Below are 114,213 nucleotides of genomic sequence, written 5' to 3'. Positions count from 1 at the left end.
GTTGCCTAAATTCCCCGATCACACCGATAAGTTGTTCGTGATTAACCGCGACGACATCCTGCAAGGGGTGCTGCCACTCAAACGCATCATTCTGAATGACCCGGAAACCCAGGTCGGCGACATCATGTCTACCGATGCGGTGGTGTTTCATCCGGAAGACATGTCTGACCAGGCGGCGATGGCGTTTGAGCGGTATGACCTGGTGACGGCGCCTGTGGTGGACAACAATCGCAAGTTAGTCGGCCGCATCACGGTCGACACGGTGATGGATATCATCCGTGAAGAAGCCGAGGCCGACATGCTCTCATGGGCCGGTTTGCGTGAAGAGGAAGACTTTTTTGCGTCGATCTGGAAATCCGTACAAAACCGTTGGGCGTGGCTGGCGATCAACCTGGTGACCGCATTGGTCGCGTCACGTGTGATTGGTCTGTTTGAAGACAGTATCGAGAAAATTGTCGCGCTGGCCGCGCTGATGCCGATTGTGGCCGGTATTGGTGGTAATTCAGGTAACCAGACCTCGACCATGATTGTGCGCGGTCTCGCGCTCGGGCAAATCTCCAGCTACCACATGAAATCACTATTACAGAAAGAATTGGGCGTGGCATTGCTCAACGGGTTGATTTGGGGCGGTGTGCTTGGCTTGGTTGCCGATATGTTGTACGGCAATTATGCACTGGGCCTGGTCATGATGGCCGCCATGACGCTCAATCTGCTACTGGCAGCGGTGAATGGCGTGATGATCCCCTTGGTCATGAATAAGCTGGGGCGGGACCCGGCGGTGGGTACCAGCGTGTTGATTACCGCGATTACAGACAGCGGCGGTTTCCTCATATTTCTCGGCCTGGCCACAATCATCTTGTTGTAGATAAAAATAATGGATAACGATATCAATTTTCTCTGGAAAGAAATTGTTCAAGATTTGAACACGGTTGCTGCCCTGTGGCAGTTTTTGGTCATTGGTGCAATTTTGGCTATCAGTGGCTTGCTTAATCTGCATTTGCGTAAACAAATTGTTGCCGGAAAGGTCAACACTGTTTACAAGTTGTTGTTAGGTGGTATTCAGCGCCTGTTCTTCCCATTCGTCGCATTCCTGCTATTGGTCATCGCACGTTATTCGTTGCAACACTTTATGCACGTCGGTTTAGTGCGTTTAGCCGCGCGCATGCTCCTGGCGATGATCATTATTCGAAGTGTGGTTTATATCTTGCGCTATGTGTTCTCACCCAGTGCCTGGTTGCAATCGTTTGAGCGGGTGATTTCATGGACTGTCTGGGTATTGGTCGCATTGCATATCGGTGGATTTCTTGATCCGCTATTGCAAATACTGGAAGATGTGCAGTTCAAGGTCGGCAAGCAAAAGCTTAACCTGCTCTTGTTAATGCAAGGTGCACTGACCATCGTCGTCACCATGCTGTTTGCATTGTGGCTCAGCCGCATGATAGAGCTGCGTTTGATGGCTTCCAGCAATATCAACAGCAACTGGCGTGTCATCATGGTCAAGCTGGTGCGCATGGTGGCAATTGTCATTGCATTGCTGATGTCGATGGCGGCGGTCGGCATTGATGTCACCATGCTGTCGGTATTCGGCGGTGCGCTAGGTGTGGGCCTTGGTTTTGGCTTGCAGAAAATTGCCAGTAACTATGTCAGTGGTTTTATTATCCTGATGGATAAGTCCCTGCATCTGGGCGATATTGTGACTATTCGTGGTTATTATGGCATCGTGCAAGAGTTGCGTTCGCGCTATATTGTTTTGCGAAAGCTGGATGGTACGGAATTTATTATTCCTAATGAAACAATCATCACAGATGTGGTGATTAACCACACCTCTGCTGCCCACAAAGCGAAGGTGCCGATTTTAGTGCAAATTTCATATGAAAGTGACCTTGACCTGGCCATTAAGTTGTTAGCGGAAGCTGGCAGAACGCATGAACGTACCATCAGGGATGAAAACGCTGTTGAGGTGACGATCAAGTCGTTTGGGCAGAATGGCATAGATTTGCAGTTGGCGATCGGGGTGATTAATCCTGAAGAGGCGACTGCCAAATTGCAAAGTGATATTTACTATGAGGTCTGGCAGCGCTTTAAAGCGAATAATATCCAGATTCCATATCCTCAGCAGGACGTGCGCATTATTTCAGGCCAGGGTGCGTTAAATACGCCCCAGGCTGATATACAGCCTAATATGTAAACAGGTATATTTCAGCGAATAAAAAAGCCTGCGTATGCAGGCTTTTTTATTTAAACAGTCAGAAACAGTTATTTCAATTTTGTTTCTTTGTACAGTACATGCTTGCGAGCAACTGGATCAAATTTCTTGATTTCCATTTTCTCAGGCATGGTACGTTTGTTTTTAGTAGTGGTATAGAAATGACCTGTACCAGCACTTGATTCCAATTTGATTTTTTCACGCATGATAATATCCTTTGCAGACTAAATGTCGCGAGTTAGATTTTTTCGCCAGCTGCACGCAAATCAGCCAACACAGCGTCGATACCATTTTTGTCGATAGTACGCAAAGCAGCGTTAGTAATGCGCAGGCTTACCCAGCGATTTTCGCTCTCAACCCAGAACTTACGGTTTTGCAAGTTAGGCAAGAAACGGCGTTTTGTTTTGTTTTGTGCGTGAGAAACATTGTTACCCACCATCGGCTTTTTGCCTGTTACCTGACATACACGTGCCATGGTTATCTCCAAATACTTTATCTTTTTCAGAAAGAGCGAGATTATAGAATGAAAAGCAAGACTAAATCAAGCAATTGTTATGGTTTTTAATGATTAATGTTTTCCGGTACTGCCAAAGCCACCTTCACCGCGTTCGCTGGAGGTAAATTCATCCACAATATGAAAATCTGCCTGCACGACCGGCACGATCACCATCTGTGCGATACGCTCCAGCGGATTCAGGATAAACGGCTCTTTACCGCGGTTCCAGCAGGAAACCAGCAGTTGGCCCTGGTAATCTGAATCGATCAGCCCGACCAGATTGCCGAGCACAATCCCGTGCTTATGGCCCAGCCCAGAGCGCGGCAAAATCAGCGCCGCATAATAGGCATTATCAATGTGGATCGCCATGCCAGTCGGGATCATAATGGTTTCACCCGGCTGTATGGTTTGTGTATGCTCGATACAGGCACGCAAATCCAGCCCCGCAGAGCCAGGGGTCGCATACGTCGGCATCATGTGATGTAAGCGTGGGTCGAGGATTTTGAGGTCTACCGTAATTGACATAGTGCTTGCTCCAAAAAGATTGCGCTATTAAACACCAAATAACGATGAAAATCACTAAGCGCGATAACAAGCGCACAATAAAAAAGCCAGCGGTTGCTGGCTTGAGTAAGGGGATGATTCTAGAATGCGTAACCTGCACTCAGCCCGACAAGGTAATTGCGGTTAGTCGCTGGTTCAAAAAAGCGTAAGTTACCGTCGTTAATTCTGACAGAGCCGATGTAGTCTTTATCGAACATATTTTCAACTCGCACATATTCTTTAAAGCGCCAGTTTTTTAGTTTTTGCTCAAAGCCCGCTCTCAAGTTAAATATAGTGTAAGACGGTGCTGAGTCACTATTCACATCATCCACATACACTTTGCTGTTGTAGCGGCCTTCTAGTGCTGAGAAAAAACCTAGAGGCTGATAGCGCCAAGCTACCTCACCATAAAGTTGAGAACGATAAGTGCCGGGTATGGTGTTTCCGGAACGGATGGTTGTGTTAAGCCGATTGGTGAAGTCAGAATCAAATTTGGCATCTAATAAAGTATAGGCACCATAAAGAGTTATATTATTTTCAAATTCGGATTGAATAGAAAATTCCACACCCTTTCTTTTGGTTTTGTTTGCATTGGTGTAACTTGCGCGGCCGGCAATGTTATCCTGCACAATAATTTCATCATCGGTTGAGACGTGATACAGAGTCATGTTCGCTCTGGTGGTGCTATTTAGATAAGCCTTAACACCTAACTCATAGTTATTACTTTCACTTGGTTTTAATCCAAGGTTGGGCGTACTGTTTGCAGCTGATGTCGCAAATGATGATTCGATAAATGTGGGTGTTTCAAACCCTTTGCCAAAGTTGGCGTAAAGGTTAATCGAATCAGTTGCTTTCCAAACTGCACCAATCACCGGCGTAGTCTTTTGGTATTCAACAGCCCCACTATTATTACCGTTAGCGCTGTTTCCGGTAATGAAATCGTCTTTAATTTTTAAATTTACTTTGGTGTGGCGAGCGCCAGCATGGATATCAAGGCTGTCAGTGAGAGAAAGCCTGCCTTGAATGTACTGGTCAAAGTTTCTTGAGATATTTTCTTCGCGACGATTCAATCCGAAGTTGGCGTTATTGAGGACATTGTTATTTCTTGCAATGCCATTGTCCGCGTTGGTATCTACACGGTCATCGTTCATTTTTCCGTAAGTTAAGCCCACACTGACGTTGTACGGTTTGCTTAAAACGATTCCTTTATTATCCCAGCGTAGGTCGGCGCCCCAAAACTCTCGTGAAATTTCGCTCGCACGACCATTTGCATTAATTGGCGCTGCCGGAGGTAAGGCAAGAAACTGCTCATTTTGCCTGGTTCCTACATAAGGAATAAAGCTGATTGAGTTGTTTTCATTGAATGCATGTTGCAGGTTGAAGCCTACTTGGGTGTGTGTGCGGTAGACGCGGGTATTTGATGCGATTGAGCCAACGCCGGCAGCTTTAGGTGTGCTGAAAGCAGTGGCTCTGCTTAATCCTAATGGGTCTTGTGCCTCTTGTTCAAACCAGTTTACCAATGCAGTTAACTTGGTATCGTCACTGATGTTAAATTTAAATTTTGCGGTGGCTTGCTGCTTTTGCCCACTGTTGTGATCTCTATAGCCATCTGTTTCGAAGTTGGAGACGTTCAGCATGTACTCAATGTTTTCTGATTGACCACTCGTTTCCAATATTTGGCGTTTGGTACCGTAGCTGCCAAACATGACAGTGCCATCAACTTCTGGAGATTGTGGCGCGTCTCGCGTCAGCATTTGGATGACGCCACCAGATGAGTTCCCATATAGTGAAGAAAAAGGGCCCCGCATCACTTCAATACTTTTAATTGCGGAAAGATCAACGACACCCGGTTGGCCTTGACCGTCCGGCATGGTTAAGGGGATACCGTCGACATAAACCCTGACACCTCGAACTCCAAATGCGGAGCGTGAACCAAACCCACGTGTTGAAATCTGTGGATCTTGCGCCTGATTGTTTCTGTTTTGCGCTGTGATACCGGGAACGCGCACCAAGCTCTCGGACAGTTGCATTTGCAGTTGTCCGTCACGGATATTATGTTGCTCAACCACATCAATCGCCACCGGAAGATCAAAACTATTCTGCGCCTGGCGGGTGGCCGTGACGACCACTGGTGAAAGTGTCAGGACTTTTTCTTCTTCGGCCTCAGCCAATGACAAACCACCAAATGCCGATGAAACTGCCAGGCAGACTGGCGTTAAGCGAAACACAAAAGCGCGCATAAATGACTCAATACTAATGAAATTAATTGGCGCGATTGTAAGCTGTTTGGTAGGCAGCGCCCCTCAGTATTTTCATGAATATACTGAGGGGTGGTGTATTTAAAGCGGGTTAGTTCAGTTGGCGTTTCAGGTGCGTGAGGATTTTCGCAGCAATCGTGGTTTTGTCGGCGATGTCCTGCGGGTATTCGCCACTCGCATCAATGAGGGTGACGCTGTTGTTGTCGTTGCCTAATGCCAGGTCAGCCTGGTTTGCTACGATCATTGCAATTTTTTTGTCCAACCGTTTTTGTCTGGCATGCTCTAGTACGCGTTCAGTCTCGGCGGCAAAACCGACGCAGTAGGGCGGGTTCGGTAATGAGGCAACGTCGGCCAGAATATCCTTGTTCTTTTTGAGTTCAATCGTAAGTGTTTCCTCACTTTTTTTGATTTTCTGGTCAGCCGAAGCCAGCGGGCTGTAATCTGCCACAGCGGCTACGGCGATAAATACGTCTTGATTAGCGATATGGTGCATGACACTTTGATACATGTCATGCGCGGTGCTGGCATGATACGCATGGCTGACCTGAGGCCGCGCAGCTGTCGCCTGGCCATAGATCAATGTCACTTCAGCGCCCATTTGTGTCGCCACTTTAGCCAGGGCAAAGCCCATTTTTCCGCTGCTGATGTTGGTAATGCCGCGCACTGGGTCCAGCATTTCCATGGTGGCGCCAGCGGTGATCAGGATTTTTTTTCCAGCCAGTAGCTTGGGCGTAAAGTGCGTTTGTACACCCTCTAGCAGCATGTCAGGTTCCAGCATCCTGCCCTGGCCGACTTCGCCACAAGCCTGTTCGCCACTGTCTGGCCCTAATAGCGTGACCTGGTCTTTCAGTAATTGCTCGATGTTGCGCTGCGTGCTCGGGTTTTCCCACATCTGCTTGTTCATTGCTGGTGCGATCAGGAGTGGGCACTCACGTGCGAGACATAATGTCGAGAGCAGGTCGTTGGCAAAGCCATGCGCCAGTTTGGCGATAAAATCGGCGCTGGAAGGCGCAACCAGAATGGCGTCCGCCTTTCGGCTTAACTCGATATGAGGCATTGCATTTGCAATGCGGGTATCCCAGCTATCGACGAAAACCGGATTGCCGGACAGTGCCTGCAAGGTGGTTGGCGTGATGAAGTGGGTGGCGGCTTCTGTCATCACCACTTGTACGGTATGGCCTTGCTTAATTAACAGGCGGATCAGTTCGGCAGTTTTGTACGCGGCGATGCCGCCGGTGACGCCTAAAAGCAGATGATGGGACTGTGAGTGAGCACTATGCATGCCCGTATTTTAACTGCAAAGCGCGCAGTTTTGGTATCTGGCCGGATAGCGACATTTTTAAACATGTTAAGATATGGTAATCAAATAGGTAAAGTGCATGCTGAAAACAGTAAGGGTGATTTTCTGGGTGGCAGTGATTGCGACAGCGCTGATGCAGGTCTGGGATGAGTATCAGGGGCGGCAATGGCAAAAGCCATTGCATGTGGCGTTATATCCGGTGAATGCAGATGCCTCTGCAAACGTGGATGCGTATATGGCGACTTTGCAGGAAGTAGATTTTAAAAGCTTAGAACAGTATTTTGCGCGCGAGGCGCTCAGGTATCAGTTGTCCTTACATAGACCCATTGTTTTTCACCTGGGTCCTGGCATCAAGGAAATCCCGCTGGCGCCGCCTGCTCTGAATGCAAACTACCTTGATATCATCTTCTGGAGCCTTAAATTCCGCTGGTTTGCCTGGCAGCATCAGCCCACGCTTGGCGTGCCCATCGATATCAAGTTGTATCTGCTATATCACGATGTGAAAACGCATACGCGGTTATTACATTCAACGGCATTGCAAAAAGGGCGCATAGGCCGCGTGAATCTTTTCGCGGCGCCCGCTCAGCATGCCGGAAATACAGTCGTGATTGCACATGAGTTGCTACATACTCTGGGTGCCAGCGATAAGTATGATTTGAATACCAACGCGCCTATGCTACCGCAAGGCTATGCCGAGCCTTATATGCAACCTTTGTATCCGCAAAAGAAGGCAGAAATCATGGCGGGGAAGATCCCGCTTTCTGCAAACCGGGCGCGCATGGCGAGGAATCTGGATGAAACAATCATTGGCCGGCCAACCTCCAGAGAAATCGGCTGGGCCAGATAACTCTATGCGAGGATAAGCGATGGCAATCACTGACTGGCCCGAACACGAACGCCCACGTGAAAAGTTATTGCGTGCAGGTGCCATGGCGCTATCTGATGCGGAATTGCTTGCGATCTTTTTAAGGGTAGGTGTTGTCGGCAAAACCGCCGTCGATCTGGCGCGTGATTTATTGCAGCATTTTCACAGCCTGAATGGCATTTTCTCTGCCAGCATGGCCGAGATGCAGCAAGTGCATGGCATGGGTGAAAGTAAATATTGCCAGTTACAAGCGGTGCTTGAAATGAGCAAACGCGCCCTGGGCGAAACATTGCAACAGGTAGATAGCTTTAACTCACCGGCACAGGTGAAGGCTTATTTACAGCTGCAATTATCACACCTGCTGCGAGAAGTGTTCGGCATCCTGTTCCTCGATGCACAAAACCGTTTGATCGCTTATGAAACTTTGTTTGAAGGTAGCTTGATGCAGACCAGCGTTTATCCGCGTGAAGTAGTCAAACGTGCGCTGGCATTGAATGCGGCTGCTGTGATCCTGAGTCATAATCATCCCGGCGGCTCAGCTTCGCCCAGCCGTGCCGATGAACAATTGACCCTGACTTTAAAAGAGTCGTTAAGCCTGGTGGATGTGAAGGTGCTCGATCACATTATTGTGGCCGGTCAGGACACGTTTTCATTTAGCGAGCGGGGAATGATTTGAAACTAAAGGTTTGAATCCAAGGCAGGGGGGGGGTGGTGGGTGCTAACGGGGTCGAACCGCTGACATTCGCCTTGTAAGGGCGACGCTCTACCAACTGAGCTAAGCACCCGTGCCTTGTAACGAAGGCCGCATTATACCTAACCGTTTTGTTCTTGCAAGAGGGGCGGCTGAGTTTTTAACAGGTAGTCAGTGATCAGCATTGTCAGGAATAAACTTCTAAACGGTTAAACGTTTGGTGATGTTAATCAGCTGTAGTGAAATATCTGCCATCCCCGTCCTGCGCTTGTCCGCCATCTCGGAAAGCAATGAATAAGCTTCTTCTTCATTGAGGGCGCGCTGGCGCATCAAAATGTCTCTGGCACCATCCACCAGTTTTTGATCTTCCAGACTCAAAGATGCATGGCGTGACGCGTCAAAATGGGCTGATGTCGTGGGCGTTGAGGGTCTCATTGGTCAGAAAGTAAATTAAGTTTAATGCTGAACAGGATTTAGCAATCTATGTGCCAATTAGTGTTCTGATTGTAAGTGTATGATTGTTAAGGTATATTGCGCACATGTTGCGGATTGTCTGACAACGACTTATTCTCATTAGCCGCACCAACGCAGTGCGATTGCACCAAGCTGCCAGCGCTCACATTCAGGCAGGCTTTGAAAACATGAATAATTAGAAAGAAAACAACTACGATGAAGGGTTTTTTAGGGCGTGCTGGCTGGGCCGGGCTGACATTGCTGGGGGTGTTTGCAGTGGCACAAGTGGCGCTTTCCAGAGGGGAGGCGCTGAATGTTTTGTGGCTGATCACCGCGGCTATCTGTGTGTATGCGATCGCCTATCGTTTTTATGCCGCGTGGATCGCCGCCGGTGTCTTGAGCCTGGACGCCACGCGGGCGACGCCGGCCGAACGCCTGAATAATGGCCGGGATTTTGTGCCGACCAATCGCTGGGTGGTGTTCGGACATCACTTTGCCGCCATCGCCGGGCCCGGGCCTTTGGTCGGCCCCACATTGGCAGCGCAATTTGGCTACTTGCCTGGCACGCTGTGGATATTGATCGGCGCTGTGCTCGGTGGCGCGGTGCAGGATATGGTGACACTGTTTCTTTCCACCCGCCGCAATGGCCGCAGCCTGGGGCAAATGGCCCGCGATGAAATCGGCGCCATTGGCGGTATCGCTGCCATGTTCGGCACCTTTATAATCATGATTATTCTGATCGCCGTGCTAGGCTTGGTGGTGGTGAATGCCATGAAGCATAGCCCTTGGGGCACCTCTACCGTGGCAGCCACTATCCCGATCGCCATGATCGTGGGCGTGTATATGCGTTACTTGCGGCCAGGGCGCGTGCTTGAGGCTTCGTTGCTGGGTGTGGTTTTGTTATTGGGGTCGGTGGTGCTCGGCGGTTGGGTGGATCATCATCCGGTGTTCTCCGCCTGGTTTGACCATGAGGGCTTGCCGCTGGCGTTTAGCGTCATCGCCTATGGTTTCGCTGCAGCCGTGCTGCCAGTATGGTTGCTGCTGGCCCCGCGTGATTATTTATCTACCTTTATGAAACTGGGCACAGTGCTGATGCTGGCCGTTGCTATTTTATGGCTACGCCCGGATATCCGCATGCCTGCCATTACGCCGTTTATTGATGGTACCGGGCCTATCTTTGGCGGCAAGCTGTTCCCGTTTGTGTTTATTACCATTGCTTGCGGGGCGATTTCCGGTTTCCATGCCTTGATTGCCAGTGGCACCACCCCTAAGCTGATCACCAGTGAAAGTGACATCCGCATGATAGGTTACGGCGCCATGTTGCTGGAAAGCTTTGTGGCACTGATGGCCATGATTGCGGCGACTATCCTTGAACCGGGCGTGTTCTTCGCGATCAACAGCCCGGCCGGTGTGGTGGGTAAAGAGGCGCTGGATGCAGTCAATACCATCAGCAGTTGGGGCTACCAGGTGTCTGTCGAGCAAATGCAGAATTTGGCCAGTGCCATGGGTGAAAGCACCTTATTTGCCCGCACGGGCGGTGCGCCTAGTCTGGCAGTGGGCATGGCCAGTATTCTAGGTACCGTGTTTGGTACCCATCTGCTGGCATTGTGGTATCACTTTGCTATCATGTTTGAAGCCATTTTCATCTTAACCACCCTTGATGCCGGCACCCGCGTCGGCCGCTTTATGCTACAGGATATGCTGGGCAACCTGCATCCCAAACTGGGCGAAACTTCTTACACGCCTTCAGTCATTTTCACCAGTGCACTGGTGGTCGCCGGTTGGGGTTATTTTCTTTATATCGGTGTGATCGACCCCAATGGCGGCGTGAATATCCTGTGGCCATTGTTTGGCATTGCTAACCAAATGCTGGCCGCGATTGCCTTATCTGTAGGCACCGGCATATTGATCAAATCGGGCAAAACCAGAAAAGCCTGGATTACCGGTTTACCTTTAATCTGGCTCCTGATCATTACCACCACTGCGGCTTACGAAAAAATATTCAGCAGCGATCTGCGGGTCGGCTTTTTTGCCGCAGCCAATGATTTGTCACACAAACTGGCGGCAGGTCTATTGCCGCCTGAAAAAGCCGCTGTCGCACCGCAATTGATCTTTAACCAGCAACTCGATGCCTGGCTGACCCTGTTTTTTGTGGTGGTGCTGTGGGTGGTGTTTGTGGATATGTTAGTCATGAGCTGGCGTTACTTTGCAGGCAAGCCGGTATTGCCTTCCACCGAGACGCCTTATGTGCCAACCAGCTATGTCTCCGGCAAATTCTCAGAGTAGGAGTTGATGCTATGACATGGCTCAAACAATGCTGGCGGCGCATCCGCCAGTTGTCAGGCGATGATGTTTACGAGCGGTATCTGGCCCATTATGCCGAACACCATGCCCATGAACCTGATGTTGCTGCACCTTTGTCGCGCGCTGAGTTTTTCAAGCAATGGCAGGATCAGAAGTGGCAGGGTATTAAACGCTGCTGCTGAACACCTGCATTATTTGAGCAAACAGGCTATAAGATTTGGAGCGAATGAATGCAAACTGGCAGAGCCTAGGGTCAGTGCCGCAGGTACTTAGCTCGTACACGCAGCATCGTTGTTTGCTAACAAAACTGACTGAATTCGCTGCTATCGCCGTAGCAAATGCTGGTTTAACAATCATTGATAAGTCTGTATGAATGTAACAAACCTGTATCAGGCGCGCATGGTGCTGCGTATTCGGTTAAAATAAAACATTAACGACTATCCTAGTGTTTCAGATGCCTAAATACCGCTCACACACGACTACGCAAGGTCGTAACATGGCTGGTGCCCGCGCGCTTTGGCGAGCCACCGGTATGAAAGATGAAGACTTTTCCAAGCCGATTATTGCTATTTCAAACTCGTTTACCCAGTTTGTGCCTGGGCACGTGCATCTTAAAGATCTAGGCCAGTTAGTCGCACGCGAAATTGAAAAAGCCGGTGGTGTCGCCAAAGAGTTCAATACCATTGCCGTGGATGACGGCATTGCCATGGGCCACAGCGGCATGCTGTACAGCCTGCCTAGCCGTGACTTGATCGCTGATAGCGTCGAATACATGGTGAATGCGCATTGTGCAGATGCGCTGGTGTGTATTTCCAACTGTGACAAAATCACGCCCGGCATGCTGATGGCCGCCTTGCGATTGAATATCCCGGTGGTATTCGTCTCCGGCGGCCCGATGGAAGCCGGTAAAGTAAACTGGCAAGGCACTGTGCGTAAACTGGATTTGGTGGATGCCATGGTCGAAGCTGCAGATAGCAATATCAGTGATGAAGAAGTCGCTGAAGTCGAGCGCTCTGCCTGCCCAACCTGCGGTTCCTGTTCCGGCATGTTTACGGCAAACTCGATGAATTGCCTGACCGAGGCCTTAGGCTTGAGCCTGCCTGGCAATGGTTCTACCCTGGCAACGCATGCCGCGCGTAAACAATTATTTTTACAGGCTGGCCGCCTGATCGTTGATTTGGCCAAGCGCCATTACGAGCAGGATGATTATTCAGTCTTGCCGCGCAATATCGCCAATATGCAGGCGTTTGAGAATGCCATGAGCCTGGATGTGGCCATGGGCGGCTCTACCAATACCGTATTGCACCTGCTGGCTGCGGCGCACGAGGCCGGCATTGATTTCACCATGCGTGATATCGATCGCATTTCGCGCCAGGTGCCATGCGTATCCAAAGTGGCACCAGCGACCAGCAAATACCATATGGAAGATGTGCATAGGGCCGGTGGTGTAATGGGCATCTTAGGGGAACTCAATCGCGCTGGTGTCATCCATACCGATGTACCAACCGTTCATAGTGCAAGCATGGGTGAAGCGTTAGCCAAGTGGGATATCGTCACCACGCAAGATGAAGAAGTGAAAAAGTTTTATCGCGCCGCGCCTGGTGGTATCTCTACCACCATCGCTTTCAGCCAGAGCATGCTGTGGCCGGAGCTGGATGATGACCGTGAAAATGGTTGTATCCGCAATAAAGAGCACGCCTACTCACAGGATGGTGGCTTGGCCGTGTTATACGGCAATATCGCGCTGGATGGCTGTATTGTGAAAACCGCCGGTGTTGATGAGAGTATTTTGAAATTCACTGGCCGCGCACGCGTGTTTGAAAGCCAGGATGATGCAGTAGACAGTATTCTGGCCGACCAGGTTGTCGCTGGCGATGTGGTGGTGATCCGTTATGAAGGCCCACGTGGTGGACCAGGCATGCAGGAGATGTTGTACCCGACCTCTTACCTGAAGTCCAAGGGCCTGGGTAAAGCATGTGCCTTACTGACAGACGGACGTTTTTCGGGCGGTACCTCGGGCTTGAGCATCGGCCATGCTTCGCCGGAAGCGGCAGAAGGTGGCGCCATCGGGCTGGTGGAAGAGGGCGATACGATAGAGATCGACATCCCTAACCGGACTATCCATTTAGTCATCAGCGATGAAGACATGGCGCATCGCCGCGCCACCATGGAAGCCAAAGGGCACCATGCCTGGAAACCAGTCAGCCGCGAACGCGTGGTTTCGCCAGCGTTGCGTGCCTATGCCGCCATGAGTACCAGCGCCGCCAGAGGCGCGGTCAGAGATGTGTCACAAATTGAAAGGGGCAGTAAATGACCGCACACGCAACATTGGAGCATGGTCAACCCGATATGACTAAGCGCATGAAACTGCATGCGCACGTCAACCAGCTGCAAGATGAAAATGGTCTGCAATACCTGGAGATCGATAATCCGCTGGCGACTGGCAAGATTGCGCTGCAAGGCGCCCATGTCATGGAATGGCAGCCTAAATTCTTATCTGATCCGGTATTGTGGCTGTCGAGCAATGCCCGCTATGTCAAAGGTCGTTCTATTCGTGGCGGTACACCGATCTGCTGGCCATGGTTTGGTGCACACCCGACTGACAGCACTTTGTGCCCGCACGGATTTGCCCGCGTGATCCCATGGCGAGTGATGGATATTGATGCCACCCCTACCGGTGCGACGCGCATCATCCTCGAAATGCAGCAAACCCCGGAAGCGCAACGCCAGTTGTCTTACCCGTATGAGCTGACACTGACGATCACCATAGGCCGCCGCTTGCGGATCGACCTCGCGACCACCAATCTGGCCAAACACCCGTTTGTCATCAGTGAAGCATTCCATACCTACTTTAATGTCAGTGATATTTCCAATATCAAGATCACAGGCATGCAAGACTGCGTATATCTGGACAAACTGCTGGATTACGAGCGGAACGTTGAACACAATGCACTCGCTTTTGATGGCAGTGAATATGACCGCGTTTACGTGCACCATAGTTCAGATTGCGCGATCCATGACAGCGGATTCAACCGCATTGTGCATATCGCCAAATCGGGCAGTGATGCCACCGTGGTGTGGAACCCGGGTGCCGAAAAAGCGAGCACCATGGGTGACATGGGCGTGGGTGACGAATGGCGCAAAACCATTTGTGTAGAAACCACCAATGCACTGGATAACATGGTCGTTATCAACCCTGGCCGTAAACACATCTTAAGCGCTGAATACTCCATCGAAACGTTGTAAGTTCTCTCTCAAACGCGCGTGTCAACGCATTCACGACACGCGCGTTTTACCTTTGTTGGCAAAATACCACCCAAATCTGAATTAGTTGGTTCGCCTTTTGAATTTCACGGCTTCGTACTTGTGGAATTTGAACGGTCAGGTAAGATGCCACATGCATGAAAATGCATTGGGGATTTATTATTTTAAAGATATTCAAGGAGTGCGCATGAAAGTTTTATTTTCTGCAATCACAGCAGCCATCTTACTCATGGCTGGTCAGGCACAAGCTGCAGATGCAGCTGCAGCAAAAGCATTGGCACAGAAAAGCGGTTGTTTAGCTTGTCACAGTGTCGATGCGAAAGTATTAGGCCCAGCATATAAAGATGTTGCAGCAAAATACAAGGGTGATAAATCAGCAGAAGGCAAGCTGATTGATAAAGTGAAAAAAGGTGGCAGCGGTGTTTGGGGAAACATTCCTATGCCAGCTAACAGCCCGCAAGTCAAAGATGAAGATATCAAGACGATTGTTGAGTGGATTCTGGCTCTGTAATCGCTACTTGAGCAATAAAAAAAGCCGACTTTATGTCGGCTTTTTTTATTGCTGGAATAACGGCTTGGTTATTTGCGTAATTTGCTGTGACGGATGGAATAGACAAAGTAGAACGCAACGCCGACCAAGGCCCAGCTGATAAAACGATGCCAGGTTTCTGCCGGCAGGAAAGACATCAGGGCGCCGCAGGCAACTACACCGGCCACCGGGATCAAGGGATTAAAAGGATTCTTGAACGGGCGCGCTAGATCCGGGTGTGTCATACGTAAACGGATCACACCCACGCACACCATGATAAAGCTGGCCAGTGTGCCGATATTGACGGTTTCTGCCAGTTCGCCAAGCGGAATGAAACCGGCGACGATAGAGACCACAAAGCCGCACATGAGAATGATTTTACTCGGCGTCTGGCGATCAGGGTTCACCTCGGAAAAGATAGGCGAGATCAGGCCGTCTCTGCTCATGGCGAACAGGATGCGTGTCAGCCCGTAAAGCAGCACCAGCAATACGGTGATCAGCCCGGCAATCACACCAGTGGCTACCAACGTGGACGACCAGTGATAGCCAAGTCTGGTCAGTGCAAACGCTACCGGGGAGGATGTGTTTAATTCTGTATAAGGCACCACGCCTGTTAATGTGCCAGAAACGATAATGTAGATAATGGTGCAAAACAGCAGTGAGGCGATCAGGCCTATCGGCAGATCACGTTGTGGGTTTTTACATTCCTCCGCCGCTGTGGAGACTGCATCAAAGCCAAAGTAGGCAAAAAATACCAGCGATGCACCGGCGAATACGCCTATGTTCTTGCCATTCTCCAGCGTTTCAAACCAGCCGAATGGCATAAATGGTTGCCAGTTATCGACATTGATATGACCAACGGCCAGGATAATAAAAGTGGCAATGGTGGAAAGTTTGATCGCCACCATCAGGTTATTGGCGCGCGCACTTTCTTTCACGCCCACCATCAGTAATAAGGTTAAGATCCAGATGATCGCAAACGCAGGCAGGTTGATACTGCCACCCAGCACCGGCGCTTTGGTCAGGTGTTCCGGGATGTGGAAGCCAAGGCTGCTGGCGGTATTCACAAAATAGCCCGCCCAGCCATTGGCTACAGCCGCGGCACCGACGCCATATTCCAGTAACAGCATCCAGCCCATCATCCAGGCCGCGAATTCACCAAACGCGACATAGCTATAGCCATATGCACTGCCCGAGCCGCCGATGGAAGAGGACAGCTCAGCGTAAGCGAGCGCTGCGAAGCCTGCGGCAATACCGGCAATAATAAATGAAAGCACTACGGCCGGGCCCGATTGTGTGGCTGCCGCGATCCCGGTGAGCACGAAAATACCGGTGCCGATGGCGCCGCCTATACCGAGTAAGGCCAGGTCAAATGCACTTAAGCATTTTCTCAGGCCGGTATGCGCATGTGGCTGAATTGGTTTTTTACGTAATAATTGTTTTAACATTGCTTGATCCCCTTGTCATACAAGGGTAAAGCAATCGTTATACCAGCGTCAATGCTAACGAGAAATTAGCAGGCCTGATGCTTTTATAAAGTCAGTTGGCGTAATGTTGCTGCAGGGTGTCTATCATATAGCTATGATCGAGCACGCCAGCGCTTTCGCGTATGCTGTGCATGGCCCACATCGGGTTGCCGACATCTACCGTGGCAATGCCCAGTTGTGCCGCCATGATGGGGCCAATGGTGCTGCCGCATCCAAGGTCGGTGCGGTGCGCATATTGCTGGTAAGGCACGCCAGCCTGCTCGCACAGTTGTATAAAGCGCGCGGCGGTGGCGGCATTGGTGCTGTAACGCTGGTTGGCGTTGGTTTTGATCACCGGCCCCTGATTCACTTGCACATGGTGGCAGGGTTCGTAGCTGCCTGTATGGTTAGGATGAAAAGCATGTGCCATATCGGCACTGATAAAGAAGCTGTGTGAGAAACTGCGCAATTTATCTTCGGCTGTCAGTTGCTGGGTATGGCTGATGCGTTCCAGCACATCGAGCAGAAAACTGCCGCCAGCGCCGGTGGCCGTTTCCGAGCCCACCTCTTCGTGGTCGAATAATGCACAAATAGAGGTCGCCTGCGGTTTTTCGGTGCTGAGTAAGGCTTGCAACGCGGCATGGCATGAAGCCAGATTATCCAGCTGGCTGTTGGCGATAAATTCTTGTTCTATGCCCCAGAAACTACCGGTTTGCGTGTCATACAAGGCCAAATCCCAGCTCAAGATGTCATCGGCGGAAACCTGCAAGGTATTTGCCAATGTGTCAGACAGTAATTGTCTGGCGGCTTCGCTATTGGCGGCATGCCCGAAAATCAAAGGCAGGCCAGTCTGTTTATTCAGTGCCAGGCCTTTTTCGTTCACTTCACGATTCATATGAATCGCCAGGTTGGGCAAACGGGCGATGGCTTGATCGAGTTTGATCAGGTGAGGAGTGAAGCCGGATACCGTTCTCACAATCACGCGTCCGGCCAAGCTGAGGTCACGGTCAGTAAATGTCGCCAAGATTGGCCCGCCGTAGACTTCTACGCCTAACTGCGCGATGCCTTCTGTGCTATAAGCGGCCTTGGGCTTTAAGCGCAGGCCAGGCGAATCGGTATGCGCACCGACGATGCGGAAGCCTTGCTCGGCAATTGGTGCTTGCCCGAGTACGAACGCAATAATAGAACCACCATCGCGCACGACATAATATTTACCACCTGGGTTAACTTGCCAGGCGTCCTGCTCACTCAGCTGGGTGAAGCCTTGCGCGGCGAGTGCCTGTTCAACATGTTTGACTGCGTGCCATGGGCTGGGGCTGGCATCAATAAACTCCAGCAGGGCTAGGGCACGTTGTCTGGCTTCTGTTGAGATTGGCATGTTAAACCCAGTCTTTCTCGATCAAAAAATCTGTGTACAGTTTGGCTTCCGGACTGCCGGTTTCCGGTTTCCAGTCGTAGCGCCATTTAACGATGGGTGGCATGGAAAGCAGGATGGATTCGGTGCGGCCATTGGATTGCAAACCAAAAATGGTGCCACGGTCATAAATCAGGTTGAATTCGACATAGCGGCCACGTCTGTATGCCTGGAAATCGCGCTCGCACTCGCCGTAGGGTTGATTTTTGCGACGCTGCACAATCGGCAGATAGGCTTGCAGGAACGCATCACCTATCGCGCGCTGCAAGGCAAAGCTTTGCGCAAAGCCGAGTTCGCTAAAGTCATCAAAGAAAATGCCACCCACGCCGCGAGGTTCTTTGCGATGCTTGAGGAAGAAGTATTCGTCGCAAGCTTGCTTGAACTGAGGGTAATATTGCGCACCAAACGGGGCTAGTGCTTCTTTATTGACGCGGTGAAAGTGAATGCAGTCTTCTTCTTCGCCATAATAGGGGGTAAGATCCATGCCGCCGCCAAACCACCAGATATCTTCTTCGCCTGCCTGCTGTGCTTTGGCGACAAAAAAACGCACATTCATATGCACGGTCGGGATATAGGGATTATGCGGATGAAACACCAGCGACACGCCCATGGCTTCCCAGGGCCTGCCTGCTGCTTCGGGATGGGCGACACTGGCCGCGGGCGGTAATTTGTTACCCAACACATGTGAGAAACCCACGCCTGCGCGCTCGAACACATTGCCGTTTTCCAGCAGGCAGGAGTTACCGCCGCCACCTTCCGGTCGTTGCCAGCTATCCTGCAAAAAGTTTTTGCCATCTACCAGCTCAACCGCTTCAACTATGCGTGCCTGCAACCCTTGCAGGAAATCGTAAACGGCTTGTGGCTGGATGGTGTCTGTCATGAAAGTCTTCTTTAATTGCTGATGGCGCGGTAACCAATATCCTGACGATGTTGCGCACCTTCAAATTTGATGGATTCGAGGATTTTATAGGCAGCTTGCTGCGCTGATTTTACGTCTACACCCAATGCGGTCACGCATAACACGCGCCCGCCGCTGGTCACGACTTTACCGTCTTTCAGGGTGGTCCCGGCATGGAACACATGCCCATCCTGCACGTTATCAGGCAGGCCGGTGATTTCATCGCCGAGTTTAGGTGTTTCCGGGTAATTGGCGCTGGCCATCACCACGCCCAGGGCAAAACGGTTATCCCATTCTGTGGTCGCCTGATCCAGCTTGCCATCCACGGCATGTGCTGCCAAAGCCACCAGGTCGGACTGCAGGCGCATCATGATAGGCTGCGTCTCCGGGTCACCCATGCGACAGTTGAATTCCAGAGTTTTGACTTCGCCACTCGGTGAGATCATCAGGCCTGCATATAAAAAGCCGGTGTAAGGAATGCCATCTTTGGCCATGCCTTCTACGGTGGGGATGATGATCTCGCGCATGGCTCTGGCATGCACGTCTGGCGTGACCACCGGTGCCGGTGAATAAGCGCCCATGCCACCGGTGTTGGGGCCGAGGTCGGCATCCAGCAAGCGTTTGTGATCCTGGCTGGTGGCGAGTGGCAAGATGTTTTTGCCATCCACCATCACCATGAAGCTGGCTTCTTCGCCGGTTAAAAACTCTTCAATTACGACGCGAGCCCCGGCATCGCCCAGCTTGTTGTCAGCCAGCATGGCATCCACGGCTGCGTGCGCTTCTTCCAGTGTCATCGCCACGACGACGCCTTTTCCTGCGGCCAGGCCATCAGCTTTGATCACGATAGGCGCACCGTTGGCGTCAATATAAGCGTGTGCCTGGCTGACATCGCTAAAAGTCTGGTATTTTGCGGTAGGGATATTGTGGCGGATCATAAACGCCTTGGCAAAATCCTTGGAGCTTTCCAGTTGTGCCGCCGCTTTGGTCGGGCCAAAGATTTTTAAATTGGCGGCGCGGAATGCATCCACAACCCCTTGTGATAATGGCGCTTCCGGGCCAACGATAGTGAGTGCGATCTGTTCATCCTGCGCGAATTTTACCAGTTCATCAATCCTGGTGATCGGCACATTGGTCATGTCTGGATTGGTAGCAGTGCCTGCATTGCCAGGTGCGACAAACACGCGGCTGACTGCTTTGTTATGGGATACTTTCCAGGCCAGGGCGTGCTCACGGCCGCCAGAACCAATCACTAAAATTTTCATAATTCACTACCTACAGAGTTATAGCCACAGAGGGCACAGGGATTACACAGAAAAGCTAAAAGATACTTTGAACTTGAATTTCTCTGTGTGCTCTGAGCCCTCTGTGGCGAATGGATTTAATGTCTAAAATGACGAATGCCGGTCACAACCATGGCCAGGCCACGCTCATCTGCCGCTGCAATCACTTCTTCATCACGCATGCTGCCACCCGGGTGGATCACGCAGCTGGCACCGGCGTCGGCCAATACGTCTACACCATCACGGAAAGGGAAGAATGCATCTGAAGCGACCACTGAGTTTTGCAGGCTGAGGCCCGCATTTTGCGCCTTGATCGCGGCGATTTTGGTACTGTCTACGCGGCTCATCTGGCCAGCGCCTACGCCCAGGGTCATGCCATTGCCACAGAAGACGATGGCATTCGATTTCACATATTTCGCCACATTCCAGGCAAACAGCAAATCCTGCAACTGTTCCGGGGTTGGCTGGCGCTTGGTGACGACTTTGATATCTGCCAGTTGCAAATCGTGGTTGTCGGCAGATTGCAACAGAATGCCCGAGCCTACGCGTTTGGAATCCACCGCATTGCGGCCTTGCTGCCAGGCATTGCTGCCGCCCGCAGGTAATGCGATTTTCAGTACCCGTACGTTAGCCTTCGCGCTGAAAACAGCCAGCGCTTCAGGTGTGAATTCAGGCGCGATCAATACTTCAACAAACTGTTTGCTGACCACTTCGGCGGCTGCACCATCCAGAATTGTGTTAAACGCGATAATGCCGCCAAATGCTGAAGTCGGGTCGGTTTTAAAGGCTTTGCCATAGGCTTCAAATGCATTGGCACCCAATGCCACGCCGCAAGGGTTGGCGTGTTTGACGATCACGCAGGCAGGCGTAGTGAAAGATTTCACTGCTTCCCAGGCGGCATCGGCATCAGCGATGTTGTTATAACTTAATTCTTTGCCTTGCAGTTGCTGGGCGGTGGCCAAGCTGCCTGGGGCTGGGTACAGGTCGCGGTAGAAAGCGGCTTGCTGATGGCTGTTTTCACCATAGCGCAAGTCCTGGACTTTAATGAAGTTGCTGTTCATCTGGCCAGGGAACTGGCTCAGGATAGGTTTGCCAGCAGTTTCCGTTTCGGCAAAGTCAATCGAAGACAGGTAGTTGCTGATCGCCGCATCGTATTGTGCGATACGGTTAAAGGCGGCTACGGATAATTTAAAGCGCGTGGCTTTTGACACTGCGCCGTTGTTGGCTTTCAGCTCTGCGGTCACTTCTGCATATTGCGCGGCATCAGTCAGCACGGCGACATCATTCCAGTTTTTGGCTGCTGAACGCACCATGGCCGGGCCACCAATATCAATATTCTCAATCGCGTCTTCCAGCGTACAGTCGGCTTTGGCAACGGTGGCTTCAAACGGGTATAGATTCACCACCAGCAGGTCAATGTTCTCGATGCCATATTCCTGCATGGCAGCGACATGTTCCGGCAGGTCGCGACGGCCTAGCAATCCGCCATGTACTTTTGGGTGCAAGGTCTTGACGCGACCATCCAGCATTTCCGGGAAGCCGGTAAAGTCGCTGACCTCTTTCACCGGAATCTGATTGTCGCGGAAAAGTTTGGCGGTGCCGCCGGTAGAAAGAAGTTCTACACCGAGTTGCTGTAATGATTGTGCCAGTTCGAGCACACCGGTTTTATCTGAAACACTGATAAGCGCGCGTTTAATTGTCATGGTATTTAATCTGAGGGGTTGCTGATTATAAAATTGGGTTGGCTCAACACTTGAGAAAAACCGGAATCGAGTTTCTGCGCGAGCGAATTGTGCATATTGCGCGGTGCTTTGGCCTTAACGCCTGTGCACTTCATCTCGCGGATCACTGAATAAGGTATTTCCTTAAAGCCGAGTCGTGAAAAGGTTATTCAAGGCCGTAAGCGGCCATTTTTTTTCTTAAGGTATTACGGTTGATGCCTAACATGTCAGCCGCTTTGCTTTGATTGCCGCCTACCTTGATCAGGACCACTTCCAGCATGGGTTTTTCAACGCAGCCTAGTACCATGTCATAAATGGCATGCGGCGGTTGGCCATCCAGGTGGGTGAAATACTCGTCCAGTGACTCGCGGATGGCGAGACTTATTTTGCCATCGGTTTGCATTATGCTGCCAGCTCCTGGTCGTTTTCTGCTTTGGTCTCTGTCAGGTCGTCTGCGTACACCAGTCTGTCGCTCTTGGCTTTGAGTTCACTAAAGAAATCACTGATGGCGTGCAATTGCAGCTCTATGGTTTGCAGGGTATTCATGTTGTGGCGGAAAGCCGCAGAACCGGCCAGGCCTTTGGTGTACCAGGAAATATGTTTACGTGCGACACGCATGCCGGTCAGGTCACCATAAAACGCATACAAATCATGCAGATGCTCGAGCATGACCTGATGGATCTCATCCACAGTCGGCGGCAGCATATGCTCACCGGTATTCAGGAAATGCTCAGTCTCGCGGAATATCCACGGACGGCCTTGCGCAGCGCGGCCTATCATCACGGCATCAGCTTTGGTGTAGTCGAGTACAAACCGGGCTTTTTCGGGGGTGGTGATATCGCCATTGGCGATCAGCGGGATATTGATGGCCTGCTTGACGGCGGCGATGGTGTCATATTCGGCATCGCCATGGTAGAGATCGTTTCGGGTGCGTCCATGTATGGTCAGGGCCTGCACGCCTATGTCTTCCGCCATTCTGGCGATCATGATGGCGTTTTTATTTTGTCTGTCCCAGCCGGTGCGGATTTTTAAAGTCACCGGCACATCCACGGCATTCACCACGGCTTTGAGGATCTGCGAGACCAGCGGCTCATCACGCAAAAGTGCAGAGCCAGCCATGACGTTACAGATTTTTTTGGCCGGGCAACCCATGTTGATATCAATGATCTGTGCGCCATTATCGACATTGTGACGAGCGGCTTCTGCCATCATCGCGGGTTCGGCACCGGCGATCTGCACTGAGATCGGGCTGACTTCACCTTCATGATTGGCGCGGCGTTTGGTTTTTTCACTGCCATATAACAATGAGTTGGACGTGACCATTTCGGACACGGCCAGTCCGGCGCCCATTTTTTTGCATAGCATGCGGAATGGACGGTCGGTGACGCCAGCCATGGGCGCGACAACCAGGTTATTCTTTAATAGGTGAGGTCCGATTTGCATGAGAATCAGTAGGCTCTGATAAGTCAGTGAAAAGACTGACTATTTTAACTGCAAATCGGAAGGGAGGGAATTGTTTACGACAAATTTGCTTATTTTTTACGCAGTTTGATGTGTGTATCAATCAGTTGTAGCGCGTTATGCCTGAATAGTGTGCCTTCGGTATCCTTGACCCACATATGCAACAGGCCGGAGAAAAACAGGTGCGTATCCAGCGCCAGTTCGCCCGCCGTTAACTGTATGCCTACTTGCCCCAATTCTTGCGCTTTGGCATAGGCTTGCTCTAATTTGTAGATTAATCCGCTGCAATTGCCTAGAATGGACTTCAATACATCGGCGAATTCATCTACATATTCGCACTTGGTCATCATCACTTCATAAGTCTCGCGGGTGGTGAGATCCTCGGCTAGCATTTGAATGGTGTTTTCCAGATGTTTGCGTATGCGACCCAATGGGTCGAAGCTGCCGCCGTCAGGGTTACCCAATAAGGTATCTTCCATGCGGTCTATTAGTGGCAAGTAAACTTCTTCGCGCATGGCATGGAATAACTCTGCCTTATTGGCAAAGTGCCAGTAAACGGCACCACGTGTGACGCCGGCGTGAGTCGCAATGTGCTCCAGGCTGGTGCGGCTTACCCCTTTTAGCAGGAACACTTCACGTGCGGCGCTGACAATGCGTTGACGGGTAATTGCGGCGTCTTCTTTGGTTTTTCGTACCATGCTAAAGCGTCACTCCATAATATAGAAAAATAATCGTTGTTTAGTCGTCAGGTGACAACACAGGCAAATATGAATTTTTTGCGTAACCCATTTACATACATCCATGTTTGTATATAATATACATCCAAGATTGTATGTAATCAAGTTAATTTTGAAAATTTTTAAGGGATAACATGTTGATTTCACAGAGTATCCAACCTCATCGTGCATTGATTTTACTGACTTTGGGCGTTGTATTAAGTGCTTGCGGAAAATCGTCCAACGAACAAGGGCCTGCCGCTGGCGGCATGCCAGCCATGCCGGTGAGTGTGCAATCAGTCACTGCCGAAACAGTGCCTATCCAGACTGAAGTGGTTGCGCAAACTGAAGGTGCCAAGCAAATTGAAGTGCGCCCGCGCGTAGGTGGTATTGTGCTGAAGCGCTTGTATCAGGAAGGCGAGTCAGTCAAGGCTGGCCAGGATATGTTCCTGATTGATCCTATGCCTTTCCAGTTACAGGTAGACCAGGCCCGCGCCATGATCGCCCAGCAAAAAGCCAGGATAGACCAGACTTCCCGCGAAGCACAGCGTCTGAAAGGCTTGCTGGAGACTAAATCGATCAGCCAGCGCGAGTTTGACAATGCCACTTCTGATAATTCAGTGGCCTCTGCGACCATGATGCAATACCAGGCGCAACTGCGTGAAGCCGAATTGAATCTGTCTTATACCCACGTCAAGGCCCCAGAAAGCGGCATTGCAGGACGCTTTGTACTCTCTGAAGGTGCGTTGGCCAGTGCCAACACTACTTTGTTGAGCACCATCGTACAGGTGTCACCGATCTGGGTGCGTTTCAGTTTGTCAGAATCTGATCTGCTCAGCCTGGGCGGTCATCTGCGTCCGGGTAAAGTACAGGATATTCGTTTGATCCTGGGCGACAACACAGAGTATCCGCTGTCAGGGAAAATCAACTTCTCCGCCAGCCAGATCGACCCGGCATTAGGCACGCAACAGTTGCGTGCCGAGTTCCAGAATCCGGACAGCGCATTATTACCTGGGCAGTTTGTCCGCGTGCGTTTGACGACCGGTAAGCGTGACGGCGTGTTCCTGATCCCGCAAACCGCAGTGTTGACTGGCCAGCAAGGCAAGTTTGTATTTGTGGCTGAAAAAGATAAAGAAGGCAAAACCGTTGCCGGTGTCAGGCCGATTGTGGCTGGTGGCTGGTTTGGTGAACGCTGGAGTGTGCTGGAAGGCCTGAAAGCCGGAGACCAGGTGATTCTTGATAATCTGATCAAAGTACGCCCGGGCGCACCTGTTGCACCGCATGCACCTGATGCTGCACCTGCAGGTCAGCCTGCACCAGAAAAAGCAAAGTCTTAAGCAGGTTTCATCAGGTTTTTAGTACCAGATATCATGTTATTTACGGCCTGAGCACCTTTTGTTCAGGCCGATTTCAGGAAAAACGATATGACCCGATTTTTTATCACACGCCCGATTTTCGCCAGCGTGCTGTCTATCATCATCGTGTTGGCAGGATTGGCAGCGGCATTTAAATTGCCGATTGCACAGTATCCGCAGATTGCACCGCCAACCGTACTGATCACAGCGACTTACCCTGGCGCCAGTGCCGAGACACTGTCTAAAACCGTGGCTGCCCCGATTGAAGAGCAGTTGAGCGGGGTAGAAAACCTGCTTTACTTTAACTCAAGCTCAGACAGTAGCGGCACGCTGACCATCACCGCGACCTTTGATATTGGTACCGATGTTGACCAGGCGACGTTTAACGTCAGTAACCGCGTGAATATTGCCTTGCCAAGGCTGCCGGAAGATGTGCGCAGGACCGGTGTGGTGGTGCAGAAACGTTCTAACGATATTCTGCTGGTGGTGATGCTGATCTCCAGCAAAAAAGAACATGACCGTTTGTTCCTGAGTAACTACGCTACGCTCAATGTATTAGATGAATTCAAGCGTATCAAAGGCGTGGGTGATGTCACCATTTTTGGTGGCCAGGATTACTCCATGCGTATCTGGTTACGTCCTGACCGCATGGCGCAACTGGGTGTCTCCACCAGTGATATTTCTGCCGCTATTAATGCACAGAACGCGCAATATGCCGCGGGTAAGATCGGTGCCGAACCAGCACTGCCTAGCCAGCAATTATCATTCACGGTCACCGCCAAAGGGCGTTTGATCGAGCCTGAAGAGTTTGGCAATATCATTATCCGTGCGCAAGGCCCTAACGGGGTGCTGCGCCTGAAAGATGTCGCACGCATTGAACTGGGCGCGCAAACTTATAACGTAGCTTCTGCACTGAATGGGCAACCGGGTGTAGCGCTGCCTATCTTCCTGCAAACCGGTGCTAACGCGCTGGAAACAGCTGAAGCAATCAAGGCTAAAGTCGATGAGTTGAAAGCCAAGTTCCCTGAGGGCATGGATTACAACATTCCATACGATACCAGCGACTTCGTAAAAGCGACCATTGAAGAAGTGTTCCACACCTTTGGTGAAGCCCTGCTGCTGGTGGTACTGGTGGTGTTCCTGTTCCTGCAAAGCTGGCGCGCGACTTTGATCCCGATGATCGCGGTGCCAATTTCTATCGTCGGTACGTTTGCCGGCTTATACCTGTTCGGCTTCTCCATCAACCTGCTGACCATGTTTGCGATGATTCTCGCCATTGGTATTGTGGTGGATGACGCGATTGTGGTGCTGGAAAACACCGAACGCTTGATGAAGGAAGAAAACCTGAATCCTCTGCAAGCGGCGATCAAATCGATTGCCCAGGTGCAGGCGGCGGTGGTGGCGATTGTGCTGGTGCTGTGTGCGGTATTCGTGCCGGTGGCTTTCCAGGGCGGTATCGCCGGTGAGTTGTATCGCCAGTTTGCGGTAACAGTAGCGATTTCTGTGGTGATTTCGGGTGTGGTGGCGTTGACGCTGACGCCAGCCCTGTGCGCCATGATCCTGAAAAACAGCCATCATGAAAACCGTTTCTTCAGGGCGTTTAACCGTGGCTTTGGCCGTTTGACCAACTGGTACACCGGCACGGTGAACCTGACTCTGCATCATAAAATCATCGGTGCGGTGGTATTTGGTGGCATGGTGATCGTCATGATCTTCCTGTTCCGTGCCGTTCCGGGTGGTTTTGTGCCGCCAGAAGATCAGGGCTATGTGATCAGTATCGTGGTCATGCCGGATGGTGCGACCCTGAAACGGACTTCACAAACCGTGGAAAATATCCGCGCGACCATCGCCAAAGACCCTGCCACTGCGCATGAGTTTGCGGTGAACGGTTTCGAGCTGCTGACCGGTGCCAACAAAACCAACGCCGGTACCATGTTTGTGCGTATGACAGACTGGGATAAACGCACCACCAATGCAGACCAGATGGTAGGTAAACTGATTGGTGTCGGCATGAGCCAGCCTGATGGTATGGGCTTTGCGGTGAACCCGCCAGCGATCCGTGGGTTGGGTTCTGCCGGTGGTTTTGAGGTGTATGTACAAGCCCATGGCGATACTGATGCCATCAAGCTGGCGCAAGTCATGAATAACTTTATGGATGCCATGCGCGCTAACCCGCAATTGACCGGTATCAACAGTTTCTTCCGCCCAACCGTACCGCAGTTGTTTATTGAGGTGGATGAAGCCAAGGCCCTGTCACAAAATGTGAAGATCGCTGATATTTATGCCACTTTGCAAAGCACCATGGGTTCGCTGTATGTGAACGACTTTAACCGTAGTGGCCGTACTTACCGCGTCCAGTTGCAGGCGGAAGCCGCTTACCGGATGAAGCCGGAAGACTTGGGCAAAGTGTATGTACGCAGTCAGCCGACCGCAGACAGTCCGGACGGCAATATGGTGCCTATGTCGGCCCTGGCTAAAGTCAGCAACATTGTCGGTGCTGAGCAGTTGGAGCGTTACAACGGTCTGCTGTCTGCCAAAGTATTTGGTAGCGGTGCGCCTGGCGTGAGTTCGGGTGATGCCATCAAGCTGGTGGAAAAGATCGCCAGGGAAAACCTGCCAGATGGTTACCAGATCGCCTGGACTGGTCAGGCTTACCAGGAAAACCGTACCGGTTCTGCCGCATTGGTTGCCTTCGGCTTTGCCACCATCATGGTGTTCCTGATCCTGGCAGCACAGTTTGAAACCTGGGCATTGCCACTGGCGGTGATCATGGCGATCCCGTTTGCGATGACAGGCGCGTTGATCGCCGTGCTGACACGTGGCATGAATAACGATATTTACTTCCAGATCGGGTTGATCACCCTGATTGGTCTGGCGGCGAAGAACGCGATCCTGATCGTGGAATTCGCCTCACAGAAAATGGAAGAGGGTATGCCGCTGGCTGAAGCTGCACTGGAAGCTGCCCGTTTACGTTTCAGGCCGATCGTGATGACTTCCATGGCGTTTATGCTGGGGATCCTGCCGCTGGTATTTGCGACAGGTGCTGGTGCGGCTGCGCGTCAGTCCATGGGTACCGGCGTGTTTGGCGGTATGTTGCTGGCAACCTTTATTGCCACCATCTTTATCCCGTTGTTCTTTACCTGGCTGACCAACGAGAAAAAAGTGCGTCACCACGGTCATATTGAAGAAGAGGAATCGGTATGAAACCGACAATGAAATTGACTTTAAAACCATTGCAACAGTCGCTGCTGTTAGGGCTGGTCACCATGTCACTGGCTGGTTGCCAGGTGCTGGGGCCATTTTATTCACGGCCAGAGCCAGTCGTGCCTGCGCAATACACCAGCGGCCAAGCTGGGCAACTGACGCAGGAACAACAACTGGCTTTGCAACAATGGTGGACACTGTTTAATGACAGCAAGCTCAACCAGCTGGTAGATACCGCGCTGGCCAAAAACAACAACCTGCAATCAGCGGTTGCCCGTATCGAAGAAGCTGACGCGTTTGCACGTGAGAGTGGCGCCAGCTTGTTGCCTACCGTGACTGGTACTGGTTCAGGCATCCGTAACCGGGTGACTGAATCGGGGATCTTCCCGGTGTTTGGCGATAACCCGCGTAAAACCTACAAGATCGGTTTGAACGGTAGTTATGAGCTGGATTTCTGGGGCAAGCTGCGCCGCGGAAACGAAGCCGCACGCGCGCAATTGCTGGCGACTCGTTATGCCAAAGAAGCGGTGACCTGGTCACTTTCCAGCCTGGTCACCAATAATTACCTGATGATACGCAGCCTGGATGGGCAGTTGCTGGTCAACCAGCAAAACCTGAAAACGGCACAAGATAGCCTGGATCTGGCCAAACGCCGGGTTGAGGGTGGCGTGTCTACCATCCTGGATGCACACCAGGCAGAGCTGGTGGTGACCACGTTGCAAACGCAAACGCTGGAACTGAAAAGACAGCGTGCTTTAAGCGAGCATCAGCTGGGCTTGTTAACCACAGACCTGGGCTTGAGGATCCCCGCTGGTGATCTGATGGCGATGCCACAACCACTGACACCGCCTACCGGTTTGCCTTCAGCATTGATGGAAGCCAGGCCGGATGTACGCCAGGCTGAGCAGGCCATGATTGCGGCGAATGCCAATATCGGCGTGGCGCGCGCAGCTTTCTACCCAAGCATCGCGCTGACGACTACTTATGGTGGTGAAAGTATCGCGCTGAATAATCTGCTGCGATCGCCAGCGCGTGTCTGGTCATTGGGTCTGGATATCAATCTGCCGATTTTCAACGGCGGCCGTCTGAAAGCACGTGAAGAACAAGCTACTGCGCAGCAAAAGCAAACCCTGGCAAGTTATCAGAATACTTTGCAAACCGCCTTTACTGAAGTCAGCGATGCGCTGGTGAATGCCAGCCAGTATCGTGAGCAGGAAACGCTGGCGCAGTCCAAGGAGAAAACCACGGCGAATATCCTGACAGTGGCGCAAAACCGCTATCAGGCCGGTTACACCAGCTATCTGGAAGTACTGGATGCGCAACGTAACCATAATGAAGCGACACAAGCCATGGTGCAAAGTCGCCAGAACACCCTGATAGCGACCGTGGATTTATTCAAGGCGCTGGGTGGTGGCTGGAAACCTGAAAGCGTGAAGCAGGAAGAATATTACAAAAAGTAATTGTTTGATTTTGTGACTGCAAAACCGGGTGAGCATGTGAGTGCTAGCCCGGTTTTTTCTTTTCTGCTTTCAAAAAAGGCGAGCTTTTTGAAAATGGCGCGATACAGATACGTTTCACAACTTATCCGGATTTAGATCTGGTTGATGTGACTGGGCAAATGCATGAGCAGTTTAATCAGTTCGGGCTGGCGATTAGTCGAAGTTTTCTGGTAGATCGACTGTAGTTGTTTGCGGATAGTATCTTCTTTTTTACCCAGATATGCGGCGATCTCGATCACCGCATATCCCTCGGCCAGCATGGACGCGATCCTACATTCGGCGGGCGAGAGGCCGAAAGCAGCGCTCAGCAAAGTAGTATCGACCGGCGCGGTAGATTCCGGATGGTAGAACATCAGCATGATCAGTGGCCGCAATCCAAACATGCCCAGTGTGCATTGCGGCACTAGTGGCAGATAAAGTGCCAGCAACTTCTCGGCTTGCCCGCAATGGTTTTTTGCCTGTAGATTCAATACTTTGTATGAATGGCTTTCTCCATGTGCATATTGTCCATTTTTAATGTGCTGTTCAATCGCGGCGCACTCGGCAAGAAACTGCGACAAAGATGACTCCGGCATGCATAGATATTGCTCATGAACGGAAACCAGTCCGGTATTCGCAAGCAGTTGTTGCGCTGCATCATTGGTGAGCACCACTTTGCCCGTGATAGTCGTTAATATCACCGGCTGTTTCAGTTTATTGATCAGGGTGTGCCCGATCAGCGCCTGGGTAGAGTAGATGAAATGGCTGGTATTGATCCTCACTGCACGATGCAGATGCGGCAGTAACCGGTGAATAAACTGGATCGCTTCGCCGGACAAGGGCCCTTGCTCGGGGCCGCGCAGGCAACTGATAGAAAACGAAATATCATCATCTTCGATCACTTTCAATGCCGAAAGATAGCGCACACCATAAGGCAGTAAAAATGCCTGGTAAAACTCACTGTTTGCGACATAGTGATCATCAAACACTTCGTGGTCATGAAAACATGCCTGTGATGGCAGCATGCTCCAGTGCTTGCTGCGCGGATCAATAAACTGGTATCTCTGCAGATAGCTCAGTTCGCCAGCCACAGGCAAATTGGAACCGGTACTGAATGACAGTGTGCCGTGATGTTTATCCATGGCAAAAGCATGCACGACTTTGCAGTCCAGCGCGGTTCGCAGTTCCACGAACACCTGCTCCCACACTTTGGCGTCGTGTATGGTTTCGTAGATCAGGTGAATCAGACGCTCGTAGTGTTGTGAGGGTAAATCCATTGCTTTTCCTCTCGTCGTGAGATCCGGCTTGCAACGTTGCTGGTGTCAGCAGCGAACGTCTTGTATTCCTGTTTCCATGGATTCAATCATACCAATTTTACATTAACTAACATATGTATTGTTTTTGCCTGGTGTTTTTGTAACTGGTTGTGTCTTGAAAAAGCACCAGCCTCGCCTGTGCAGAGGCGAGGGTAGTCACGGCAACAGCAACTTGTCCTGATTGCAGTTACATTCAGCATAATTAATTGATCGTCCTGCGCTTTGCATTATCATGGCGACATGTCGCATATTCCCTCTGCTCCTTCCCTCCCGCGCATTGCGTTTGCCAGTTTTATTGGCACTGCCATCGAGTTTTATGATTTTTATATCTATGCCATGGCGGCAGCATTGGTGATCGGGCAAGTGTTCTTTCCCACCAGTGACCCCTCCGCGCAATCGTTAAACGCCTTACTGACTTTTGGCCTGGCATTTATCGCGCGTCCCCTGGGTGCATTGTTTTTTGGCCATTTTGGCGACAGGATAGGGCGCAAATCCACACTGGCGGCTTCATTGCTGGTCATGGGTACTTCTACCTTCTTGATCGGGTTATTGCCGGGTTACGACGTGCTGGGTCTGTGGGCACCGGTGCTACTTTGTGTGCTGCGTTTTGGCCAAGGCATAGGGTTAGGCGGTGAATGGGCGGGGGCGGCTTTATTGGCAACAGAATATGCGCCTGAAGGCAAACGCAGCTGGTATGGCATGTTTCCGCAACTGGGGCCTTCGGTTGGATTTTTGCTGGCAACGCTGACTTTTCTGGCGTTAAGCCTGGGCCTGACTGAAGCCGAATTCATTCAATGGGGATGGCGGGTGCCTTTTATTATCAGTGCGGCGTTGGTGCTGGTGGGCTTGTATGTCAGGTTCAAGCTGGCTGAGACCCCTGCATTCGCCAAAGCGCAGTCTGCGCATCATTTGCACCGCTGGCCACTTAAAACATTGTTATTGCAGCACGGCCGCGCCATTGTGCTCGGTGCCCTGGCCATGAGCGTGTGTTACCACTTGTTTTATACCGCGACCGTGTTTTGCCTTAGCTATGGCACGCAGGTATTACACATTGCACGGCCTGTTTTCCTGGGCATGTTATGCGTGGCCGTGCTGGGCATGACGCTCGCCACACCGCTGGCTGCCTGGTGGGCGGACCGTGCCGGCAGGCGGCCGGTATTGCTGGTAGGCCAATTACTGGCACTGGTACTTGGGTTTGCTTTGGCACCCATGCTAGGTAGTGGGCAATTACTCTGGATCACTTTGTTTTTATTTCTTGCGTTGTTTTTAATGGGCGTGGCATTTGCACCCATGGGCGCATTTTTACCTGATCAGTTCCCGGTCGCCGTGCGTTACAGTGGAGCCGGGCTGGCTTACCAGTTAGGCGGTATCCTCGGTGCCTCTTTTGCCCCGGCCATTGCGCAGTTTCTGGTACAGCAGGGCGGTTTGACCTGGGTAGGTTGGTATATGTCGGTGATGGCTGCTATCAGTGCCTGGGCGGTCTGGCAGGTAAAGCCGCAAAAGATCGCGCATGACTGAACGTTTGTTTCAACGGGTATAATGCAATTTTTTTACAGCAAAGCCATTTGAGTATGTTCATTCATCCCGGGTTTAACCCTATTGCATTGCAAATCGGCAGTTTTGGCATCCACTGGTATGGCCTGATGTACCTGGTGGGGTTTTTTGGCGGCTTGTGGCTGGGGCAATATCAGGTCAAGCGTCTGCTTAAAATTGATCCCAATTCACCGTGGCAGCACAAAGACCCTGACGATATGCTGTTTTATATCGCGCTGGGGGTAGTGCTCGGAGGCCGCCTGGGCTATGTGCTGTTCTATCAGCCGCTGTACTTTTTGCAGCACCCGCTGGAGATTTTTGCCTTATGGCAAGGCGGCATGTCTTTTCACGGCGGCTTTATCGGCGTGATGGTGGCGATGGCCTTGTATGCACGCAAGCGTGGTGTGATCTGGCTGCAACTGATGGATTTTGTCGCCCCGCTGGTGCCGATCGGCTTAGGCGCAGGCCGCCTGGGTAACTTTATCAATGGCGAGTTATGGGGCAGGCCTACGCATTCAGACTGGGGCATGGTGTTCCCGCAAGTAGACGCATTGGCACGCCATCCTTCACAGCTGTATGAGTTTGCGCTGGAAGGCATCGCCATGTTTCTGATCTTGTGGATTTTCTCAGGTAAAAAACGGCCGATAGGCGCGGTCTCAGCCGTATTCTTGCTGAGCTACGGGAGCTTCCGCTTTCTGGTCGAGTTCACGCGTGAACCAGACAGCTTCCTCGGCTTGTTGTCTCTGGGCCTGAGTATGGGGCAATGGCTGTGCATCCCTATGATACTGGTCGGCCTGGCCATGTTGCGCTGGGCGTATCGCAAGCCCTGATTTCAAACTCCGGGTTGCGTTGCCAGTTCAAGCGCCGTTAACCAGGTGATGGCATAGTCCCGGCTTTGTTGCGGCGCGCCACACATTTCCAGGCTGGGTTGCAGGCCGCCACAAAACGCCGGGCGTTCCGGTTTGCCAAATAGTTTGCAATCATAGCGCTCATCCAGCTGAATACATGGCACCCCTGCCGGTTTACCATCCGGCATGCCGGGGATAGCGCTGGTGATCGAAGGGGCAACGCAACAAGCCCCACATTGCGGACGGCATTGCATAGGTTTAAACATCCATCCACGGATAACCCAGCGCCGTCACGCCTGCTTTCAAGTGAAGCATGGCCTGTTTCACCAGGGTGCTTTCACCTTTCATGCCTACTTCTGTGGTCCGGCGTTGGTTGGTACGTGGCAAACTGAATAGTTTCAGCATGGGGTACTGCGCCAGCATCTGATTCATCAAATCAATCAGGTCGCTTTCACCCGCTTCAGTCACGACAATCGCTTGTTCCAGATAATCCAGCGTATGAAATAAATGGCCGTAATAAGTCTCCAGCACCCATTCGATCATCGGGTGCGCCATTTCAGGAAACCCAGGCACAAAATAATGCTGGTTGATACTAAACCCAGCCACGCGGTTGATTGGGTTGGGGATCAACTCACATCCCTGGGGGAAATCAGCCATCAGCACCCGCTTAGGGTAGGCGCCATCACCGTATTGCGCTTCAATATTAGCCACTGCCCCAACATGCCGCTCGATGGGCACGCCTGCTGCCTCTGCTGCGCATTGCCGGGTATGGTCATCGGGCGTGGCTCCTATGCCGCCAAAACTGAATACCACCTCGCCGCGCGCCATGCTTGCCTTGAGATGGCTGGTGATTTGCTCAGGGATATCCGCAATAAAGTAAGCCCAGTTGAGTGGCAGGCCACGGGCAGAAAGCAATGAAATCACTTTGCTGAGGTGTGCATCCTGGCGTTTGCCGGACAGGATCTCGTCGCCAATAATATAAATACCGAAAGACTGCATGCTGAGTGGGTTTTGAAGGAGTGACAGCCATTATACCGTTGGCTGTGTTGGATATTGCATCATTGCAGAATGGGGGGTATTGATGAATCCGATTCTTTGGATTGATAGGCTCATAAACAAAATGGCGGTGACTTTTCAGTCACCGCCATCTTTTCTATCGTCGTGTGCTAGAAATCAGCTGGCGTGCATCAGCCTTTTCGCAATGCGCGCGACAGGAAGATCAGGAAGATCGCACCAACGGTCGCGACGACAATGCTACCAATCAGGCCGCCGCTGGCACTTAAGCCCAACAACCCGAACAGCCAGCTACCGACTACAGCGCCGGCAATCCCTAAAATCAAATCCCAGATCAGGCCGTAGCCGTCACCCTTCATAATCAAACCCGCCAACCAGCCAGCAATAATTCCAATTACGATGGTCCAGATCATAGTCATTTCCTCATTGTTGTTATCAAAGTTTATTTCTTATGTTTGAGCCGCAATGTTAATAGGTAAGACATGCTTCATCTGTCAGAGCTTTTATGAAAAACTTGTCAGAAAAGACTGATACTGATTTTTCAACAATTTATTTTTTCAAGCCAACCAGCACGATGCCAGCACCGGCAATAATCAAAATCACACTAAGAGCCTGAGGGATCTCAACATCTTTAGTGATGTCGGCACTGGCTTCCAGTGAGCCGATTTTTGCTACAGTCTCTTTGCTTTCGTAACTGAAGCCTTTATAGATAAGACCGGCAGAGCCAAGTGCAATCAGGACAATGCCGATGATGATGGATGATTTCATAATGGTGTCGCTCCCTTTTCAGTTGAATGAAACATTACCTTAACATAGGCGTAATCTTAATGTGCACTTTCCCAGTTATTGCCCATGCCAACCTCGGCCAATAACGGAACATCCAGCCTGGCAACACTCTGCATCAGCAGCGGTAACTGTTGTTTCACCAGTTCGAGTTCGGCGTCCGGTACTTCCAGCACCAGTTCATCGTGCACCTGCATGATCAGTTTGGTCTGCAATTTTTCCTCAGTCAGCCATTTATCCACAGCGATCATGGCCAGTTTGATCAGGTCAGCGGCGGTGCCTTGCATGGGGGCGTTAATAGCAGCGCGCTCTGCACCTGCCCGGCGATTGCCATTGGCGCTGTTGATTTCGGGCACCCATAATCTGCGGCCAAAAATGGTTTCGACATAGCCTTGCTGTTTGGCGAGTTCACGTGTTTCGCTCATATACTGGCGCACGCCGGGGTAGCGCGCAAAGTAGCGTTCAATGTAACTTTGCGCGGCGCTGCGCTCGATATTCAGGTTTTGCGCCAGGCCGAACGCGCTCATGCCATAAATCAGGCCAAAGTTGATCACCTTGGCATAGCGGCGTTGTTCATTGTCGACACTGGTTTTATCGACACCGAAGATTTCAGCGGCAGTCGCACGGTGGATATCCTCGTTATTGGCAAACGCGGATAGCATACCGGCATCCTGCGACAGATGCGCCATGATGCGTAATTCGATCTGTGAATAGTCGGCTGAGACGATATGGCTACCCGGCGCAGCGATAAACGCTTCGCGGATGCGGCGGCCTTCTGCCGTGCGCACCGGGATATTTTGCAGGTTGGGGTCACTGCTCGCCAAACGCCCGGTGATCGCCACCGCCTGATTGTAATTGGTATGTACGCGCCCGGTTGCCGGGTTGATCATTTTCGGCAGTTTGTCGGTATAGGTCGATTTCAACTTGGCCATGCCGCGATATTCCAGCAGCACTTTCGGCAACGGGTGATCCAGCGCCAGTTCCTGCAATACGTCTTCATCGGTAGAAGGCACGCCGGAAGGCGTTTTCTTTAATGGTTTGATGCCCAGTTTGCCAAACAGGATTTCCTGCAATTGTTTGGGGCTGCCCAGGTTGAATGGTTGCCCGGCCAGTTCATAAGCCTGCTTTTCCAGTTCCATCAAGCGCAGGCCGATTTCATTACTCTGGCGGTTAAGCATATGGCTGTCTATCAACACGCCGTGACGCTCCATGCGCTGTAAGGCGAGCATGCTAGGCATTTCAATCTGCTGGTAGATAAATTCCAGCTTGGATGATGCTGCCACTTGTGGATACAGCGCATCATGCAGTTGCAGGGTGATGTCAGCATCTTCCGCAGCGTATTCAGCGGCCTGTTCAACGGTCACCTGGTTAAAGCTTACCTGTTTGGCACCTTTACCGGCCACCGCTTCAAACGGGATAGGCGTGATGCCTAAATGCCGCTCACTTAACTCATCCATGCCATGGCCTTTATGGCTCTCAAATACGTAGGATTGCAGCAAGGTATCGTGGGCGATGCCTTGCAACTGTATGCCGTGATTGGCCAATACATGCATATCGTACTTAAGATTCTGCCCGACTTTTTTGATGGCCGGGTTTTCCAGAATAGGTTTCAGTTTCTCCAGCGTGGCATTCAGCGGCAACTGGGCAGGGGCGTCAAAATAATCATGGGTGAGCGGCACATAGGCGGCCTCACCAGGCGTGATACTGAATGACACGCCGACAATTTTTGCTTGTAGCGGGTCCAGTGAAGTAGTTTCAGTGTCAAAGCATAGTAACGGTGCCTGTTGTAACTTGACTAACCAAACGTCCAGCTCTGCATCTGTAAAAATAGTCTGGTACTGACGGCGGGTGTCAGGGATGTAATCTGTTTTAATCGCGGCTGGCACTGAATACGTGGCAGGGGAGGGGCTGGCAGATGATCCGTCAGACAGTTTATCCAGCTCTTTTTTCCAGGTGCGAAACTCAAAATGATCGAACAAAGAATGCAGTTTTTCTTTATCTGGCGCCTGCTGAATCAGGTCATCAAATTTCTCACATACGCCGACATCACAGCGGATAGTGATCAGTTCACGTGCTGTCGGTAACCAGGGCAGGGCTTTGCGCAGGTTATCGCCCACCACGCCTTTGATATTGTCGGCATTGGCGACAATGTTATCCAGTGAGCCGTATTCTTTTAGCCATTTCACTGCCGTTTTCGGGCCGACTTTTTCTACGCCAGGCACGTTATCCGAGGTGTCGCCGACCAGGATCAGATAATCAATGATTTTGTCGGGCGGGATGCCAAACTTGTTTTCCACGCCTGCAATGTCCAGCACATCATCGGTTTTGCGGAAAGCGTCGCGCATGGTATTGACGACAGTGATATGCGCGTTGACCAGTTGTGTGATGTCTTTGTCGCCGGTAGAGATAATGGTTTTAATACCTTCTTTTTCTGCCTGCTTGGCCAAAGCGCCGATCACATCATCTGCTTCAACGCCTTCTTCAATGATCAGCGGCCAGCCCATGGCGCGTATGGTCTCGTACAAAGGCTCGATCTGCGCCCGCAAATCATCCGGCATGCTGACGCGGTTGGCTTTGTATTCGGGATACAAATCATCGCGGAAAGTCTTGCCCTTGGCGTCGAACACACAGGCGCTGTAATCGGAAGGATAGTCTTTATGCAGGCGGCGCAGCATATTGAGCACGCCCTGAATGGCCCCTACCGGTTCATTGGCCGAGTTGCGCAGATCAGGCATGGCGTGAAAGGCGCGGTATAGGTAACTGGAGCCGTCTACCAGAAGCAGGGTCTTCATTATTGAGTTCTCAAGGGTTTAAATGGACTAGCTAAAGTCAAAAACATTTCAAAGGCGTATTTTACGCAATTCAAAGCCACTTCATGTACACTAATTTTGTTTGTAATTTGAAGGACTGATGTATGAACAACCAAAAGCTGCCCAGCATGGTGGAGCCAGAATTGCTCAACGGTGCTGATGCAAGCCATGAATCCTGGCATGCGTTTGAGATTATGGCTGAGTTTGTGGGCGCCACCGAAAACCTCAAAGCGATCATGCCTGCCGTATCCATTTTTGGCAGTGCGCGTACCAAGCCTGACCATCCTTACTATCAGCAGACCGAAGAAATCGCACGATTACTGTCTGATTCCGGTTTCAGCGTACTGTCTGGTGGCGGCCCCGGCATTATGGAGGCAGCCAACAAAGGTGCTTTCCCCGGGCGTGGTGCCAGTGTGGGGCTGAATATCAGGTTGCCGTTTGAACAGCATGGCAACCCGTACCAGGATATCGGCATCAGCTTCAAATACTTTTTCATGCGTAAAGTCATGTTCGTCAAATATGCCAGCGCATTTGTGGTGATGCCGGGCGGCTTTGGCACGCTGGATGAGTTGATGGAAGCCATCACGCTGGTGCAAACCGGCAAGACACGCAAACTGCCTATCATCCTGGTCGGCAGCCAGTATTGGTCAGGCCTGGTGGATTGGCTGCGCAATACGCTGGTGGCGGAAGGCATGGCGTCAGAAGCCGATCTTGACCTGATTCAGATCATCGATGAGCCGCAAAAGATCGTGGATGCCATCTTCAAGCATTATGAAACGACCGGCTTTGAGCTCACCCCTGCCGAACGCAAGTTACAACTGTATTTATAAGCGTTTTTCCACTAAAAATGACTTCTATATGTACCGCGCTTGCCGATTTGATTGATTAATATATTTATTTCGCGGTTATTGTGATTGCAGATGTCGCCTGAAGGCGGCTTTTTGCTAGAATAGCAATCACTGATTAAGGAGTTCTCCATGCGTGACTTTCCCCGTTTCTTGCTTGCTCTTGCAGGTATTGCCGGTATCGTACTGCCGGTCTGGGCAGCAGCCCCTGGCAATGCAGAATTGCTGGAGGAAGTCCCTTCGCCGCCAAAAATCATTGAAGGCCAGCCGATTGACCAGCCGACGATTACAAAACGCAAAGATGGCGAAAACGAGCTTGAGGAATATAGCATTAATGGTGATGTCTATATGGTCAAAGTGACGCCACCTAGCGGCAAACCTTATTATTTGCATCGCGAAGACCGCAATGGGGATTGGGTCAATGATGGCCCGACCCGTCCGCTTTCTGTGCCTAAATGGACACTGTTCCGATTCTAATCCTAATCTTTGAGGTCTGCCCGAAATGGGCGGGCCTGTAAATCACATGTCTGTTTTTACCACCCTGAGTTTGGAAGAAGTACGCGAGTGGCTGGCGCCTTTTAATGTCGGCGAATTGCAGACACTGCGCGGCATTGCTGCCGGTATCACCAATACCAATTATTTTGTAGAAACTACCCAGGCACGTTTTGTGCTCACGGTATTTGAAAAAAATGATTTTGATGAGCTGCCTTATTTTGAGCATTTGCTGGCACACCTGTCACGTCATGGCGTGTTATGCCCAAGGCCGATTGCAGATACCAATGGCGTTGCCCTGCACCGCATTCACGGCAAACCCGCCTTGATGGTCAGTTGCCTCAACGGCAGCGATGTCAGCCACCCCAACCTGGTGCAAATCGAGGCTGTGGCGCTTACCCTGGCGCGTATGCATATTGCCGGCCTGGATTTCAATGAGCAGTCGCACAATCAGCGCGGGCAAGGCTGGCGGGCAATGACAGCCCAGCAAGTGATGCCTAAGCTCGCACCCGTGCAACAACATTTGTTGCAGGAAGAGCTTGAATTTCAACATGGCCTGGATTTGTCCGGCTTGCCGCATGGCGTGATCCATGGCGATCTGTTCCGCGACAATGTGCTGTTCGATGGCGATGCCCTGGGTGGCTTTATTGACTTTTACTATGCCTGCTACGATGTGCTGGCCTATGACGTCGCAATTGCTGTCAATGAGTGGTGCGCAGACGCCAATGGCGTTTTTGTCGATGAAAAACTGGCAGTCTTTATGAATGCCTATCAGTCGGTGCGTGCCTTTACACCCGCCGAGAAAACCCATTGGCCTGCATTATTGCGCCGGGCTGCCTTGCGTTTCTGGTTATCGCGCCTGTATGATTTTCACTATCCAGTTGCCGGTGAACTGACACATGCCAAGGATCCGGCACATTTTGAGCGGGTGCTGCTTAACCGTAAAGCTTTAACGTAAAAAAGATAATAAAGGGAAAGTCATGACAGAAACTGGAACCCAACAGGGCCTGCGCTGGGTGCGCGAGAGTCTGGCCTTGTTTAAAACGCAGCCACATGTATGGATGCTATGGTCACTGGCTTATATTGTGATTTTCAGGGTGTTGCCTTCGCTGGATAAGATCCTGGCATTGCTTTCTGTGGTGATCTGGCCGGCGTGCATGGCGTTTATCGTCATGCTATACCGGCAGATGGATCTGCAGGGTGAGATCCATCCGCGAGTGGTTTGGCAGCAGCTGCAGGCACACTTTAAAACATTAACCTTGCTCGGCCTGAGTTGCCTGATTTATGCATTATTGGCGACGTATCTGCTTGGCAGCGAGTTAGCGGCCTTGGTCGCACATGCACCGACCAAGGCGGGTATGACAGAATCGCAGATGACACAGTTTCTTGAGGGCACCCTGTCATTTATCGTCAAACTGCTGCTGTTACTTTTGCCATTGTTTATTGCCACCTGGTTTTCACCCATGCTGATCGCCCTGAATGGTTACGATTTGCCAAAAGCCATCAAATCCAGCATTGCAGGTATGTTGCAATATATTGTCCCCATGATCATCTCCTGGGTGGTGATGACACTGGGCATGCTGATCGTGATGCTGGGCCTGGGCCTGGTGATCGGTATTCTGGGCGCTTTGATTCCAATGCTGGCGGAGTTGTTGATGCCATTGCTGGTCTTCGGGGCATTACTGGTGATTAATGCCTTGATGTTTGCCTTCCAATATATCAGTTACAAAGATGTGTTCAGAGCTGCGACTGTGGTCCACCACTGATTGAGGTTCACCAGTGATTTAGGTTCGCAGTAATCGGCTGTATAGCCAGACAATAAAAAACGCCTGCAGTTAGCAGGCGTTTTTGTTTTAAGCAATAAGCAATGTGCTTTAAATCATTTAAAGCTTAAGCAATCGTTGCAGCTTTCTTTTGAGTGCGACGACGCATCAAGCCCGTGACTCCCAGGCCTGCCAATAACAAGCTGATGCTTTCTGGTTCAGGCACAGCACTTGCTGTGTAAGTGACGTTATCCACTGTATAAACGCCATAGGCAGATTTATATACCACTTTATCTACCAGCCCATTGAAGCCACTGGCAAAATAGGTCGGGGTAGCACTTAAGCTGCTGAAAATGGTTGATTCAAAAACCAGAATATTGTTTTTATACAGTAAGTATTGGACTGTATCGGGATCACCAAACTCCTCTGTTTCAGGATCGAGTACTGGCTCTCCAAAACCAGATAAGAACGAGCCATTGAACACAAAGGCTGTTGCAGAAGTGAAGCTGTTCGCTGATACGTCAACAAAAGCCCTGGTAAATCCGGAAGCCGGAGTGAATGGGTTTTCATCAACTGTGTCAAAATAAGTCCAGCCAGTCCAGGTAAAACCTTGATAGTTAGCTGGTAAAGCGCCTACGCCGGTCAGATCATCAAAGGTGATCACTGTGGCAGATGCGGCAGATGCTGCGTTGGCAGCGCCTAAAAACGCTAATGCGGCCATCCATTTTTTCATTTTTGACTCCTCATGTGCAATCCGGTTAAGGGTTTGCTTCTAGCTTATTATTAAAAATTGTTTCTAGAATACTAAATCAAATTCAAACTCACAATAGTACGTTTGGGTAATGCTAGGTAAATTTTTTGTCAATGGGGATTGGCTATTTTTTCATTTAAACACCAATGAAAACAATCCATTGCGTGGCGGGTGAGTGTTTAACGCCTGCTTTAATCCGCCAGGCTTTCTCTTTTAGCATCGGCTATGTTTATTTCTGCCAATAAACCTTCAAGGATAGACTGATCCTCGGGGGGTAATTTTTGGAGGTCAGCTGTTAAATTCCCGCCAGCAAGCAGCTGGATTCGTTTGAGATGCTGCATGGCTTCAGTGTGTCTGTGCCGCAGCTCCAGCAACATCACATAGTGCAAGCTGGGAACACGTAATGGAATAAAATGAATCGCACTTTCAACAATCTTTAATTGCACATCTGACTGTGCCGGGTTTGGGCGCATATAGGTGGCCAATACCAATTCAGCGTAAGGTGCCAGCAATGTATGTTCAGCCACCCAGATCATTTCTTCTACAAATACCTGTTTTTGTGAATCAGACATGTCGGCCTGGCTGGCAGCAGTGATCTGCGTTTCAAGTTTTCGATAACCAAGTTGCATGACATATAGCTGATAAGCACCGTAAATCAGCACCGCGATGAGAGAGAACTTCAATAATTGTTGTGCTGACCGTGATAACCGGCGCAGGTCCAGGCTGGCAGTCTCTCCCACGCCGAGCAAAAATGCGCATATGCCTAAAAATGGTGTGTACCATAATGGATATTCCAGCATACTATGTGCGCCAATAATGGCCAGCAATCCAAGCAGCCACCACGACTCCCAGGTGAGTGCGTTCCGTTTGAAAAAACCGTAAGCCCAGATGACCACGCCTAGTAATGCAATGAGTCCGGCGAACAAACCCATTTCAGCTAACAGGTGCAGGAGTAGATTGTGCGCATGTTCAAAAAAGACGCGTGCAGGATTGATGATGGGGTTATCTGACATCAGATAAGTCTGCCAGCGCATTTGACCCGCACCTATACCCAGCCATGGCGACTGGTTAAACAGGGCGAGGCTGGTATGCCAGAACTGCCAGCGCAATGAAGCGGATGGTGTGCCCATCGTCTCCATCGTTCGGGTGATAGGTGTCTGAATCAATGCTTGCGGCAGAAAAGTGGTCAGCAGGATTTGTAATAGAAAAAAAAGTGGTAGCAGGACCAGGCTGATGTGGAACAGTTTTTTGGCAGTGCTCGTGTCTTTCGATTGGTGTCGCAGCCCCATATAGAGTAAAAAATTCAGCAATGTGATGATGGCTAAATAAAGCACGGAACTGCGTGAGCCCGAAAACGACAATAAGGTCAAACCTGCCAGTAACCCTGTCATCAGCGTTTTAAATCGTATCTGTTGCTTGCTATATAAATACATCAGCGAAACAATGGCCAGATTGATAAAGTCTGAAAACTGATTGGTTTGAGCAAGCATGCCGTAGCTTTGCAGTGTGGGGATAGGCACCTGCCATCCCAACCGCTGCAGGATCTGTAATACAAAAAAACCGGCATTGATTGCTGCCGCGAGCACCAAGGCCCTGGCGAGGGTGCCTGCTATTTTCTCTGCACTCAGATGTAGGCTTAAGTGGCGCCCCAGGATCGTTAGCAAGCACCCCCATAACAGATAGAGTTGAATCAATAAGTTATGTTGTGGTGAAAGCTGGGCTTGACTCAGTAACTGCAGATTGCAGATGAGGAACAGCCCTGCAAAGACGAGGCCTATCCTGGGCATTTGCATGGCTTGCAAGTAGCTTTGATTCAGTAATCCCAGCAATGCCAGCAACCCTAAAACCGCTGCCAGCCACTCCCCATAAAAGGTTGCAATCGGAATATCGTGGTAGGCAATGATGAACGGCAGGCAAAACATCATCGCCACCAGGTACAGGCTGGCATGTGGCGATGTCACTCTGAGCGCAAGCTGTTTCAGCATGCCTTAATCAGATTTTTTCCAGCTTGGCATATTCGAGCATCAGCGTTTTTAATCCCGCGCTGCCAAAGTTGACTTTCACCGCCAGATCACTGGTGTTGCCTTCATAGCTGACCACCACACCTTCGCCAAATTTGCCATGGCGCACGCTTTGGCCGATTTTGAAAGGATAGCCAGCTTGCGTGCTTTTGGCCGGGGTATATTGGCCGCCAGTGGCGTAAGTCTTGGCAACAGGTTTACTGTTGAGCCGCTTGGTCAGCGCTTCAGGGATTTCATCAATAAACCGCGAGGCGATGCCGTAACGCACCTGCCCATGCAGCATGCGACTTTGCGCGTAGCTTAAATACAAACGCTGGCGGGCACGCGTCACCGCGACATACATCAGGCGGCGCTCTTCTTCCAGTCCGCCATTTTCATAGGCGGCCTGCTCGTGTGGGAATAACCCTTCTTCAACCCCGCCGATAAACACGCTATGAAACTCCAGGCCTTTCGCCGCGTGCACCGTCATCAATTGCAAGGCTTCATGGCCAACATCGGCCTGGTGGTCGCCGGCTTCGAGGCTGGCATGGTTAAGAAACTGCGTCATCAGGTCAGCATCCTCTTCCATATTATGGTGGTTGCCTAAATCCTGTTTGCTGAAGGCGACGGCTGCCGTGACCAGTTCCTGCAGGTTTTCAACACGGTCTTCGCCTTCTTTGTCATTCTGGTAATGCGCCATCAATCCACTCAGGTTGATGACCATTTCTGCCACTTCACCCAAAGTGATGCCATAGGTCTGGTCGACCATATGGCGGATCAATGCCACAAAACCGTCCAGGCCTTTGCTACCCAGCATGCCTTCGCCAACCTTGTTGGTAGCTGCCTGCCATAAACTGCATTCGTTCTGGCGGGCGGCTTCTTGCAATTGTTCCAGGCCACGTGCGCCTATACCGCGCGGCGGGAAGTTGATGATGCGCAATAACGCGGTATCGTCGTTGGCATTGGCGATCAGGCGGATATAGGCAAGCGCATGTTTGACTTCGGCACGCTCAAAGAAACGTAAGCCGCCATAGACGCGGTAAGGGATATTGGCCGAAAACAGCGAGTGTTCCAAAATACGCGATTGCGCATTGCTACGGTAGAGCAGGGCGATATCGCTAAGTGGCACGCCTTCGCTTTGCAGCATATTCACTTCATCGACAATGAATTGAGATTCATCCGTATCGTTATAGGCTTCATAAATACGGATAGGCTCGCCTTTGCCTGCTGAAGTCCATAAGTTTTTACCAAGACGGTTGCTGTTATTGGTGATGATGGCGTTGGCGGCATCCAGGATATTGCTGTGCGAACGGTAGTTTTCTTCCAGTTTGACGATGTTCTCTACTTTGAAGTCGCGCTGGAAATCGGTCATGTTGCCGACACGTGCGCCGCGGAAAGCATAAATACTCTGGTCATCGTCACCCACGGCAAAAATACTGTTGTGCGCACCGCCCAGCAGTTTTAGCCATAGATATTGCAGGCGGTTGGTATCCTGGAATTCGTCCACCAGGATATATTGGAAACGCTGCTGGTAATGCGCGCGGATATGCGGCTCGCGTTGCAACAATTCATAGCAACGCAACAGCAGTTCTGCAAAGTCAGTCACGCCATCACGGTTGCATTGCTGGTCATAGGCGGCGTAAATCTCACGCAGTTTCTGGCTGTGCCCGTCGTAAGCATCGACGGCATCTGCGCGTAAACCTTCTTCTTTGCAGCTATTGATATAACCCATGGCTTGCTTGGGTGGATATTTTTCGTCATCCACATTCATGACTTTCATCACGCGCTTGATGGCAGAGAGCTGGTCGGCGGTATCCAGTATCTGGAAAGTGCTGGGCAATCCGGCTTCACGATAATGCGCACGCAACATGCGGTTACACAAGCCATGGAAGGTGCCAGCCCACATGCCACGCGTGTTGATCGGCAGCATGCTGGTCAATCGCGTCAGCATTTCTTTGGCGGCCTTATTGGTAAAGGTCACCGCCATGATGCCCATGGGCGAAGTTTGCGAGGTCTGGATCAGCCAGGCGATGCGGGTGGTCAGCACCCGGGTTTTGCCGCTGCCCGCGCCTGCCAGGATCAGCGCCGAAACGTGCGGCAGGGTGACCGCTTGCAGTTGTTTGTCGTTGAGGCCCTGTAATAAATCGATGTCAGATTGCATGGCATTATTATCGCATGATGTGGCATTTGAGCAGAGATTACCGCGCGATCAAATCGGTATTCATGCGCATAAATAATTCGGCTGGAACTTTTTGAATTTGTGCGCACTCATACAAATACGATGATGATGAATCATCTTTCCGCTTCTTTCCTCCCTGAGCGGAAGCCTTTACGATGAGGCCTGTTGCCCCGATTTACCCCTTAATCGGGGCTTTTTTTGTCCGTTTCAAACGCCACCGGTAAAACCCGTCTGGCGCCAGGCTTCATATAAAAGAATCGCAGCGGAGTTTGACAGGTTCAAGCTCCTGCTATGCGGCAGCATGGGTAACCTGACTCTATGCTCAGGTGCGAATTGTGCACGAATATCTTCCGGCAGGCCGCGTGACTCTGGCCCAAACACAAAGACATCTTCGTCTTGAAATGCCAAGTCTGTATGCCTGGTGCTGCCTTTGGTAGTGATGGCAAACATGCGTTTTTCTTGCAAGGCTTGCTGGCATGCGGCCCAGTTTTCATACACCTTTAATGCTGCATATTCGTGATAATCGAGCCCTGCTCGCTTGAGGTGTTTGTCTGATAGCTCAAAGCCCAAAGGTTTGACCAAGTGCAGGTTGGCACCGGCATTGGCGCATAAACGGATGATATTTCCGGTATTAGGCGGAATCTCTGGTTCGAAAAGCACGATATGAAACATGTTTAGAGGCTTGTTTACAAATGTAAGATTGGATTGTTGGTGATATGATAGATGAAAATATCTATTACGATAAATAATTAAAAAGCCATGGCACGCCCCGAAAAAATTAGACTAGGAGAAATTCTAGTCAGACAGAATTACATGACTCAAGCTCAGCTGGATCAAGCGCTGGAAGAACAGCGCAAGACTGGCCGCCGCCTGGGTCGCGTCATCGCCGATAAGGGGTTTGCCAGTGAACGGCAAATTGCCGAGGCAGTGGCACATCAGCTGAATATTCCATTTCTTGATCTGGGCCAGTACGAGCTTGACATCAAGCAGGTGCAAAAGCTTCCCGAAGTCCAATCCAGACGTTTCCGTGCCATTCTGCTAGAAGAGCGCATCGATAGCTTCCTGGTCGCCATGGTCGACCCTTCAGATGTTTACGCCTACGATGAGTTAGTGCGGCTGCTTAAGCGCGATATTGAAATCGTTGTCGTGCAGGAAAGTCTGCTGATGCAGACCATAGATCGCTCTTACCGACAAACCGAACAAATCTCTTCCCTGGCACTGGAACTGCAAGAGGATCTGGCCGCCAGCAATGTGGATCTCGCCAGCCTGATGGGCGTAGACCTGGGCATTGATGATGCCCCGGTTGTAAAACTGTTGCAGACCATTTTTGAAGATGCGGTGCAGGTGCGCGCTTCTGATGTGCATATCGAGCCGCAAGAAAACAAGTTGTTGATCCGTTTCCGTATTGACGGCGTGATGCACTTTCAAACCCAGGCGGATATGAAAATCGTTTCCGCACTCATCATGCGCTTAAAAATCATGGCCGGCCTGGACATTTCCGAGAAGCGCTTGCCGCAGGATGGCCGCTTCGGGTTCACCGTCAAAGGCCGTGCGGTCGATATGCGTATTTCTACCATGCCTACCCAATATGGTGAAACCGTGGTCATGCGGCTGTTGATCCAGAATACTGCGCATTTCCAGCTAGACAAATTAGGCATGCCGCCGGAGTTACTGGCGCGTTTCCGGAAAATGATTAATAGGCCGAGTGGCATGGTGCTGGTCACCGGGCCGACCGGTAGCGGTAAAACAACCACGCTGTATTCTGCATTGAGTGAACTGAATACGCCTGAAACTAAAGTGATCACGGTTGAAGACCCGGTCGAGTACCGTTTACCTGGCATCATCCAAACCCAAGTCAGTGAGAAAATCGAACTCGACTTCCCCAAGTTATTACGTGCCATTTTGCGTCAGGATCCGGATATCGTGCTAGTAGGCGAAATGCGGGATGAAGAAACCGCCCAAACTGGTCTACGCGCATCCATGACGGGTCACCTGGTGTTATCCACATTGCATACCAACGATGCTTCCACTGCCCCGGTGCGTTTGATCGATATGGGGGTACCGCGCTTTATGGTCGCCATGTCTTTGCTAGGCGTGATGGCACAACGCTTGATACGCTTAATTTGCCCGCACTGTGCCGTAGATCATGCTCCGAATGAAAATGAAGCTGTCTGGTTACGTCAGGTGTTACCGCAAGAGCAAATTCCCGCCTTTTTCAAACACGGCAAAGGTTGTCAGCATTGTAATCGCACAGGCTATCTGGGCCGTATCGGTTTGTACGAATTGCTTGAGATGACTAACGAGCTGGCGCTGGCAGCCAACATGCCGGACACCAACGTTTTTATTACTAAAGCGCGCGAAAAACTCAAAGGGCAAACCTTGCGCGACCAGTCTTTGCAACTCGCTTTACAGGGTAAAACCACGCTTGAAGAAATCATGCGTGCAGATAACCAGTTTGAAGGGTAGAGCTGATGCCACTATTTGATTACAAGGGCCGTAGCGAAGATGGTTTGATTGTGACTGGTACGCAGGAAGCGACGGATTTTGATGCACTGGGCGCTGCGCTCATGGTCTCAAAAATCACCCCTCTAGAAATCAAGCAAAAATCGGTCGTCTCGGTTAATTTTAATTTGTTTGAGGAAAAAGTCACCAGTCTTGATGTGATGTTATTCAGTCGCCAGCTTTATACCTTGCTTAAAGCTGGCATTCCCATCATGCGTGCCCTGAGTGGCATCCAGAACTCTGTAGGCAATGCTCAGCTCGCCCGTGTGGTGGGCCAGTTACGGGTAAGCCTGGATTCCGGGCGAGAATTATCTGCTGCGATGGCAGAACACCCGAAAGTCTTTGATGGCTTTTATATCAGCATGATCCGGGTCGGTGAAACGACTGGTAACCTGGACAATATCTTCCTGCGGCTAGCTCAGCATATCGAGTTTGAGCGGTTTATGCGCGGCCAAATCAAAGCTGCCTTGCGGTATCCCATGTTTGTGATTAGTGCCATGGCCATCGCGATTGTGGTGATCAATATCATGGTTATCCCGCAGTTTGAAAAAGTGTTTGCCAGCATGAATGCTGATTTGCCTTTCATCACGAAAATGCTGATTGCATTCTCAAGTTTTATGCGTAACTACTGGTTTGTGCTGATTGCAATGATGGTAGGGGCTTCCTGGACATTTAAATCCTATATCCGCTCTGCTGAAGGGCGTGCGAAATGGGATCGCGTCAAAATGCGCATTCCTATTGCCGGGAAAATTATTTTTAAAGGCACTATGGCCAGATTTGCACGTAGTTTTGCATTATCTACGCGAAGCGGCCTGCCGATTCTCTCAGCACTGAGGCTGGTTTCGCAGACGGTTGAGAATGAGTATATTGCAGTGAAAATTCTCAGTATGTCCTCTGGCATTGAGCGTGGTGAGACTATTCTAAGAACAGCCACCCAAACCGGTGTGTTCAACCCTCTGGTATTGCAAATGATCGCAGTGGGTGAAGAATCTGGCTCGCTGGATGATTTGATGCAGGAAATTGCTGATATGTACCAAGCAGATGTCGAGTACGACGTTAAAACGCTAGGCGCTCAAATCGAACCGATTCTGATTATTTTCCTGGGCGTTTTAGTATTGATTTTAGCTTTGGGCGTGTTTTTACCCATATGGGATATGAGTTCAACGATGCTTAAGGGTGCGTAAGCAATGGCAATGATGCTGTGAGCAGGCAAAGTTTTTACTTATAGATAAGCTAACTATTAAAAGATTGTTGCATTTAACCGATAACATTAAATATTGTCGCATTAGTAGTTGTGGCGATGCGAGTTGGCAAATAGGACCAAAATTGTCTGGCACACTATTTGCTTTTTACTAATTAACGCAGTTTTTACCTGTCACTGTGAGAATAAAGGCAGGGAATTTTGATTAGGAGTCTTTCTATGAATAAACAGGCTGGCTTTACACTGGTTGAATTGGTTGTGGTCATTGCAGTATTGGGGATTTTGGCAGCAACCGCATTGCCAAGATTTGTGAATGTGCAAAGTAAAGCGCTCATCGCTGCGGGTGCAGGGCTGCAAGGCTCCATTAGGTCAGCTGCTAACATGGCGCGTGCTTCGTGGATTGCTAGTGGTAGTTCAGGTACTACTATCAAGATGGATGGTGTTGATATTACGGTTGATGGAACTTCAGGATGGCCAGTCGCTGCAAGTATTAAAAATGCATTGCAAGATACTGGAGACTTTACTGAAACCACTGCCGGCAATGGTATTTTTGAGAAAAAATCAGGCGCTTGTACTGTTACTGTGACATATGCTCCTGGAACCGGGAACGCAGCAGTGTCAAATGCGAACTGCAACTCTTAGTGGATTGGGCAACTCAATCGCAATGAAAGGCTTTACGCTTGTTGAGCTTGTTGTTGTGATTGCCCTGTTGGCGATTTTGGCGGCAGTTGCTGCGCCAAGATTCGCCAGTGGCGATATCTTCGAAACCCGCGGTGACGCGGGTTTACTTGCTTCTAGCATCCGGTATGCACAAAAAACTGCCATCGCTCAGCGCAAAATCGTGTATGTGATACATACTGCCAGTCCTTTACCAGGTAAGGTGAGTTTATGTTTCGATCCAGGCTGCAACCAGGCCGTGATCAATCCAGAAACTGGCGGGGCGTATATTTTTAGTGTTTCAAAAAATGTCGAAGTTTTACCATCTAACGCCAGTCTTGGATTTGATTCTTTGGGGCGGGCCGTACCGGACATCGCGGCAAGCTACAAAGTCATTAATAAAAAAAATTTTGCTCAGGTAGTGAACATCCTGGTTGAGGCAAATACCGGTTATATCCACTAATATGCCATCTGCTTGGCAGGCGAGATGATGCAATGACCAATACAGACAACAATCATATTAAAAAGCGATCTCGCTTTTATCGACAGCCCGCCAAAGGTTTTACTTTAGTGGAGTTGGTGGTATTTATTGTGATCGTCACGACTGCTATCGCTGGCGTTCTCGGTGCTTTGGCATGGATGAGTGGCCACTCTGCTAACCCTCTGGTACGCAAACAAGCGCTGGCGATTGGCGAATCACTCATGCAGGAAATCCAGCAGATGCCATTCACTTTCTGCGATCCCGATGATGCAAATGCTTCCACCGCTAACGGTTATGGAGATTGCACAAACCCACAGAATGCAAGTTTAAACGGCCCGACACCTGCAATTGAAAGTCGCTACAGTGCAAACAACCCTTTTGATAATGTGGCTGATTATGGTGGGTTTAAGATGCCGGGCGGCGGCTGCACCGGTATTTGCCGTATCGGGAGCTCAACGGCCCTGGCCGGACTCAATGCATATGCAGCTTCGGTGTCAATTGTGCAGGCTGGCGGCAGTGGTGCGTTTGCCGGGCTGCCTGCGGATGCCGTGCTGCAGATCGATGTCACCGTGACAGGCCCGGTCAATACTACGATACGACTCACTGGTTTCAAGGTCCGTTATGCGCCAAAAATTTAAACCATTCAGGGTATCGGTAGCGGGCTTTACTTTAGTGGAGCTGGTGGTGGTCATCGTGGTCGTAGCGATTCTGGGCGGTATTTCGGTCACGTTTATCAAAAATTCGGTGCTCGCCTATGTCAACTCTGAAGCCTATTATGAGCTGGCAGACCGTGCAGACGTGTCTTTGCGTCGTATGTCTAGAGATATCAGAAATGCGTTGCCCAATAGTGTGTGGGTAGGAGATGGGTCATACGTCGAGTTCGTGCCGATCAAGGCCGGTGGGCGTTACAAGCAGGATACGCTGGATTTTTTGACAGCTAACTCGCCGCCATATACTTTCACCGTTCTGGGGGATATGGTGCCCATAGGGAGCGGTGATCAATTGGTCATTTATAACCTGGGAATTGAGGGCGCAGATGCCTATGCAGGCAATACTGTACGTACGATTTCTGGCAGTACCGCCAGTACGCTGACATTCTCAGGCACTATGTTTCCGCTGCCGTCACCTGCCAACCGTTTTTACGTGGTCAATGGTGCGGTGCTGTATGTTTGCGATCTCGCAAATAAACGCTTGTTAATGTATTCCAATGTTGCAATCCCCGCTACGCCACAAGCTTTACCTCAGCACCCCACAAGCTTTTCAGGACTTACTCCAAGCATTGTTGCCGAAGATGTGACGGGTTGCAGTTTTACTTATACCGAAGGGGTGATGCAGCACTCTGGGGTGGTCACGGCACAACTTGAACTTTCCAAACGGGGTGGTGTTGTGAGGTTGCTGAACTTGATAAATGTGGTGAATTCGCCATGAAAACAAGGTTTGTTCGCCAAAATGGTTTGATGCTGCCTGTGGCAATATTCTTACTTGTGATACTGGCCGGGCTTGTGGGTTATGCCATGCGGTTGTCTTTGCTCGCCAACATGGGCACGACGCAAGACATACAAGGCGCGCGTGCCTATCTGGCAGCAAGAGCCGGTATTGAATGGGCGGCGTATAAAGTGTTATCCCCTGGTTCAACGACTATGGAAGTCTGTCCTACGCCACCTTCACCATTTGTGATCAATGGTTTTAATATTGTGCTGACTTGTAGCCGAGTGGTGCCGAAAGATAAAGGCGATACCCAGGATATCGGGATTTACACGATTACATCAAGGGCTTCTGTGGGATCAGCGGGAGCGCAAGACTATATCGAGCGAGAGATCAAAGTCACACTTAGTCGGTGCCTGTTTGGCAGTGAAGAGTGTAATTAAGAGGAAGCATATTGTGCGCTGTTTCAGTCGACTCCTTTTGCAACTAGGCATGTATATATGCCTGGGGTTAGTTTCTAACCCTTTGTTTGCCGTGACACTGAATAGCAGTGGTGGGACCAATGCATCTAATGGTTTGAAAGTATTCATCGATACGACCGGGCAGATGCAAGTGATCAAGTCCGGTAACGGACAGTTATACCGGCAGTCAGACGAGCCTTATCACAGGCGCTTGTATAACGGAGTCTTTGTTCGTTCAAACGGGGTGATGTATGGCCCTTCAAATGACGTGTCCAACAGCACTGGCTCCGCGCTTACCGCTTTGCAAAATGCAACGGTAGTGATGGGGCCTACTCCTGCAACAGTCTCTCAGGGTGTCACGCAGACAACCACCACTTCTTTTCGAGCCGGGCCCGCCAATAGAACGACAGGGCCAGATGTCAGAATCAACTGGAAGTACACTTACCCGCTAGATTATGTCACTGCAGAAGTCACCATCACCATTACTGATCTGACGGTGAGTAGTAGTAACCCGGTTCGCTACTATCATATGGTTGATACGTTTCTTGGCGGTAATGATTGTGGATGTGGGGTGACTTTCCCCGCAGATAAAAACCGCCCGCAAACAGTAGGTACTTATCCATGGGCTGGACGTTGTGCATCTGGAGACACCACCTCTTCTGTCTCATGTCCATCCACAACTGCATTACCGCAAAATCTCGATGTGGTAGAGAGTTTCCGCGAGCGTAATGGCAAGTTCAGTGCTTATTGTGTAGGTAGCTGGAGCTCTTTCTGGACCAACAATGAAGCATGTTCAATGTTTAAGACACAGCCATTGAGTAGTACTGTAAACAACAGGCTGATCGATACTGGCGTCGCAATTGAATACGATTTCACCTCTGTAGGTGTGTATACATTTAGCTATGATTTTGTGGTCGGGTCAACCTATGTCCCGGCTTACGACCACATTGAAATCCGCCATCCGGGGACTGCTTCTTTATGTCCGGTAAATGTGCAGGTGATGGCTTGTTTAACATCAGCTGTTCCATGCCCGGATAATCAATTAATAAGCTCAGGTGCTTTGCTGGGTGATTTGGTCGTCTCAGGCACACCTACCGTCACTAAAACACCCAATGAACAATTCAACATCGGCTCAGCAGGCGCCATTGAAGACTTTGCGTTGCAGGCGAATGCAGCAGGTGTTTCTGTGCTTGGCGCCAGTGGGATGACCACACAACCGCTAAGTGGCGTGAAGTGCTGGAATACAACGACCAACTCACAAAGTTGTAGCTTAACTTTTACGAATACCCCGTGTGTCAGTACTTATGAATGCATGGAAAACAGTCTGGATTTTAATAACCTTCCAACGACGTCAACCAAGCGCAACCCGCTCTACACCAAGGTATTTGGCAAGGATATTGAGATGGATGTAGTGGCAGTGCTGGCGAGTGGGGCACAGTCCAGTGGTTACAATGCCACTCCCGGACTCACTGTGGATTTGGTGGTTGAGGAAGCAGGCGGTTGTGGATCAACTGTCGTTGCCTCTCAAACCGTGCCTTTTACTACCTCTGATAATGGACGGAGAAAAGTGACTTTTACGGCCTCAGCACCCAATATGTTGCTTGGTACCTACCCTAAAAATGCCAATCCGGTTTTACGGTGCAAAGTGCGTGATTTGTTGTTGAATAAGTCAGGATGTTCATCGGATAACTTTGCGCTTCGCCCTCAGGCCTTCACGGTGTCATCGACCAATGCAGTGGAGACGGCCTCGGCAGCGACCCCATCGTCAACGGTTAATCCTGTATTCAAGGCAGCAACAGATAATTTCAATCTGACGGCTAGCACAGGCGAGTCTGGCTACACAGGAACGCCCCAGATTAAAGCTAAAGAGACTGGCACTGGCGGATATAACCCGTTGATCGCACACACGGGGCAACCATCCGTTGGAAGTTTGATCGGTGGTTTTACTGCTGCAGCCTCTGGAAAAAGTTCGACCAACTTTAAATACAGTGAGGTCGGGCATTTCAAGTTTAAGCCACAAGCCGTTTTTGATGATACTTATGCCGCTGTTGACACCGCAATGGATGACTGCGAAAAAGCTGCACCTAACCAATTTAATAACGATTCAGCGGCAACCCCGAAAAAATATGGTTGTGCATTTGGCAACACCATAGAGAGCAGCTATTTTGGCCGATTCATTCCAGATCGGTTCAAGATCGAGCCAGGTGCTATCGAGTTAGCGTGCGGGACTTTTGTCTATTATGGGCAAGATACTCCTGCGACAACCACCCCTTCTTCGCCAGGTGTCCCAGGCATCAAGACACCGTTTACGCTCAGCGCGATTAATGGCAATGGACAAGTGACCCAGTACTACACTGGTGCTTATACCAAGTTTGCTTTAACTAGCTGGGATAATTTCAGTTTCACAGCCAGCCCGCTCAACGGTGCCACTTTTGCTGCCAGTGATTCGACCCCTGTTGTGAGTGGCAGCTGGCTTGATGGTACCGCAAATGTGGTGGCACGACACAAGCTGACTCGCCCGGCAAACCAGGTGAACTCCCAGCCGGTCACCATTAAGGCTCAAGTACAGCAAAATGAGGGAACATCACTGTTGCTCACTCCAGTCGTGGTGACCACGATCCCTACACAAGTGGATATTGGCATCGTCAGTCCCCGATATGGTCGCCTGGTCATTATTCCGGCACATGGGTCGGAGTTATTGCCCTTACCTGTCCAGATGGAGGCTCAGTATTTGAGCGGCGGGAATTACATCAGAAGTCTGGGCGACGGTTGTACAAGTATTGCACCCTCCAGTGTGGTGATGAAAAATTACAGGGGTAATTTGAATGCCTGTGAGACGCAATTAACTGGTGGCCCGCTCATGGGTAATGGTGTATTGAATATGGTGCTTTCAGCGCCAAAAATTGGAAGCAATGGTCGACCAAATAGTGGCAGCGTTGATCTGGAAGTGAATCTACGTGCTAAAGCTGTGCCTCCTGCGGATATAGAAAGAACATGCATCAGCGCAGCCGAGTCAGATGCGACAAGTGGAGTGATCCCCTGGCTGGGTGGGCCGGATCCTGTTGGCCGCGCCTCCTTCGGCATTTATAAAGCGCCCATCATCTATATGCGAGAAAATTTCTAACTTTGCCAAAACCACCTGAACAGGTGGTTTTGTTCTTTTAATCCCAGGATTGAAGTGCCGAATCAGGCACTAAAGTTGCTAACACTAATTAGCAGCGTATTTGTTGACAGTATTTGTAACTAATACATCAAATTTTTCAAGCTTTTGCCATCAGGCGTAGTGATTGCACCTCAATAGATGGTTTTTTAGCATACAATGTTTTATTATTGACTTTAAATGTTCATTGTTATGCATTGATTTTAAATAATAATTTCTTATAGAGAGTAAATGAATGTCTATGAGTTGGTTTAAACGACAAAAGAACAAGCAGCAGGTGGGGGTTAGCTTCACTGATATGCATGTTAGCACCGTGGCTTTAACGCCTGGGCTGGATGGCGCCAAACCAACCGTCTCATTTGCGGCGATTCAGCAGGTGCCTTTGCAGGCGGCGTCGACATTGCGTCACTTTGTGACCAAAAATGACTTAAAAGCCATGCCTTGTAATGTCATGCTGAACGTTGATCAATACAATGTGTTGCAAATAGAAAAACCCACCATGCCTGAATCCGAGATCAAGCAGGCATTACGGTGGAAAGTCAAAGATCTGCTGGATTATTCAGTCGAGCAAGCCGTGGTGGATGGCGTGAATGTGCCGGTAGACCCAGCCTATGCCAATCGCCAGCCAGCCATGCTGGCTATCTGTGCCAAAAAAGCCACTGTGACCCAGATTGGTAACCGGATCGTTGAAGCCGGGTTCAATTTGAAATCGATAGATGTGCATGCGCTGGTGCAACGTAACATCGCCAAATTACTGGAAACCGAAGACCGTGCCCTGGTCATGCTGACCATGTTGCCCAGAGGTTGCCTGCTGACATTTACTGCTAAAGGCGAGTTGTATCACGCTCGCCTGATCGAGTTGGATAAAGACTTTCTCAATGACAGGGGCGAGTTGTATCAAAGTAATTTTGATAAGCTGGTGCTGGAGTTACAACGCTCGCTGGATAGTTTTGACCGCCAATTCCCTTACCTGAGCCTCAATCGCCTGGTGGTTGCACCGGTCGCCAACCGGGATTACCTGGTGACGGGCTTGAGTACCAGCCTGTATGTGCCGGTAAATGTATTTAACCTGGAAGATATTGTCGATCTGCCGCCTAACCAGGATTTTGCCAGCCTGGAAAAACAAGCGATGTTGCTGCCGGCATTAGGTGCTGCCCTGCGTCAGGAGGCAGTCGCATGAGTCAGCAAGTCAACCTGTTTGAAAGTGGGCTGGTCAAGTCCAAAGACTGGTTTACATTAACGCTGGTTGCCGCAGTCTATGCATTGGCGGCACTGGCGATGGTTTATTTTTACACCGGCATCGAGTCTGAAAATGCGCAGCTGGTTGTACAGCGTGACCAGGCTGTCGCCCAGTATGAGTCTATGCAGAAAAAGGTGGATGAGTTTGCCCAGAAAGCCACGCCCGTGGATAACAGCAAGCTGGAAGCCGAACTGAAGAAATTGAACAGCCGGTTTGAAATGCAATCGCAGATCCTGGCCATTTTTCAGCAATCTATTTCCGAGAACGCTTACCATCTGATTGATTACATGCGTGCCCTGACCGGACAACAGCAGCCAGGTTTGTGGCTGACCGGTTTTAGAATCGAGCCTAGTGCACAACATGTCTCGCTGTCTGGCCAGGCATTGCAAACAGAAGATATCCCTTTGTACCTGGATTTATTGTCTGCGCAACGTGTATTTGAAGGCACCCAGTTTTCTGGGTTGCAATTTAAACAAGTCGAACTGCAAAAAAATGTGCCTGCGCCAGCAGCTGTGGCTGCCACCGCGCCACCTGTGGCCGCGCCCACGCCTCAGGCTTCAGGTAAAGGGGCGTCAGCCGCAGCACCTGTTGCAACGCCGGCGACACCAGCTGCCACAAGTGCACCTGTGGTCGAAGTGCCGGTGAAATTGCAGGTGTATGCGTTCGACGTCAAAGGCCAGGATTTACGCGATAAAACTAAAGCCGTGAGCGCGATGAGCTGGGATGAGTTTGTCGGTCAGACCGGGCGATCACCGCAATCCAAGCCTCAAGCGCAGCAGCCATAGGAAAGTAACGATGCGATTCGAACAGTTACATACACTTAACACTAAATGGTTGGCACTCTCTAAACGGGAGCGCTGGATGATTTTTGGTGCTGGTCTGTTTGCAGTAATCGGCTTGCTGGATACCTTTTTGCTGGAGCCGCAACGCGGTCAGCTCAGCAATACGCAGCAAGAGATTCTAAAAATACAGAATGATACAACAGCGTTGACTGAGCAAATGAGCACCATTGCCAGCCAGGCCCAGCCACAGCCCGCGACCAACGCTTTTCAGCATGAGATTGATGCAGTCAATGCAAAAATCAACAGCCAGTCTTCAGACCTGGTCAGGATTTCTGCCTATATGGTGCCGCCGCAAGAGATGGTGTTATTACTGAAGAAACTGTTGCGAAAACATACGGATGTGCAAGTGCTTGAAATGCAGTCACTGCCGGTCACCGATTTTATTGAAAAGCAAAGAAGACTGATCCAGGAGCAAACAGCTTCTGCCAACCCTGCACCCACCGGCGCGGAGGATATCTGGCTGAATGTGCCACATGTTTACCAGCACGCGGTGAAGGTGAGGCTAAAAGGCAAATACTTTGCGTTAATGGATTATGCGCAGTCGTTAAAAGCCATAGGCCAGCGTGTGGCATGGGAAACCGCGGAGTTGAAGTCAGATTATCCGGAAAATGAACTGACTATTCAGGTATATACCCTGAGTGGTGAAAATGCATGGTTGGGGATTTAGCATGCGCGTATTGATACAAGCATTTTTGATGTTAGGGCTCGCACAGGGCAATGCCTTTGCCGAGCTGGTTGACCCGACCAAGCCGCCGCCTGCCGTGCTGGAGTACTTGCCGAATGCAGAGTCGCAGGCAGAGAAACCATGGGTGCTGACCGCTATACAGCACAATGGCAAAAGCGGGTTTGCAGTAGTGAATGGCCAGATGGTGCAGGTGGGGGAGAGCTATAGCGGGTTCAAGCTGACTTCCGTGAAGAACCAGCAGGCTGTGTTTATCAGTAGCACGGGTGAGAAAAAAGTGATTGGGTTGGGTTTGACCAGCTATATCGTAGAAGCTCAGCCGCAGGTGAAAACAAAAGCAAAAACATCCAGGCACACTGGGAAAGTAAAGAAATAAAGTTATACATACCTGCATGTTGAATGTGTTCGACATCCAGGTTTATACACATTGAGAGACTGCTATGAAAACTTTTGTGAATACGTTGGGTTTGATGATCATCAGCGCCGGGTTGGCGGGATGTAACAGCAATCCGTTTGCGCCCAGTAATGTATCAATCAACTCTAAAATTCAGAGTGAACTGAGCAAATCAGCCGCCCAGGCAAAGGCACAGGTCGCGCCACCTCCTAAAGAGGTGACCGATGAACTGTTCGAGCCGCTGCGTATTGAGCCGCCAAAATCATTGGCCAAACGCGCCGAGCCAAGGTTCGACCTGGTCGTGAACAGAGCTCCTGCCACTCAGGTATTGATGGGCATCGTCTCTGGCAGCCCATACAGCATTGCACTCAGCCCTGAGCTCAAAGGCGATATCTCCATCAACCTGAGAGACGTGACCCTGTTTGAAGCGCTCAACGCATTGCGTGATCTCTACGGCTACGAATACAAAATGAGTGGCAAACAGATTTTTGTGGAGCCACAAACCATACAAACCCGTGTATTTCAGGTGAACTACATCACAGGTTCACGTAAGGGCACCTCAGCCACCAAAGTGACTTCAGGTTCAGCAAGCACCGGCGCTGGCGGATCAGGCCAGGCTACGGGGGCGGTTGGTACTCAACCTGTTGCAGGTGGCGGTGCAGCCGCTAATACACAGATTTTTGCATCTGATGTCAGTATGGGCACGAACAATGATTTCTGGGGTGACATGTCCAACTCCTTAAATAGCATGATTGGTGAAGAGAGTGGCCGCAAGGTCGTGATCAACCCCCAGTCTGGTCTGATTATGGTCAGGGCAATGCCTAAGGAAATCCGCCAGGTTGAAAAATTTCTAAGCCTGATGCAAGTGACAGTGGATCGTCAGGTGATTCTGGAAGCAAAAATCCTTAAAGTGCAATTGAATAAAGAATCGCAACAGGGGATCAACTGGTCATTTTTAAGAAGTGGCGCTCGCGATGTTACCTTTGGTAATGTTAACGGTAATACCAGGCTGGGTGAAACAGGTACCATTACCAATGGGAATGTTTCAAGCTCGGGCCCTAGCTTTTTATCTAATAACTCGCCTATTCCCCTTGGTGGTTCAGTATTTGCGCTTGCTGTACAAGGAGGTAATTTCTCAGCATTGCTCACTTTTCTGGAAACACAAGGCAATGTAGAGGTGCTGTCCAGCCCTAGGATTGCGACCCTGAATAACCAGAAAGCAGTACTTAAGGTGGGTAATGATGCATTCTTTGTGACCAACGTCAGAACCAACGTCACCACAAGTGCTGGTGCCGCAATTGTGACCCCTGATATTCAGTTACAGTCTTATTTTTCTGGCATTTCACTTGATGTGACGCCGCAGATAGACAAGAATGACAATATTATCTTGCACGTGCATCCGTTTGTAAGTGAAGTAACACAGGTCAATAGAACCGTGACGCTATCCGATGCTAACGGCGGTACTTATACCATTCCGACAGCCTCTTCCAATATTAATGAGACCGATAGTATCGTGCGTACCAGGGATGGTAGCGTGATTGCGATTGGTGGGTTGATGTCTGAGTCCGTTGATAATACCCGCACAAAAGTGCCTGGCTTGGGTGATATCAAGATTCTGGGTAATCTATTCCGTCAAAAAGGTGAGATTTCCAGAAAAACTGAGTTGGTCATTCTGTTGAAGTCTACTGTTGTACGCGGTGGAGATAGCTGGGCGCAAGATATGCTTGATAGTCAGGAGCGTATTGATAAACTGAGAGGTGAGAGCTTCTAGGAGCGGGCATGTACCTGCAGCATTTTGGTTTGAAAGAGTATCCATTCACCATCACCCCGGATACCAGCTTTTATTACGCGACACGCAGTCTGCAAGAGGCGTTGAACACCCTGCTGATTGCGATCCAGTCTGGCGAAGGGTTTGTCAAGATTACAGGCGAAGTGGGCACCGGCAAAACACTGCTGTGCCGCCGCCTGCTCAAAGCGCTAGAGTCCACCTGTAAAGTCGCCTTTATCCCCAACCCTTATCTCGACCCCCATGCCTTGCTCATGACACTGGCGACCGAGTTTGGCGTCGCTTTCAAGCCGGATTTTACTCACCATGACATGATAGACGCCTTGCACCGCAAGCTGCTTACCTATGCCGAAGAAGGTAAGCATGTGATTGTCTGTCTGGATGAAGTGCAGGCCATGCCTTTGGAAACGCTGGAAGCCTTGCGCCTTCTCAGTAACCTGGAAACCGAAAAACGCAAATTGATACAGGTGGTGATTTTTGGGCAACCAGAACTGGAAGAGCGCATTAATCACCCTTCCATCCGCCAGTTGCGCCAGCGCATCAGCTTTGAATATCACCTGAAAGGCCTGCAATGGTCTGAATTGGGGTTTTACCTCAACCATCGCATGCATGTGGCCGGATACCAGGGCGGCATGATTTTTACCCCTGCCAGCATGCGGCTGTTGTATCGCTATGCCAATGGCATCCCCAGGCTGCTGAATATTCTTGCGCATAAATCGCTGCTCTCAGCCTATGGTCGCGGCCAGCAAGGCGTCTCTGCCGAGGATGTGAAGGCGGCGATCTTGGATACGCAGGCCAGCGTAAAAGCACAACACCGCTGGTGGAGCCATGGCTTTAAATGGTGGTTGACCCTACATACAGCGTTAGCTGGTTTTGGCCGCTAACTGGCAGTGAGGAAAAGCAGTGAGTTTAATTAATCAGGTTTTAAAGGACGTTGAAGCCCGACAGGGCGGGACGACCACCGATGGCTGGGGCGGGCAACAGGTCAAGCCGGTTTTGTCACATTCTGCTTCTGGTTCCGGCCGTTGGGTCAGGCGTCTGATTGTGGCATTGATGCTGATAGGCCTGGGTGTATGGGGTTTTCTGCAGCGGGCTGAGTTGGCCTCCGTTTACCAGTCTGCGCTAGGTGACTTCATACAAAAGAAACCTGAGCCGGTTCAAGTCGCATCGCCGGTTAAGTCGCTGCCAGCGCCAGTGGCTACACCACCTGCGGTTGCTGCCAATGTCGAGAATCAAACGGTGGATGCACATCCGCAGTTAACAAAGTCATTGTTCAGCGAATGGCAGGCCGAGCTGTCTGCCTCTGTGACCAAGCCTGCGATCCGTCAAAAAATTACCCCTACGCCTGACAGCGCCAATCGCGCTGCTGCCAAGAGTGAAGCAGCGCCGCAGGTGGAAGGCGAGTTTTCAATCAAGCCAGCGGAAAGTAATCCTGGCACAGTGGTATCTGTCATTGAACCGCCAGTGGAATCCAATGCTGCTAAAAACAAGGCTGGTCCAGAAACCGCGTCTTCCGAATCGAACGGCACAGTGAGCAAGCATGTGCGGCCCGAGCAAGAAGCGAATGTACTGATCCAAAAAGCGGTAGACCATGAGCAAAAGGGTCGCCTGAGTGAAGCATTGGCGACCCTGCGGCAGGCACTGGTGACTTATCCGCAATCCGAGGATGCGCGCCAGTTGCTGGCCGCTTACCTGTTTGAAACCAAGCAGGAAACCGAAGCGGTGGCTGTGTTGCAGGCGGGTATTAAACGCTATCCTGAGCAGGCTGGATTATCCAAATCGCTGGCAAAATGGCAGCTGGCGCATAACCAGCCAGAAGCGCTTTTGCTGACGCTGAAGCCACATGCGAATACATTGGCGCGTGATGCCGAGGCGCAATGGATGCTGGCAATCGCCTATCAGCAATTGAATCAGCACCAGGCCGCTTTGCCATATTTTGAACGGGCACTGGCATTACGCCCCGGACAGGCGCAGTGGGTAGTGGCTTACGCGATTTCATTACAGTCCAGCGGACAAAACGCGCAGGCTTTGCAGCAATTACAAGCAGCACAAGGTATGCCTTTAAGTGATAGGTTAGCCGATTTCGTCGCCCAGCGTATCCGTCAACTCGGCGGCGCTTCGCAATCGCGTGACGAATAATCATTACCCCATCACGCTAGTCCCCTTCAATCTCCCTTAATTCTCTGTACCTTTCAAGGTACGGGCCACCACCAGCGCCGTGACGCGGCCAGCACCGGCCTGCTTGAGTGCATTCGCCAGCGCATGCATGCTGGCACCGGTGGTCATCACATCGTCCACAACCAGCACATGTTTTCCCTGCCATTGTTGATTTGAAGCAAAGGCGCCGCGCAGATTGCGAGTCCTGGTTTTCATATCCATGCCTGCCTGTGACAGCGTATCCACAATCCGCGTGCAACCGGTAATGTCTAACGGTATCTGCAACGCTGGCTGTAAATGCCTGGCCAGTTCCAGCGCATGGTTGAATCCGCGCTGCCGGACGCGATAGGGGTGCATAGGCATGGCCACCATTACGTCAGGTTTATTTCCCGATAATAAGGGGCTGAGATGTGGCAATATGCATCGCGCCAGTAGTTTTCCTATCGGCAATTGTTGATGATATTTGAATTGCTGCAACAGGCGGTCCAGCGGGTAAGCGTAGCGCAACGGGGCCAAGGTAGTGTCAAATGCGGGCGCATGCTGCAGGCAGACACCGCAGTAAGCACCGCTCAAAGTGGGTAATGCGCATTGCGGACAACGCTCAGATGTATACCAGGGCAATGAAGCGGCACAGGTAGTGCAGAGTGGTGCGTGTGTGATTTGTGGCTGTTTTTGTGCAGGCGCAGCACATAAGAGGCAAGGCAAACTGCTACTCAACCAATACTGCAACCAGGGCACAGGGCTGAGGTGATTAAAATTTAATCTGTTGTAAAATTTTTTCACGTGCTAGCGTAAACAACCTATAATTCAGCCCATTGAACACTCATCTTTTATACTTCTGCGATCATTATGGAACAACAAACTTCTTCTAGCGCTTGCAACAGCGAACTGCAAACCTCCATCATTAATATCGATGGCCTGAGAGCCTCCAGTGCCTGTGACCATCCTACCGTTGAACGCTGGTCGGTGGACGATATCGTGGCATTGTTCGAATTACCTTTTAATGACTTGTTGCATAGAGCACAACTGGTGCACAGAGAGCACCATGAGCCGAATGCAGTACAGGTGAGTACCTTGCTGTCGATCAAAACCGGTGGCTGTTCCGAAGATTGCGGCTATTGCCCGCAAGCTGCGCGTTATCACACCGAGGTTGAAAATGAGCCGTTGATGAAGCTGGATGACGTGTTGGCGGCGGCCAAAGCGGCCAAAGACAGCGGCGCCAGCCGTTTCTGCATGGGGGCTGCCTGGCGCGGACCAAAGCAACGCGACCTCGACCCGGTGCTGAAAATGATTGCTGAAGTAAAGGCCATGGGCCTGGAAACCTGTGCCACCCTGGGTATGCTGAAAGACGGCCAGGCCGAACAGCTGAAAGAAGCCGGGCTGGATTTCTATAACCATAACCTGGACACCGCGCCTGAGTATTACGGCGATGTGATCAGCACACGTACCTACCAGGATCGCCTGGATACCCTGGACCGCGTGCGCAGTGTCGATATCAACGTCTGCTGTGGCGGCATTATCGGCATGGGCGAGAGCCGCGCCCAGCGCGCTGGCCTGCTGGCGCAACTGGCGAATATGGAGCAACCGCCTGAAAGCGTGCCTATCAACTTGCTGACCCAGGTGGAAGGTACCCCAATGCATGGTACCGAGGCGCTGGATCCGCTGGAATTCGTACGTACGATTGCCGCAGCACGTGTCACCATGCCAAATAGTTTTGTGCGCTTGTCTGCTGGTCGCCAAAGCATGGGCGATGCTGTGCAGGCGCTGTGTTTCCTCGCCGGTGCCAACAGTATTTTCTACGGTGAAAAACTGCTGACGACCGGTAACCCGGAAGTCGATGCGGATAACGCGCTGTTTGCCAAACTTGGCTTAAAGAAAATCTAAGTGGCCGCACATGCTGGATTTTCTGCACGCTGACCTGGAAAAGCGTAAAACACTAGGCCTGACGCGGCAACGCCGCTTGCTGGATTCGCCGCAGGCTGAACATATCACCGCTAATGGTCAGCGGTTTTTGTCCTTTTGCAGTAATGATTACCTGGGGCTGGCGAATGACCCTGCGCTGGTGGCCGCATTGCAACTAGCAGCCGCTGAGGCGGGCGTTGGTAGCGGTGCTTCCAACCTGATCACCGGCCATCACCGCTATCATGATCAACTGGAGCACGCGCTGGCGACCTTTGTGAAGCAGCCGGCGGCACTGCTGTTTTCCACGGGTTACATGGCCAATATCGGTGTCATCAGTGCCCTGATGGGGCGTGACGATGCGGTGTTTTCCGATAAGCTCAACCATGCCTGCCTGAACGATGGCGCTTTTCTTTCGCGCGCCACGCATCACCGCTTTGCACACAATGATGTCGCCGCGCTGGAGAAGCTACTGCAGGCCAGCAGCGCGCGCCACAAACTGATCACCGCCGATGCGGTATTCAGCATGGATGGCGATATCGCGCCCTTGGCTGCCTATCTTGAACTGTGCGAACGGTATGATGCCTATCTTTACGTAGATGATGCGCACGGGTTTGGCGTGTTAGGCCCGCAGGGTCGCGGCACTTTGCAGCATCTTGGTTTGCAATCGCCACGCCTGATCATGATGGGCACGCTGGGCAAAGCCGCCGGTGTCGCCGGTGCGTTTGTGGCAGGTGAGCAGGTGGTGATCGATTATCTGATCCAGCATGCCAACAGCTATATTTACACCACGCCGGCCCCGCCGCCGTTATCGGCAGCATTACTCGCGTCGGTGCATGAAATTGAGCATGGCGATGCGCGCAGGCAGCAATTGTTTGCCATGATAGATTTACTCAAAAGTGAGCTGTCACTTACACGCTGGCACTTGCTTCCGTCAGAAACCGCAATACAACCACTGATCTTGGGTGGCAATTTTGAGGCGCTTGCGCTTAGCCAATACCTGCAAGCGCGCGGTATCCTGGTGCCTGCCATCCGCCCGCCTACGGTACCAGTGAATACATCACGATTGCGCATTTCCTTATCTGCTACGCATCGCGAACAAGATGTACGTGCTTTGATTGCAGCAATACAGGCAGCTGAACGTGACATTCCCGCCGGGGAGCCGGCATGAGTTGCTTTATAGAGATCATGGGGCAGGGCAAGCCATTGGTGCTGTTGCACGGCTGGGGCATGAACAGCGCGGTCTGGGAGCGCATCACCAAACGCTTGTCTGCCAACTACCGTTTGTTCCTGGTAGATTTACCCGGCATGGGGCAAAGTCGCCCGGTTACCCCATACCATCTATATAGTCTGGCTGAAACCGTGGCTGAAGAAATCCCTGGGGTCTCCACCATTTTAGGCTGGTCACTAGGTGGATTGATCGGGCAACAGATCGCATTGAGTCAGCCGGACCGGGTTGAGAAACTCATTCTTGTGGGTAGTAACCCGAGTTTTGTCAGCAAGCCGGATTGGCCACATGGCATTGAAGCCAGGCATTTTCAGCAGTTCAACGAGCGGTTTGAAAAAGACTTTCATGCGACTTTGCTGAATTTCCTCACCTTGCAATGCATGCATGCCAAAGATACCCGCAGCACGGTGCGCCAATTGCGCATCGCCTTTGCTGCCAAGCCTACGCCAACTCAGGAAAGCCTCAATCTTGCGCTGGATATCTTGTTGCAAACCGACTTGCGCGAAGAAATCAGCCGTTTGTACCAGCCCACCCTGATCATTCACGGTGATAGGGACACCCTGGCACCCGTGAGTGCCGCTCATTGGCTGGCCATGCATCTGCAACGGGCAAAGTTGCGTGTGATCGCGGGCGCGGCACATGCGCCGTTTCTTTCACATGCGGATGCTTTCTGCGAAACGGTAGAGACCTTTATGGCCGATGAGTTTACCGTGCGCGCTGTCGCGGAGAGCTAAATGCAGGATGAATATCTGATAGACAAGTCGCGCATGCGGCAGTCGTTCCATCGCGCGGCAAAACACTATGACGCCGCCGCCATCTTGCAGCGGCAAGTGCGTGAAGAAATGCTGAGCCGGCTCGATGTGGTCAAGCTGCAACCAGCCGTGATCCTGGATGCCGGCTGTGGCACTGGTCATGGCCTGAATGCCTTGCTCAAACAATATAAATCTGCGCAGGGTATCGCGCTGGATATTGCTGAAGGTATGCTGTCACGCAGCCGCGCCTTATTCCCCTGGTACCGCTTCTGGCAATCCACGCCGCGTTTTGTCTGCGCCGATATAGAAGCCATCCCATTAGCCACCGGCAGTGTCGATATGGTGTGGTCTAACCTTGCCATGCAGTGGTGCAATGACCTGGATGCCACCCTGCAGGAGTTCCGCCGTGTGCTGCGCCCCGATGGTTTGCTGATGTTTGCTACCCTGGGCCCGGATACTTTAAAAGAATTACGCGCGGCCTCAGGGGCAGACCATACGCACGTCAGCCGTTTTATCGATATGCATGACATAGGCGATGCCATGACGCGCGCCGGTTTCAATGCGCCGGTGCTGGACGTGATGCATTACACCCTGACTTACGATACCGTGGAATCCGTGATGCGCGACCTGAAAGCGATAGGCGCGCACAATGCGACTGCTGGACGCCCCAAGGGATTGAATGGCAGAGGTTTTTTACAGAAACTGCGCCATGGCTATGAGGGCTTTCGCCAGCAAGGGAAATTGCCCGCGACTTATGAAGTGGTGTTTGTGCATGCCTGGACTGGTAGCCAGCCTTATACCGCACCCGGCACCAGTCCTATCCAGTTAATGCCGCGCAAGGCTGACGCGCTGGAATAAAGATGACAATGACCACGTTGCCGCGACATTTTTTTGTGACCGGGACCGATACCGGCGTCGGCAAGACCACGGTGACAGTTCACCTGATGCAGCAATTGATTGCACAAGGGCTGACCGTGGTGGGCATGAAGCCGATCGCTTCCGGTTGCGAGTGGATAGATGGCCGCTGGCAAAACGACGATGTGATGCAGCTCATGGCTGCGTCTAACGTCCAGGCCCCGCCTCAGCTGGTCAATCCCTATTGTTTTCAACCAGCGATTGCCCCGCATATCGCGGCGGCCAAGGCTGGTATTGAAATTGAACTGGATGTGATTAAAACCGCTTACAACGAATTGACCAGGCTGGCAGACGTGGTGATTGTGGAAGGCGCAGGTGGCCTGATGGTGCCGCTCAACACCAGGCACAGCATGGTTGATCTGTTGCAAGCCCTTGCGCTGCCGGCACTGGTGGTGGTCGGCATGCGCTTAGGATGCATTAATCATGCATTGCTGACGGTGCAGGTTTTGCAGCAACAGCAGATCCCTTTTTGTGGCTGGGTGGCCAACCAGGTCGATCCAGACATGTCCATGCCGCATGAAAACCTGCAAACGCTGAATGACTGGTTACAGCAACCGCCAGTGTTGCATCTGCCTTATCAGGGGCGCCCCGTCTAAATGACACAGCACCCGAAAAATGACCATTCAGCGCTGAGCCAGATCGGTGTGCGCGCGGCTGTACCGCCGGTCACCAGGTTGCTGATCACCCTGAATCTGCTGGTGTTTGTGGTCATGCTGTGGGGCGGCGCCGGATTCTGGCACTCGCCGAATAATGTGCAACTGACCTGGGGCGCCAACTTTGCGCCTGCAACGGCTGATGGGCAGTGGTGGCGGCTGGGTTCGGCCATGTTTTTGCATTTTGGCGCCTTGCATCTGGGCATGAATATGCTGGCGCTATGGGATGGCGGCAAGCTGGTCGAACGCATGTTCGGCCCGGCACGTTTTTTAGGGATTTATGTCGTCAGCGGCATTGCCGGTAACCTGCTATCACTGGTGATCCAGGGCAATGAAGCAGTCTCTGGTGGCGCTTCTGGTGCCATTTTCGGCATTTATGGCGCGTTGCTGATCTATGTCTGGTACGCCAGGCATCAGATGCAACAGCTTGAATTTCGCTGGCTGTTCTGGGGTGCACTGGCCTTTTCAGCCCTGACGATCGCCATGGGCTTTATTATCCCTGGCATCGATAATTCTGCGCATATCGGCGGATTTCTGACCGGTATCGTGTTTGCCGTGCTGTGTTTGCCCGCCACGGCCGCCCGGCATTTGTATCTGCAACATTGGCGTGTCATCAGCGGCGCCAGCTGGCTGCTAGGCATTGCTATCATGCTTAGTCATCTGCCAGAACCCAAATACCGCTGGCACGAAGAGCTGGCCATCCGCAAACAAGTGCAAAAGTTTACCCTGATTGACCAGCAGACCAATCGCAAATGGAATGCGATCATGCTGGAAGGCCGCGAGGGCAGTGTCAGCTTTGATGACATGGCGACCCAGATTGATGAAGAAGTCGCGAATACCTATGAGGAAAGTTTTGAGAAGCTTTCTTCACTCCCAGATGACCCTAACCTGCCATCTGCGGCCTTGCTGGAACAAGCTAAGGCTTATGCCCTGAAGCGCAGCGAAGACAGTAAAGCGGCTGCAGATAAATTACGCAATATTCCGTTTACGCCTGGCCGACCAGCACAGTAAACACGCAGGCAAGCGTGTTTGCTGACGTGTACTCAATCACTGACAACTTCTAAATCCCGACGCTATAAATCTGTCGCGTCTCTTTGCTGTTTGAATTTCTGCTGCTGTTTCGGGCTGTGAAATTTGGCGTGTAAACGCTGTGCACGGTTAAATGCCTGGGTCCAGAAATCATCAGTTTGCGGCAAGTAATGCGCCTTGAATGCCTGCCAGTCTGTCTGCGTAAAGCCAAAGTCCATACACGAGAAAATCAAGCCGGCAATGTCTTTGCGCACGGCAGCGCCATGCGGTGAGACACTTTGCAGTACACGGTGCAGGTCCAGCAAATAAAACGCGGTACCAGCCGTCAATATCTCGGTTTTTTGCAAGGCGATATGGCAAAGGTAAAAGTCACGGTGACACAGGCCAGCCGCATGAAACTGTTTCGCCAGTTTTGCCACTGCGATCAACATCGCCTGGCGTGTTTCTGCCGTGGCCGGCTGTGATTGCCAGCTTTTGCAAATATCTTCCAGCGAATGAATGTCGCCCAAGTCTTCAGTCAGCAGGAATGAACGCTGGCTGGCAGCACAATGACCTTGTATGCCGTAAGCAGCTATCGGGGTAGTCGCAATGCCTATGTTTTCCAGCGTCTGTATGGCACGCACTTCAGTCATGGCGCCAATAATCGGGCGCTTGAAGGTCAGCCAGTTTTTAACGATCTCGCGCCAGCCAGTGACCCCATGTTGCTTGATGAAATAGGATTGCCCGGCAAGTGTGAGACGCATGGTTTTGCGGTTGGCCGCAGCACGTACGGTGTAGCCTTCCATCGCCATAAAGTCTTCAAAAGAAAATGTGTCTAAGTGCTGTGCGTGTGCAGGCGACAGCCACAGCTGGGTATCCGCTGGGAGTGTCACAGGATTAAGTTGCTGCTTTTGTTGAGCCAATGTTTTTTTTCCGAAGCTAACTGCGTGAGTATGTTTGCTTCAGCCTTTCCTGGGTTGTCTTGCATTAACTGGTTGGCACAAGCCAGCCCGGCTGTACTGAATGTGTCACGGGCAGAGGATAGTGCTGTAGCAAGTGCCTGATCAAGCGCGGCTTGTGTAAACGGGCTGCCAAGAACGATGCCTGCGCCTGCATTTTGTATATATGGGGCATACCCGCACACATTTGTAGTGAGCACTGGCAAACCGCACGCCATGGCTTCGAGCAAGACATGGCCAGCCAGCTCACGCCGGGCCGGGTGCACCATCCAGTCGCAGGCCTGCATCAGTTGCGGGATATCATCGCGGCCACCTAAAACCTGTATTTGACTAGTCAACCCATGTGCCTGGATATGCTTTTGCAGCCAGCGCGGATTATCCTGGCCAATGATCAGCATACGGATATTTTCTCTCACGTGCGCTGGCAAACTGGCTATCGCTGTCACTGCGCGGTCAGCGCCTTTGGTTTTAAAGCCGGACCCCACCAGCAGCAACGCCGTATGCTCAGGCAAAATGCCAAACGTTTCAGCCAGCCATTGTTTGCTTTGTGCACGGTCAAACGCCGGGAACCGTTGTGGATCCAGGATAGGCGGGATCAGGTGGAAACGTTCAGCAGGTGTCTGGTACCAATGCTGGAAAGTCGCCTGTTCCTGTTGCGTCAGCGTGAAGATATGCGTACGGCTGGCAGGTGAGAAAATCGATGCTTCTGCCTGCTGGAACCAGCGATAACGGCTGGTCAGCCGATACCACCACGGCCGCTCTTCATGCGCTTTGGCGATAAAACACGAGTCAGCCGCAAAGTAGACATCAATCGGCTGCATGCGGTTAAAACCGACCACCAGATCAAAGTGCCCGGCCTGCACAGCTTGCTGCATGGCAGTAATGAGGCTGGCATGCCTGGTATGATTCAGCCAGCCGCTGCTTGGGCATAGTTTTACCTGCATATCTGCGGGTTGCGGGCCTTGCCATTCACCGGTGAAAATCGTCACCTGGTGACCCAGCGCAACGCAGTCTCTGGCAATGCGCAACATGTCGCGCTGCACCCCGCCATAAGGGAAATATTTGAATATCAGAAAAGCAAACTTCATGGTCGAGATTGTATGCGAAAATAGCGGCCATGAAACGTATTCTAATGGTCAAAACCACTTCTATGGGCGATGTGATCCACGCCCTGCCAGCAGTGCAAGACATTTTGCAGCATTATCCTGACGCGCAAATCGACTGGCTGGTCGAAGAAAGTTTTGCCGATATTCCCCGCCTGCATCCACATGTGCACCAGGTGTTTTCTGTCGCTGTTCGCCGCTGGCGCAAGCAGTTATTCCGGTGCGATACCTGGCATGAGGTCAGGGCAGTTAAACGCGCATTGGCTGCGCAACCCTATGATGCCGTGATTGACGTGCAAGGCCTGGTGAAAAGTGCCTGGATCGCCGGTTGGGCGCGTGGCCCGCGCCATGGCTATGATGCGCAATCGATACGCGAACCACTGGCCAGTCGCTTTTATCAGCATCGCTATGCTATTTCTTACCAGCAGCATGCAGTGACGCGTATCCGTACGCTGGTGGCGCTCAGCTTGGGGTATGCCGCACCAAACGATTTACCTGATTATGGCTTGCGCGAGACACAGGCGACTGCTGATTCAACAACGCTCACACTGGCGCCTAAATCCTGGATCGCTTTACATGCCACCAGCCGCGACAGTAAATTGTGGCCGGAAAGTCACTGGATTGCTCTAGGCCAGCATTATGCTGAGCAAGGGCTAACCATGTGCCTGCCATGGGCTTCGGCGGTTGAAAAAAATCGTGCCGAGCGCATTGCCCTGAAAGTGCCGCAGGCCCTGGTGCTGCCGAAATTGAGTTTGCAGCAATTGGCAAGCGTGATGCCACAAGCGCGATTTGCAGTGGGTGTGGATACCGGGCTTTCGCATTTTGCTGCAGCACTCGATGTGCCGGTGGTGGCTGTATATACCGATACTGATCCCGGCCTGACCGGTGTGGCTGGCGGACGCAAAGCGGCAGCAATCAATCTGGGTGGCAAACAGCAAGTGCCGGATACCGCAGCAGTCATCGCGGCAGTGACGAGTGTGCCGACGGCCGATCCGGCATCGCTGAGCCAGCTTTAACGCTATCAAACGCCAATTTTCGCTAAATCGCGATTTTGCCCTTGAAATCAGTAGGGTCATCCCCATGTGTGTGAAATCGTCAAATGAAAAGTCTTGAATTCATAGGGGAGTAACATGCAAGAACCGCAAACATCCGTAGACACGACGGCTAACGAGCAAGCTGTCAACGAAGCGCATCCAGAGCAGTCAACAGAAAACCATGAGGCGCGCATTGCCGCTTTAGAGGTTGCGTTGGAAGAAGCCAAAGCGCAAGTGCTATATGTCAAAGCAGAAGGCGAAAACGTGCGCCGCCGGGCACTGGATGATATCGATAAAGCGCGCAAATTCGCGCTGGAAAAATTCAGTGGCGAGCTGCTGGCTGTCAAAGACAGCCTGGATGCCGCGCTGACAGTTGAAAATGCAGACGTCGCCAGTTATAAAAACGGTGTCGAACTGACCGCCAAGCAATTGCTGGGCGTGTTTGAAAAATTCAATATTGCCGAGATCAATCCACTGGGGGAGAAGTTTGACCCGAACAAACACCAGGCGATCAGCATGGTGCCAGCAGAAGGAGAACCCAACACGGTGTTGAGCGTGTTGCAAAAAGGTTATGCCTTGAATGAGCGTGTTTTGCGCCCGGCGCTGGTTACTGTGATACAGGCAAAATAATCCACATTATAAACAGGGACTTGAAATCTGTTCAGGCATCCCAATTATCACAACATCGGTTGAATAATTAACAACTTAGTGTGATTCACAAAATTTAAGGAAGCGAATATGGGAAAAATTATTGGTATTGATTTGGGGACCACCAACTCGTGTGTCGCCGTGATGGAAGGTGGCAAGCCACGTGTGATTGAAAACGCTGAAGGTGCGCGTACTACGCCATCGATTATTGCGTATCAGGAAGACGGCGAAATTCTGGTCGGTGCACCAGCCAAACGCCAGGCGGTGACTAACCCGAAAAATACATTGTTTGCAGTAAAGCGTCTGATTGGCCGTCGTTTTGACGAAAAAGAAGTACAAAAAGATATCGACCTGATGCCTTACACCATCAGCAAAGCGGATAACGGTGATGCGTGGGTTGAAGTGCGCGACAAGAAACAGGCGCCGCCACAGATTTCTGCCGAAGTATTGCGCAAAATGAAGAAAACCGCCGAGGATTACCTGGGCGAAGAAGTGACAGAAGCTGTGATTACCGTGCCTGCTTACTTTAACGATAGCCAACGCCAGGCGACCAAGGACGCGGGCCGTATTGCCGGGTTGGACGTGAAGCGTATCATCAACGAGCCAACCGCTGCTGCCCTGGCTTTTGGCCTGGACAAGCAAGAAGGTGACCGCAAGATCGCAGTGTATGACCTTGGTGGTGGTACGTTCGACGTATCTATCATTGAAATCACTGAAATCGATGGCGAGCACCAGTTTGAAGTATTGTCTACCAACGGTGATACTTTCCTCGGTGGTGAAGACTTTGATAACCGCATCATCGACTTTTTGGCTGATGAGTTCAAAAAGGAAAACGGCCTGGATCTGCGTAACGACTTGCTGGCCAAGCAACGCCTGAAAGAAGCCGCTGAAAAAGCCAAGATCGAGTTGTCTGGTGCACAGCAGACTGAAGTGAACCTGCCTTACATCACGGCAGATGCGACTGGTCCTAAGCACTTGGTGGTAAAAATCACGCGTGCCAAACTGGAATCACTGGTAGAAGACCTGATTGAGCGCACGATTGCACCATGCCGTACCGCATTGAAAGATGCTGGCGTATCACAGGCGGATATCGCTGACGTGATTTTAGTCGGTGGCCAGAGCCGCATGCCTAAAGTGCAAGAGCAGGTGAAAGAGATTTTTGGCAAAGAACCACGTAAAGACGTGAACCCGGATGAAGCCGTTGCCGTAGGTGCTGCGATCCAGGGTGGTGTGTTGAAAGGTGACGTTAAAGACGTATTGTTGCTGGACGTATCACCATTGTCCCTGGGTATTGAAACCCTGGGCAGCGTGATGACCAAGCTGATCAAGAAAAACACCACGATCCCTACCAAGGCATCACAAGTGTTTTCTACAGCGGAAGACAACCAGAATGCAGTGACGATTCATGTGTTGCAAGGTGAGCGCGAAATGGCTGCTGGCAACAAGAGCCTGGGTCAGTTCAACCTGAGTGACATTCCACCGTCACCACGTGGTATGCCGCAAATTGAAGTGACATTTGATATCGATGCCAACGGTATTCTGCATGTGTCTGCCAAAGACAAAGCTACCGGCAAAGAGAACAAAATCACCATTAAGGCTAACTCCGGTTTGTCTGAAGAAGAAATTCAGCGCATGGAAGAAGATGCCGCTAAATATGCTGATGAAGACAAGAAATTGCGTGAACTGGTCGATGCCCGTAACCAGGCAGACAGCGTATTGCACAGCGTGAAGAAATCGCTGGCTGAACATGGCGACAAGATCGATGCCGAAGAAAAAGCCAAGATCGAAGAAGCTGTGACAGAGTTGGAAGCGGTTGCTAAAGACAGTGATGACAAAGATGTCATCGAGGCGAAAACCAATGCCTTGATGGAAGTCTCACAAAAGCTGGGCGAGAAAGTCTACGCTGAACAGCAAGCGCAGGCCAACACCGAAGGCGCACAACCACAGGATGAAAAAACGGTGGAAGGCGACGTGGTCGATGCCGAGTTTGAAGAAGTGAAAAAAGACTAACGATAAAGGGCGAGTGGCAACACTTGCCCTTCTTTATGAAGCCGGCAAACACACTTCGTTCAACACGGGTGTGTTTGTTTATATGGCGCAAGCGCATTAAACGGAATAACTATGGCAGCCGCAAAAAAAGATTACTACGAAGTGTTAGGTGTGAACCGTGACGCCGGTGATGAGGAAATTAAAAAATCCTTCAAGAAACTGGCAATGAAGTTTCACCCAGACCGCAACCCGGACAACCCTAAAGCTGAAGAAAGCTTCAAGGAAGCCAAAGAAGCTTACGAAATATTAAGCGACGAGCAAAAACGTGCGGCGTATGACCAGTATGGTCATGCAGGTGTAGACCAGAGCATGGGTGGTGGCGGATTCAGCGGGTTTAATTCCGGTAATTTCAGCGATGCGTTCGGCGATATTTTCGGTGATATTTTCGGTGGCGCCGGTGGTGGCCGTAACCAGCGTTCTAATGTCTACCGCGGTGCTGACCTGCGTTACAACCTGGAAATCTCTTTAGAAGAAGCTGCCAAAGGCACGGAAACCAAAATCCGTATCCCGGTACAGGCCAATTGTGAAACCTGCCATGGTTCAGGCGCACGTCCTGGCACTTCACCGGTGACGTGTACCACTTGTAACGGTCATGGCCAGGTGCGTATGCAACAGGGCTTTTTCTCAGTGCAGCAAACCTGCCCGAAATGTCACGGTAGCGGCAAAATGGTGAAAGAACCTTGCCCGACCTGCCACGGTGGTGGCCGCATCAAGCAGAACAAAACCCTGAATGTCAAAATCCCAGCTGGTGTCGATGAAGGTGACCGCATTCGCTTGAGTGGTGAAGGTGAAGCGGGCGTCAATGGTGGGCCAACCGGCGATTTGTATGTCGTGGTCCATTTAAAAGAACACGCGATCTTCCAGCGCGAAGGCGCGAACCTGCATTGCGAGATGCCTATCAGTTTTAGTACGGCTGCCTTGGGTGGCGAAATCGAAGTGCCTACGCTGGATGGCGCAGCTAAAATGAAGATCCCGACCGAAACACAAACCGGTAGCGTGTTCCGTCTGCGCGGCAAAGGCATCAAGCCATTGCGTTCCAGTGAGCATGGGGATCTGATGGTACATGTGGTGGTGGAAACGCCGGTACGCCTGACGGAGAAACAGAAAGAATTGTTGCGTGAGTTTGAAAGCAGCACGCAGGCAGATGCCGGAAAGCATAGCCCAAAAAACAAAAGCTGGGTCGATAAAGCGCGCGACTTCTTCAGCTGATTTTTTTTATTAGCTCAATATTCAATTAGACGGGCATGCCAGTAAATCCTTTGCTGGCACGCTTGTTTTCAAGCAGTTAGTCTTTATGGACAGGGCAAGCAGCTTAATTGTATTGGTTACAATTTAATAACAATTAAATTTTGATTTTTACAATTCAGTTACAGCTTGGTCAAATTGTTGCAATAACTCTCTCCTAAACTAGAGTCATCTTTAAGCAGGGCACAAAATGTTTTGCTTAATGGCTAGTTTGGTTGATTTATCAGCAACTAGCATTGATTTCCTCCTGATCCAAACCCCCTTTTAACCCGCCTTAGCGGGTTTCTTTTTGCCTGCTACTTTCGTATCCGCTCAACGCATGCGGTAGCGGGGTAGTGTCTGGCCACAACATCGTTTATGATGGGTAGCAATTCATTTTACAGTATCTGTTTTACCAGACCGATTCTGCACATATTCAGCATGTTGAAAATAGCGATCTTTAATCATAAAGCCGATGTTGGTTCGACCACCACTACGCTCAATCTGGCCGCCGCCTGGCAACGCCAGCGCCAGCAGGTGTTGCTGCTGGATATGGATCCGCAAGCGCGGCTGACGGAGACTTACAAGCATGTTGGCCTGGATATGCAAAAGCACCTGTTCAGGTTTTATCAATCTGCCACGCCGCTGGCTGATTTAATCCAGCCCTTGCGCAATGGCCTGCAACTGATTGCCACAAACAATGAGTTGATGCACCTTGATTCGCAGTTTGGCCGTGGCCCGGCGACTTTGAAACGTTTGGGTGAGGGCCTGGCGCAGCTGGGTGAAACACACGCCGGCTATCACGTATTGATAGATTGTTTCTCAGGGATAGGCGTGATTTCGCTGAGTGCGGTTTTCGCCAGTGATCTGGTGCTGGTGCCGGTTTCAACCGATTATTTATCCATTCATTCCGCTGTGAAAGTAGACAAGGCGCTGAACGCACTTGAGCCGGTATTAAAGCGTCGCGTACAACGACGGTATGTACTTACACGTGCTGATAAACGCAAGGAAATGACGGCTGAGGTGGAGCAGGAAATGCGCCGCCTGTTCGGTGATGAAGTTTTGCTCACCAAGATATCTGAACATGCGGCCCTCGCCGAATCCGGGCGTATGGGGCAGCATGTGTTTGAATATGATGCCACCAGCCCGGGGGCGCGTGATTATCTTGCGCTCTATTTCGAGCTGCAAGATGTCATCAAACACCTGCCGCGAGCGGCCAAAGCAGCTTGATTATTCGCGGTGTCGGCTGCCTAGCCATTGCCGGCGCCAGAACATCAGCAGCATGACGGAGGCAATGCCCAGCATGATCAGGATCGCCCACCAGAAACCATAAGGGTCATGTGTCCATGGCATCTCACTGAAGTTCATGCCAAAGATCCCGGCAATCAGCGTGGCTGGCATAAATAGCATGGCGACAACCGTCAATGCCCGCACTTCCAGGTTCACACGTTGGCTGATGGTGGTCATATAAATATCCATCAGCCCGCTCAGCATGTCCCGAATGGCTTCCAGCGATTCGGTAAAGTGCGCGGTATGGTCGTAGAGGTCACGCAGGTAGGGCAAGGTCTGCGGGCTGAAAAAGCCATGCTCGTTACGGATCAGGCTATTGAGGACTTCCCGCAGTGGCCAAACCGCACGTCGTAGCTGGATGGTGACATGCTTGAGGCGGTGAATGTTCTGTAGATCATCCGGACTGGGTTGATCAAGCAAGTGTGTTTCCAGGCGTTCGGCATCTTCATTAATGGCTTCCAGCACCTGGAAATAACGTTCCATCAGGCTATCGAGCAGGGCATAACACAAATAATCCGGCCCGCTCTGGCGCAGCAATGCCTGGCCTTGCCGCAAACGTTCACGCACCGGTTCAAAACTGCCTGAAGGGCGCTCCTGAAAGCTAAGTAACCACTCACGTCCCAAGGCCATGCTGATCTGTTCGGAGCTGACACTCATGGTATCGGCATCGTAGTAAAACAGGCGCGTTTCAAGAAACAGGTAATCCGGGTAGGTATCCAGCTTGGGCCGTTGTTCGGTATTTAAAATATCATCCAGCACCAGTGGATGCAGCTTGAAACGGCGGGCGACCGCCTGCAATAAAGCGATATCCAGCACACCATGTACGTTGATCCACGAAGTATGTGCTGCCGTCGCCTGCCATTCCACGATGTCGTGCATGGTCAGTTGTCTGGATTCCAGATCAGTGGCGTTATAGCTGATGCTATGGATACAGGCGGGTGTAGTTTCAGTGTGCGTATCAGTGTCAGCGGCAGATACCGTGTTGGAAGTGCCCAGTAAGCGGTGTTTGCGGTGGGTGTGTTTGCGTTTGGCCATGGTTGTCCGAATAAACAATGCTGGCCCAGCATAAGCGTTCATTGTGCAGAAATCAAGTCGGGGCGGGCGTCAAGCCGGGGGCAGGCTGTAAGGCAGTCTATGATAAAATATCGTAAATCATTCAATGAGAGAATCGCATGTCTGGCAACACCATTGGTACGCTGTTCACCTTGACCTCGTTTGGCGAGTCGCATGGCCCGGCCATCGGCGGCGTGGTCGATGGCTGCCCGCCAGGGCTGGAACTTTCAGCGGCAGACTTGCAGGTAGATCTGGACAGGCGTAAACCGGGGACATCACGCCACGTGACCCAGCGTGCCGAAGCGGATGAGGTGGAAATATTATCCGGTGTGTTTGAGGGCAAAACCACCGGCGCGCCAATCGGTCTGTTGATCCGCAACACCGACCAGCGCTCGCAGGATTACAGCAAGATCATGAATACGTTCCGGCCCGGGCACGCCGATTATACCTACACGCAAAAATACGGCATTCGCGATTACCGTGGTGGAGGTCGTTCCAGTGCGCGTGAAACAGCGGTGCGTGTGGCTGCCGGTGCCATTGCCAAAAAATGGCTGCAACAAAAATTTGGTGTGCAGATCCGCGGCTACTTGAGCCAGCTGGGTGAGATTGAAGTGCCGTTTGTCAGCTGGGATGCGATCTCTCAGGAAGGTAACCCTTTCTTCTCGCCTAACCTGCAGATACTGCCACAACTGGAAGCGTATATGGACCAGATCCGCAGTGAGCGCGATTCGGTCGGCGCCCGCATTACCGTGGTTGCGCAACATATTCCGGTGGGTTTGGGCGAGCCGATTTTTGACCGCCTGGACGCAGATATCGCCCATGCGATGATGGGCATCAATGCGGTGAAAGGGGTCGAGATCGGTGCTGGTTTCGCCTCGATTGCACAACGTGGTAGTGAGCATTGCGATGAGCTCACGCCGGAAGGCTTTGCCTCTAATCACGCTGGTGGCGTGCTGGGGGGTATTTCCAGTGGCCAGGATATCGTGGTAAATGTCGCCTTTAAACCCACATCCAGCATCCCGCAGGAACGCCGCTCTATCAATCACGCCGGTGAGCCGGTGATGATGCAGACGACTGGCAGACACGACCCCTGTGTGGGCATACGCGCAACGCCGATTGTAGAAGCCATGCTGGCGCTGGTGCTGATGGATCATGCCTTACGTCATCGTGCCCAGAATGCCGATGTGCATTCTACGGTGCCTGTTTTGTAAGCTGCCATTAGGCCCACTAATGGCTTGTGCCTGCAAAGCGCGCAAGCCGCTCACATCATTTAACGCGAGTAATTCATGAGTCACGCTTTACACTTTAATCTCTCGCGTTTCTATTTTATCTATTACTTCTTTGTCGGTGCTTTCGTCCCCTACTGGGGCTTGTACCTCAGCTCAGAATCCTTTTCACCGGCGGATATCGGTATCCTGATGTCTTTGTTCCAGGTCAGTCGCATAATTGCGCCTAACCTGTGGGGCTGGCTGGCCGATCACACCCGGCAACGCGTACGCTGGATACGCATGACTGCTTTTTTGGGGCTATTCGGCTTTGCCGCGATTTTCTGGGCACATGATTTTATGACCATGTTTATTGTCATGGCCGCCCTGAGTCTGTTCACCAGTTCTACCTTGCCTTTGTCAGAATCTTTGCTGCTCGCACATCTGGCAACCACCAATGGTCATTACAGCAAGATTCGCTTATGGGGCTCGTGGGGGTTCATTGTAGCGTCTGTCCTGCTCGGCTATTTAACTGACTGGTTCGGTATCAAAAGCCTGCTCTGGTTTATCTTGCTGGTCCAATGCGTGTTGTTTGGGCTCACCTGGAAATTGCCGGAAGCGCATGTGCCGCCCCATGCAAACGATCATTTTTCAGTATGGAAGATACTGAAACAACCAGCCGTGATTTCTTTGCTGGTAGGCTGCGCCATGATGGTGACTGCGCATGGCCTGATGTATAACTTTTATTCTATCTATCTGGCTGAACATGGTTACAGCAAAGGCATGATAGGCTGGTTATGGGCGCTGGGCGTGATTTGTGAAATCGGTATTTTTATGCAAATGCCATGGATCATGCGCCGCTTCAAGCTCAAGACTATCCTAGTCGTCAGCTTGCTGATAGGCGTAATTCGTTTTTCCATGATGGGTTTGGTGCCTGATAACCTTGGACTATTGTTACTGGCGCAAACCATGCATGCCTTCACTTTTGGCAGCTTTCATGCCGCCGCGGTTGAAGTCATCACGCAATATTTCACCGGGCGGCATCAGGCCAAAGGGCAGGCCATCTATAACAGTGTGGCTTATGGCATAGGCGGTGCACTGGGCGGCTTGCTGGGCGGCTTTTCGCTGCAATACCTGGGTGGCCAGCTCACGTTTACGCTGGCGGCGTTGTTTCCCCTGTTGGGCGCATTTATTGTGATCGTGGGGCTGCGCCTCTCACAACCTTATGCACGCAGCGGTATGTTCAGTCATTGAACAATTTACAAGAGACAGATGTGAAAACAGCCCTGAGACGGGCTGTGATTTTATTGCTGATTTATATAAATATAAGAATTAGCTAGTCCGTTTATCACGCTCAATCAGTGCGTAAGCACTGTGGTTATGGATGCTTTCAAAGTTTTCTGATTCCACCACGTATTTCACAATACGCGGTTCATCATTCAGTTGCGCAGCCACATCACGCACCATGTCTTCCACAAATTTAGGATTGTCGTAAGCGCGCTCAGTCACGAACTTCTCGTCAGGGCGCTTTAATAAGCCGTAAAGCTGGCAAGAGGCCTGATCTTCAATCAGGGTGATCAGATCTTCCAGCCACATGAATTCGTTCAGCAAAGCGGTCACGGTGACGTGCGAACGCTGGTTGTGCGCGCCATAGTTTGAGATTTGTTTGCTGCATGGGCACAGGCTGGTGACCGGTACCATGACCTGAACCGTGATCTCGAACTGGCCATTCTTGATTTCACCGATAAAGGTGACTTCGTAATCCAGCAGGCTTTTCACGCCGGAAACAGGCGCTGCCTTGTTGATGAAATACGGGAAACGCATTTCCACATAGCCGGATTCCGCTTCCAGGCGTTCTACCATTTGACGCAATATCGTTTCAAACGAATCAATGGAGATGGCGCTTTCATTGGTGTTGAGGATCTCGACAAAGCGCGACATATGCGTGCCTTTGAAGTTGTGCGGCAGATGCACATACATATCAAACATCGCTACGGTATGCTGCTCACCGCCGGTTTTGTCTTTTACAATGACCGGGTGACGGATAGATTTGATACCGACTTTGTTGATGTCCAGTCTACGCACATCAGGGGTATTCTGTACGTCTTCAATCACTGCAGGAATTACGGGTTGATTCATCAGGGTTCCATGGCGGGATTACCCGCCCGTTGATTAATAGTTGAGTTTACTACTCGGAAATTAATTTCTCAATAGCTGAACAGATGCCGGATTTGTCTAGACCACATTCGGCCAGCATAGTTTCGTGCGCGCCATGCTCAATAAAACGGTCAGGTAGCCCCAGGCAAACAATGGGCTTCACAATCTGGTGTGCTTGCAGGCATTCCATCACTGCCGCACCCGCGCCACCCATGATCGCGTTCTCTTCTATAGTCACTATATAGTCATGGCTGCGGGATATTTCAAGTACCATGGTTTCATCTAATGGTTTGATGAAACGCATGTTGACGACAGTCGCATCCAGTGACTCCGCTGCCTGTAAGGCCGGCTGCACCATGCTGCCAAAGGCCAGGATGGCGATTTTTTTGCCTGGACGGACTAATTGGGCTTTGCCTATTTGTAACGTTTCCAGCGTGGCCGATGTGGCTGCGCCTATGCCGCTGCCACGCGGATAACGCACGGCTGCCAGGCCTTTGTGCTGATAGCCGGTTGTCAGCATTTGGCGGCATTCATGTTCATCGCTAGGCGCCATGATCACAATATTGGGGATACAGCGCAAAAAACTCAGATCAAAGCTACCGGCATGGGTAGGGCCGTCTGCACCAACCAGCCCGGCGCGGTCAATCGCCAGCAGTACATCCAGGTCTTGCAAGGCGATATCGTGTATCAATTGATCATATGCGCGTTGCAAAAAGGTGGAGTAAATCGCCACCACTGGTTTCAGGCCATCGCAGGCCATCCCGGCCGCAAAAGTGAGTGCATGCTGCTCGGCAATGCCTACATCAAAATAGCGTTGCGGATATGCTTCAGCAAAACGGTTCAGCCCCGAGCCATCACACATGGCTGGCGTGATGCCAACCAGCAGGCTATCTGCCGCCGCCATGTCCACCAGCCAGTCGCCAAAGATCTGGGTGTAGGTAGGGCGCTCACTGAGCGTCAGGCAATGGCCGTTTTGCGGGTCGAACTTGCTGACACCATGGTATTTGTTCGGGTTATCTTCGGCAGGGGTATAGCCTTTGCCTTTTTGCGTGACCACGTGCAAAAACTGCGGGCCCTGTAATTGGCGGATATTGCTTAAGGTATCGACCAGTGTATCGATATCGTGACCATCGATCGGGCCAATGTAATTAAACCCGAATTCTTCAAACAGCGTGCCGGGGGTGACCATGCCTTTGGCATGCTCTTCGGCGCGGCGGGCGAATTCCTTCACCGGCGGGATGATATCCAGTACTTTTTTACCGCTGCGGCGCACGCTGTCATACAACTTGCCAGACATCAGGCGTGCCAGATAGTTATTGAGCGCCCCCACATTGTTGGAGATGCTCATATCGTTATCATTGAGGATCACCAGCAGATTGGTATCCATATCACCGGCATTGTTCAGCGCTTCAAATGCCATACCGGCCGTCATGGCGCCATCGCCAATAATGGCCACACTACGGCGATTGGTACCCGTGGCTTTAGCGGCAACTGCCATGCCTAATGCGGCTGAGATCGATGTGCTGGAGTGGCCGGTGCCGAATGTATCGTAAGCGCTCTCATCGCGCTTGGGGAAACCGGCGATGCCGCCTGCTTTGCGCAAGGAAGCCATAGCCTCGCGGCGCCCGGTCAGGATCTTGTGCGGATAAGTTTGATGGCCGACATCCCAGACCAGGCGGTCATCCGGCGTTTGATACACATAGTGCAATGCAATCGTCAGTTCGACTACACCCAGGTTAGATGCCAGGTGGCCGCCAGTTTGTGAAACGCTTTGAATCAGGAAGGCCCGCAACTCGCCAGCCAGCGCTTTTAATTGCGACCGATCAAGCGTGCGCAGGTCGGTAGGAGATTCAATGCGGGACAGCAGGGAAGTCATGATCAGAATGGGCGCTCACAAATAAATCTGGCAATGCCGCGCAGCGAATCAGCCTGTTGGTCAAAGCCGGCCAGTGACTGCAAGGTTTGCTCATACAATGTCGTCACCAGGGCTTTCGCCTCATCAATGCCTAACAGGCTGACGTAAGTAGATTTTTCCTGCAAGGCATCTTTGCCCGCAGTTTTGCCCAAGGTATGCGTATCTGCAGTGGCATCCAGAATGTCATCCACCACCTGGAAAGCCAGGCCCATGTTCTGACTATATTGATTGAGCAGGGTCAGATGTTTCTCTTCAGTCTGCCCGGCGGCATAAGCGCCCAGCAGTGCCGCGGCACGGATCAGCGCCCCGGTTTTGTATTGATGCATGGTTTCCAATGCGTCACGCGAGAGCCGCTTGCCTGTGCTGTGCAGATCAATATCCTGCCCGCCACACATGCCGCGTGAACCGGTCGCTTGTGCCAGTATTTGCACCTGTTTTAACGCCTGCGGCGCATGTGTATCCGCAATGCATTGAAACGCCAGCGCTTGCAGCGCATCGCCCACCAATAGGGCGGTGGCATCGCCAAATTGCTTATGGCAGCTGGGTTTGCCACGGCGTAGATCATCGTCATCCATGCACGGCATATCGTCGTGTACCAGTGAAAAAGCATGGATCAGCTCGACCGCTACTGCGGCTGCATCGGCCGAACTGGCTGGCGCGCCCACCAGCTCAGCGGCGGCATAGCTCAATAATGCACGCACGCGTTTGCCGCCACCAAGCACGGCATAGCGCATGGCTGCATGCAGTCTTTCCGGCTGTGTATCTGCCGAAGGCAATGTGCTTGCCAACGCTTGCTCAGCCCGTTGCTGATGCGCGGTCGCCCATTGCTCAAATACTGTGGATGAAGTGATCATGACAAAAAGTGAAGGCTCAGGCGACTCACTCAGGATCGAAAGGGGTTAATTGCTGTTGCTGATTTAAGATCTGGACAGTCTGCTCAGCCTGCTGCAAAGAGCTCTGACAGGCTTGCAGCAACTGCATGCCTTCAGCGTAGGCAGTGAGCGCGGCTTCCAGAGGCAGTTCGCCAGATTCCATACTCCGCACAATTGTTTCCAGGGACGAGATGCGCTGGGCAAAACTTTGCGTGTCACTTGCCGGAGGGGAGGATTTCTTTGATGCACTCATGAGAATTAGCCTGTTAAAACGCCTGCCATTTTAACAAAACTCCCCGAGCTTGCGGGATTAATCTCAAGCGTTGATCAGCAGTCAGGCCGGCAATACCCGCAACAGAAAACGGCGGATGTCGGCTATCTCCTGTTCGCAGACGCTATGTGCCATCTCATATTCATGCCATTCCAGCAGATAACCGGCAGCTTCAAGTGCTTGCCTGGCAGCTTCGGCGGTAGAAAGTGCAATGACCGTATCGGAGCGGCCATGTGCCATCCATATGGGTGTCTGCTTGTTAGCCCGATGTTGCTCGCTGACCAGTTTATTTTTTAACGGCAGGTAAGTAGAAAGGGCTAGTACGCCTGCCAGTGGCCGTGTAAATCGAGTCGCCGTGTGTAGCGCCATTGCGCCACCTTGCGAAAATCCTGCCAATACAATCCGGTCGGAGGGAATGCCTTGCGCGATTTCACTCTCAATCATAGCGTTAACCATGCCCTGCATTTCTTTGATACCAACTTCATCTTGTGGGCTATCTGGCTGCAGCCCAAAAATGTCATACCAGGCACGCATCTCGTAACCATTGTTTAAGGTGACGGGGCGGAAGGGTGCATGTGGCAGAATGAATTTAATATGTGGCAGGTTCAGCATCTGCACGACAGGTTCAAAGTCGTGGCCATCGGCGCCCAGGCCGTGCATCCAGATGACGGTTGCGGACACATTTTCTTGTCGATTGACGACAGTATTATCTAACATCAGGTAGTTGGGCTTAAATTAAGAGGCTTGAAGTATAGCAGTGAGTGCTGTTCGAGCGGCTCACTTCACTGCCTTAATACTGGTGTAGTGAAGTCGTGCAGCATTACGGAGACAGTGCGGTGATACTACATGGCGTGCCAGCATTTAAATCACAAGTGATGGTGGCATTGCCTGGCGATCTGGCGTTTGAAACAAAACTGGTCATTGTTACTACTTTTTCACTATTATTAATAACGTTGCAGGCTTTGGCAATAGGGGCAGGAATATCGATAGCACGTTTTCTAAGTTGAATATCAGTATATACTTTTCTGGCATAAATATTTGCCTCTAAAATACATGCATTGTTGGCTGCATCTTGAATGTAGTTCTTGTATGTTGGAATTGCTACAGAGGCAAGAGTGCCAATAATGACCAATACAATCATTAATTCAATCAAAGCAAATCCTGCCTGTCTGCGCATTTATTCACCTTTTTAGATTAGCCTTTGAAGATTTCAAATAAAATGTGTGTATTCCAAAGGCATCGTATTCGCACATAAACCAAAGCCCTGCTATGCAGGGCTTTGGTTGATATTAACTACTGTTATGGAGTAGTCGGTGTTGTTGCTGCTGCTTTTGTGCAGGTAGCACCTTGAGCTAAGTTGCAAGTAATTGTAGCGCCAGTACCTGTTTTAGATGGTTCTGGATTAAAACTTGCATCGGCTGCAGGCGTTGTAATCTGCTTGCAAGCAGAGGCTCTATGTGCAGGAACGTCTCTGTTCAGTGTTAGTGCAGCTAAAGCGGTTTTAGCATAGGCACTAGCTTCGGATAAGCAGGCACTATCAGCTGCTTCACGAGTGTAATCCTGATAAGCCGGAATCGCTACAGAAGCCAAAATACCAATAATGGCAACTACGATCATCAATTCAATCAGGGTAAAACCTTGTTGTACGTGTTTTTTCATCATGTTTCCTTCAGAGTCAAAGTTTAAAGTGAATAGCTTTTGTTTCAGTCACTGCTTTTCTAACAGTGTTCGGTAACCTATAAGCAATAGGTGTGCCACCTAAAGTAAATTGCTATCAACACATTGAAAAAAAAGAACTAAATGGGTTTTATGCTTTATTTCTGTGGATTGAGATTGAATTCTTGCCAGTAAGCAGATCGAATGATGGCTGACAAAAATTGACAGGATTTGTCAGTCTTGGGAATATAAGTGATGTTTTTTGTCAGGATGGGTGTGCCAAGCATCGCTGGTGCTTTAATAAGCAAAAAAGGGATTGTGTGGTACACAATCCCTTTATTTGTGACAGGGCCAGACTTTTGGCCTGATCCCGCATTTGCAAAAAACTAAATGGTTACAACGTAAGACTTACCAGAATTTCCACCAGGGTTTACTGTTGCCTTGCGAGTTTTTGCCAGAACCCTGGTTAATTACTTTCCCGATTCGGCTACCTTTTTCAGGCTCTCTAAACCTGGATCAAAAAACTCGTTGATGGCTTTAGTGGCTGCATCATCGTTTTGTTCCGGTTTAGGGATGTTGGAAGAGTCCGCACGTGTGTAGCTGCCTTTTACGGTCACTACAGTTTCGCTGCCTTTAGCAGTCACAGAAACAGTCGGGTAGAAGTTGGACAGTTGCAGTGTGCTTTTATCCAAAATGTACTCATACTTCAGGCGCATGCCTGCGTCGTCGATAGAACGCAGTTTTTCGTACATGGTGCCGCCATTTTTCAGTTTGACGGTGCGGTAAGTCGTGTCATCACCGTTTTCGTCTTTTTTCTGTTCTACTTTTGTAGACTCCACGCCAGAATGCCAGGCTTGCACATTGCCAAAATCTTTCACCAATGCCCACACTTTTGCCGGCGGCGCTTTGATGGTCACGGTTTTTTCAAAACGTAATGCGGCGGCACCGTGTGCTGCGGCGGTCAATGGAATCAATGGCAATAACGAAACGGCAATGATGCCAAATATTTTTTTCATTTCAATCTCCTGATATTTGCAGATGTTTTAAAGCTTAAAAGTAATCAGTCTTTTGAGTTTTAAAATAACCCGTGACTTTACCTAAAAAAATGACTCTTTGCGACTAATTCATGGGCAATCCTGTGAAAAAACTAAAAAGGGGGAATCGGTGAAACATCGCTTAATCACTTTGTTTCAAGAATAAATTGCCCAAACGACCGGCATAGTTTTGGGCTGGTAATCGTATTTGTCACCGTATTGGTCTTCGTATCAATGATGGAGACTGTATCCGAACCCCAGTTGGCGACGATGACCTGTTGTGTCGCTTTGTCATAGGCAATACCCTCGGGAAACTCGCCGACTTCTATGGTCTTGACTGTTTTGCCACTGGCGATCTCAATCACTGACACACTTTCTGCATGATTGTTGCTGACATACGCCCAATGTCCATCCGGGCTGATCGCAACACCATAAGGGTGTTGGCCGGTTTTAATAGTGCTGGTCTGGTAAGAATCCACATTAAGCAACGTCAGACTATTGCTAACCACATTCACGACAAATACTGTTTGGCCATCCGGGCTGAGGGTCAAGGCAAACGGATGTATCCCCACCTTGATCTGTGCCAGAGTTTGCAGCGTGCGCGTGTCCACCACAGTGATATCGTCACTATCGCGGTTGGCAATAAACAGTTTTTTATTATCTGCGCTGACCACCATGCCTGAAGGCGTCTTGCCCGCTTTAAAAGCTTTTTGCTTTTCCGGATGTGCCGCCTCAATCGCAACCACTTGTGCGCCACCCCAATCCGCCACATAAAGCGTTTTCTCGTCACGGCTGAGCGCAATGCCCACCGCCTGGATATTCACCGGGATTTCTTGTATGGCCTGTTGAGTGCGGCTGTTAATGATGGATACAGTTTGGCTATTGGCATTGCTGATATACACGCGCTGTTGTTTGCGGGCAATCGCCACACCGACAGGCGCTTTACCCACTTCAATCGTGTGCGTGACCTTTTTGCTCTCAACATCAAGCACAGAAACAGTATTGCTGCCCTGATTAGTAATGTAGGCAAGATTGCCGGCAATGGCATTGACACTCCAGGCCAGTATGGCTGACAGGATGGCTGCTTTTTGCCAAAAAGGCACTCTAGCTGGGGAGGTATGTTTGAAGGTAATTGGTAAGGCGAAGGTAGTGCGCATGGCTGGAAAACGCTTTGTATGAAAACAGGTTGACACAGGATTTTGCAAAAAATTTTGTTTATAAGCAACAAATGCGATATTAATTTGTAAATGTATGAAAATAAAGGGTTTTTCAGTCAGTTTGAGCAATCGGGAAATAGTCCCGGTCACTGGATTACCCTACAATGATTGTGGGGATAATTCAATTGAGGAGAGTTGAGATGAGAAATTTATTTACTTTAGGCATGAGATGCATATTGTCGCTGGCATTGCTGGCTGCAACACAATCTGCCTATGCGTTAACCACCAGCACGGTGCTGGGCGCGGACTTTGTAAATGGGCAATCAAGTTACAACCAGACTTTCGCAGATGGCACAGTGGCTACGTTCACCGGTAGCCGTTCATTTGAGAAAAAAACACAAGCTGGCATGACAGGCGTAGGTATTTCCGGCGGCAGAACAGCGGGCGAGATTGATATTGATGAAAAGCTGACCGGTACATTTTCTAAAGCGGTGATCGTGAATACAATCACGGTGGGATTGCTGTTTGATGGCCCTGAATATAGCGATGTGAAAGAAGTTGCCAAGTTTCTGGTGAGTTTTTCTGATGGCGGTGCGGATACCTATTACCTGACAGCATTAGGTGAAAGTACTGCGAGCTGGACTGGTGCGGGTGGTGCGAGTTCAGTGTTGTCACTGGGCAGTGGTGCCGTAGATGGTGGTACCGGCGCCTGGCAGCTGACTGACCCATTTGGTTCACGCGCGATTACCAGCATCGTGTTCAGTGCAGCCACCGGGGAAGCCAGGCATTCATGTACTAGCTGTACCAATCAGTCTGACTATACCTTAGTAAGCATGGCGGTGACGCCAGTGCCTGAGGCGCATACGTCAGCCATGATGTTGACAGGGTTGTTCATGATAGGTGCGCTGGCGCTACGTCGGATGAAGTCCTGATCGTCATCAGCCATAAAAAAAGCTCACCATGTGTGAGCTTTTTTATTGCCCGCGGTTCTTTTCTGGCAGGTCGCCATGGATGTCCTTTCATTAAACTGTAAAGTGTGAAAAAATTGCAGTAAATATTCAAGGCAGTTTTTATGTTAGATCGTGATGGATACCGTCCTAACGTGGGGATTATTCTATGTAATACCCACAATCAGGTGTTTTGGGGCAAACGTATCAAAGAGCATGCATGGCAATTTCCTCAAGGAGGCATCAAATATGGTGAAACTCCTGAGCAGGCCATGTATCGCGAGTTGATGGAAGAAGTAGGCCTGAAACCCGACCATGTGAAGATCCTGGGGCGCACCCGTGACTGGTTACGTTATGAAGTGCCGACCAGCTGGATCAAACGTGAATGGCGCGGCAGTTATAAAGGGCAGAAGCAGATCTGGTTCCTGCTGCGCTTGATCGGCAGGGATTCGGATGTATCATTGCGTGCGACAGAGCATCCTGAATTTGATGCATGGCGCTGGAGTGAATACTGGGTGCCGCTGTCGGATGTGATCGAGTTCAAGCGCGAGGTTTACCAGCTGGCGTTGAATGAGTTATCCACCTTTTTACGCAACCCCGCCAAGCGCTATGGCGGCAAGACTCGCAAACCGTTGAATACGTCATTGCCTACGTTAGGCAATGACTAATTTACACAAAACACCTTAAACCGCTTCTGCCAGATCGTGCGGCATGATCCATTCCGGCCGGATCCGGTGGCAGGTATAGCCTTCCGGATAGCGCAACAAATAATCCTGGTGTTCTGCTTCGGCGACCCAAAAGTCACTGGCAGGCGTGATTTCGGTCACCACCTTGCCTGGCCAGATGCCAGAATTATTCATTTCTGATATCAATTGTTCAGCTACTTCCTTCTGGCTGGCATCCAGGTAGAAAATGGCAGAGCGATATGAAGGCCCCAAATCATTGCCCTGGCGGTTCAGTGTGGTCGGGTCGTGAATCTTGAAGAAGAATACCAGTAACTGCCTCAAGCTGATCTGTTCAGCATCAAACACAATTTCCATCGCCTCTGCATGATCACCATGGTTGCGATAAGTGGCATTCGGCACATCGCCGCCGGTATAGCCGACGCGCGTACTGATCACGCCGGGGAGCTGGCGAATCAAATCCTGCATGCCCCAGAAACATCCTCCCGCAAGAATTATTTTGTCTGACATACTAAAAAAGCTTTCTTTAAAAGGGTTTTAAATACGCAAAAGCAATACAGTCGGTTGGTGACTAGATGTGGCTCATCAAATCAACCACTTACAATCTGTCCAGTATATGAGGTTTAGGTTAAAATGCTGAGTTTTAGTTCTATTGTATTCGCCGGGGAGAAATATGGCTGTCAAGTTGGGGATTAACGGATTCGGACGTATTGGTCGTATGGTGCTGCGCGCAGCCGTTCAAGAAGCCGAGTTCAATGATATTGAAGTGGTAGCCATCAATAGCTCGTATGACATCGAATATATGATGTATATGCTCAAATATGACTCGGTGCATGGCCGTTTCCAGGGCACAGTCGAAGCCAATAACGGTGATCTGCTGGTGAATGGCAAGCGCATTTACCTGACCGCTGAACGCGACCCTAACAATATTGACTGGAGCAAAGGCGGCGCGGAAGTGATCGTCGAATCGACCGGCGCATTTTTAACCGAAGAAACCTGTCAGCCACACTTGAACCGCGGCGCCAGAAAAGTGGTGCAATCCGCCCCGGGCAAGGATGACACCCCTATGTTTGTCTACGGTGTGAACCATGAAGAATACGCAGGGCAGGCGATTATTTCGGCAGCATCCTGTACGACGAATGGCCTGGCGCCATTGGCCAAAGTCTTACATGACAATTTTGGGGTGAAACGCGGCCTGATGACTACCATCCATGCCGCAACTGCTTCACAGCTGACTGTCGATGGCACATCGAAAAAAGACTGGCGCGGTGGCCGCAGTGTGTTTGAAAACATTATTCCTTCCAGCACTGGCGCGGCCAAGGCGGTGGGCAAAGTGATCCCGTCATTGAACAAGAAACTGACGGGTATGTCCATGCGTGTGCCATCGGCAGATGTGTCTGTGGTTGACCTGACTGTTGAGCTGAGTAAGGAAACGACTTATGAAGCCATCTGTGAGGCCATGAAGCAGGCATCCACCGGTGCATTGAAAGGTGTGCTGGATTACACTGCGGATAAAGTCGTCTCCACCGATTTCCGTAGCAGCCCTGCTGCCAGCGTGTTTGATGCCGACGCCGGTTTGATGCTGGACCCGACCTTTGTCAAAGTGATCGGCTGGTACGATAACGAATACGGCTATACCTGCAACCTGCTGCGTCTGGTGCAGCATATTGCTTAATCACAAACGGGGCTTGATTGCCCCGTTTTTGCATTCCATTCTGATTTCTTTTTAAGCGGTATATCGCTCGGAGTACGTGTATGAAATTCATCAAAATGACTGACCTCGATTTGCGTGGTAAACGTGTATTTATCCGTGCCGACCTGAATGTGCCGGTGAAAGATGGCGTGGTCACCAGTGACGCCCGGATCGTGGCCAGCATGCCAACGATAGAATTTGCCTTGAAAGCCGGCGCTAAAGTCATGGTGACTTCGCACCTCGGACGCCCTGAAGAAGGCGTTTATTCAGAAGAGAACTCCCTCAAACCAGTGGCGGATGTCATGAGCAAGCTGCTGGGCCAACCGGTGCGCCTGGTCAAAAACTGGCTGGCGCCGAATGCGCCTGCAGATAGCCTGGGCACGGATGAAGGCCAATTGATCTTGCTGGAAAACTGTCGCTTTAACGTGGGCGAAAAGAAGAATAACGACGAGCTTGCCAAGAAATATGCTGCCTTGTGCGATATTTTTGTGATGGACGCTTTTGGCACTGCACACCGCGCTGAAGCTTCAACGCACGGTATTGCCAAGTTTGCACCAGTGGCCTGTGCCGGTATTTTGCTCACAGAAGAGCTGGATGCTTTGAGTAAAGCATTGCTGGCACCTGCCAGGCCCTTTGTGGCGATTGTCGGTGGTTCCAAGGTGTCGACCAAGCTGACCGTGCTGGAAAGCCTCTCCGATAAAGTGGATCAGTTAGTGGTTGGCGGCGGCATCGCCAATACCTTCCTCAAGGCCGATGGCCACGAAGTAGGCAAATCTTTGTATGAGAATGACTTGGTAGACACTGCGCGTAAACTGATGCAAAAAATGGCTGAGCGTGGTGCCTGTGTGCCGATTGCCAAAGATGTGGTGGTGGGCAAGCAGTTTGATGCGAACGAGCCTGCGGTGAAAAAATCAGCTGATGACGTGGCGGCCGATGAAATGATTTTTGATATTGGTGAAAAATCAGCGGCCGAGCTGGTCGATATCATCATGAAAGCAGGCACAGTGGTGTGGAACGGACCGGTAGGTGTGTTTGAATTTGACCAGTTTGGTGCCGGCACTAAAACCATTGCCAATGCGATTGCAGAAACCAAAGCGTTTACACTGGCGGGCGGCGGTGACACCATTGCCGCGATCCAGAAATATGATATCTACGACAAGGTTTCGTATATCTCCACGGCGGGCGGGGCTTTTCTGGAGTTTCTGGAAGGTAAAACATTACCGGCAGTGGCTATCCTGGAAGAGCGCGCCACCCAATAGCGTCACTTTCCTTCCGCGCTGTGAAAGCCCGACATGGGGGCTCACAGCATCAGGTATTTAAAAAGTCAGCGGGACAGTTAACCGGTGGTGTTTGTCATACACTTCGACGCGGTTTCTGCCCTGTTTCTTGGCTACATATAGTGCCTTGTCCGCCTGCTCAATCAATAAATCGCCATCCTCGCTGAAGTTGAGCGACTGGTTGCGTGCATGTTGTTCTTTATGAGTGGTGGACTGGTGCATGCCTAGCGAAGCGATGCCGATACTGATGGTCATCAACCTGTGCCCGGCGAAGCGGATATCCAGTTCCATGACTTTCTGGCGGATACGCTCGGCAATTTTGACTGCCTCCTGTTGGGTGGTTTGGCCCAGTATCAGCACGAATTCCTCACCGCCGTAGCGGGCAGCCATATCGCCAGGGCGATTGCTATAGCGCTTGAGTATCCCGGCCAGCTTACGCAAACATTCATCGCCGGCTGCATGTCCCATGCTGTCATTCAACTGCTTAAAATGGTCTGCATCTATCATCATCACGCTCAGGCTGGATTGATGCCGGATGGCGCGTGACCATTCATCGCGCATAAACTGTTCTAAGCGGCGGCGGTTGGCCAGGCCAGTCAGCGGATCCGTATGGGTAAGCGCCGAGATGCGATCCTCCACCTGTTTGTGATGCGTGATATTGGTCAGTGACAGCAGGAATAACTTGTTATCTGCCAGCGATGTTTGCATGGGTTGCAGACTGAGGGTCAGCCAGGTGGGCTGTTTGGTCGGCGTGTGACACAGGTAGTCCATACTAAAGTGACCTAATGTGCCACTGAGCACTTTTTCTATACCGTTGACCAGTTGCGGCAGGTTGGTATCTTCGTTGGCCCGGCAGATATCCAGGTATGAAATGCCAAACCAGTCGGTATTGATGTCCAGGCCATAAAACAAACCGAACGCGCGCCACGCCTGATTGACGTAGATAATACTGCTGGTCTCATCGACCACCGCAATCTGCAGTGGCAATGTGTCCAAAATACCATTCAGTAACTGTTCTGCAATGTCCACAAAATATCCAACAAGGTTGCTGAAATTTACAACGGGAAAAGCGTGTGTTTCCTATTCTATTCAAAGGGTACACCAGCTGTCTAATATTGTGCATGTAAATTAGCATTAAAATTGCTTATGTTATGCTTATCCACTATTGAAGGAGACCAGTATGGGTATTCGGGTAGGTATTAACGGGTTTGGCAGGATAGGGCGTATGGTGCTGCGAGCCGCATTGGATCAGGCAGAGTTCCATGAGATGGAGGTCGTTGCCATCAACGGGATCGAAGAGCCGGAGCATATGTTATACATGCTTAAATATGACTCTGTGCATGGTCGGCTGGCCTACGATGCACACTTGGAGGGCAATTTCCTGGTTGTCGATGGCAAAAGAATCCGTTTGACCGCCCATATTAATCCGGCGGATATCGACTGGAAATCTCACCATGTGGATGTGGTGGTTGAATGTACCGGCGTGTTCCTGACACAGGAATCCTGCGCGGCCCACATTGCTGCAGGTGCGCGTATCGTGGTGCAATCAGCCCCTGGCAAAGATGATACGCCTATGTATGTGTATGGCGTCAATCACGCTCACTATAAAGGCGAAGACATCGTCTCTGCCGCTTCTTGCACCACCAATGGCCTGGCACCTATCGTGAAAGTCTTACAGGACCAGTTTGGTGTTAAACGAGGCCTGATGACGACGATCCATGCGGCGACAGCTACCCAGAAAACGGTGGATGGCACCTCGAAAAAAGACTGGCGCGGCGGGCGCGGTGTGTTTGAAAACATTATTCCTTCAAGCACCGGGGCGGCAAAAGCGGTAGGTAAAGTGATCCCCGAGCTGAACAACAAGTTGACCGGCATGGCGATGCGTATCCCTTCAGCCGATGTATCTGTGGTCGACCTGACGGTTGAGTTGCTGCAAGAGACCTCATATGGCGAAATTTGTGCGGCTATGAAACATGCTTCTGAGCATGATTTGAAAGGTGTGCTTGGCTATACCGAAGAACAAGTGGTTTCCAGCGACTTTCGTGGTTATCCGGCCGCCAGCGTGTTTGATGCCAGCGCCGGTATCATGCTGGATTCCACCTTTGTGAAATTGATAGGCTGGTATGACAACGAATATGGCTACACCTGCAACCTGTTACGGTTAACCGCTTATGTGGCACATGCCAAATTGTCCATGACGCAATTGCCAGCACAGGACGTAGTAGCGGTTGCCGCTTAATTTGATTTTAAAACCTGAAGCCCGCCGCTAAATTGTTCGCCCGCAACCTGACAGCGCATTTATAATATTGCTTTTTACTTTGCGGTAGATATTTATGCGTGCGCCTTTGCTGGAAACCTCGATTAAAAGCCTGAAAAGATTGCATCAGGGCAAGGTGCGCGATATTTATGATATTGACGCTGACACCATGTTGCTGGTGAGTACCGATCGACTGAGTGCGTTTGATGTGATTCTGCCGACTGGCATACCGCACAAAGGTGCCATGCTGACACAAATGGCTAATTTCTGGTTTGAACAGCTGGCAAATGTGGTGCCTAACCATTTAACGGGCATCGCGCCTGAATCTGTGGTGGCGGCAGATGAAGTCGAGCAGGTGAAAGGGCGCGCTGTCGTCGTCAAAAAACTGAAAGCATTACCGCTGGAAGCCATTGTCCGCGGCTATCTGGTTGGCAGTGGCTGGAAAGAGTACCAGGCCAAAGGCACCGTATGCGATATCCCATTGCCCGCCGGTTTGAAATTGGCGCAGCAATTGCCCGCACCTTTGTTTACACCTTCAAGCAAAGCCGCCGTGGGTGAGCACGATGAAAATATCAGCATCGCCCAGGTTGAAGCACTGATAGGCAAAGACCTCACCGCGCAAGTAGAAAGAGCCGCCATTGCGCTGTATACCCAGGCAGCAGCCTATGCGCTAGCTAAAGGCATTATTATTGCTGATACCAAATTCGAATTCGGGGTAGATGCGCAAGGCGTATTGCATGTGATGGACGAAGTACTGACACCGGACTCTTCGCGCTTCTGGCCCGCAGACCAGTATCAGGTGGGCGCTAACCCGCCGAGTTATGACAAACAATATGTGCGTGACTGGCTGGAAACCTGTGACTGGAACAAAACCGCGCCAGGCCCGGCATTGCCTGCTGATATCGCCCAGCGGACTTCTGATAAGTATATGGAAGCGTTTGCCAAACTGACCGGACGTACCTTAAAGGTTGATTAGTGGCCATTGAACGCAAGTTGAACGCTAGCCAGTGGACTCGCAAATAATAATATGGGTTTTCGCGCACAATTAGCGACACTGGCCAGCCGTTTCAAACAGGAGCTCGCGTTTTACCGTGTGCTACAAAAGCACCCGCAAACCCCCAGGTCAGCAAAAGCTTTATTGTGGCTGGCACTAGGTTACCTGGTGCTTCCATTTGACCTGATTCCCGATTTTATTCCGGTCATCGGCCAGCTGGATGAGCTGGTGATCATTCCCTTATTGCTCTACCTGGCACTTAAATTCACGCCGGTCAGCGTGCGACAGGCGTGTCGTGATCAGGTGCAATCTGCGGAAAATCAAAAATAATGCGGTTTGCAAACAAAGGTTTATGTTAATCGCCTATAATGGCGGCTTTTCGTGAAATAGGTTTGAAAAGATGTCTTTGAATTTGGTAGCAAGCGGCAAAGACTTGCCGAACGATTTTAACGTCATTATTGAAATTCCAGCCAATGGCGATCCAGTTAAGTACGAAGTAGACAAAGAGAGTGGTGCCCTGTTTGTGGACCGCTTTATGGGTACTTCCATGCAATATCCATGTAACTATGGCTATATTCCGCACACCTTGGGTGACGATGGAGATCCGGTAGATGTATTGGTGATCACACCAGTGCCGCTGTTGCCAGGCGTGGTTGTGCGTTGCCGTGCATTGGGCATGCTGAAGATGACTGACGAAGCCGGTGGCGATGCCAAAGTGCTGGCGGTGCCGATTGAAAAAGTATGTGGTTTGTACGCTTATCAAAAAACATTGAGTGATGTTTCTCCTTGGCGTTTAGATATGATTGCCCACTTCTTTGAGCATTACAAAGACCTGGACAAAGGCAAATGGGTGAAAATCGAGGGTTGGGCCGGTGTCGATGAGGCGCATGCTGAAATCATGGATGGCGTGGCTCGCTACAATGCTCTGGAAGTAAAACCTGCTTTCTAAGCTTGTGTAATACTGAAGTATCAATAAAAAAGTCGGCAGATGCCGACTTTTTTATTTGCAGAAAAAACAGATGAGTTAATGTAGTAACGGCACAATGAGCAATGCTACGATATTGATGATTTTAATCAACGGGTTAACTGCCGGGCCTGCCGTGTCTTTATAAGGGTCACCTACGGTATCGCCGGTGACAGCAGCCTTGTGTGCGTCTGAGCCTTTGCCGCCATGGTGGCCATCCTCAATGTATTTCTTGGCATTATCCCAGGCGCCGCCACCGGTACACATTGAAATCGCCACAAACAGGCCGGTGACTATAGTGCCCATCAGTAAACCGCCAAGTGCCACCGGCCCCAGGAATACGCCAACCAGGATAGGCGCAGCTACGGGCAATAGCGATGGAATCATCATTTCCTTGATGGCCGCTGTAGTCAGCAGGTCAACCGCTTTGCCATATTCAGGCTTGGCAGTGCCTTCCATAATGCCTTTGATTTCACGGAACTGGCGGCGCACTTCTTCCACCACACTACCTGCGGCACGACCGACGGCTTCCATCGCCATCGCCGCAAACAGGAACGGGATCAGGCCGCCAATAAACAGGCCGATAATGACTTTAGGGTCGCTCAAATCAAAGCTGGCGGTAATGCCTGCGCTTTCAAGTTTATGTGTGTAATCAGCAAACAGAACCAGCGAAGCCAGGCCGGCAGAGCCAATGGCATAGCCTTTGGTGACCGCTTTGGTGGTGTTGCCAACAGCGTCTAGCGGGTCAGTCACATCACGCACGCTGCTGGGCAGTTCCGCCATTTCGGCAATGCCGCCTGCGTTATCGGTGATCGGGCCATACGCATCCAGCGCGACGACGATGCCTGCCATGCTGAGCATAGACATGGCCGCAATCGCGATGCCATACAGACCTGCCAGGTGAAACGAAACATAAATGGCGGCACACACAGAAAGCACCGGCAGTGCCGTGGATTTCATGGATACACCTATGCCCGCAATAATATTGGTGGCATGGCCGGTGGTAGACGCCTGGGCCACGTGTTTGACCGGCGCGTAATCTGTGCCGGTATAGTATTCAGTGATCCATACCAGCGCGGCAGTCAGTACCAGCCCAACGGCACAGGCGCCAAATAATGCCTGGCTGGAAACGGCGACCTCACCATGTGTATAACCTTGAGGAAATGCATATTGCGTGACAAAGTAAAACGCAATCAACGAAAGCACACCGGCAACGGCCAACCCTTTGTAGAGCGCAGGCATCACGTTTTTCATGCCCGGGGAAGCTTTTACAAAGAAACAGCCGATAATAGAGGCAACAATGGAAACGGCGCCCAGCAGCAGCGGGTAAAGCACACCGTTAACACCGGCTTCAGCTGCCATCAGGCCGCCTAATACCATGGTGGCAATCAGGGTCACCGCATAAGTCTCAAACAGATCAGCCGCCATGCCTGCACAGTCGCCAACGTTATCGCCGACATTGTCGGCAATCACTGCCGGGTTGCGCGGGTCATCTTCCGGAATGCCTGCTTCAACCTTACCCACCAGGTCAGCGCCGACATCCGCGCCTTTGGTGAAGATGCCGCCACCCAAACGCGCGAAAATCGAGATCAGCGATGAACCGAACGCCAGGCCGATCAACGGGTTTAGATCGGTGGCTTGTTCAGCCCCCAGGAAGATATAGAAGCCGGTCACGCCTAATAAGCCAAGCCCAACCACCAGCATCCCGGTAATGGCGCCGCCTTTAAACGCGACATCCAGTGCCGCACCTATGCCATTGGTCGCCGCCTGCGCAGTACGCACATTGGCTTTCACAGACACATTCATGCCTATAAACCCACAGGCGCCAGAGAGCACTGCACCCACTACAAAACCGATTGCAGTGTGTAACCCAAGAAAAATTCCGATGAGCACAGCCAAAATGACGCCAACCAGGGCAATGGTTTTGTATTGCCTGGCCAGATAAGCGGCCGCGCCTTGTTGAATCGCCCCTGCAATCTCTTGCATGCGGGCATTGCCTGCAGGTAATCCCGAAATCCACTTACTCATTACTACGCCATAAAGTACCGCCAAAACTGCTGCGCCTATGGCCAACATTAATGCGACTGACATGTGTTCTCCTGTTCCTGGTGAAACTGCGTTGAACGTAATGACTACTTAAGACCTGTTACTTAAGTTTTAAAATTTAAAGTGTGACTGTGCTGGTGATTGATCCTTAGGCTTTTGTGTTAGTTGTAAATAAAGTGTAACAGGGTGATGCATTATTGCACTATTTGAAGAATGCGCACAAGTACAGTGCATGCGGAAATCAGGCGCAATAAAATGCACCTGCCCAGCTGCGTTCAGTTAAAGTGAGAACGCTGGGAAAAGACGGGTGTTATGAGTCGCGCTGACGGTCAATAAAGTGGCGTAAAGCCGCTTCAAGTGCCGGGTTCTCAATCTTGTCAGCGCAGGCTTCCAGTGTGTTCAACGCTTGATTGGATGGGGATTGGATACGTTTCTGTTTGGCTGGCGGCCGAGATTTTACTTGCACTTTGACTTTAATTGCGCTAAGGTTTAACCCTTTGATTTTCTGGGAATTTTCACAAAAATCCCCAATTCTTCGTATCAATCCGGTTTCCAATAACCGGATTTTGCTGGCGACAGCGCCCGATTGTGCGCCGATGGTAAGTATGCCGTCTTCTACCGCCAGCACCTGGGAAAGTTTGGAAAGTTCCGGGGCAACCACAGACCATAATTGCTGTAATTGTTGACGATCAAAAGCCTCATCCAATAAAGGCTTGAGTTCGTGATGGTGATTGAAAATCCGATTGATTTTTAACATGCGTAAGTTTCGATAATGCGTGTTTAAAATACGTGGTTGTCCGCAGAATGCTTGAATATTGTACTACACCGGTTATTCTCACGGGCTATTCCGGTGGGCAATCGGCTAAAAGCGAGAGTTCGTGGCATGATTAATATCATTATTGTTTCAGAAAAAATGGCCAAGCCTAAAACGCTGGGTATCTTCGAGAGCCTGGGCGTGGTCCTGGCGCTGATACTCGTGCCTGTGGTGTTGACCTTGTTATTTATCACCCCGCAACAAGTCATCAAAACGCAAGGCGTGAAAGCGATTTTGCCTCCGCATTTAAGAGGTGCCATGCTTTCAACCCAAAGTCACCTTGATGCGTATGCCAAACAAATTGGCGAGTTGCAGGCACGTATCCTGCGCCTGGATGCGCAAAATCAGCGCTTATCCAAACTGGCAGGCATCAAATCGAGTGCCGAACCTATCAATGAGCGCACTTCTGTCAATGAAGTCATCGGCCAGGGTGGGCCGTTGGTGAAAGATGCACCCCTCAGCGAAGAAGACCTGAAAGCCACCATAGAGCTGATGTCGGCTGACCTCGATCTCCGCGATGAATACCAGGGCAAGATCGAGGCTAAGTTGTTGTTAAAAAGCGTGCTGCGCGAAATGCTGCCTAATAGCAGCCCGGTCGATGCTGCTTATAGTTCTTCCAGTTATGGCTGGCGTATTGATCCGCTGAGTGGCCATCGCGCTTTCCATGAAGGATTAGATTTTCCCGCCGCTTCTGGCACGCCTGTCTATGCGGCGGCTGACGGTATTGTATCAACCGCCGTACAAACCTCAGATTACGGTAATTTATTGAAGATTGATCATGGATCTGGACTGGAAACGCGCTATGCGCATAACTCCAGATTGCTGGTCAAAGCCGGTGAACGCGTCACTAAGGGCCAGAAAGTGGCACTCATAGGCAGTACTGGCCGCTCTACCGGCCCGCATCTGCATTACGAGATACGCCTGAATGGCAACCCGCTGGACCCACGCGAATACCTCAGGAACCATTCCTGACTGAATTCAGTGGCTGGTCATGCAATAATCAAGACAATTCGCCTCTATATCTTATACAATCCTAGTTTATTTCTTATAACCCCGCTTCGGCGGATATCGGTGTGACTCATGTTAGCCTCGTTGTTTAAAAAATTCTTTGGTAGCCGCAATGACCGCCTGGTCAAGCAATATCAGCAAACCGTCAAACAAATTAACGCTTTAGAGCCAGATTTTCAGGCGTTGAGCGATGAGCAGTTACGGGCAAAAACCGACGAATTCAAACAACGCTATACCAAAGGTGAGACGCTGGAGCAATTGTTGCCGGAAGCGTTTGCCGTGGTCCGCGAGGGCAGCAAGCGCGCCCTGGGCATGCGTCATTTTGATGTGCAGCTGATCGGCGGTATGGTGCTGAACGCTGGCAAGATCGCCGAGATGCGTACCGGTGAAGGTAAAACGCTGGTAGCGACGTTGCCAACCTACCTGAATGCGCTGACCGGCAAAGGCGTGCATGTAGTCACAGTCAACGATTACCTGGCCAAGCGCGACGCCGAGTGGATGGGCAAACTGTATAACTTCCTCGGCTTAAGCGTCGGCATCAATCTGTCGCAGATGCAGCACGATGCCAAGCAAGAAGCTTACGCCTCAGATATTACTTACGGCACCAATAATGAATTCGGGTTTGATTACCTGCGTGACAATATGGTGTTCAGCAAAGAGGAGCGCGTACAGCGGCCTTTGCATTATGCGCTGGTGGATGAAGTCGACTCCATTTTGATCGACGAAGCGCGTACGCCGCTGATTATTTCAGGTCAGGCTGAGCATAGCGTTGATCTGTATGGCGCCATCAATGAAGTCGCCAAACAGCTGGGTCGTCAAAAAGAAGAAGAGGGCGAAGGTGACTTCTGGGTCGATGAAAAAGCCCAAAGTGTGACCATGAGCGAAGCCGGGCACGAGCATGCCGAACAATTGCTAGAGCAGGCCGGCATGCTGCCAGCTGGTTCCAGTTTGTATGAGCCAGCCAACATTACGCTGGTGCATCATTTGTATGCATCTCTGCGCGCACAAAACCTTTACCACCGCGACCAGCATTATGTTGTGCGCAATGATGAGATCGTGATTGTCGATGAGTTTTCTGGCCGTATGATGCCAGGCCGCCGCTGGTCAGATGGTTTGCATCAGGCGGTAGAAGCCAAAGAGGGCGTGGCGATCCAGAAAGAAAACCAGACGCTAGCTTCGATCACCTTCCAGAATTACTTCCGCATGTACCAGAAATTAAGCGGCATGACCGGTACTGCAGATACTGAAGCCTACGAGTTTAACCAGATCTATGCGCTGGAAACCGTGGTGATTCCTACCCATAGGCCAGTACAGCGTTCGGATGCGATGGATAAAGTGTATCGCACTGGCATGGAAAAATATAAAGCGGTCATTGAAGATATCAAGCAATGCCAGGCGAAAGGCCAGCCAGTGCTGGTCGGTACCACTTCGATTGAAAACTCCGAGCTGATTTCGCAATTGCTGACTCAGGCCAAGCTTGAGCATCAGGTCCTAAACGCCAAGCAGCATGAGCGCGAAGCGACGATTGTGGCGGAAGCAGGCCGCCCTGGCATGATTACCATCGCCACCAATATGGCCGGTCGAGGGACTGACATCGTATTGGGCGGTAATTCTGAAGGCGAGATTCACGCCATCAACAGTGATGCCAACTTAAGTGATGCGGATAAAGAAAGCAAAGTCGCGCAGCTGAAAGCCGAATGGCAGCAACGCCACGATGCAGTGCTGGCGGCAGGTGGCTTGCACATCATCGGTACCGAGCGTCATGAGTCTCGTCGCGTTGACAACCAGTTGCGTGGCCGTTCTGGCCGCCAGGGCGACCCTGGTTCCAGCCGTTTCTATTTGTCCCTCGAAGACCAGTTATTGCGTATTTTCTCCGGCGAGCGTGTGGCGGCGATCATGACGCGGCTGAATATGCCCGAAGGCGAAGCGATTGAGCATGCCATGGTCACGCGTGCGATTGAAAATGCCCAGCGCAAGGTAGAAGGTCGAAACTTCGATATCCGCAAACAACTGCTGGAATACGATGATGTGTCGAATGACCAGCGTAAAGTGATTTACGAGCAGCGTAATGAGTTGCTGGAATCGGTCGATGTCGGTCAAACCATCCGTGCGATGCGTGAAGATGTCGTGAATAGCTTATTCAATACACATATTCCACCTGGTAGCGTAGAAGAACAATGGGATGTGCCTGCGCTGGAAGTGGCCTTACGTGAAGATGCCAGCCTGAACCTACCTGTGGGTGAATGGCTGGAAAGCAATCCTGACCTACATGCAGAAACCTTGCGCGACCGTATTGTTGAGGCAGCTAACGAAAGTTATGCGTCCAAAGAAGCTCTGGCTGGCAACGATAACATGCGCAATTTTGAGCGTGCGGTCATGTTACAGAGCCTGGATAACCATTGGCGTGAGCATCTGGCGGCACTGGATCACCTGCGTCAAGGCATACATTTGCGTTCATATGCACAGAAAAATCCCAAGCAGGAATATAAACGTGAAGCGTTTGAGCTGTTTGAATCATTGCTGAATACAGTTAAAACTGAAGTCACTAAAATCACCATGCAGGTACAAGTCCGCTCACGCGAAGAGCTCGAAGCGGAAGAACGTCGTGCTGAAGAGGCTCTGCGTGCGACTGATGTCGGCAATGTGCAATATCAGCACACCGATTATGACAATGCCTTGAGCAGTACTGGTAAGACGGCGGCAGAAAAGCAACCGCTAAACTTGCCTGAAGGTGTACGTGTCGGGCGTAATGACCCCTGTCCATGTGGCTCTGGCAAGCGTTTCAAGAGTTGCCACGGGGCCTTGAGCTAATTACGAAAGGGTTGCAATGTCTGATGAGACTACCATTCCATCGCCCTGTATAGGCGTTTGCAGCATGGATGAAAGTAGTGGCTTTTGTGAAGGTTGCTTTCGCACCCTGGACGAAATCCGGCAATGGTGGGATATGGATAATGTGGCCAAATCCGAAGTGATTAAAAAAGCATCGGCGCGTGAGGCGGCAGTATTTGGCGACTAATGCTTAAATTTAAAAATGTACAAACAAAAAGCCGGCAATGCCGGCTTTTTGTTTTGCATACATGATGATATTTATAAATCTGCCATCGGGTGACCACTCATAGACGCGGCCTTGGTATCCAGCTTAGACACTACCATCTCTAATGAGGCTTTAAGATTTTTGAGCGCATCTACTTCCATCGTCGCCAGCACCTGCGGCAAAATCCCATCGACAGGTTGCGGGGCTTTAGCAAGAAGTGCATGCCCTGCAGGGGTGACCAACAAACCAACTTTACGCTGATCTTCAGTCAATCGTTGTTTCTTGACCAGCTGTTTCTTGACCAGCTTTTCTACCAGCAAGCTACAGGTAGATTGATGGATAGAAAGATTCTCTGCCAACCTCGAGACGCCGAGTTCGGGATGCGTTGCGATTTCGTGTAACAGCCAAAGCTGTGACCCCGAAATGCCGCAAGTCGATTCAATTTCCCTGAAATGTTGTCTAACGGCTCCGAAAATAATACGGAACTGTTTAAGTGCTTCTTTAGCAAGTGAATTCTGCATAATTAGTATATTTCTTAATTCTTAGTTGACATTCTATCAGTTTCTTTAAAAAGAATTTCGCAGTAACTGTGTTGGTGTAAGAAAAATTTGTTAGGTAATTATTATTGCGGCAATTAAAGGTTTGAAAAATTGATTCCTTGAACACTCTTAAATCCGGCTCAACCTAGCGTCAGTGCGGTGCGCTGAGGGATGTGGTTGATATCAGCCAGACAATAGTAGAGTAAGAAATCATTGTTAATTGTTGTAAAATTACGACAATTATTTATTTGCATCTATTTTTTTATGACGATTGCCCGCTGTAAATAAAGGGTAAACAGAGTCTCAGATCCAAATTCAAGCACCCTTTGTAGGGGTAAATGAGGCAGCATTTCCTGGGCCAATTGTGTCAAATGATGCATTAAAGTCGTTTGTTCTGATTGGATACGTTGCAATAAAACGTAAGTGATTTCATTGAGTTGGATAAACTCAACCTTACAATCATTAATTAAGAATACCAGCAGATAAGTTGACTTGGCTGCCAGATTAGCGTGCTTTTTGGACAACTGATGCACGGGATAGTCATAGTTCAGCAACATATGTGCCGCTGGTAATCGCACAATCGCCTCAGCCAGATCGCTTGCCTGCCTAATATCCGCTACTGGCGTTATTGGCTGAGAGTTGTCTGGCAGCTTGGCAAAATCGGACAATTTGGTTAAATATAGTTCTACCCATTCATAGTGGGCCAGTGCAAGAGCATAGGACGGTAAATTGTGCTGAGCCAGATCCAGTGTTTGCAAATAGTCGATAAGTGCCTTCGGGATATCCGAAAATAAAGGGCTACAGAAGTGATGGCTGGCAAAACACTGCCGGGTCAATTGTTTGAAACGCCGTTTACCCAGAATGGATAGCAGCACCGGGAAGCAGGCGCTGACGCTGGCCAAAAAGTTGTTAAAAACGATTTCACGGTAAATGCCTATGCGTTTAGCATTTGCCCCTTGCGGTTTAGGCTGTTGCGCCGGATCGCGCAGATGGGCGTTGAACGCCGCCTGATATTGCTGAAACAAAGGTTGTTTCATCAGACAACCTGATGCACATGCTGCGGGTGAAGTTGACTCACCTCTTGCTGAATGTCATGGATGCGGTCAACTTCGTGCATTATTTCCGCTAAAGGCGGAATATTGGTGTCGCGCTCCAATAACATAGGGAATACGCCAAACTTTCGATAGGCGTAGGCCAGCAATTGCCACACCGGGTCGATAACGGCGGCGCCATGCGTATCGACGAGCAAATCCGGAGCGACTTTCAGGTGGCCGGCAATATGGCCATAGACTATGCGTTCGGCAGGTAACTGCTCAATAAAGGTGTAAGCATCAAAGCCAAAATTGACGCTATTCACATACACATTATTGATATCCAGGTGCAAGTTGCAATCGGCTTCAGCCAGCACGGCATTGATAAAACTACATTCATCCATTTCTGAGATGGGTGCTGCCACATAGAATGAGGCGTTCTCTACAGCAATGCGTTGTCCTAATATATCTTGCGTCTGCCGGATACGTTGCGCGACGTAATGCACCGCTTCTTCAGTAAATGGGATCGGCAACAAATCGTAAATATAGCCATTGGCCGCGTCACTGCAGTAGCTTAAATGCTCGGTATACAGCGGGATTTCAAAGTCGGCCAGAAATTGTTTGACTTGGTATAAAAAGCTGACATTCAGAGGATCAGGCCCGCCCAGGGACAAGCATAAGCCGTGGCATGCAATCGGATAGCGCTCGGCGAACCAGCGCAGGTCGGCGGCGTATTTGCCACCCATTTCTATCCAGTTTTCAGGGGCGATTTCTACAAACTGCAGATGCTGAAGTAAGGCATGGCCATCATGCTGCTTGAGCGACGGGATCAGCTCTCGTTTCAGCCCTAAGCCAACCCCGCGAATATCAGACAGGTGCGCCATGCGTTAACCAGCGTGAGCCCTTATTTACTGGCGTGGCAGGCGCCTTCTTTCATTTTTTCTGCCGAACAGCTGCCTTCTTTTGATTTGTCAGTGGCACTGGCGTCTTCTTTGGCTTTGTCATGATGATGGTTGCCATCTTTCCCTTTGTCCGCAGAACAATGACCTTCTTTGGCTTTTTTCTTCTCTGCGCTGCACTTGCCATTCGCACATTTTCCTTCTTTGGCTTTATCGGCATCGGCCACCTGGTAGCCTTGCCCCAGTGTTTTTAATTCAAATGGATTTTCAACCGCTTGGGCGGCCGCAGCGGCCACTGACAAGGCGACAGCACTGGAAATTGCAGCAATTTTATGGGTACTCATATTGGTTTCCTTTATCAGACAGTTTTCAGAGTGGGCTTGGCGATGATCGCCCAATGCTAGCAGGTGTTGCGTGATTCATCCATTGATGCGGGCGAGGGATCACCATTTAAGTTGAGGGGGCAATGCCGGCGCGTTGCTCTATCAGTTGCAGGTAATGCGCGGCATCAAGCCCGGTCTGGTTGCGTTGTGCCAGCCAGATGGTTTCTGCCAGGCATTCCAGCAGGGCATGCTGCGCTTCATGTTCCTCTTGATAGCGGGTACACAGTTTGCCGTAGGCTTGCGTGATGCCGGTCGGCTGGTTGATGCTGATTTGCTCCTGGATAGACAAGTGCAAACTCATATGCAAAAACGGATTGGTTTCACCCATTTCGGGATAATAGGCTTGTTGCAGATGCTTGTCAGGCGCATCCAGAATGGCCTGGTATTCAGGGTGCAAATGCATGATGCCTACCGCCATTTTCTCCAGGTCGGTCAATACGTGCTGTTGCTGGAACTTGGCCCAGGCATCAAAGAAGAATTGACGTACTTCGTCGCGGCTGGGGTTGAATAAGGCCATGGTTAGCTTTCTGCCGGTGGCAGCACCGGATGTATCTGTTTATCACGATATTCACATAAATCGACAATGCAGCACACGCCACATTTGGGGCTGCGTGCAGTGCAGGTATAACGGCCGTGCAAAATAAGCAAGTGATGTGCGTCCTGCAAAAACTGTTTGGGTGTGGTGCTTAAAAAGCGTTGCTCGACTTCAAGCACTGTTTTGCCAGTCGCCAGTTTGGTGCGATTGCCCACGCGAAACAAATGCGTATCGACTGCGATCGTCGGCTGACCAAAAGCTGTGTTTAAAATGACGTTGGCGGTTTTTCGTCCCACACCGGCCAGCGCTTCAAGTGCTTCACGCTTGTCAGGTACTTGACCGTTGTGCAAGGTGATTAGTTGCATGCAGCATTTGAGCACATTTTGCGCTTTGGCATGATAAAGGCCTATGGTCTTGATATAGCTTTCCAGGCCTTCTATGCCCAAATCTACGATCGCCTGCGGGGTGTTGGCGACTTTGAACAACTTGCGCGTCGCGATATTGACGCCTTTATCGGTGGCCTGGGCTGACAGGATCACGGCAATCAGTAATTCAAACGTAGTGCTGTATTCCAGCTCTGTCGCCGGATGGGGAATGGCGATGGCCAGTCTTTCAAAAATGGCGAGTCTTTTTTGTGCATTCATAACAGTAATATCAACAATCGCTGGCTTGGGAGTATGTAATCAAGCTGCTGGTAAATTCAAGTGGTTCATCCATTGTTGAGTCGTTCACGCCTGTTTTAGCGCTTTCACGCGCGCCATAGCCGCCGCAATCGCTGCTTTTTTGATGGCCTCGGTGGCAGAGACTGTGGCGGTTTGATCACCCGCAGACAACCCCTGTTTTTGTTGTTTAGTGGTTTGCCTGTGCTCCTGTTTTTCGCATTCGAGCCGCTTTTGCCGGTGTTGATGACGCTGACGTGCCACATTGGCGGCGGATCTGGCCTGTGCAAGCTCGGTTGGAGTATGTTCATAATTAGCGACCGGCTGCATGATGATGCAGTCGACCGGGCACGGCGCCAGGCATAATTCACAGCCTGTGCATTCCTGGCTGATCACCGTATGCATCTGCTTGGCGGCACCGAGAATGGCATCCACCGGGCAAGCCTTGATGCACAGCGTACAGCCTATGCAACGTTGCTCATCTATGATGGCAAGCGCTTTGGGTTTGGTGATGCCATGTTCGGTATTCAATGGCAGGTACGGCAGTTTTAATAACCTGGCCAGTGTGCGGATACCGGGTTCACCGCCTGGCGGGCACTGGTTGATGCTGGCTTGGCCCTCCGCGATGGCGGCTGCATAAGGTTTGCAGCCCTCATAGCCACATTGCTGGCATTGGGTTTGCGGCAATACGTCGTCTATGCGTGTGATCAGGTCAGCTAGCTCAGCTGAACGATCGCGGTCAAAGCCAGCGTGGTTTTGGCCGGTAGCATCTTTCATTGTCGCAATCGCATCATGGCTCAAAGGTTGCATGAAATCACACGCAGGCTGCGTTTTACACCATCAATTTATCAATATGGCTATTATAGCCGAATCTATGTGGTGGTACTGTGGATAGGGTTTGTGATGCGCTGCAAAATGAGCACAAACTTGCCTGCATTTTTCGAGCAAAGGCCACTTGGCAAATTTGTTGCCCATGCTAGCCACAAATGCAGCGATACACTGCGGAATCGCAGCGCGCTTCTTTGGCGTTCAGGCACATAATCGGTTAAAATAATCGCTTTATTATCGAATGGCAGAAGTATGTTAACGGGTAGTTTGGTGGCAATCGTTACCCCCATGTTTGAAGATGGTCGCTTGGATCTGGATAGACTCAAGCAATTGATCGATTTTCAAATAGAGGCGGGGACTGACGGCATCGTGATTGTTGGCACGACCGGCGAATCTCCTACTGTTGATGTGGATGAGCATTGTGCGCTGATCAAGACCACTGTCGAGCATGTCGCCAAGCGCGTGCCGGTGATCGCCGGGACCGGGGCAAACTCTACTTCTGAGGCCATAGAACTGACTGCAAAAGCCAAGGCACTCGGTGCCGATGCCTGTTTGCTGGTCGCCCCTTATTACAATAAACCGTCGCAAGAGGGTTTGTACCAGCATTTTAAAGCGATCGCAGAAGCCGTTGAGATTCCGCAGATTCTTTATAATGTTCCTGGCCGTACTGGCTGCGATCTGAGTAATGACACCGTCTTGCGACTGGCTGCGGTGCCAAATATCGTAGGCATTAAAGATGCTACCGGCGGTATCGAGCGTGGCACGGATTTACTGCTACGTGTGCCAGCCGGGTTTGCCGTTTACAGCGGCGACGATGGTAGTGCATTGGCATTGATGTTGCTGGGCGGCAAAGGCGTGATTTCTGTGACTGCCAATGTAGCTCCGCGCCTGATGCATGAGATGTGTGCCGCCGCGTTGCAGGACGATGTCGTGAAGGCACGGGCGGCGAATGCCAAGTTGTTTGCCTTGCATCAGAAATTGTTCGTAGAAGCTAATCCGATTCCAGTGAAATGGGTATTACAACAAATGGGATTGATTGCTAATGGTATTCGTTTGCCACTGGTCAATCTTTCAACCCAATATCATGAAGTGCTGCGACACGCCATGAAACAGGCGGAAATCGCATCTTAAATGAGGGAAATGAATTACATGAGTAATGTGTTTTTACAGCGTGCGCTGCTGATAGGTCTGGTTATCGTATTGGCTGGCTGCGATTCGATACCATTTTTGAATAATAGCTCTGACTACAAGGGTGCAGGCCGTTCCAAATCGCTGGAAGTGCCCCCTGACCTGAGTTCAGTACGTTCCAGCAGCACCTATAATGTGCCGGGAGCGACTAACTACTCTACCTACAGCCAGAACCAGGAAGCGCAGGAGCAGAATGGTCCGGCGCCAGTGCTGAGTGATATGAAGAATGTGCGTATGGTCAAAGCAGGCTCCCAGCGCTGGCTGGTAGTCAATGCGACACCAGAAAAAATCTGGCCTATCGTGCGCGATTTCTGGCTGGATCAGGGCTTTGCGGTCAAAGTGGAGAATCCTGAAATCGGGGTGATTGAAACCGAATGGTTGCAATCGGATGCGATCAAGCCTAAAGAAGACAATCGTGGCTACGGCGACAAGTTTGATGCCTGGCTGGACAGGTTGTCAGGATTTGCCGACAGACGTAAATTCCGCACCCGGCTGGAGCGCGGTGAGAAAGACGGCACCACCGAGATCTACATGACGCATCGTACTGTGGCTGGTGCCCCGGATGATGGCAAAAATTATGTAAATACCCAGTTGGGTAAAATTGATACCGGCTACCGGATCAATGCCGCAGAAAACAAGAATAATGCCGGCCAGGAGTTTGATGCTGACCTTGATGCAGAGTTATTGCGCCGCATGATGGTTAAACTCGGTCTGGATGAGCAAAAAGCCGATCAGGTTATTACCCAGGCGGCTTCTGACAAGCGCGCTGACGTGGTGAAAGAGGCTGACCAGAGTGTCACGCTGAAACTGAATGAGCCATTTGATCGCGCTTGGCGCCGTGTTGGGCTGGCTCTGGACCGCATCGGCTTTGTGACTGAGGATAAAAACCGTTCTGATGGTATTTTCTTTGTGCGTTATGCCGATACCGATGCTGAAGACCCAATCAAGCAGAAAAAAGGCCTGCTTGAGCGCCTGAAATTCTGGGGCAGTGATGAGGATGAGAAATCCGCCGCCCCTTCAGACGTGAAACAAGGCGATAAAACCAAGTTCTGGAAAGGGACTTCAGAAGGGGATAAATCCAGCAAGCAATACCATATCCAGGTACTGGAAAATGCGGATGATACGACAGATATCTATGTGTTGACCGCTGAAAACAAGCGCAATACATCGACAACTGCAAATCGTATCGTCTCTTTGCTGTATGAACAACTCAAGTAACTGAGGCCTGCGTGCGCTTTGCATCGTTAGGCAGTGGCAGCGCAGGCAATGCGACTGTGGTGGAAGCCGGGGAAACCCGGCTTTTGCTTGACTGCGGCTTTAGTGTCAAAGAGACCGTGCAGCGCTTGAACCGGCTCGGACTGCAACCGGAACAGCTTTCCGGCATTTTAATCACACATGAGCATGATGACCATGCGCGCGGCGCTTTCAAGCTGGCAGCGCGCTACCAAGTGCCGGTTTGGTTAACACACGGTACCTATACCATGTGCCAGCGTTATCTGCCTGCGCAACCGGTGACCGTGCATATCATCGACGCCCATACCCCGCTTGCCTTACAGGATATTGAAGTCATCCCTTACCCGGTTCCGCATGACGCACGAGAGCCCGCCCAGTTTGTGTTTGGCGATGGTGTGCGCAAGTTTGGGGTGTTGACTGATGTTGGCAGTGTCACGCCGCATATTATTGCCATGTTGCAGGGATGTGACGGCTTGTTGCTCGAATGTAACCATGACCTGGAGATGTTGCGTACCGGGCCTTATGCCTATTCGCTCAAAAAGCGTGTCGGTGGCTGGCTGGGGCATCTGGATAACCAGAGTAGTGCGAACCTGTTAGCGCAACTGGACAACAGCAAACTGAAACATATCGTTGCAGCACATTTGAGCGAAAAAAATAATACGCCTGCGTTGGCACAGCAGGCGTTGAGTGAAGTGTTACAGTGTGCAGCCGACTGGGTGCAGATCGCCAGTCAGCAGCAGGGGCTGGACTGGCGGGCTTTATAGTTAAGCCATTCTTTCTACACACCTTGAGCGATCATAGTTTACTGGCCAAGATGATGTTTAAGCTATACCCCATCGCTGGGTCAGTTGGGCATATTATTCTTTTACATACACAGCTAAATAAGTAGTGGTCCCTTGTCCCATGCCCAGGCATCCCGGTTGAGATACGTGAAATACAGAATGAAATTTATAACCTTCTTCTGCCTTTTCATCGAGTCGTTTTTCAAGTGCTGCAATACCCTTATTTGAGAATTGTGCCCCAATTGATTCAATTTTATATTGCATAAACTAATCTCCTTGTTTTAAGTGTAAAAAATCAATGCCGCCTGCACCTGGCTTGCATCTGCCCAAGCGTTTGTATGTATAAATAATTCCATTTAATAGCCCGTGTTGCCTAAATGCAAGTTCACTGTAATGAGAGCAACTGGGATCAAACACACACCTGCATCGCAATGACTTCGGTGCAACTTTACGATAAGTCCTTAATAGCTTGATGGCTAACTTAATTCCAATTGGTCTTGTTGGTAAAGGAAGCGCATCTATTTGAGCATCTATTTGAGTAATGCCAGCTAGCTTTCTCTCGACAGAGGGTCTTAAATGCTCATCAACGTTATACTCAAAAGTATCCATTTTTAACTCACATTAAATTCATCGTTAAATCTAAATGCAAACATGATTATTTAGCACCTCCTATTTTAAGATAATGAATATTCATTGATATCATTGCCCGCTAACAGATAATACAAAGCGCCATTGGTTGCCAGATTGCCGGTACATCGCGGAAGCTGCATTTACAACACCTATTTCACTCAGCATCTTCGTCGCTTCTTCAATCACTGTTCGTTTGCCTATGTTGCTAATCGTTAAAAATAGCTGCCCATTCTTTTTGAGGTACGGTTTTGCACTTTGAATAAAATTAAGCATCACAACTCCCTCATGGTCGATGGCTATTTCGTTATATTCTTTTTTCTCAAGAGGCAAGGGCTCGCAATGAAGGAGAGGTGCGTTGAATATGATGTAATCAAACATTTCGTCTGGAACGTTATCAAATAAGTTGGATTCAATCACTTCTACTTGATTGTGCAACTCCAGGTTTCTAATGTTAGATTGGGCGCATTGGTAAGCGCCTTTACC

111 protein-coding genes and 1 tRNA gene (2 of these 112 cut by a window edge) are annotated in these 114,213 nt (G+C 50.8%); 60 read left to right on the top strand and 52 right to left on the bottom strand.

All coding sequences use genetic code 11. The annotated features are described in order from the left end of the window. Together mgtE and ACTS9Y_RS03925 are read left to right on the top strand one after the other, a co-directional pair. On the top strand, nt 1–865 hold the 3' portion of the coding sequence (gene mgtE, locus ACTS9Y_RS03930) for a magnesium transporter (RefSeq protein ID WP_442584706.1). It extends 593 nt beyond the left edge of the window; 865 of the gene's 1,458 nt are visible here — the last part of the coding sequence; its start codon lies beyond the left edge, outside the window; it ends in the stop codon at nt 863–865. A 9-nt stretch (nt 866–874) separates the two neighbouring features. Further along, on the top strand, nt 875–2,188 hold the full coding sequence (locus ACTS9Y_RS03925; RefSeq protein ID WP_442584705.1) for a mechanosensitive ion channel family protein: 1,314 nt from the start codon (nt 875–877) through the stop codon (nt 2,186–2,188). A 68-nt stretch (nt 2,189–2,256) separates the two neighbouring features. Here the strand turns inward: ACTS9Y_RS03925 and rpmG are convergent, their stop codons facing one another. From rpmG to coaBC, 5 genes are all read right to left on the bottom strand, one after another. Next, nucleotides 2,257–2,412, bottom strand: coding sequence for a 50S ribosomal protein L33 (gene rpmG / locus ACTS9Y_RS03920; protein WP_011478679.1), 156 nt, complete (start codon nt 2,410–2,412; stop codon nt 2,257–2,259). A gap of 32 nt (nt 2,413–2,444) precedes the next feature. Then, nucleotides 2,445–2,681: a 50S ribosomal protein L28 gene (gene rpmB / locus ACTS9Y_RS03915; protein WP_091472854.1), complete on the bottom strand. Its 237-nt coding sequence runs from the start codon at nt 2,679–2,681 to the stop codon at nt 2,445–2,447. 93 nt (nt 2,682–2,774) lie between these two features. Continuing rightward, complete coding sequence (dut, locus tag ACTS9Y_RS03910) at nt 2,775–3,227, bottom strand: dUTP diphosphatase (protein ID WP_442584704.1); 453 nt, start codon at nt 3,225–3,227, stop codon at nt 2,775–2,777. Between the two features lie 119 nt (nt 3,228–3,346). After that, complete coding sequence (locus ACTS9Y_RS03905; RefSeq protein ID WP_442584703.1) at nt 3,347–5,485, bottom strand: TonB-dependent receptor family protein; 2,139 nt, start codon at nt 5,483–5,485, stop codon at nt 3,347–3,349. 109 nt (nt 5,486–5,594) lie between these two features. Then, nucleotides 5,595–6,785 (bottom strand): bifunctional phosphopantothenoylcysteine decarboxylase/phosphopantothenate--cysteine ligase CoaBC, encoded by a 1,191-nt coding sequence (gene coaBC, locus ACTS9Y_RS03900; protein ID WP_442584702.1) that lies wholly within the window; start codon nt 6,783–6,785, stop codon nt 5,595–5,597. A 97-nt stretch (nt 6,786–6,882) separates the two neighbouring features. Between coaBC and ACTS9Y_RS03895 the strand changes: the two genes are divergently transcribed. Both ACTS9Y_RS03895 and radC read left to right on the top strand, forming a co-directional pair. Next, nucleotides 6,883–7,650 (top strand): hypothetical protein, encoded by a 768-nt coding sequence (locus tag ACTS9Y_RS03895; RefSeq protein ID WP_442584701.1) that lies wholly within the window; start codon nt 6,883–6,885, stop codon nt 7,648–7,650. Nucleotides 7,651–7,669: 19 nt separating this feature from the next. Then, complete coding sequence (radC, locus tag ACTS9Y_RS03890) at nt 7,670–8,344, top strand: RadC family protein (protein WP_442584700.1); 675 nt, start codon at nt 7,670–7,672, stop codon at nt 8,342–8,344. Nucleotides 8,345–8,377: 33 nt separating this feature from the next. On the opposite strand, the gene ACTS9Y_RS03885 is transcribed toward radC, so the two are convergent. Together ACTS9Y_RS03885 and ACTS9Y_RS03880 are read right to left on the bottom strand one after the other, a co-directional pair. Continuing rightward, nucleotides 8,378–8,453, bottom strand: a tRNA-Val gene (locus ACTS9Y_RS03885). A 107-nt stretch (nt 8,454–8,560) separates the two neighbouring features. Further along, entirely contained in the window at nt 8,561–8,737 is a 177-nt protein-coding gene (locus ACTS9Y_RS03880) for an ANTAR domain-containing protein (protein WP_442584699.1), read from the bottom strand. A 291-nt stretch (nt 8,738–9,028) separates the two neighbouring features. Between ACTS9Y_RS03880 and ACTS9Y_RS03875 the strand changes: the two genes are divergently transcribed. From ACTS9Y_RS03875 to ACTS9Y_RS03855, 5 genes are all read left to right on the top strand, one after another. Further along, nucleotides 9,029–11,098 carry a carbon starvation CstA family protein gene (locus ACTS9Y_RS03875; protein WP_442584698.1) on the top strand — a complete coding sequence of 690 codons (2,070 nt, stop codon included), beginning with the start codon at nt 9,029–9,031 and terminating at the stop codon, nt 11,096–11,098. An 11-nt stretch (nt 11,099–11,109) separates the two neighbouring features. Next, complete coding sequence (locus tag ACTS9Y_RS03870; RefSeq protein ID WP_442584697.1) at nt 11,110–11,298, top strand: CstA-like transporter-associated (seleno)protein; 189 nt, start codon at nt 11,110–11,112, stop codon at nt 11,296–11,298. Between the two features lie 272 nt (nt 11,299–11,570). Beyond that, nucleotides 11,571–13,430 carry a dihydroxy-acid dehydratase gene (gene ilvD / locus ACTS9Y_RS03865; protein WP_442584696.1) on the top strand — a complete coding sequence of 620 codons (1,860 nt, stop codon included), beginning with the start codon at nt 11,571–11,573 and terminating at the stop codon, nt 13,428–13,430. Next, on the top strand, nt 13,427–14,362 hold the full coding sequence (locus ACTS9Y_RS03860; protein WP_442584695.1) for a D-hexose-6-phosphate mutarotase: 936 nt from the start codon (nt 13,427–13,429) through the stop codon (nt 14,360–14,362). The genes ilvD and ACTS9Y_RS03860 overlap by 4 nt, the downstream gene beginning before the upstream one ends. Nucleotides 14,363–14,567: 205 nt before the next feature. Further along, complete coding sequence (locus tag ACTS9Y_RS03855) at nt 14,568–14,891, top strand: c-type cytochrome (protein ID WP_442586895.1); 324 nt, start codon at nt 14,568–14,570, stop codon at nt 14,889–14,891. Nucleotides 14,892–14,959: 68 nt separating this feature from the next. Here ACTS9Y_RS03855 and ACTS9Y_RS03850 read toward each other — a convergent pair whose 3' ends face one another. From ACTS9Y_RS03850 to ACTS9Y_RS03815, 8 genes are all read right to left on the bottom strand, one after another. Next, nucleotides 14,960–16,357: an amino acid permease gene (locus ACTS9Y_RS03850; RefSeq protein WP_442584694.1), complete on the bottom strand. Its 1,398-nt coding sequence runs from the start codon at nt 16,355–16,357 to the stop codon at nt 14,960–14,962. Nucleotides 16,358–16,448: 91 nt separating this feature from the next. After that, the gene (locus ACTS9Y_RS03845; protein ID WP_442584693.1) at nt 16,449–17,753 is read right to left on the bottom strand and encodes a M18 family aminopeptidase; all 1,305 of its coding nucleotides are present in this window, start codon (nt 17,751–17,753) and stop codon (nt 16,449–16,451) included. A gap of 1 nt (nt 17,754) precedes the next feature. After that, complete coding sequence (hemF, locus tag ACTS9Y_RS03840) at nt 17,755–18,669, bottom strand: oxygen-dependent coproporphyrinogen oxidase (RefSeq protein WP_442584692.1); 915 nt, start codon at nt 18,667–18,669, stop codon at nt 17,755–17,757. A gap of 11 nt (nt 18,670–18,680) precedes the next feature. After that, entirely contained in the window at nt 18,681–19,949 is a 1,269-nt protein-coding gene (gene purD, locus ACTS9Y_RS03835) for a phosphoribosylamine--glycine ligase (RefSeq protein ID WP_442584691.1), read from the bottom strand. Nucleotides 19,950–20,065: 116 nt separating this feature from the next. Continuing rightward, a complete protein-coding gene (gene purH / locus ACTS9Y_RS03830; RefSeq protein ID WP_442584690.1) occupies nt 20,066–21,670 on the bottom strand; it encodes a bifunctional phosphoribosylaminoimidazolecarboxamide formyltransferase/IMP cyclohydrolase in 1,605 nt (534 codons plus the stop codon). Nucleotides 21,671–21,854: 184 nt separating this feature from the next. Continuing rightward, entirely contained in the window at nt 21,855–22,091 is a 237-nt protein-coding gene (locus tag ACTS9Y_RS03825; RefSeq protein WP_379032405.1) for a helix-turn-helix domain-containing protein, read from the bottom strand. Further along, entirely contained in the window at nt 22,091–23,131 is a 1,041-nt protein-coding gene (dusB, locus tag ACTS9Y_RS03820; protein WP_442584689.1) for a tRNA dihydrouridine synthase DusB, read from the bottom strand. Before dusB ends, ACTS9Y_RS03825 begins: the two co-directional genes overlap by 1 nt. An 89-nt stretch (nt 23,132–23,220) precedes the next feature. Next, nucleotides 23,221–23,847, bottom strand: a complete 627-nt coding sequence (locus tag ACTS9Y_RS03815; RefSeq protein WP_442584688.1) for a TetR family transcriptional regulator — start codon at nt 23,845–23,847, stop codon at nt 23,221–23,223. Nucleotides 23,848–24,020: 173 nt separating this feature from the next. Here ACTS9Y_RS03815 and ACTS9Y_RS03810 point away from each other — a divergent pair, with 173 nt between their 5' ends. The 3 genes from ACTS9Y_RS03810 to ACTS9Y_RS03800 all read left to right on the top strand — a co-directional run bounded on the left by ACTS9Y_RS03810 (nt 24,021) and on the right by ACTS9Y_RS03800 (nt 29,884). Then, on the top strand, nt 24,021–25,202 hold the full coding sequence (locus tag ACTS9Y_RS03810; protein WP_442584687.1) for an efflux RND transporter periplasmic adaptor subunit: 1,182 nt from the start codon (nt 24,021–24,023) through the stop codon (nt 25,200–25,202). Between the two features lie 87 nt (nt 25,203–25,289). Then, a complete protein-coding gene (locus tag ACTS9Y_RS03805) occupies nt 25,290–28,424 on the top strand; it encodes an efflux RND transporter permease subunit (protein WP_442584686.1) in 3,135 nt (1,044 codons plus the stop codon). Next, the gene (locus ACTS9Y_RS03800) at nt 28,421–29,884 is read left to right on the top strand and encodes an efflux transporter outer membrane subunit (RefSeq protein ID WP_442584685.1); all 1,464 of its coding nucleotides are present in this window, start codon (nt 28,421–28,423) and stop codon (nt 29,882–29,884) included. The genes ACTS9Y_RS03805 and ACTS9Y_RS03800 overlap by 4 nt, the downstream gene beginning before the upstream one ends. Before the next feature lie 131 nt (nt 29,885–30,015). On the opposite strand, the gene ACTS9Y_RS03795 is transcribed toward ACTS9Y_RS03800, so the two are convergent. After that, entirely contained in the window at nt 30,016–31,179 is a 1,164-nt protein-coding gene (locus ACTS9Y_RS03795) for a helix-turn-helix transcriptional regulator (RefSeq protein ID WP_442584684.1), read from the bottom strand. A gap of 279 nt (nt 31,180–31,458) precedes the next feature. Here ACTS9Y_RS03795 and ACTS9Y_RS03790 point away from each other — a divergent pair, with 279 nt between their 5' ends. Together ACTS9Y_RS03790 and lgt are read left to right on the top strand one after the other, a co-directional pair. Further along, nucleotides 31,459–32,736 (top strand): MFS transporter, encoded by a 1,278-nt coding sequence (locus tag ACTS9Y_RS03790; RefSeq protein ID WP_442584683.1) that lies wholly within the window; start codon nt 31,459–31,461, stop codon nt 32,734–32,736. Nucleotides 32,737–32,789: 53 nt separating this feature from the next. Next, nucleotides 32,790–33,581, top strand: coding sequence for a prolipoprotein diacylglyceryl transferase (lgt, locus tag ACTS9Y_RS03785; protein ID WP_442584682.1), 792 nt, complete (start codon nt 32,790–32,792; stop codon nt 33,579–33,581). 2 nt (nt 33,582–33,583) lie between these two features. Here lgt and ACTS9Y_RS03780 read toward each other — a convergent pair whose 3' ends face one another. The 5 genes from ACTS9Y_RS03780 to polA form a co-directional block, all read right to left on the bottom strand. Then, on the bottom strand, nt 33,584–33,853 hold the full coding sequence (locus ACTS9Y_RS03780) for a YkgJ family cysteine cluster protein (protein ID WP_442584681.1): 270 nt from the start codon (nt 33,851–33,853) through the stop codon (nt 33,584–33,586). A 4-nt stretch (nt 33,854–33,857) separates the two neighbouring features. After that, on the bottom strand, nt 33,858–34,598 hold the full coding sequence (locus ACTS9Y_RS03775) for a competence/damage-inducible protein A (protein ID WP_442584680.1): 741 nt from the start codon (nt 34,596–34,598) through the stop codon (nt 33,858–33,860). Nucleotides 34,599–34,786: 188 nt separating this feature from the next. Beyond that, nucleotides 34,787–35,032, bottom strand: coding sequence for a GlsB/YeaQ/YmgE family stress response membrane protein (locus ACTS9Y_RS03770; RefSeq protein ID WP_442584679.1), 246 nt, complete (start codon nt 35,030–35,032; stop codon nt 34,787–34,789). Between the two features lie 130 nt (nt 35,033–35,162). Further along, entirely contained in the window at nt 35,163–35,381 is a 219-nt protein-coding gene (locus tag ACTS9Y_RS03765; RefSeq protein ID WP_442584678.1) for a hypothetical protein, read from the bottom strand. A 56-nt stretch (nt 35,382–35,437) separates the two neighbouring features. After that, nucleotides 35,438–38,188, bottom strand: coding sequence for a DNA polymerase I (gene polA, locus ACTS9Y_RS03760; RefSeq protein ID WP_442584677.1), 2,751 nt, complete (start codon nt 38,186–38,188; stop codon nt 35,438–35,440). A gap of 122 nt (nt 38,189–38,310) precedes the next feature. On the opposite strand from polA, the gene ACTS9Y_RS03755 reads away from it, so the two are divergent. From ACTS9Y_RS03755 to ACTS9Y_RS03740, 4 genes are all read left to right on the top strand, one after another. Continuing rightward, the gene (locus ACTS9Y_RS03755) at nt 38,311–39,036 is read left to right on the top strand and encodes a TIGR00730 family Rossman fold protein (protein WP_442584676.1); all 726 of its coding nucleotides are present in this window, start codon (nt 38,311–38,313) and stop codon (nt 39,034–39,036) included. Nucleotides 39,037–39,183: 147 nt separating this feature from the next. After that, a complete protein-coding gene (locus tag ACTS9Y_RS03750) occupies nt 39,184–39,528 on the top strand; it encodes a DUF2782 domain-containing protein (RefSeq protein ID WP_442584675.1) in 345 nt (114 codons plus the stop codon). Between the two features lie 46 nt (nt 39,529–39,574). Continuing rightward, complete coding sequence (locus ACTS9Y_RS03745) at nt 39,575–40,501, top strand: homoserine kinase (protein WP_442584674.1); 927 nt, start codon at nt 39,575–39,577, stop codon at nt 40,499–40,501. A gap of 22 nt (nt 40,502–40,523) precedes the next feature. Continuing rightward, nucleotides 40,524–41,309 carry a BPSS1780 family membrane protein gene (locus ACTS9Y_RS03740; RefSeq protein ID WP_442584673.1) on the top strand — a complete coding sequence of 262 codons (786 nt, stop codon included), beginning with the start codon at nt 40,524–40,526 and terminating at the stop codon, nt 41,307–41,309. A 124-nt stretch (nt 41,310–41,433) separates the two neighbouring features. Here ACTS9Y_RS03740 and ACTS9Y_RS03735 read toward each other — a convergent pair whose 3' ends face one another. The 4 genes from ACTS9Y_RS03735 to trmL form a co-directional block, all read right to left on the bottom strand. Beyond that, nucleotides 41,434–42,039, bottom strand: coding sequence for a PEP-CTERM sorting domain-containing protein (locus tag ACTS9Y_RS03735; RefSeq protein WP_442584672.1), 606 nt, complete (start codon nt 42,037–42,039; stop codon nt 41,434–41,436). Between the two features lie 209 nt (nt 42,040–42,248). Next, the gene (locus ACTS9Y_RS03730) at nt 42,249–44,042 is read right to left on the bottom strand and encodes a Wzy polymerase domain-containing protein (protein WP_442584671.1); all 1,794 of its coding nucleotides are present in this window, start codon (nt 44,040–44,042) and stop codon (nt 42,249–42,251) included. Between the two features lie 7 nt (nt 44,043–44,049). Next, the gene (locus tag ACTS9Y_RS03725) at nt 44,050–46,218 is read right to left on the bottom strand and encodes a UvrD-helicase domain-containing protein (protein ID WP_442584670.1); all 2,169 of its coding nucleotides are present in this window, start codon (nt 46,216–46,218) and stop codon (nt 44,050–44,052) included. Between the two features lie 225 nt (nt 46,219–46,443). Further along, nucleotides 46,444–46,908, bottom strand: coding sequence for a tRNA (uridine(34)/cytosine(34)/5-carboxymethylaminomethyluridine(34)-2'-O)-methyltransferase TrmL (gene trmL / locus ACTS9Y_RS03720; protein WP_442584669.1), 465 nt, complete (start codon nt 46,906–46,908; stop codon nt 46,444–46,446). Between the two features lie 141 nt (nt 46,909–47,049). Here trmL and ACTS9Y_RS03715 point away from each other — a divergent pair, with 141 nt between their 5' ends. From ACTS9Y_RS03715 to ACTS9Y_RS03645, 15 genes are all read left to right on the top strand, one after another. Continuing rightward, nucleotides 47,050–48,702, top strand: a complete 1,653-nt coding sequence (locus ACTS9Y_RS03715) for a GspE/PulE family protein (protein ID WP_442584668.1) — start codon at nt 47,050–47,052, stop codon at nt 48,700–48,702. Nucleotides 48,703–48,707: 5 nt separating this feature from the next. After that, entirely contained in the window at nt 48,708–49,922 is a 1,215-nt protein-coding gene (locus tag ACTS9Y_RS03710; protein ID WP_442584667.1) for a type II secretion system F family protein, read from the top strand. A 236-nt stretch (nt 49,923–50,158) separates the two neighbouring features. Beyond that, complete coding sequence (locus ACTS9Y_RS03705) at nt 50,159–50,581, top strand: type II secretion system protein (RefSeq protein WP_442584666.1); 423 nt, start codon at nt 50,159–50,161, stop codon at nt 50,579–50,581. Continuing rightward, nucleotides 50,562–51,059 carry a prepilin-type N-terminal cleavage/methylation domain-containing protein gene (locus ACTS9Y_RS03700; protein WP_442584665.1) on the top strand — a complete coding sequence of 166 codons (498 nt, stop codon included), beginning with the start codon at nt 50,562–50,564 and terminating at the stop codon, nt 51,057–51,059. The genes ACTS9Y_RS03705 and ACTS9Y_RS03700 overlap by 20 nt, the downstream gene beginning before the upstream one ends. 32 nt (nt 51,060–51,091) lie before the next feature. After that, nucleotides 51,092–51,715: a type IV pilus modification PilV family protein gene (locus tag ACTS9Y_RS03695; RefSeq protein ID WP_442584664.1), complete on the top strand. Its 624-nt coding sequence runs from the start codon at nt 51,092–51,094 to the stop codon at nt 51,713–51,715. After that, nucleotides 51,699–52,505, top strand: coding sequence for a prepilin-type N-terminal cleavage/methylation domain-containing protein (locus tag ACTS9Y_RS03690; RefSeq protein WP_442584663.1), 807 nt, complete (start codon nt 51,699–51,701; stop codon nt 52,503–52,505). The genes ACTS9Y_RS03695 and ACTS9Y_RS03690 overlap by 17 nt, the downstream gene beginning before the upstream one ends. Nucleotides 52,506–52,534: 29 nt before the next feature. Then, complete coding sequence (locus tag ACTS9Y_RS03685; RefSeq protein ID WP_442586894.1) at nt 52,535–52,945, top strand: hypothetical protein; 411 nt, start codon at nt 52,535–52,537, stop codon at nt 52,943–52,945. 49 nt (nt 52,946–52,994) lie between these two features. Continuing rightward, complete coding sequence (locus ACTS9Y_RS03680) at nt 52,995–56,087, top strand: DUF6701 domain-containing protein (protein ID WP_442584662.1); 3,093 nt, start codon at nt 52,995–52,997, stop codon at nt 56,085–56,087. A gap of 277 nt (nt 56,088–56,364) precedes the next feature. Then, nucleotides 56,365–57,303 carry a hypothetical protein gene (locus tag ACTS9Y_RS03675; protein ID WP_442584661.1) on the top strand — a complete coding sequence of 313 codons (939 nt, stop codon included), beginning with the start codon at nt 56,365–56,367 and terminating at the stop codon, nt 57,301–57,303. Beyond that, nucleotides 57,300–58,148: a PilN domain-containing protein gene (locus ACTS9Y_RS03670; protein WP_442584660.1), complete on the top strand. Its 849-nt coding sequence runs from the start codon at nt 57,300–57,302 to the stop codon at nt 58,146–58,148. The genes ACTS9Y_RS03675 and ACTS9Y_RS03670 overlap by 4 nt, the downstream gene beginning before the upstream one ends. A gap of 10 nt (nt 58,149–58,158) precedes the next feature. Continuing rightward, the gene (gspM, locus tag ACTS9Y_RS03665; RefSeq protein WP_442584659.1) at nt 58,159–58,872 is read left to right on the top strand and encodes a type II secretion system protein GspM; all 714 of its coding nucleotides are present in this window, start codon (nt 58,159–58,161) and stop codon (nt 58,870–58,872) included. A 1-nt stretch (nt 58,873) separates the two neighbouring features. Next, a complete protein-coding gene (locus ACTS9Y_RS03660; RefSeq protein WP_442584658.1) occupies nt 58,874–59,263 on the top strand; it encodes a hypothetical protein in 390 nt (129 codons plus the stop codon). 64 nt (nt 59,264–59,327) lie between these two features. Beyond that, entirely contained in the window at nt 59,328–61,052 is a 1,725-nt protein-coding gene (gene mshL, locus ACTS9Y_RS03655; RefSeq protein ID WP_442584657.1) for a pilus (MSHA type) biogenesis protein MshL, read from the top strand. 8 nt (nt 61,053–61,060) lie between these two features. After that, complete coding sequence (locus ACTS9Y_RS03650) at nt 61,061–61,951, top strand: ExeA family protein (protein WP_442584656.1); 891 nt, start codon at nt 61,061–61,063, stop codon at nt 61,949–61,951. Between the two features lie 19 nt (nt 61,952–61,970). After that, nucleotides 61,971–63,206 carry a tetratricopeptide repeat protein gene (locus tag ACTS9Y_RS03645; RefSeq protein ID WP_442584655.1) on the top strand — a complete coding sequence of 412 codons (1,236 nt, stop codon included), beginning with the start codon at nt 61,971–61,973 and terminating at the stop codon, nt 63,204–63,206. 36 nt (nt 63,207–63,242) lie between these two features. Here ACTS9Y_RS03645 and ACTS9Y_RS03640 read toward each other — a convergent pair whose 3' ends face one another. After that, the gene (locus tag ACTS9Y_RS03640; protein WP_442584654.1) at nt 63,243–63,929 is read right to left on the bottom strand and encodes a ComF family protein; all 687 of its coding nucleotides are present in this window, start codon (nt 63,927–63,929) and stop codon (nt 63,243–63,245) included. 144 nt (nt 63,930–64,073) lie between these two features. Between ACTS9Y_RS03640 and bioB the strand changes: the two genes are divergently transcribed. The 6 genes from bioB to ACTS9Y_RS03610 are packed head-to-tail and all read left to right on the top strand — an operon-like array spanning nt 64,074 to nt 69,682. Further along, the gene (gene bioB / locus ACTS9Y_RS03635; RefSeq protein ID WP_442584653.1) at nt 64,074–65,108 is read left to right on the top strand and encodes a biotin synthase BioB; all 1,035 of its coding nucleotides are present in this window, start codon (nt 64,074–64,076) and stop codon (nt 65,106–65,108) included. Between the two features lie 10 nt (nt 65,109–65,118). Beyond that, nucleotides 65,119–66,294 (top strand): 8-amino-7-oxononanoate synthase, encoded by a 1,176-nt coding sequence (gene bioF, locus ACTS9Y_RS03630; RefSeq protein ID WP_442584652.1) that lies wholly within the window; start codon nt 65,119–65,121, stop codon nt 66,292–66,294. After that, nucleotides 66,291–67,085: a pimeloyl-ACP methyl ester esterase BioH gene (gene bioH / locus ACTS9Y_RS03625; protein ID WP_442584651.1), complete on the top strand. Its 795-nt coding sequence runs from the start codon at nt 66,291–66,293 to the stop codon at nt 67,083–67,085. Before bioF ends, bioH begins: the two co-directional genes overlap by 4 nt. Further along, complete coding sequence (gene bioC / locus ACTS9Y_RS03620; protein ID WP_442584650.1) at nt 67,086–67,961, top strand: malonyl-ACP O-methyltransferase BioC; 876 nt, start codon at nt 67,086–67,088, stop codon at nt 67,959–67,961. Between the two features lie 2 nt (nt 67,962–67,963). Next, a complete protein-coding gene (bioD, locus tag ACTS9Y_RS03615) occupies nt 67,964–68,614 on the top strand; it encodes a dethiobiotin synthase (protein WP_442584649.1) in 651 nt (216 codons plus the stop codon). Then, nucleotides 68,615–69,682 (top strand): rhomboid family intramembrane serine protease, encoded by a 1,068-nt coding sequence (locus ACTS9Y_RS03610; protein WP_442584648.1) that lies wholly within the window; start codon nt 68,615–68,617, stop codon nt 69,680–69,682. Nucleotides 69,683–69,744: 62 nt separating this feature from the next. On the opposite strand, the gene rfaP is transcribed toward ACTS9Y_RS03610, so the two are convergent. Both rfaP and ACTS9Y_RS03600 read right to left on the bottom strand, forming a co-directional pair. Then, entirely contained in the window at nt 69,745–70,572 is an 828-nt protein-coding gene (rfaP, locus tag ACTS9Y_RS03605; RefSeq protein ID WP_442584647.1) for a lipopolysaccharide core heptose(I) kinase RfaP, read from the bottom strand. Next, complete coding sequence (locus tag ACTS9Y_RS03600; protein ID WP_442584646.1) at nt 70,569–71,726, bottom strand: glycosyltransferase family 4 protein; 1,158 nt, start codon at nt 71,724–71,726, stop codon at nt 70,569–70,571. The genes rfaP and ACTS9Y_RS03600 overlap by 4 nt, the downstream gene beginning before the upstream one ends. Nucleotides 71,727–71,755: 29 nt before the next feature. Here ACTS9Y_RS03600 and waaC point away from each other — a divergent pair, with 29 nt between their 5' ends. From waaC to ACTS9Y_RS03575, 5 genes are all read left to right on the top strand, one after another. Next, nucleotides 71,756–72,757 (top strand): lipopolysaccharide heptosyltransferase I, encoded by a 1,002-nt coding sequence (waaC, locus tag ACTS9Y_RS03595; protein ID WP_442584645.1) that lies wholly within the window; start codon nt 71,756–71,758, stop codon nt 72,755–72,757. A 114-nt stretch (nt 72,758–72,871) separates the two neighbouring features. Next, nucleotides 72,872–73,405 (top strand): nucleotide exchange factor GrpE, encoded by a 534-nt coding sequence (gene grpE / locus ACTS9Y_RS03590; protein ID WP_442584644.1) that lies wholly within the window; start codon nt 72,872–72,874, stop codon nt 73,403–73,405. A gap of 108 nt (nt 73,406–73,513) precedes the next feature. After that, nucleotides 73,514–75,433, top strand: coding sequence for a molecular chaperone DnaK (gene dnaK, locus ACTS9Y_RS03585; protein WP_442584643.1), 1,920 nt, complete (start codon nt 73,514–73,516; stop codon nt 75,431–75,433). 111 nt (nt 75,434–75,544) lie between these two features. After that, nucleotides 75,545–76,681 (top strand): molecular chaperone DnaJ, encoded by a 1,137-nt coding sequence (gene dnaJ / locus ACTS9Y_RS03580; RefSeq protein ID WP_442584642.1) that lies wholly within the window; start codon nt 75,545–75,547, stop codon nt 76,679–76,681. A gap of 456 nt (nt 76,682–77,137) precedes the next feature. After that, nucleotides 77,138–77,926, top strand: a complete 789-nt coding sequence (locus ACTS9Y_RS03575; RefSeq protein ID WP_442584641.1) for a ParA family protein — start codon at nt 77,138–77,140, stop codon at nt 77,924–77,926. On the opposite strand, the gene corA is transcribed toward ACTS9Y_RS03575, so the two are convergent. Next, nucleotides 77,927–79,021, bottom strand: a complete 1,095-nt coding sequence (gene corA / locus ACTS9Y_RS03570; protein WP_442584640.1) for a magnesium/cobalt transporter CorA — start codon at nt 79,019–79,021, stop codon at nt 77,927–77,929. 137 nt (nt 79,022–79,158) lie between these two features. Between corA and aroC the strand changes: the two genes are divergently transcribed. Both aroC and ACTS9Y_RS03560 read left to right on the top strand, forming a co-directional pair. Next, nucleotides 79,159–80,250: a chorismate synthase gene (gene aroC / locus ACTS9Y_RS03565; RefSeq protein WP_442584639.1), complete on the top strand. Its 1,092-nt coding sequence runs from the start codon at nt 79,159–79,161 to the stop codon at nt 80,248–80,250. A 75-nt stretch (nt 80,251–80,325) separates the two neighbouring features. Continuing rightward, nucleotides 80,326–81,498 carry an MFS transporter gene (locus ACTS9Y_RS03560; RefSeq protein ID WP_442584638.1) on the top strand — a complete coding sequence of 391 codons (1,173 nt, stop codon included), beginning with the start codon at nt 80,326–80,328 and terminating at the stop codon, nt 81,496–81,498. A 78-nt stretch (nt 81,499–81,576) separates the two neighbouring features. Here the strand turns inward: ACTS9Y_RS03560 and folE2 are convergent, their stop codons facing one another. The 9 genes from folE2 to ACTS9Y_RS03515 form a co-directional block, all read right to left on the bottom strand. Beyond that, entirely contained in the window at nt 81,577–82,383 is an 807-nt protein-coding gene (gene folE2 / locus ACTS9Y_RS03555) for a GTP cyclohydrolase FolE2 (protein ID WP_442584637.1), read from the bottom strand. A gap of 49 nt (nt 82,384–82,432) precedes the next feature. Beyond that, complete coding sequence (gene dxs, locus ACTS9Y_RS03550) at nt 82,433–84,277, bottom strand: 1-deoxy-D-xylulose-5-phosphate synthase (RefSeq protein WP_442584636.1); 1,845 nt, start codon at nt 84,275–84,277, stop codon at nt 82,433–82,435. A 2-nt stretch (nt 84,278–84,279) separates the two neighbouring features. Next, on the bottom strand, nt 84,280–85,170 hold the full coding sequence (locus tag ACTS9Y_RS03545; protein WP_442584635.1) for a polyprenyl synthetase family protein: 891 nt from the start codon (nt 85,168–85,170) through the stop codon (nt 84,280–84,282). 25 nt (nt 85,171–85,195) lie between these two features. Next, a complete protein-coding gene (gene xseB, locus ACTS9Y_RS03540) occupies nt 85,196–85,441 on the bottom strand; it encodes an exodeoxyribonuclease VII small subunit (RefSeq protein WP_442584634.1) in 246 nt (81 codons plus the stop codon). Nucleotides 85,442–85,522: 81 nt separating this feature from the next. Further along, nucleotides 85,523–86,176: an alpha/beta hydrolase gene (locus ACTS9Y_RS03535; protein ID WP_442584633.1), complete on the bottom strand. Its 654-nt coding sequence runs from the start codon at nt 86,174–86,176 to the stop codon at nt 85,523–85,525. A 103-nt stretch (nt 86,177–86,279) separates the two neighbouring features. Further along, complete coding sequence (locus ACTS9Y_RS03530; RefSeq protein WP_442584632.1) at nt 86,280–86,636, bottom strand: pilin; 357 nt, start codon at nt 86,634–86,636, stop codon at nt 86,280–86,282. A gap of 122 nt (nt 86,637–86,758) precedes the next feature. Further along, on the bottom strand, nt 86,759–87,121 hold the full coding sequence (locus ACTS9Y_RS03525; RefSeq protein ID WP_442584631.1) for a pilin: 363 nt from the start codon (nt 87,119–87,121) through the stop codon (nt 86,759–86,761). Nucleotides 87,122–87,585: 464 nt separating this feature from the next. Next, entirely contained in the window at nt 87,586–88,131 is a 546-nt protein-coding gene (locus ACTS9Y_RS03520; protein ID WP_442584630.1) for an SRPBCC family protein, read from the bottom strand. Between the two features lie 164 nt (nt 88,132–88,295). Further along, a complete protein-coding gene (locus ACTS9Y_RS03515; protein WP_442584629.1) occupies nt 88,296–89,306 on the bottom strand; it encodes a YncE family protein in 1,011 nt (336 codons plus the stop codon). A gap of 200 nt (nt 89,307–89,506) precedes the next feature. On the opposite strand from ACTS9Y_RS03515, the gene ACTS9Y_RS03510 reads away from it, so the two are divergent. Both ACTS9Y_RS03510 and ACTS9Y_RS03505 read left to right on the top strand, forming a co-directional pair. Continuing rightward, nucleotides 89,507–90,238, top strand: coding sequence for a hypothetical protein (locus ACTS9Y_RS03510; RefSeq protein ID WP_442584628.1), 732 nt, complete (start codon nt 89,507–89,509; stop codon nt 90,236–90,238). A gap of 140 nt (nt 90,239–90,378) precedes the next feature. Then, complete coding sequence (locus ACTS9Y_RS03505) at nt 90,379–90,921, top strand: RNA pyrophosphohydrolase (RefSeq protein WP_442584627.1); 543 nt, start codon at nt 90,379–90,381, stop codon at nt 90,919–90,921. Between the two features lie 15 nt (nt 90,922–90,936). Here ACTS9Y_RS03505 and msrA read toward each other — a convergent pair whose 3' ends face one another. Then, a complete protein-coding gene (gene msrA / locus ACTS9Y_RS03500; RefSeq protein WP_442584626.1) occupies nt 90,937–91,446 on the bottom strand; it encodes a peptide-methionine (S)-S-oxide reductase MsrA in 510 nt (169 codons plus the stop codon). A gap of 163 nt (nt 91,447–91,609) precedes the next feature. Between msrA and gap (ACTS9Y_RS03495) the strand changes: the two genes are divergently transcribed. Continuing rightward, on the top strand, nt 91,610–92,611 hold the full coding sequence (gap, locus tag ACTS9Y_RS03495; protein WP_442584625.1) for a type I glyceraldehyde-3-phosphate dehydrogenase: 1,002 nt from the start codon (nt 91,610–91,612) through the stop codon (nt 92,609–92,611). A gap of 80 nt (nt 92,612–92,691) precedes the next feature. Continuing rightward, nucleotides 92,692–93,888 carry a phosphoglycerate kinase gene (locus ACTS9Y_RS03490; RefSeq protein WP_442584624.1) on the top strand — a complete coding sequence of 399 codons (1,197 nt, stop codon included), beginning with the start codon at nt 92,692–92,694 and terminating at the stop codon, nt 93,886–93,888. 57 nt (nt 93,889–93,945) lie between these two features. Here the strand turns inward: ACTS9Y_RS03490 and ACTS9Y_RS03485 are convergent, their stop codons facing one another. Continuing rightward, on the bottom strand, nt 93,946–94,935 hold the full coding sequence (locus tag ACTS9Y_RS03485) for a GGDEF domain-containing protein (RefSeq protein ID WP_442584623.1): 990 nt from the start codon (nt 94,933–94,935) through the stop codon (nt 93,946–93,948). A 151-nt stretch (nt 94,936–95,086) separates the two neighbouring features. Between ACTS9Y_RS03485 and gap (ACTS9Y_RS03480) the strand changes: the two genes are divergently transcribed. The 4 genes from gap (ACTS9Y_RS03480) (at nt 95,087) to ppa (ending at nt 98,106) form a co-directional block, all read left to right on the top strand. After that, nucleotides 95,087–96,145 carry a type I glyceraldehyde-3-phosphate dehydrogenase gene (gap, locus tag ACTS9Y_RS03480; RefSeq protein ID WP_442584622.1) on the top strand — a complete coding sequence of 353 codons (1,059 nt, stop codon included), beginning with the start codon at nt 95,087–95,089 and terminating at the stop codon, nt 96,143–96,145. A 94-nt stretch (nt 96,146–96,239) separates the two neighbouring features. Next, on the top strand, nt 96,240–97,139 hold the full coding sequence (locus tag ACTS9Y_RS03475) for a phosphoribosylaminoimidazolesuccinocarboxamide synthase (RefSeq protein WP_442584621.1): 900 nt from the start codon (nt 96,240–96,242) through the stop codon (nt 97,137–97,139). 51 nt (nt 97,140–97,190) lie between these two features. Beyond that, nucleotides 97,191–97,487: a YkvA family protein gene (locus tag ACTS9Y_RS03470; protein ID WP_442584620.1), complete on the top strand. Its 297-nt coding sequence runs from the start codon at nt 97,191–97,193 to the stop codon at nt 97,485–97,487. Between the two features lie 70 nt (nt 97,488–97,557). Continuing rightward, on the top strand, nt 97,558–98,106 hold the full coding sequence (gene ppa, locus ACTS9Y_RS03465) for an inorganic diphosphatase (protein WP_379056899.1): 549 nt from the start codon (nt 97,558–97,560) through the stop codon (nt 98,104–98,106). A 75-nt stretch (nt 98,107–98,181) separates the two neighbouring features. Here ppa and ACTS9Y_RS03460 read toward each other — a convergent pair whose 3' ends face one another. Both ACTS9Y_RS03460 and ACTS9Y_RS03455 read right to left on the bottom strand, forming a co-directional pair. Further along, nucleotides 98,182–100,212: a sodium-translocating pyrophosphatase gene (locus ACTS9Y_RS03460; RefSeq protein WP_442584619.1), complete on the bottom strand. Its 2,031-nt coding sequence runs from the start codon at nt 100,210–100,212 to the stop codon at nt 98,182–98,184. Between the two features lie 265 nt (nt 100,213–100,477). Then, a complete protein-coding gene (locus ACTS9Y_RS03455) occupies nt 100,478–100,924 on the bottom strand; it encodes a DciA family protein (protein WP_442584618.1) in 447 nt (148 codons plus the stop codon). Between the two features lie 126 nt (nt 100,925–101,050). Between ACTS9Y_RS03455 and ACTS9Y_RS03450 the strand changes: the two genes are divergently transcribed. The 3 genes from ACTS9Y_RS03450 to ACTS9Y_RS03440 all read left to right on the top strand — a co-directional run bounded on the left by ACTS9Y_RS03450 (nt 101,051) and on the right by ACTS9Y_RS03440 (nt 105,005). Continuing rightward, complete coding sequence (locus tag ACTS9Y_RS03450) at nt 101,051–101,953, top strand: M23 family metallopeptidase (RefSeq protein ID WP_442584617.1); 903 nt, start codon at nt 101,051–101,053, stop codon at nt 101,951–101,953. 108 nt (nt 101,954–102,061) lie between these two features. Then, complete coding sequence (gene secA, locus ACTS9Y_RS03445) at nt 102,062–104,800, top strand: preprotein translocase subunit SecA (protein ID WP_442584616.1); 2,739 nt, start codon at nt 102,062–102,064, stop codon at nt 104,798–104,800. A gap of 16 nt (nt 104,801–104,816) precedes the next feature. Next, nucleotides 104,817–105,005, top strand: coding sequence for a DUF1289 domain-containing protein (locus ACTS9Y_RS03440; protein ID WP_442584615.1), 189 nt, complete (start codon nt 104,817–104,819; stop codon nt 105,003–105,005). A 71-nt stretch (nt 105,006–105,076) separates the two neighbouring features. Here ACTS9Y_RS03440 and ACTS9Y_RS03435 read toward each other — a convergent pair whose 3' ends face one another. From ACTS9Y_RS03435 to ACTS9Y_RS03405, 7 genes are all read right to left on the bottom strand, one after another. Continuing rightward, entirely contained in the window at nt 105,077–105,544 is a 468-nt protein-coding gene (locus ACTS9Y_RS03435; RefSeq protein ID WP_442584614.1) for a MarR family winged helix-turn-helix transcriptional regulator, read from the bottom strand. Nucleotides 105,545–105,816: 272 nt separating this feature from the next. Continuing rightward, nucleotides 105,817–106,599 (bottom strand): HvfC family RiPP maturation protein, encoded by a 783-nt coding sequence (locus tag ACTS9Y_RS03430; protein WP_442584613.1) that lies wholly within the window; start codon nt 106,597–106,599, stop codon nt 105,817–105,819. Beyond that, nucleotides 106,599–107,477, bottom strand: a complete 879-nt coding sequence (locus tag ACTS9Y_RS03425; protein WP_442584612.1) for an HvfB family MNIO-type RiPP peptide maturase — start codon at nt 107,475–107,477, stop codon at nt 106,599–106,601. Before ACTS9Y_RS03425 ends, ACTS9Y_RS03430 begins: the two co-directional genes overlap by 1 nt. A gap of 20 nt (nt 107,478–107,497) precedes the next feature. After that, nucleotides 107,498–107,836: a hypothetical protein gene (locus ACTS9Y_RS03420; RefSeq protein ID WP_442584611.1), complete on the bottom strand. Its 339-nt coding sequence runs from the start codon at nt 107,834–107,836 to the stop codon at nt 107,498–107,500. 106 nt (nt 107,837–107,942) lie between these two features. Continuing rightward, nucleotides 107,943–108,392 carry a DUF1841 family protein gene (locus tag ACTS9Y_RS03415; RefSeq protein ID WP_442584610.1) on the bottom strand — a complete coding sequence of 150 codons (450 nt, stop codon included), beginning with the start codon at nt 108,390–108,392 and terminating at the stop codon, nt 107,943–107,945. Nucleotides 108,393–108,394: 2 nt separating this feature from the next. Beyond that, the gene (gene nth, locus ACTS9Y_RS03410; protein WP_442584609.1) at nt 108,395–109,054 is read right to left on the bottom strand and encodes an endonuclease III; all 660 of its coding nucleotides are present in this window, start codon (nt 109,052–109,054) and stop codon (nt 108,395–108,397) included. An 84-nt stretch (nt 109,055–109,138) separates the two neighbouring features. Beyond that, nucleotides 109,139–109,879, bottom strand: a complete 741-nt coding sequence (locus ACTS9Y_RS03405) for an RnfABCDGE type electron transport complex subunit B (RefSeq protein WP_442584608.1) — start codon at nt 109,877–109,879, stop codon at nt 109,139–109,141. 270 nt (nt 109,880–110,149) lie between these two features. Here ACTS9Y_RS03405 and dapA point away from each other — a divergent pair, with 270 nt between their 5' ends. Genes dapA through ACTS9Y_RS03390 form a run of 3 tightly spaced genes read left to right on the top strand, consistent with a single transcriptional unit; the run spans nt 110,150 to nt 113,082 of the window. Beyond that, nucleotides 110,150–111,028, top strand: a complete 879-nt coding sequence (gene dapA, locus ACTS9Y_RS03400; protein ID WP_442584607.1) for a 4-hydroxy-tetrahydrodipicolinate synthase — start codon at nt 110,150–110,152, stop codon at nt 111,026–111,028. Nucleotides 111,029–111,046: 18 nt separating this feature from the next. Then, on the top strand, nt 111,047–112,303 hold the full coding sequence (gene bamC / locus ACTS9Y_RS03395; RefSeq protein WP_442584606.1) for an outer membrane protein assembly factor BamC: 1,257 nt from the start codon (nt 111,047–111,049) through the stop codon (nt 112,301–112,303). Nucleotides 112,304–112,314: 11 nt separating this feature from the next. Further along, entirely contained in the window at nt 112,315–113,082 is a 768-nt protein-coding gene (locus ACTS9Y_RS03390; RefSeq protein WP_442584605.1) for an MBL fold metallo-hydrolase, read from the top strand. Nucleotides 113,083–113,175: 93 nt separating this feature from the next. On the opposite strand, the gene ACTS9Y_RS03385 is transcribed toward ACTS9Y_RS03390, so the two are convergent. The 3 genes from ACTS9Y_RS03385 to ACTS9Y_RS03375 all read right to left on the bottom strand — a co-directional run. Next, complete coding sequence (locus ACTS9Y_RS03385; protein ID WP_442584604.1) at nt 113,176–113,364, bottom strand: hypothetical protein; 189 nt, start codon at nt 113,362–113,364, stop codon at nt 113,176–113,178. Between the two features lie 3 nt (nt 113,365–113,367). Beyond that, the gene (gene yidD, locus ACTS9Y_RS03380; RefSeq protein WP_442584603.1) at nt 113,368–113,709 is read right to left on the bottom strand and encodes a membrane protein insertion efficiency factor YidD; all 342 of its coding nucleotides are present in this window, start codon (nt 113,707–113,709) and stop codon (nt 113,368–113,370) included. Between the two features lie 90 nt (nt 113,710–113,799). Further along, nucleotides 113,800–114,213 carry the 3' portion of a methyltransferase gene (locus ACTS9Y_RS03375; protein WP_442584602.1) on the bottom strand. It continues 309 nt past the right edge of the window, so 414 of the gene's 723 nt are visible here — the last part of the coding sequence; its start codon lies beyond the right edge, outside the window; its stop codon occupies nt 113,800–113,802.

The sequence above is a fragment of the Methylophilus sp. genome (assembly GCF_052173275.1).
Taxonomy (GTDB): domain Bacteria; phylum Pseudomonadota; class Gammaproteobacteria; order Burkholderiales; family Methylophilaceae; genus Methylophilus.
Note: the sequence above shows the minus strand (reverse complement) of the source record. Positions and strands in the feature narration are given on the sequence as shown.

What these genes read in the sequence shown, in the direction of transcription:
- ACTS9Y_RS03925 (WP_442584705.1), top strand. Translation starts at nt 875, where the DNA reads ATGGATAACGATATCAATTTTCTCTGGAAAGAAATTGTTCAAGATTTG.
- rpmG (WP_011478679.1), bottom strand. Translation starts at nt 2,412, where the DNA reads ATGCGTGAAAAAATCAAATTGGAATCAAGTGCTGGTACAGGTCATTTC.
- rpmB (WP_091472854.1), bottom strand. Translation starts at nt 2,681, where the DNA reads ATGGCACGTGTATGTCAGGTAACAGGCAAAAAGCCGATGGTGGGTAAC.
- dut (WP_442584704.1), bottom strand. Translation starts at nt 3,227, where the DNA reads ATGTCAATTACGGTAGACCTCAAAATCCTCGACCCACGCTTACATCAC.
- ACTS9Y_RS03905 (WP_442584703.1), bottom strand. Translation starts at nt 5,485, where the DNA reads ATGCGCGCTTTTGTGTTTCGCTTAACGCCAGTCTGCCTGGCAGTTTCA.
- coaBC (WP_442584702.1), bottom strand. Translation starts at nt 6,785, where the DNA reads ATGCATAGTGCTCACTCACAGTCCCATCATCTGCTTTTAGGCGTCACC.
- ACTS9Y_RS03895 (WP_442584701.1), top strand. Translation starts at nt 6,883, where the DNA reads ATGCTGAAAACAGTAAGGGTGATTTTCTGGGTGGCAGTGATTGCGACA.
- radC (WP_442584700.1), top strand. Translation starts at nt 7,670, where the DNA reads ATGGCAATCACTGACTGGCCCGAACACGAACGCCCACGTGAAAAGTTA.
- ACTS9Y_RS03875 (WP_442584698.1), top strand. Translation starts at nt 9,029, where the DNA reads ATGAAGGGTTTTTTAGGGCGTGCTGGCTGGGCCGGGCTGACATTGCTG.
- ACTS9Y_RS03870 (WP_442584697.1), top strand. Translation starts at nt 11,110, where the DNA reads ATGACATGGCTCAAACAATGCTGGCGGCGCATCCGCCAGTTGTCAGGC.
- ilvD (WP_442584696.1), top strand. Translation starts at nt 11,571, where the DNA reads ATGCCTAAATACCGCTCACACACGACTACGCAAGGTCGTAACATGGCT.
- ACTS9Y_RS03860 (WP_442584695.1), top strand. Translation starts at nt 13,427, where the DNA reads ATGACCGCACACGCAACATTGGAGCATGGTCAACCCGATATGACTAAG.
- ACTS9Y_RS03855 (WP_442586895.1), top strand. Translation starts at nt 14,568, where the DNA reads ATGAAAGTTTTATTTTCTGCAATCACAGCAGCCATCTTACTCATGGCT.
- ACTS9Y_RS03850 (WP_442584694.1), bottom strand. Translation starts at nt 16,357, where the DNA reads ATGTTAAAACAATTATTACGTAAAAAACCAATTCAGCCACATGCGCAT.
- ACTS9Y_RS03845 (WP_442584693.1), bottom strand. Translation starts at nt 17,753, where the DNA reads ATGCCAATCTCAACAGAAGCCAGACAACGTGCCCTAGCCCTGCTGGAG.
- hemF (WP_442584692.1), bottom strand. Translation starts at nt 18,669, where the DNA reads ATGACAGACACCATCCAGCCACAAGCCGTTTACGATTTCCTGCAAGGG.
- purD (WP_442584691.1), bottom strand. Translation starts at nt 19,949, where the DNA reads ATGAAAATTTTAGTGATTGGTTCTGGCGGCCGTGAGCACGCCCTGGCC.
- purH (WP_442584690.1), bottom strand. Translation starts at nt 21,670, where the DNA reads ATGACAATTAAACGCGCGCTTATCAGTGTTTCAGATAAAACCGGTGTG.
- ACTS9Y_RS03825 (WP_379032405.1), bottom strand. Translation starts at nt 22,091, where the DNA reads ATGCAAACCGATGGCAAAATAAGTCTCGCCATCCGCGAGTCACTGGAC.
- dusB (WP_442584689.1), bottom strand. Translation starts at nt 23,131, where the DNA reads ATGCAAATCGGACCTCACCTATTAAAGAATAACCTGGTTGTCGCGCCC.
- ACTS9Y_RS03815 (WP_442584688.1), bottom strand. Translation starts at nt 23,847, where the DNA reads ATGGTACGAAAAACCAAAGAAGACGCCGCAATTACCCGTCAACGCATT.
- ACTS9Y_RS03810 (WP_442584687.1), top strand. Translation starts at nt 24,021, where the DNA reads ATGTTGATTTCACAGAGTATCCAACCTCATCGTGCATTGATTTTACTG.
- ACTS9Y_RS03805 (WP_442584686.1), top strand. Translation starts at nt 25,290, where the DNA reads ATGACCCGATTTTTTATCACACGCCCGATTTTCGCCAGCGTGCTGTCT.
- ACTS9Y_RS03800 (WP_442584685.1), top strand. Translation starts at nt 28,421, where the DNA reads ATGAAACCGACAATGAAATTGACTTTAAAACCATTGCAACAGTCGCTG.
- ACTS9Y_RS03795 (WP_442584684.1), bottom strand. Translation starts at nt 31,179, where the DNA reads ATGGATTTACCCTCACAACACTACGAGCGTCTGATTCACCTGATCTAC.
- ACTS9Y_RS03790 (WP_442584683.1), top strand. Translation starts at nt 31,459, where the DNA reads ATGTCGCATATTCCCTCTGCTCCTTCCCTCCCGCGCATTGCGTTTGCC.
- lgt (WP_442584682.1), top strand. Translation starts at nt 32,790, where the DNA reads ATGTTCATTCATCCCGGGTTTAACCCTATTGCATTGCAAATCGGCAGT.
- ACTS9Y_RS03780 (WP_442584681.1), bottom strand. Translation starts at nt 33,853, where the DNA reads ATGCAATGCCGTCCGCAATGTGGGGCTTGTTGCGTTGCCCCTTCGATC.
- ACTS9Y_RS03775 (WP_442584680.1), bottom strand. Translation starts at nt 34,598, where the DNA reads ATGCAGTCTTTCGGTATTTATATTATTGGCGACGAGATCCTGTCCGGC.
- ACTS9Y_RS03770 (WP_442584679.1), bottom strand. Translation starts at nt 35,032, where the DNA reads ATGACTATGATCTGGACCATCGTAATTGGAATTATTGCTGGCTGGTTG.
- ACTS9Y_RS03765 (WP_442584678.1), bottom strand. Translation starts at nt 35,381, where the DNA reads ATGAAATCATCCATCATCATCGGCATTGTCCTGATTGCACTTGGCTCT.
- polA (WP_442584677.1), bottom strand. Translation starts at nt 38,188, where the DNA reads ATGAAGACCCTGCTTCTGGTAGACGGCTCCAGTTACCTATACCGCGCC.
- ACTS9Y_RS03755 (WP_442584676.1), top strand. Translation starts at nt 38,311, where the DNA reads ATGAACAACCAAAAGCTGCCCAGCATGGTGGAGCCAGAATTGCTCAAC.
- ACTS9Y_RS03750 (WP_442584675.1), top strand. Translation starts at nt 39,184, where the DNA reads ATGCGTGACTTTCCCCGTTTCTTGCTTGCTCTTGCAGGTATTGCCGGT.
- ACTS9Y_RS03745 (WP_442584674.1), top strand. Translation starts at nt 39,575, where the DNA reads ATGTCTGTTTTTACCACCCTGAGTTTGGAAGAAGTACGCGAGTGGCTG.
- ACTS9Y_RS03740 (WP_442584673.1), top strand. Translation starts at nt 40,524, where the DNA reads ATGACAGAAACTGGAACCCAACAGGGCCTGCGCTGGGTGCGCGAGAGT.
- ACTS9Y_RS03735 (WP_442584672.1), bottom strand. Translation starts at nt 42,039, where the DNA reads ATGAAAAAATGGATGGCCGCATTAGCGTTTTTAGGCGCTGCCAACGCA.
- ACTS9Y_RS03730 (WP_442584671.1), bottom strand. Translation starts at nt 44,042, where the DNA reads ATGCTGAAACAGCTTGCGCTCAGAGTGACATCGCCACATGCCAGCCTG.
- ACTS9Y_RS03725 (WP_442584670.1), bottom strand. Translation starts at nt 46,218, where the DNA reads ATGCAATCTGACATCGATTTATTACAGGGCCTCAACGACAAACAACTG.
- trmL (WP_442584669.1), bottom strand. Translation starts at nt 46,908, where the DNA reads ATGTTTCATATCGTGCTTTTCGAACCAGAGATTCCGCCTAATACCGGA.
- ACTS9Y_RS03715 (WP_442584668.1), top strand. Translation starts at nt 47,050, where the DNA reads ATGACTCAAGCTCAGCTGGATCAAGCGCTGGAAGAACAGCGCAAGACT.
- ACTS9Y_RS03710 (WP_442584667.1), top strand. Translation starts at nt 48,708, where the DNA reads ATGCCACTATTTGATTACAAGGGCCGTAGCGAAGATGGTTTGATTGTG.
- ACTS9Y_RS03705 (WP_442584666.1), top strand. Translation starts at nt 50,159, where the DNA reads ATGAATAAACAGGCTGGCTTTACACTGGTTGAATTGGTTGTGGTCATT.
- ACTS9Y_RS03700 (WP_442584665.1), top strand. Translation starts at nt 50,562, where the DNA reads ATGCGAACTGCAACTCTTAGTGGATTGGGCAACTCAATCGCAATGAAA.
- ACTS9Y_RS03695 (WP_442584664.1), top strand. Translation starts at nt 51,092, where the DNA reads ATGACCAATACAGACAACAATCATATTAAAAAGCGATCTCGCTTTTAT.
- ACTS9Y_RS03690 (WP_442584663.1), top strand. Translation starts at nt 51,699, where the DNA reads ATGCGCCAAAAATTTAAACCATTCAGGGTATCGGTAGCGGGCTTTACT.
- ACTS9Y_RS03685 (WP_442586894.1), top strand. Translation starts at nt 52,535, where the DNA reads ATGCTGCCTGTGGCAATATTCTTACTTGTGATACTGGCCGGGCTTGTG.
- ACTS9Y_RS03680 (WP_442584662.1), top strand. Translation starts at nt 52,995, where the DNA reads ATGTATATATGCCTGGGGTTAGTTTCTAACCCTTTGTTTGCCGTGACA.
- ACTS9Y_RS03675 (WP_442584661.1), top strand. Translation starts at nt 56,365, where the DNA reads ATGAGTTGGTTTAAACGACAAAAGAACAAGCAGCAGGTGGGGGTTAGC.
- ACTS9Y_RS03670 (WP_442584660.1), top strand. Translation starts at nt 57,300, where the DNA reads ATGAGTCAGCAAGTCAACCTGTTTGAAAGTGGGCTGGTCAAGTCCAAA.
- gspM (WP_442584659.1), top strand. Translation starts at nt 58,159, where the DNA reads ATGCGATTCGAACAGTTACATACACTTAACACTAAATGGTTGGCACTC.
- ACTS9Y_RS03660 (WP_442584658.1), top strand. Translation starts at nt 58,874, where the DNA reads ATGCGCGTATTGATACAAGCATTTTTGATGTTAGGGCTCGCACAGGGC.
- mshL (WP_442584657.1), top strand. Translation starts at nt 59,328, where the DNA reads ATGAAAACTTTTGTGAATACGTTGGGTTTGATGATCATCAGCGCCGGG.
- ACTS9Y_RS03650 (WP_442584656.1), top strand. Translation starts at nt 61,061, where the DNA reads ATGTACCTGCAGCATTTTGGTTTGAAAGAGTATCCATTCACCATCACC.
- bioB (WP_442584653.1), top strand. Translation starts at nt 64,074, where the DNA reads ATGGAACAACAAACTTCTTCTAGCGCTTGCAACAGCGAACTGCAAACC.
- bioF (WP_442584652.1), top strand. Translation starts at nt 65,119, where the DNA reads ATGCTGGATTTTCTGCACGCTGACCTGGAAAAGCGTAAAACACTAGGC.
- bioH (WP_442584651.1), top strand. Translation starts at nt 66,291, where the DNA reads ATGAGTTGCTTTATAGAGATCATGGGGCAGGGCAAGCCATTGGTGCTG.
- bioC (WP_442584650.1), top strand. Translation starts at nt 67,086, where the DNA reads ATGCAGGATGAATATCTGATAGACAAGTCGCGCATGCGGCAGTCGTTC.
- bioD (WP_442584649.1), top strand. Translation starts at nt 67,964, where the DNA reads ATGACAATGACCACGTTGCCGCGACATTTTTTTGTGACCGGGACCGAT.
- ACTS9Y_RS03610 (WP_442584648.1), top strand. Translation starts at nt 68,615, where the DNA reads ATGACACAGCACCCGAAAAATGACCATTCAGCGCTGAGCCAGATCGGT.
- ACTS9Y_RS03600 (WP_442584646.1), bottom strand. Translation starts at nt 71,726, where the DNA reads ATGAAGTTTGCTTTTCTGATATTCAAATATTTCCCTTATGGCGGGGTG.
- waaC (WP_442584645.1), top strand. Translation starts at nt 71,756, where the DNA reads ATGAAACGTATTCTAATGGTCAAAACCACTTCTATGGGCGATGTGATC.
- grpE (WP_442584644.1), top strand. Translation starts at nt 72,872, where the DNA reads ATGCAAGAACCGCAAACATCCGTAGACACGACGGCTAACGAGCAAGCT.
- dnaK (WP_442584643.1), top strand. Translation starts at nt 73,514, where the DNA reads ATGGGAAAAATTATTGGTATTGATTTGGGGACCACCAACTCGTGTGTC.
- dnaJ (WP_442584642.1), top strand. Translation starts at nt 75,545, where the DNA reads ATGGCAGCCGCAAAAAAAGATTACTACGAAGTGTTAGGTGTGAACCGT.
- ACTS9Y_RS03575 (WP_442584641.1), top strand. Translation starts at nt 77,138, where the DNA reads ATGTTGAAAATAGCGATCTTTAATCATAAAGCCGATGTTGGTTCGACC.
- corA (WP_442584640.1), bottom strand. Translation starts at nt 79,021, where the DNA reads ATGGCCAAACGCAAACACACCCACCGCAAACACCGCTTACTGGGCACT.
- aroC (WP_442584639.1), top strand. Translation starts at nt 79,159, where the DNA reads ATGTCTGGCAACACCATTGGTACGCTGTTCACCTTGACCTCGTTTGGC.
- ACTS9Y_RS03560 (WP_442584638.1), top strand. Translation starts at nt 80,326, where the DNA reads ATGAGTCACGCTTTACACTTTAATCTCTCGCGTTTCTATTTTATCTAT.
- folE2 (WP_442584637.1), bottom strand. Translation starts at nt 82,383, where the DNA reads ATGAATCAACCCGTAATTCCTGCAGTGATTGAAGACGTACAGAATACC.
- dxs (WP_442584636.1), bottom strand. Translation starts at nt 84,277, where the DNA reads ATGACTTCCCTGCTGTCCCGCATTGAATCTCCTACCGACCTGCGCACG.
- ACTS9Y_RS03545 (WP_442584635.1), bottom strand. Translation starts at nt 85,170, where the DNA reads ATGATCACTTCATCCACAGTATTTGAGCAATGGGCGACCGCGCATCAG.
- xseB (WP_442584634.1), bottom strand. Translation starts at nt 85,441, where the DNA reads ATGAGTGCATCAAAGAAATCCTCCCCTCCGGCAAGTGACACGCAAAGT.
- ACTS9Y_RS03535 (WP_442584633.1), bottom strand. Translation starts at nt 86,176, where the DNA reads ATGTTAGATAATACTGTCGTCAATCGACAAGAAAATGTGTCCGCAACC.
- ACTS9Y_RS03530 (WP_442584632.1), bottom strand. Translation starts at nt 86,636, where the DNA reads ATGCGCAGACAGGCAGGATTTGCTTTGATTGAATTAATGATTGTATTG.
- ACTS9Y_RS03525 (WP_442584631.1), bottom strand. Translation starts at nt 87,121, where the DNA reads ATGATGAAAAAACACGTACAACAAGGTTTTACCCTGATTGAATTGATG.
- ACTS9Y_RS03520 (WP_442584630.1), bottom strand. Translation starts at nt 88,131, where the DNA reads ATGAAAAAAATATTTGGCATCATTGCCGTTTCGTTATTGCCATTGATT.
- ACTS9Y_RS03515 (WP_442584629.1), bottom strand. Translation starts at nt 89,306, where the DNA reads ATGCGCACTACCTTCGCCTTACCAATTACCTTCAAACATACCTCCCCA.
- ACTS9Y_RS03510 (WP_442584628.1), top strand. Translation starts at nt 89,507, where the DNA reads ATGAGAAATTTATTTACTTTAGGCATGAGATGCATATTGTCGCTGGCA.
- ACTS9Y_RS03505 (WP_442584627.1), top strand. Translation starts at nt 90,379, where the DNA reads ATGTTAGATCGTGATGGATACCGTCCTAACGTGGGGATTATTCTATGT.
- msrA (WP_442584626.1), bottom strand. Translation starts at nt 91,446, where the DNA reads ATGTCAGACAAAATAATTCTTGCGGGAGGATGTTTCTGGGGCATGCAG.
- gap (WP_442584625.1), top strand. Translation starts at nt 91,610, where the DNA reads ATGGCTGTCAAGTTGGGGATTAACGGATTCGGACGTATTGGTCGTATG.
- ACTS9Y_RS03490 (WP_442584624.1), top strand. Translation starts at nt 92,692, where the DNA reads ATGAAATTCATCAAAATGACTGACCTCGATTTGCGTGGTAAACGTGTA.
- gap (WP_442584622.1), top strand. Translation starts at nt 95,087, where the DNA reads ATGGGTATTCGGGTAGGTATTAACGGGTTTGGCAGGATAGGGCGTATG.
- ACTS9Y_RS03475 (WP_442584621.1), top strand. Translation starts at nt 96,240, where the DNA reads ATGCGTGCGCCTTTGCTGGAAACCTCGATTAAAAGCCTGAAAAGATTG.
- ACTS9Y_RS03470 (WP_442584620.1), top strand. Translation starts at nt 97,191, where the DNA reads ATGGGTTTTCGCGCACAATTAGCGACACTGGCCAGCCGTTTCAAACAG.
- ppa (WP_379056899.1), top strand. Translation starts at nt 97,558, where the DNA reads ATGTCTTTGAATTTGGTAGCAAGCGGCAAAGACTTGCCGAACGATTTT.
- ACTS9Y_RS03460 (WP_442584619.1), bottom strand. Translation starts at nt 100,212, where the DNA reads ATGTCAGTCGCATTAATGTTGGCCATAGGCGCAGCAGTTTTGGCGGTA.
- ACTS9Y_RS03455 (WP_442584618.1), bottom strand. Translation starts at nt 100,924, where the DNA reads ATGTTAAAAATCAATCGGATTTTCAATCACCATCACGAACTCAAGCCT.
- ACTS9Y_RS03450 (WP_442584617.1), top strand. Translation starts at nt 101,051, where the DNA reads ATGATTAATATCATTATTGTTTCAGAAAAAATGGCCAAGCCTAAAACG.
- secA (WP_442584616.1), top strand. Translation starts at nt 102,062, where the DNA reads ATGTTAGCCTCGTTGTTTAAAAAATTCTTTGGTAGCCGCAATGACCGC.
- ACTS9Y_RS03440 (WP_442584615.1), top strand. Translation starts at nt 104,817, where the DNA reads ATGTCTGATGAGACTACCATTCCATCGCCCTGTATAGGCGTTTGCAGC.
- ACTS9Y_RS03435 (WP_442584614.1), bottom strand. Translation starts at nt 105,544, where the DNA reads ATGCAGAATTCACTTGCTAAAGAAGCACTTAAACAGTTCCGTATTATT.
- ACTS9Y_RS03430 (WP_442584613.1), bottom strand. Translation starts at nt 106,599, where the DNA reads ATGAAACAACCTTTGTTTCAGCAATATCAGGCGGCGTTCAACGCCCAT.
- ACTS9Y_RS03425 (WP_442584612.1), bottom strand. Translation starts at nt 107,477, where the DNA reads ATGGCGCACCTGTCTGATATTCGCGGGGTTGGCTTAGGGCTGAAACGA.
- ACTS9Y_RS03420 (WP_442584611.1), bottom strand. Translation starts at nt 107,836, where the DNA reads ATGAGTACCCATAAAATTGCTGCAATTTCCAGTGCTGTCGCCTTGTCA.
- ACTS9Y_RS03415 (WP_442584610.1), bottom strand. Translation starts at nt 108,392, where the DNA reads ATGGCCTTATTCAACCCCAGCCGCGACGAAGTACGTCAATTCTTCTTT.
- nth (WP_442584609.1), bottom strand. Translation starts at nt 109,054, where the DNA reads ATGAATGCACAAAAAAGACTCGCCATTTTTGAAAGACTGGCCATCGCC.
- ACTS9Y_RS03405 (WP_442584608.1), bottom strand. Translation starts at nt 109,879, where the DNA reads ATGCAACCTTTGAGCCATGATGCGATTGCGACAATGAAAGATGCTACC.
- dapA (WP_442584607.1), top strand. Translation starts at nt 110,150, where the DNA reads ATGTTAACGGGTAGTTTGGTGGCAATCGTTACCCCCATGTTTGAAGAT.
- bamC (WP_442584606.1), top strand. Translation starts at nt 111,047, where the DNA reads ATGAGTAATGTGTTTTTACAGCGTGCGCTGCTGATAGGTCTGGTTATC.
- ACTS9Y_RS03385 (WP_442584604.1), bottom strand. Translation starts at nt 113,364, where the DNA reads ATGCAATATAAAATTGAATCAATTGGGGCACAATTCTCAAATAAGGGT.
- yidD (WP_442584603.1), bottom strand. Translation starts at nt 113,709, where the DNA reads ATGGATACTTTTGAGTATAACGTTGATGAGCATTTAAGACCCTCTGTC.